The 115,343-nt window shown below is 43.4% G+C and carries 119 protein-coding genes, 7 tRNA genes, 13 pseudogenes and 1 riboswitch (2 of these 140 only partly in view); of the genes and pseudogenes, 32 read left to right on the forward strand and 107 right to left on the reverse strand.

Translation table 11 applies throughout. The annotated features are described in order from the left end of the window. The 4 genes from SB24_RS07015 to SB24_RS07030 form a co-directional block, all read right to left on the reverse strand. On the reverse strand, positions 1-264 hold the 5' portion of the coding sequence (locus SB24_RS07015) for a hypothetical protein (protein ID WP_031378624.1). The gene continues 117 nt to the left of window position 1, outside the view; only the first 264 of its 381 coding nucleotides appear in the window; it begins with the start codon at positions 262-264; its stop codon lies beyond the left edge, outside the window. Positions 265-373: 109 nt separating this feature from the next. Beyond that, positions 374-1,423 carry a Cfr family 23S rRNA (adenine(2503)-C(8))-methyltransferase gene (locus tag SB24_RS07020; RefSeq protein ID WP_039252586.1) on the reverse strand — a complete coding sequence of 350 codons (1,050 nt, stop codon included), beginning with the start codon at positions 1,421-1,423 and terminating at the stop codon, positions 374-376. A 151-nt stretch (positions 1,424-1,574) separates the two neighbouring features. Next, positions 1,575-1,778 (reverse strand): hypothetical protein, encoded by a 204-nt coding sequence (locus SB24_RS07025; protein ID WP_007409550.1) that lies wholly within the window; start codon positions 1,776-1,778, stop codon positions 1,575-1,577. Between the two features lie 143 nt (positions 1,779-1,921). Beyond that, complete coding sequence (locus SB24_RS07030) at positions 1,922-2,716, reverse strand: dihydrodipicolinate synthase family protein (protein ID WP_039252588.1); 795 nt, start codon at positions 2,714-2,716, stop codon at positions 1,922-1,924. A 305-nt stretch (positions 2,717-3,021) separates the two neighbouring features. Here SB24_RS07030 and SB24_RS07035 point away from each other — a divergent pair, with 305 nt between their 5' ends. Next, entirely contained in the window at positions 3,022-3,657 is a 636-nt protein-coding gene (locus SB24_RS07035) for a hypothetical protein (RefSeq protein ID WP_039252591.1), read from the forward strand. A gap of 98 nt (positions 3,658-3,755) precedes the next feature. On the opposite strand, the gene SB24_RS07040 is transcribed toward SB24_RS07035, so the two are convergent. Then, entirely contained in the window at positions 3,756-4,793 is a 1,038-nt protein-coding gene (locus SB24_RS07040; RefSeq protein WP_039252592.1) for a flavin-containing monooxygenase, read from the reverse strand. Between the two features lie 63 nt (positions 4,794-4,856). After that, on the reverse strand, positions 4,857-5,795 hold the full coding sequence (locus SB24_RS07045) for a cation diffusion facilitator family transporter (protein ID WP_039252595.1): 939 nt from the start codon (positions 5,793-5,795) through the stop codon (positions 4,857-4,859). A gap of 192 nt (positions 5,796-5,987) precedes the next feature. On the opposite strand from SB24_RS07045, the pseudogene SB24_RS20355 reads away from it, so the two are divergent. After that, positions 5,988-6,409, forward strand: a pseudogene (locus SB24_RS20355) (VOC family protein). A gap of 111 nt (positions 6,410-6,520) precedes the next feature. On the opposite strand, the gene SB24_RS07050 reads toward SB24_RS20355, so the two are convergent. The 5 genes from SB24_RS07050 to SB24_RS07070 all read right to left on the reverse strand — a co-directional run bounded on the left by SB24_RS07050 (position 6,521) and on the right by SB24_RS07070 (position 10,045). Further along, entirely contained in the window at positions 6,521-7,867 is a 1,347-nt protein-coding gene (locus SB24_RS07050) for an FAD-binding oxidoreductase (protein ID WP_033575034.1), read from the reverse strand. Positions 7,868-8,263: 396 nt separating this feature from the next. Continuing rightward, positions 8,264-8,584: a hypothetical protein gene (locus SB24_RS07055; RefSeq protein WP_015416897.1), complete on the reverse strand. Its 321-nt coding sequence runs from the start codon at positions 8,582-8,584 to the stop codon at positions 8,264-8,266. Positions 8,585-8,819: 235 nt separating this feature from the next. Further along, on the reverse strand, positions 8,820-9,005 hold the full coding sequence (locus SB24_RS07060) for a hypothetical protein (protein WP_031378630.1): 186 nt from the start codon (positions 9,003-9,005) through the stop codon (positions 8,820-8,822). Between the two features lie 162 nt (positions 9,006-9,167). Next, on the reverse strand, positions 9,168-9,533 hold the full coding sequence (locus tag SB24_RS07065; RefSeq protein ID WP_015416896.1) for a cupin domain-containing protein: 366 nt from the start codon (positions 9,531-9,533) through the stop codon (positions 9,168-9,170). Positions 9,534-9,568: 35 nt separating this feature from the next. After that, the gene (locus SB24_RS07070) at positions 9,569-10,045 is read right to left on the reverse strand and encodes a DinB family protein (RefSeq protein WP_039252599.1); all 477 of its coding nucleotides are present in this window, start codon (positions 10,043-10,045) and stop codon (positions 9,569-9,571) included. A gap of 200 nt (positions 10,046-10,245) precedes the next feature. Here SB24_RS07070 and cotR point away from each other — a divergent pair, with 200 nt between their 5' ends. The 3 genes from cotR (at position 10,246) to SB24_RS07085 (ending at position 12,440) form a co-directional block, all read left to right on the forward strand. Beyond that, positions 10,246-11,211: a sporulation hydrolase CotR gene (gene cotR / locus SB24_RS07075; protein WP_039252602.1), complete on the forward strand. Its 966-nt coding sequence runs from the start codon at positions 10,246-10,248 to the stop codon at positions 11,209-11,211. 355 nt (positions 11,212-11,566) lie between these two features. Further along, positions 11,567-11,884, forward strand: a complete 318-nt coding sequence (locus SB24_RS07080) for a PadR family transcriptional regulator (RefSeq protein WP_007409564.1) — start codon at positions 11,567-11,569, stop codon at positions 11,882-11,884. After that, positions 11,871-12,440, forward strand: a complete 570-nt coding sequence (locus SB24_RS07085; protein WP_007409565.1) for a DUF2812 domain-containing protein — start codon at positions 11,871-11,873, stop codon at positions 12,438-12,440. Before SB24_RS07080 ends, SB24_RS07085 begins: the two co-directional genes overlap by 14 nt. 107 nt (positions 12,441-12,547) lie before the next feature. On the opposite strand, the gene SB24_RS07090 is transcribed toward SB24_RS07085, so the two are convergent. Further along, positions 12,548-13,228 carry an aspartate/glutamate racemase family protein gene (locus tag SB24_RS07090; RefSeq protein WP_039252611.1) on the reverse strand — a complete coding sequence of 227 codons (681 nt, stop codon included), beginning with the start codon at positions 13,226-13,228 and terminating at the stop codon, positions 12,548-12,550. Between the two features lie 456 nt (positions 13,229-13,684). Here SB24_RS07090 and SB24_RS07095 point away from each other — a divergent pair, with 456 nt between their 5' ends. Continuing rightward, positions 13,685-14,146, forward strand: coding sequence for a CarD family transcriptional regulator (locus SB24_RS07095; protein ID WP_015416890.1), 462 nt, complete (start codon positions 13,685-13,687; stop codon positions 14,144-14,146). Between the two features lie 644 nt (positions 14,147-14,790). Here SB24_RS07095 and cspC read toward each other — a convergent pair. From cspC to SB24_RS07110, 3 genes are all read right to left on the reverse strand, one after another. Beyond that, positions 14,791-14,994, reverse strand: a complete 204-nt coding sequence (gene cspC, locus SB24_RS07100; protein WP_003156143.1) for a cold shock protein CspC — start codon at positions 14,992-14,994, stop codon at positions 14,791-14,793. Positions 14,995-15,382: 388 nt separating this feature from the next. Next, positions 15,383-15,508, reverse strand: a complete 126-nt coding sequence (locus tag SB24_RS20490; protein WP_257787082.1) for a hypothetical protein — start codon at positions 15,506-15,508, stop codon at positions 15,383-15,385. 197 nt (positions 15,509-15,705) lie between these two features. Next, entirely contained in the window at positions 15,706-16,344 is a 639-nt protein-coding gene (locus SB24_RS07110) for an NAD(P)-dependent oxidoreductase (protein WP_039252616.1), read from the reverse strand. Positions 16,345-16,529: 185 nt separating this feature from the next. Between SB24_RS07110 and SB24_RS07115 the strand changes: the two genes are divergently transcribed. The 3 genes from SB24_RS07115 (at position 16,530) to SB24_RS07120 (ending at position 17,663) form a co-directional block, all read left to right on the forward strand. Beyond that, on the forward strand, positions 16,530-16,973 hold the full coding sequence (locus SB24_RS07115; protein ID WP_015416888.1) for an Rrf2 family transcriptional regulator: 444 nt from the start codon (positions 16,530-16,532) through the stop codon (positions 16,971-16,973). Positions 16,974-17,069: 96 nt separating this feature from the next. Continuing rightward, complete coding sequence (locus tag SB24_RS20360; protein ID WP_225562071.1) at positions 17,070-17,201, forward strand: AAA family ATPase; 132 nt, start codon at positions 17,070-17,072, stop codon at positions 17,199-17,201. Positions 17,202-17,321: 120 nt separating this feature from the next. Beyond that, complete coding sequence (locus SB24_RS07120; RefSeq protein ID WP_039252619.1) at positions 17,322-17,663, forward strand: MmcQ/YjbR family DNA-binding protein; 342 nt, start codon at positions 17,322-17,324, stop codon at positions 17,661-17,663. A 264-nt stretch (positions 17,664-17,927) separates the two neighbouring features. On the opposite strand, the gene SB24_RS07125 is transcribed toward SB24_RS07120, so the two are convergent. From SB24_RS07125 to SB24_RS07155, 9 genes and pseudogenes are all read right to left on the reverse strand, one after another. Next, entirely contained in the window at positions 17,928-18,353 is a 426-nt protein-coding gene (locus SB24_RS07125; protein WP_003156152.1) for a MaoC family dehydratase, read from the reverse strand. Between the two features lie 125 nt (positions 18,354-18,478). After that, positions 18,479-18,832 (reverse strand): annotated as a pseudogene (locus SB24_RS07130) (cystatin-like fold lipoprotein); the annotation flags it as partial. A gap of 161 nt (positions 18,833-18,993) precedes the next feature. Further along, positions 18,994-19,308, reverse strand: coding sequence for a MarR family winged helix-turn-helix transcriptional regulator (locus tag SB24_RS07135; RefSeq protein WP_072588824.1), 315 nt, complete (start codon positions 19,306-19,308; stop codon positions 18,994-18,996). Between the two features lie 339 nt (positions 19,309-19,647). Then, complete coding sequence (locus SB24_RS07140; protein ID WP_007409580.1) at positions 19,648-21,051, reverse strand: MFS transporter; 1,404 nt, start codon at positions 21,049-21,051, stop codon at positions 19,648-19,650. A gap of 38 nt (positions 21,052-21,089) precedes the next feature. Beyond that, positions 21,090-21,498, reverse strand: a pseudogene (locus tag SB24_RS20565) (BCCT family transporter); the annotation flags it as partial. 574 nt (positions 21,499-22,072) lie between these two features. Then, positions 22,073-22,285 (reverse strand): annotated as a pseudogene (locus tag SB24_RS20370) (cupin domain-containing protein); the annotation flags it as partial. Between the two features lie 98 nt (positions 22,286-22,383). Continuing rightward, on the reverse strand, positions 22,384-23,187 hold the full coding sequence (locus tag SB24_RS07150) for an alpha/beta fold hydrolase (protein WP_031378633.1): 804 nt from the start codon (positions 23,185-23,187) through the stop codon (positions 22,384-22,386). Positions 23,188-23,302: 115 nt separating this feature from the next. Further along, positions 23,303-23,442: pseudogene (locus tag SB24_RS19950) on the reverse strand (IS1595 family transposase); the annotation flags it as partial. Between the two features lie 352 nt (positions 23,443-23,794). Beyond that, positions 23,795-24,205 (reverse strand): Lrp/AsnC family transcriptional regulator, encoded by a 411-nt coding sequence (locus SB24_RS07155; protein ID WP_015416881.1) that lies wholly within the window; start codon positions 24,203-24,205, stop codon positions 23,795-23,797. 182 nt (positions 24,206-24,387) lie between these two features. Between SB24_RS07155 and SB24_RS07160 the strand changes: the two genes are divergently transcribed. Together SB24_RS07160 and SB24_RS07165 are read left to right on the forward strand one after the other, a co-directional pair. Beyond that, entirely contained in the window at positions 24,388-25,149 is a 762-nt protein-coding gene (locus tag SB24_RS07160; RefSeq protein ID WP_015416880.1) for an MBL fold metallo-hydrolase, read from the forward strand. A 43-nt stretch (positions 25,150-25,192) separates the two neighbouring features. Continuing rightward, on the forward strand, positions 25,193-25,606 hold the full coding sequence (locus SB24_RS07165) for an ester cyclase (RefSeq protein ID WP_015416879.1): 414 nt from the start codon (positions 25,193-25,195) through the stop codon (positions 25,604-25,606). A 189-nt stretch (positions 25,607-25,795) separates the two neighbouring features. On the opposite strand, the gene SB24_RS07170 is transcribed toward SB24_RS07165, so the two are convergent. Continuing rightward, positions 25,796-26,320 carry an NAD(P)H-dependent oxidoreductase gene (locus SB24_RS07170; RefSeq protein WP_015416878.1) on the reverse strand — a complete coding sequence of 175 codons (525 nt, stop codon included), beginning with the start codon at positions 26,318-26,320 and terminating at the stop codon, positions 25,796-25,798. 755 nt (positions 26,321-27,075) lie between these two features. Here SB24_RS07170 and SB24_RS07175 point away from each other — a divergent pair. Genes SB24_RS07175 through SB24_RS07185 form a run of 3 tightly spaced genes read left to right on the forward strand, consistent with a single transcriptional unit; the run spans position 27,076 to position 29,794 of the window. Beyond that, a complete protein-coding gene (locus tag SB24_RS07175) occupies positions 27,076-28,797 on the forward strand; it encodes a ribonuclease YeeF family protein (protein WP_039252625.1) in 1,722 nt (573 codons plus the stop codon). Positions 28,798-28,808: 11 nt separating this feature from the next. Further along, positions 28,809-29,327: a hypothetical protein gene (locus SB24_RS07180; protein ID WP_039252633.1), complete on the forward strand. Its 519-nt coding sequence runs from the start codon at positions 28,809-28,811 to the stop codon at positions 29,325-29,327. A gap of 8 nt (positions 29,328-29,335) precedes the next feature. Further along, positions 29,336-29,794 (forward strand): SMI1/KNR4 family protein, encoded by a 459-nt coding sequence (locus tag SB24_RS07185; protein WP_039252635.1) that lies wholly within the window; start codon positions 29,336-29,338, stop codon positions 29,792-29,794. A gap of 179 nt (positions 29,795-29,973) precedes the next feature. On the opposite strand, the gene SB24_RS20375 is transcribed toward SB24_RS07185, so the two are convergent. The 9 genes from SB24_RS20375 to SB24_RS07230 form a co-directional block, all read right to left on the reverse strand. Then, positions 29,974-32,343 (reverse strand): P-loop ATPase, Sll1717 family, encoded by a 2,370-nt coding sequence (locus tag SB24_RS20375; protein WP_039252637.1) that lies wholly within the window; start codon positions 32,341-32,343, stop codon positions 29,974-29,976. 252 nt (positions 32,344-32,595) lie between these two features. Continuing rightward, positions 32,596-32,679 (reverse strand) — tRNA-Leu (locus SB24_RS07195). Between the two features lie 68 nt (positions 32,680-32,747). Next, positions 32,748-32,829, reverse strand: a tRNA-Leu gene (locus SB24_RS07200). An 8-nt stretch (positions 32,830-32,837) separates the two neighbouring features. Then, a tRNA-Lys gene (locus tag SB24_RS07205) sits at positions 32,838-32,913 on the reverse strand. Between the two features lie 33 nt (positions 32,914-32,946). Continuing rightward, a tRNA-Gln gene (locus SB24_RS07210) sits at positions 32,947-33,021 on the reverse strand. A gap of 11 nt (positions 33,022-33,032) precedes the next feature. Then, a tRNA-Glu gene (locus SB24_RS07215) sits at positions 33,033-33,107 on the reverse strand. 19 nt (positions 33,108-33,126) lie between these two features. Then, positions 33,127-33,217, reverse strand: a tRNA-Ser gene (locus tag SB24_RS07220). Positions 33,218-33,220: 3 nt separating this feature from the next. Next, positions 33,221-33,295 (reverse strand) — tRNA-Asn (locus tag SB24_RS07225). A 135-nt stretch (positions 33,296-33,430) separates the two neighbouring features. Further along, on the reverse strand, positions 33,431-33,880 hold the full coding sequence (locus SB24_RS07230; protein WP_031378635.1) for a SprT family protein: 450 nt from the start codon (positions 33,878-33,880) through the stop codon (positions 33,431-33,433). Positions 33,881-33,979: 99 nt separating this feature from the next. On the opposite strand from SB24_RS07230, the gene cmpA reads away from it, so the two are divergent. Then, positions 33,980-34,093 (forward strand): cortex morphogenetic protein CmpA, encoded by a 114-nt coding sequence (gene cmpA, locus SB24_RS19955; RefSeq protein ID WP_003156164.1) that lies wholly within the window; start codon positions 33,980-33,982, stop codon positions 34,091-34,093. A gap of 9 nt (positions 34,094-34,102) precedes the next feature. Here the strand turns inward: cmpA and SB24_RS07235 are convergent, their stop codons facing one another. From SB24_RS07235 to acpS, 14 genes are all read right to left on the reverse strand, one after another. Next, positions 34,103-36,262: a Tex family protein gene (locus SB24_RS07235; protein ID WP_039252639.1), complete on the reverse strand. Its 2,160-nt coding sequence runs from the start codon at positions 36,260-36,262 to the stop codon at positions 34,103-34,105. Between the two features lie 72 nt (positions 36,263-36,334). Then, on the reverse strand, positions 36,335-36,937 hold the full coding sequence (locus SB24_RS07240) for a phosphoserine phosphatase RsbX (RefSeq protein ID WP_039252641.1): 603 nt from the start codon (positions 36,935-36,937) through the stop codon (positions 36,335-36,337). Beyond that, the gene (gene sigB, locus SB24_RS07245) at positions 36,937-37,725 is read right to left on the reverse strand and encodes an RNA polymerase sigma factor SigB (RefSeq protein ID WP_003156171.1); all 789 of its coding nucleotides are present in this window, start codon (positions 37,723-37,725) and stop codon (positions 36,937-36,939) included. The genes SB24_RS07240 and sigB overlap by 1 nt, the downstream gene beginning before the upstream one ends. Then, on the reverse strand, positions 37,691-38,173 hold the full coding sequence (gene rsbW / locus SB24_RS07250; RefSeq protein WP_007609591.1) for an anti-sigma B factor RsbW: 483 nt from the start codon (positions 38,171-38,173) through the stop codon (positions 37,691-37,693). Before rsbW ends, sigB begins: the two co-directional genes overlap by 35 nt. Beyond that, entirely contained in the window at positions 38,170-38,499 is a 330-nt protein-coding gene (locus SB24_RS07255; protein WP_031378636.1) for an anti-sigma factor antagonist, read from the reverse strand. Before SB24_RS07255 ends, rsbW begins: the two co-directional genes overlap by 4 nt. Positions 38,500-38,562: 63 nt before the next feature. Further along, positions 38,563-39,570, reverse strand: a complete 1,008-nt coding sequence (locus SB24_RS07260; protein ID WP_039252645.1) for a PP2C family protein-serine/threonine phosphatase — start codon at positions 39,568-39,570, stop codon at positions 38,563-38,565. 11 nt (positions 39,571-39,581) lie between these two features. Beyond that, positions 39,582-39,983, reverse strand: a complete 402-nt coding sequence (locus tag SB24_RS07265; protein WP_003156178.1) for an anti-sigma regulatory factor — start codon at positions 39,981-39,983, stop codon at positions 39,582-39,584. A gap of 2 nt (positions 39,984-39,985) precedes the next feature. After that, positions 39,986-40,351: an RsbT antagonist protein RsbS gene (rsbS, locus tag SB24_RS07270; protein WP_003156180.1), complete on the reverse strand. Its 366-nt coding sequence runs from the start codon at positions 40,349-40,351 to the stop codon at positions 39,986-39,988. 4 nt (positions 40,352-40,355) lie between these two features. Then, positions 40,356-41,177, reverse strand: a complete 822-nt coding sequence (locus SB24_RS07275; RefSeq protein WP_003156182.1) for an STAS domain-containing protein — start codon at positions 41,175-41,177, stop codon at positions 40,356-40,358. Positions 41,178-41,294: 117 nt separating this feature from the next. Then, positions 41,295-41,645 carry a type II toxin-antitoxin system endoribonuclease NdoA gene (ndoA, locus tag SB24_RS07280; RefSeq protein WP_003156187.1) on the reverse strand — a complete coding sequence of 117 codons (351 nt, stop codon included), beginning with the start codon at positions 41,643-41,645 and terminating at the stop codon, positions 41,295-41,297. A 5-nt stretch (positions 41,646-41,650) separates the two neighbouring features. Then, positions 41,651-41,932 (reverse strand): type II toxin-antitoxin system antitoxin EndoAI, encoded by a 282-nt coding sequence (gene endB, locus SB24_RS07285; RefSeq protein WP_003156188.1) that lies wholly within the window; start codon positions 41,930-41,932, stop codon positions 41,651-41,653. Positions 41,933-42,051: 119 nt separating this feature from the next. After that, positions 42,052-43,221: an alanine racemase gene (gene alr, locus SB24_RS07290; RefSeq protein ID WP_039252648.1), complete on the reverse strand. Its 1,170-nt coding sequence runs from the start codon at positions 43,219-43,221 to the stop codon at positions 42,052-42,054. A gap of 116 nt (positions 43,222-43,337) precedes the next feature. Beyond that, the gene (locus SB24_RS07295; RefSeq protein ID WP_007410230.1) at positions 43,338-44,345 is read right to left on the reverse strand and encodes a LolA family protein; all 1,008 of its coding nucleotides are present in this window, start codon (positions 44,343-44,345) and stop codon (positions 43,338-43,340) included. Between the two features lie 164 nt (positions 44,346-44,509). Continuing rightward, on the reverse strand, positions 44,510-44,875 hold the full coding sequence (gene acpS / locus SB24_RS07300) for a holo-ACP synthase (RefSeq protein ID WP_007410229.1): 366 nt from the start codon (positions 44,873-44,875) through the stop codon (positions 44,510-44,512). A gap of 92 nt (positions 44,876-44,967) precedes the next feature. On the opposite strand from acpS, the gene SB24_RS07305 reads away from it, so the two are divergent. Beyond that, positions 44,968-45,567: a rhomboid family intramembrane serine protease gene (locus SB24_RS07305; RefSeq protein WP_003156193.1), complete on the forward strand. Its 600-nt coding sequence runs from the start codon at positions 44,968-44,970 to the stop codon at positions 45,565-45,567. On the opposite strand, the gene SB24_RS07310 is transcribed toward SB24_RS07305, so the two are convergent. The 5 genes from SB24_RS07310 to SB24_RS07330 form a co-directional block, all read right to left on the reverse strand. Then, positions 45,564-47,030, reverse strand: coding sequence for a PH domain-containing protein (locus SB24_RS07310; RefSeq protein ID WP_031378638.1), 1,467 nt, complete (start codon positions 47,028-47,030; stop codon positions 45,564-45,566). The genes SB24_RS07305 and SB24_RS07310 overlap by 4 nt on opposite strands. Continuing rightward, entirely contained in the window at positions 47,020-47,499 is a 480-nt protein-coding gene (locus tag SB24_RS07315; protein WP_007410226.1) for a PH domain-containing protein, read from the reverse strand. Before SB24_RS07315 ends, SB24_RS07310 begins: the two co-directional genes overlap by 11 nt. 116 nt (positions 47,500-47,615) lie before the next feature. Continuing rightward, positions 47,616-49,100 (reverse strand): degradosome RNA helicase CshA, encoded by a 1,485-nt coding sequence (gene cshA / locus SB24_RS07320; RefSeq protein WP_014416963.1) that lies wholly within the window; start codon positions 49,098-49,100, stop codon positions 47,616-47,618. Between the two features lie 331 nt (positions 49,101-49,431). Continuing rightward, the gene (locus SB24_RS07325) at positions 49,432-50,802 is read right to left on the reverse strand and encodes a UDP-N-acetylmuramoyl-tripeptide--D-alanyl-D-alanine ligase (protein WP_039252652.1); all 1,371 of its coding nucleotides are present in this window, start codon (positions 50,800-50,802) and stop codon (positions 49,432-49,434) included. A gap of 76 nt (positions 50,803-50,878) precedes the next feature. Continuing rightward, entirely contained in the window at positions 50,879-51,964 is a 1,086-nt protein-coding gene (locus tag SB24_RS07330; RefSeq protein WP_003156199.1) for a D-alanine--D-alanine ligase, read from the reverse strand. Between the two features lie 153 nt (positions 51,965-52,117). On the opposite strand from SB24_RS07330, the gene SB24_RS07335 reads away from it, so the two are divergent. Further along, the gene (locus SB24_RS07335) at positions 52,118-52,435 is read left to right on the forward strand and encodes a thioredoxin family protein (protein ID WP_003156200.1); all 318 of its coding nucleotides are present in this window, start codon (positions 52,118-52,120) and stop codon (positions 52,433-52,435) included. Here the strand turns inward: SB24_RS07335 and SB24_RS07340 are convergent. After that, entirely contained in the window at positions 52,432-53,325 is an 894-nt protein-coding gene (locus tag SB24_RS07340; protein ID WP_015416868.1) for a cation diffusion facilitator family transporter, read from the reverse strand. The two genes, SB24_RS07335 and SB24_RS07340, sit on opposite strands and share 4 nt — an antisense overlap. A gap of 213 nt (positions 53,326-53,538) precedes the next feature. Between SB24_RS07340 and SB24_RS07345 the strand changes: the two genes are divergently transcribed. Both SB24_RS07345 and fbpB read left to right on the forward strand, forming a co-directional pair. Next, the gene (locus SB24_RS07345; protein WP_031378642.1) at positions 53,539-53,718 is read left to right on the forward strand and encodes a Fur-regulated basic protein FbpA; all 180 of its coding nucleotides are present in this window, start codon (positions 53,539-53,541) and stop codon (positions 53,716-53,718) included. Further along, a complete protein-coding gene (gene fbpB / locus SB24_RS19505; RefSeq protein ID WP_003156206.1) occupies positions 53,705-53,851 on the forward strand; it encodes a Fur-regulated basic protein FbpB in 147 nt (48 codons plus the stop codon). Before SB24_RS07345 ends, fbpB begins: the two co-directional genes overlap by 14 nt. 26 nt (positions 53,852-53,877) lie before the next feature. Here the strand turns inward: fbpB and SB24_RS07350 are convergent, their stop codons facing one another. The 8 genes from SB24_RS07350 to SB24_RS07385 form a co-directional block, all read right to left on the reverse strand. Further along, complete coding sequence (locus SB24_RS07350; protein WP_039252656.1) at positions 53,878-55,023, reverse strand: acyl-CoA dehydrogenase family protein; 1,146 nt, start codon at positions 55,021-55,023, stop codon at positions 53,878-53,880. A 114-nt stretch (positions 55,024-55,137) separates the two neighbouring features. After that, complete coding sequence (locus SB24_RS07355; RefSeq protein WP_007410218.1) at positions 55,138-55,473, reverse strand: hypothetical protein; 336 nt, start codon at positions 55,471-55,473, stop codon at positions 55,138-55,140. A gap of 94 nt (positions 55,474-55,567) precedes the next feature. Then, a complete protein-coding gene (locus SB24_RS07360; RefSeq protein ID WP_007410217.1) occupies positions 55,568-56,335 on the reverse strand; it encodes an ABC transporter permease in 768 nt (255 codons plus the stop codon). Continuing rightward, on the reverse strand, positions 56,328-57,254 hold the full coding sequence (locus SB24_RS07365) for an ABC transporter ATP-binding protein (RefSeq protein ID WP_012116860.1): 927 nt from the start codon (positions 57,252-57,254) through the stop codon (positions 56,328-56,330). Before SB24_RS07365 ends, SB24_RS07360 begins: the two co-directional genes overlap by 8 nt. Positions 57,255-57,355: 101 nt before the next feature. After that, entirely contained in the window at positions 57,356-58,405 is a 1,050-nt protein-coding gene (locus tag SB24_RS07370) for an AI-2E family transporter (RefSeq protein ID WP_007410215.1), read from the reverse strand. Between the two features lie 185 nt (positions 58,406-58,590). Next, positions 58,591-59,847 carry a C4-dicarboxylate transporter DctP gene (dctP, locus tag SB24_RS07375; protein ID WP_012116859.1) on the reverse strand — a complete coding sequence of 419 codons (1,257 nt, stop codon included), beginning with the start codon at positions 59,845-59,847 and terminating at the stop codon, positions 58,591-58,593. 109 nt (positions 59,848-59,956) lie between these two features. Further along, entirely contained in the window at positions 59,957-60,628 is a 672-nt protein-coding gene (locus SB24_RS07380) for a two-component system response regulator DctR (RefSeq protein ID WP_003156219.1), read from the reverse strand. Beyond that, positions 60,603-62,225 (reverse strand): two-component system sensor histidine kinase DctS, encoded by a 1,623-nt coding sequence (locus tag SB24_RS07385; RefSeq protein WP_039252661.1) that lies wholly within the window; start codon positions 62,223-62,225, stop codon positions 60,603-60,605. The genes SB24_RS07380 and SB24_RS07385 overlap by 26 nt, the downstream gene beginning before the upstream one ends. 80 nt (positions 62,226-62,305) lie before the next feature. Here SB24_RS07385 and SB24_RS07390 point away from each other — a divergent pair, with 80 nt between their 5' ends. Continuing rightward, entirely contained in the window at positions 62,306-63,358 is a 1,053-nt protein-coding gene (locus SB24_RS07390; protein WP_039252664.1) for a TRAP transporter substrate-binding protein, read from the forward strand. Positions 63,359-63,442: 84 nt separating this feature from the next. Further along, a complete protein-coding gene (locus SB24_RS07395) occupies positions 63,443-64,264 on the forward strand; it encodes a manganese catalase (RefSeq protein ID WP_039252666.1) in 822 nt (273 codons plus the stop codon). A 23-nt stretch (positions 64,265-64,287) separates the two neighbouring features. On the opposite strand, the gene SB24_RS07400 is transcribed toward SB24_RS07395, so the two are convergent. The 4 genes and pseudogenes from SB24_RS07400 to SB24_RS07415 form a co-directional block, all read right to left on the reverse strand. Next, the gene (locus SB24_RS07400) at positions 64,288-64,647 is read right to left on the reverse strand and encodes a YdbC family protein (protein ID WP_039252669.1); all 360 of its coding nucleotides are present in this window, start codon (positions 64,645-64,647) and stop codon (positions 64,288-64,290) included. Continuing rightward, on the reverse strand, positions 64,641-64,982 hold the full coding sequence (locus SB24_RS07405; protein WP_039252672.1) for a cupin domain-containing protein: 342 nt from the start codon (positions 64,980-64,982) through the stop codon (positions 64,641-64,643). The genes SB24_RS07400 and SB24_RS07405 overlap by 7 nt, the downstream gene beginning before the upstream one ends. A gap of 140 nt (positions 64,983-65,122) precedes the next feature. Next, a pseudogene (gene gsiB, locus SB24_RS07410) lies at positions 65,123-65,428 on the reverse strand (glucose starvation-inducible protein GsiB); the annotation flags it as partial. Positions 65,429-65,528: 100 nt separating this feature from the next. After that, entirely contained in the window at positions 65,529-66,335 is an 807-nt protein-coding gene (locus SB24_RS07415; RefSeq protein WP_003156231.1) for an EcsC family protein, read from the reverse strand. A gap of 166 nt (positions 66,336-66,501) precedes the next feature. On the opposite strand from SB24_RS07415, the gene SB24_RS07420 reads away from it, so the two are divergent. The 3 genes and pseudogenes from SB24_RS07420 to SB24_RS07430 all read left to right on the forward strand — a co-directional run. Then, positions 66,502-66,867, forward strand: a complete 366-nt coding sequence (locus SB24_RS07420) for a DMT family transporter (RefSeq protein ID WP_039252676.1) — start codon at positions 66,502-66,504, stop codon at positions 66,865-66,867. Beyond that, positions 66,864-67,315, forward strand: a pseudogene (locus SB24_RS07425) (DUF5360 family protein). Before SB24_RS07420 ends, SB24_RS07425 begins: the two are co-directional and overlap by 4 nt. Before the next feature lie 13 nt (positions 67,316-67,328). Beyond that, a pseudogene (locus SB24_RS07430) lies at positions 67,329-67,544 on the forward strand (DUF2188 domain-containing protein); the annotation flags it as partial. 58 nt (positions 67,545-67,602) lie between these two features. Here SB24_RS07430 and SB24_RS07435 read toward each other — a convergent pair. Continuing rightward, positions 67,603-67,956 carry a hypothetical protein gene (locus SB24_RS07435; RefSeq protein ID WP_039252679.1) on the reverse strand — a complete coding sequence of 118 codons (354 nt, stop codon included), beginning with the start codon at positions 67,954-67,956 and terminating at the stop codon, positions 67,603-67,605. Positions 67,957-68,613: 657 nt separating this feature from the next. Between SB24_RS07435 and SB24_RS07440 the strand changes: the two genes are divergently transcribed. The 5 genes and pseudogenes from SB24_RS07440 (at position 68,614) to SB24_RS20380 (ending at position 72,334) form a co-directional block, all read left to right on the forward strand. Continuing rightward, positions 68,614-69,891 carry an Nramp family divalent metal transporter gene (locus SB24_RS07440; protein WP_088005335.1) on the forward strand — a complete coding sequence of 426 codons (1,278 nt, stop codon included), beginning with the start codon at positions 68,614-68,616 and terminating at the stop codon, positions 69,889-69,891. Between the two features lie 106 nt (positions 69,892-69,997). After that, a complete protein-coding gene (locus SB24_RS07445) occupies positions 69,998-70,264 on the forward strand; it encodes a hypothetical protein (protein ID WP_015416855.1) in 267 nt (88 codons plus the stop codon). 225 nt (positions 70,265-70,489) lie between these two features. Further along, positions 70,490-71,068 carry a hypothetical protein gene (locus SB24_RS20210; protein ID WP_172437934.1) on the forward strand — a complete coding sequence of 193 codons (579 nt, stop codon included), beginning with the start codon at positions 70,490-70,492 and terminating at the stop codon, positions 71,066-71,068. 95 nt (positions 71,069-71,163) lie between these two features. After that, complete coding sequence (locus SB24_RS07455) at positions 71,164-71,721, forward strand: hypothetical protein (protein WP_039252683.1); 558 nt, start codon at positions 71,164-71,166, stop codon at positions 71,719-71,721. 383 nt (positions 71,722-72,104) lie between these two features. Beyond that, positions 72,105-72,334, forward strand: a pseudogene (locus SB24_RS20380) (hypothetical protein). 359 nt (positions 72,335-72,693) lie between these two features. Here the strand turns inward: SB24_RS20380 and SB24_RS20500 are convergent. The 14 genes and pseudogenes from SB24_RS20500 to SB24_RS19970 all read right to left on the reverse strand — a co-directional run bounded on the left by SB24_RS20500 (position 72,694) and on the right by SB24_RS19970 (position 83,053). Next, positions 72,694-72,828, reverse strand: coding sequence for a hypothetical protein (locus tag SB24_RS20500; RefSeq protein WP_261977438.1), 135 nt, complete (start codon positions 72,826-72,828; stop codon positions 72,694-72,696). Beyond that, entirely contained in the window at positions 72,828-73,958 is a 1,131-nt protein-coding gene (locus SB24_RS07470) for a Rap family tetratricopeptide repeat protein (RefSeq protein ID WP_039252688.1), read from the reverse strand. The genes SB24_RS20500 and SB24_RS07470 overlap by 1 nt, the downstream gene beginning before the upstream one ends. 414 nt (positions 73,959-74,372) lie before the next feature. Further along, complete coding sequence (locus tag SB24_RS07480) at positions 74,373-75,506, reverse strand: hypothetical protein (protein WP_025853743.1); 1,134 nt, start codon at positions 75,504-75,506, stop codon at positions 74,373-74,375. Positions 75,507-75,568: 62 nt separating this feature from the next. Continuing rightward, complete coding sequence (locus SB24_RS07485) at positions 75,569-76,336, reverse strand: hypothetical protein (protein WP_082020266.1); 768 nt, start codon at positions 76,334-76,336, stop codon at positions 75,569-75,571. Positions 76,337-76,753: 417 nt separating this feature from the next. Next, positions 76,754-77,008 (reverse strand): annotated as a pseudogene (locus SB24_RS20215) (peptidoglycan-binding domain-containing protein); the annotation flags it as partial. 316 nt (positions 77,009-77,324) lie between these two features. Beyond that, positions 77,325-77,537 (reverse strand): annotated as a pseudogene (locus tag SB24_RS07495) (phage terminase small subunit-related protein); the annotation flags it as partial. 90 nt (positions 77,538-77,627) lie between these two features. After that, positions 77,628-77,876: a hypothetical protein gene (locus SB24_RS07500; protein ID WP_039252702.1), complete on the reverse strand. Its 249-nt coding sequence runs from the start codon at positions 77,874-77,876 to the stop codon at positions 77,628-77,630. A gap of 141 nt (positions 77,877-78,017) precedes the next feature. Beyond that, the gene (locus SB24_RS07505; RefSeq protein WP_099686869.1) at positions 78,018-78,809 is read right to left on the reverse strand and encodes a DUF4145 domain-containing protein; all 792 of its coding nucleotides are present in this window, start codon (positions 78,807-78,809) and stop codon (positions 78,018-78,020) included. A gap of 56 nt (positions 78,810-78,865) precedes the next feature. Beyond that, positions 78,866-79,790 (reverse strand): annotated as a pseudogene (locus SB24_RS07510) (DNA cytosine methyltransferase). A 105-nt stretch (positions 79,791-79,895) separates the two neighbouring features. After that, positions 79,896-80,417 (reverse strand): annotated as a pseudogene (locus SB24_RS20575) (transcriptional regulator). Between the two features lie 54 nt (positions 80,418-80,471). Then, positions 80,472-81,299, reverse strand: a complete 828-nt coding sequence (locus SB24_RS07520) for a hypothetical protein (RefSeq protein WP_052250230.1) — start codon at positions 81,297-81,299, stop codon at positions 80,472-80,474. Between the two features lie 539 nt (positions 81,300-81,838). Then, on the reverse strand, positions 81,839-82,411 hold the full coding sequence (locus tag SB24_RS07525; RefSeq protein WP_039252705.1) for a hypothetical protein: 573 nt from the start codon (positions 82,409-82,411) through the stop codon (positions 81,839-81,841). Positions 82,412-82,674: 263 nt separating this feature from the next. Then, entirely contained in the window at positions 82,675-82,836 is a 162-nt protein-coding gene (locus tag SB24_RS19965) for a hypothetical protein (protein WP_014304372.1), read from the reverse strand. Positions 82,837-82,891: 55 nt separating this feature from the next. Beyond that, on the reverse strand, positions 82,892-83,053 hold the full coding sequence (locus tag SB24_RS19970; RefSeq protein ID WP_154018559.1) for a hypothetical protein: 162 nt from the start codon (positions 83,051-83,053) through the stop codon (positions 82,892-82,894). A gap of 249 nt (positions 83,054-83,302) precedes the next feature. Here SB24_RS19970 and SB24_RS07530 point away from each other — a divergent pair, with 249 nt between their 5' ends. After that, entirely contained in the window at positions 83,303-83,740 is a 438-nt protein-coding gene (locus SB24_RS07530) for a GNAT family N-acetyltransferase (RefSeq protein WP_039252709.1), read from the forward strand. 125 nt (positions 83,741-83,865) lie between these two features. On the opposite strand, the gene SB24_RS07535 is transcribed toward SB24_RS07530, so the two are convergent. The 10 genes from SB24_RS07535 to SB24_RS07580 form a co-directional block, all read right to left on the reverse strand. Next, positions 83,866-85,587, reverse strand: coding sequence for a pyruvate oxidase (locus tag SB24_RS07535; RefSeq protein WP_039252713.1), 1,722 nt, complete (start codon positions 85,585-85,587; stop codon positions 83,866-83,868). A gap of 57 nt (positions 85,588-85,644) precedes the next feature. Then, the gene (locus SB24_RS07540; RefSeq protein WP_039252716.1) at positions 85,645-86,091 is read right to left on the reverse strand and encodes an NUDIX hydrolase; all 447 of its coding nucleotides are present in this window, start codon (positions 86,089-86,091) and stop codon (positions 85,645-85,647) included. 53 nt (positions 86,092-86,144) lie between these two features. Then, positions 86,145-87,965: an APC family permease gene (locus SB24_RS07545; protein WP_003156252.1), complete on the reverse strand. Its 1,821-nt coding sequence runs from the start codon at positions 87,963-87,965 to the stop codon at positions 86,145-86,147. A gap of 156 nt (positions 87,966-88,121) precedes the next feature. Next, positions 88,122-88,268: riboswitch (cyclic di-AMP (ydaO/yuaA leader) on the reverse strand. Positions 88,269-88,402: 134 nt separating this feature from the next. Then, positions 88,403-90,508 carry a cellulose biosynthesis cyclic di-GMP-binding regulatory protein BcsB gene (locus tag SB24_RS07550; RefSeq protein ID WP_039252720.1) on the reverse strand — a complete coding sequence of 702 codons (2,106 nt, stop codon included), beginning with the start codon at positions 90,506-90,508 and terminating at the stop codon, positions 88,403-88,405. A gap of 5 nt (positions 90,509-90,513) precedes the next feature. Next, positions 90,514-91,776, reverse strand: coding sequence for a glycosyltransferase family 2 protein (locus tag SB24_RS07555; RefSeq protein ID WP_017419244.1), 1,263 nt, complete (start codon positions 91,774-91,776; stop codon positions 90,514-90,516). After that, positions 91,769-93,496 carry a DUF2334 domain-containing protein gene (locus SB24_RS07560; protein WP_039252730.1) on the reverse strand — a complete coding sequence of 576 codons (1,728 nt, stop codon included), beginning with the start codon at positions 93,494-93,496 and terminating at the stop codon, positions 91,769-91,771. The genes SB24_RS07555 and SB24_RS07560 overlap by 8 nt, the downstream gene beginning before the upstream one ends. Next, on the reverse strand, positions 93,486-94,334 hold the full coding sequence (locus SB24_RS07565; RefSeq protein ID WP_031378661.1) for a diguanylate cyclase domain-containing protein: 849 nt from the start codon (positions 94,332-94,334) through the stop codon (positions 93,486-93,488). The genes SB24_RS07560 and SB24_RS07565 overlap by 11 nt, the downstream gene beginning before the upstream one ends. Then, a complete protein-coding gene (locus tag SB24_RS07570) occupies positions 94,315-95,400 on the reverse strand; it encodes a hypothetical protein (protein WP_039252733.1) in 1,086 nt (361 codons plus the stop codon). The genes SB24_RS07565 and SB24_RS07570 overlap by 20 nt, the downstream gene beginning before the upstream one ends. Before the next feature lie 233 nt (positions 95,401-95,633). Further along, positions 95,634-97,820, reverse strand: coding sequence for a DNA topoisomerase III (locus tag SB24_RS07575; protein ID WP_039254980.1), 2,187 nt, complete (start codon positions 97,818-97,820; stop codon positions 95,634-95,636). A gap of 63 nt (positions 97,821-97,883) precedes the next feature. After that, positions 97,884-98,318 (reverse strand): transcriptional regulator LrpC, encoded by a 435-nt coding sequence (locus SB24_RS07580; protein WP_039252737.1) that lies wholly within the window; start codon positions 98,316-98,318, stop codon positions 97,884-97,886. Positions 98,319-98,494: 176 nt separating this feature from the next. On the opposite strand from SB24_RS07580, the gene SB24_RS07585 reads away from it, so the two are divergent. After that, positions 98,495-98,785, forward strand: a complete 291-nt coding sequence (locus SB24_RS07585; RefSeq protein WP_003156265.1) for a DUF3817 domain-containing protein — start codon at positions 98,495-98,497, stop codon at positions 98,783-98,785. Between the two features lie 37 nt (positions 98,786-98,822). On the opposite strand, the gene SB24_RS07590 is transcribed toward SB24_RS07585, so the two are convergent. The 9 genes from SB24_RS07590 to SB24_RS07630 form a co-directional block, all read right to left on the reverse strand. Then, positions 98,823-99,632, reverse strand: coding sequence for a lipid II flippase Amj (locus SB24_RS07590; protein WP_039252740.1), 810 nt, complete (start codon positions 99,630-99,632; stop codon positions 98,823-98,825). Between the two features lie 498 nt (positions 99,633-100,130). Continuing rightward, positions 100,131-100,553, reverse strand: a complete 423-nt coding sequence (locus tag SB24_RS07595; protein ID WP_003156270.1) for a pyridoxamine 5'-phosphate oxidase family protein — start codon at positions 100,551-100,553, stop codon at positions 100,131-100,133. 6 nt (positions 100,554-100,559) lie between these two features. Continuing rightward, positions 100,560-101,183, reverse strand: a complete 624-nt coding sequence (locus tag SB24_RS07600) for a GNAT family N-acetyltransferase (protein WP_039252743.1) — start codon at positions 101,181-101,183, stop codon at positions 100,560-100,562. 87 nt (positions 101,184-101,270) lie between these two features. Then, a complete protein-coding gene (locus SB24_RS07605; RefSeq protein ID WP_025284250.1) occupies positions 101,271-101,774 on the reverse strand; it encodes a D-lyxose/D-mannose family sugar isomerase in 504 nt (167 codons plus the stop codon). A 12-nt stretch (positions 101,775-101,786) separates the two neighbouring features. Beyond that, positions 101,787-102,647: an SDR family oxidoreductase gene (locus tag SB24_RS07610; RefSeq protein ID WP_020955337.1), complete on the reverse strand. Its 861-nt coding sequence runs from the start codon at positions 102,645-102,647 to the stop codon at positions 101,787-101,789. Between the two features lie 158 nt (positions 102,648-102,805). Beyond that, a complete protein-coding gene (locus SB24_RS07615) occupies positions 102,806-104,320 on the reverse strand; it encodes a class I adenylate-forming enzyme family protein (protein ID WP_039252750.1) in 1,515 nt (504 codons plus the stop codon). Positions 104,321-104,542: 222 nt separating this feature from the next. Further along, positions 104,543-106,627, reverse strand: a complete 2,085-nt coding sequence (locus tag SB24_RS07620; RefSeq protein WP_015416837.1) for a BglG family transcription antiterminator — start codon at positions 106,625-106,627, stop codon at positions 104,543-104,545. A 299-nt stretch (positions 106,628-106,926) separates the two neighbouring features. Further along, positions 106,927-107,829: an aldo/keto reductase gene (locus SB24_RS07625; RefSeq protein ID WP_007410303.1), complete on the reverse strand. Its 903-nt coding sequence runs from the start codon at positions 107,827-107,829 to the stop codon at positions 106,927-106,929. 113 nt (positions 107,830-107,942) lie between these two features. Next, entirely contained in the window at positions 107,943-109,946 is a 2,004-nt protein-coding gene (locus tag SB24_RS07630; protein WP_015416835.1) for a penicillin-binding transpeptidase domain-containing protein, read from the reverse strand. Positions 109,947-110,102: 156 nt separating this feature from the next. On the opposite strand from SB24_RS07630, the gene SB24_RS07635 reads away from it, so the two are divergent. After that, positions 110,103-110,423, forward strand: a complete 321-nt coding sequence (locus tag SB24_RS07635) for an antibiotic biosynthesis monooxygenase family protein (RefSeq protein WP_015416834.1) — start codon at positions 110,103-110,105, stop codon at positions 110,421-110,423. Here SB24_RS07635 and SB24_RS07640 read toward each other — a convergent pair. The 7 genes from SB24_RS07640 to SB24_RS07670 all read right to left on the reverse strand — a co-directional run. Then, on the reverse strand, positions 110,394-110,609 hold the full coding sequence (locus SB24_RS07640) for a YczI family protein (protein WP_370529532.1): 216 nt from the start codon (positions 110,607-110,609) through the stop codon (positions 110,394-110,396). The genes SB24_RS07635 and SB24_RS07640 overlap by 30 nt on opposite strands. Positions 110,610-110,804: 195 nt before the next feature. Further along, positions 110,805-111,446 (reverse strand): spore germination lipase LipC, encoded by a 642-nt coding sequence (locus tag SB24_RS07645; RefSeq protein WP_015416832.1) that lies wholly within the window; start codon positions 111,444-111,446, stop codon positions 110,805-110,807. A gap of 64 nt (positions 111,447-111,510) precedes the next feature. Continuing rightward, on the reverse strand, positions 111,511-112,260 hold the full coding sequence (locus SB24_RS07650) for an IclR family transcriptional regulator (RefSeq protein WP_031378670.1): 750 nt from the start codon (positions 112,258-112,260) through the stop codon (positions 111,511-111,513). Positions 112,261-112,277: 17 nt separating this feature from the next. Next, entirely contained in the window at positions 112,278-113,285 is a 1,008-nt protein-coding gene (locus tag SB24_RS07655; protein WP_095284651.1) for a 5-oxoprolinase subunit C family protein, read from the reverse strand. 2 nt (positions 113,286-113,287) lie between these two features. Beyond that, positions 113,288-114,019: a 5-oxoprolinase subunit PxpB gene (gene pxpB / locus SB24_RS07660; RefSeq protein ID WP_033575070.1), complete on the reverse strand. Its 732-nt coding sequence runs from the start codon at positions 114,017-114,019 to the stop codon at positions 113,288-113,290. Between the two features lie 29 nt (positions 114,020-114,048). After that, complete coding sequence (locus SB24_RS07665; protein ID WP_228903616.1) at positions 114,049-114,822, reverse strand: putative hydro-lyase; 774 nt, start codon at positions 114,820-114,822, stop codon at positions 114,049-114,051. A 25-nt stretch (positions 114,823-114,847) separates the two neighbouring features. Further along, positions 114,848-115,343, reverse strand: the final stretch of a protein-coding gene (locus tag SB24_RS07670; protein ID WP_015416827.1) for an NRAMP family divalent metal transporter. 719 nt of this gene lie beyond the right edge of the window; 496 of the gene's 1,215 nt are visible here — the last part of the coding sequence; the start codon falls outside the window, past its right edge; the stop codon is at positions 114,848-114,850.

The following is a 115,343-nucleotide window of genomic DNA, read 5'->3' on the forward strand; positions in this document are numbered from 1 at the left end:
AAATCCAATCGGAATGAGGCCCGCAAACGTGAGGACGATAAAACATTGATAGACTCCGGATATGATTCTCACAACCAAACTGCCAAAAAAGGACATGACGAATGGCGGAATGAACAAACATAAGATGATTCCGAGTGAGATCAATAAAATCATAGGCTCGTCAAAAGAAATGACACGATCGCCGGGAGACTCTTCAGCAGCCGCGAATACAGCAAATATAGACATCATCAGCGTAAGAAAAACAAGAAAAAACCTTTTCAGCAACGTTATGACTCCTTTTTTTATAAAAACGGGTATCTTTTTTTCAACCACAATAACCATTTTATGTTATCAAATGAAATAATATGAAGTCAAACCGAGTTCTGCACCTGATTTATTGGTTCTTATTTTTTTGATAATTTCCATATAATTGTCCGCAAGCAGCATCTATATCAATGCCAAATTGACTTCTGACGGTCACGTTAATTCCTGCTGACTTTAATTTTTTATAGAAATTTACAACTTGTTTCTCATTTACTTCTTCAAATCTCATAGGTGAACTAACAGTCGGGTTATATCTAATGATGTTTACATGGAACAAGTTCCCTCTCTTATATCTGCTTCTTAAAAGATTTACTACTTCATTCGCATGATCAATAGAATCATTAACTCCCGGCAGCATAATATAAGCAATATAAACTTTTCTTGAGGTCACACGTATATGCTCATCTAATGTGTCCATTACCTCCAATAACGGGTAGCGTTCATTAATCGGCATTAACTTGCTTCGCTGTTCATTAAAAGGAGAATGTAATGAAAACGTCAGGTTGACCTGCGGATAATCCTGAGTGATTTTTTTAATGCCCGGAATAATACCTATGGTCGAAATAGATAACCTGCGAGGGCTTAAAGCAAACAACTCCGGATTTGTAAGCACATGTAAAGCATCAAAAACTTGTACATTCGCTAATGCTTCTCCCATTCCCATAAAAGAAATACTGTCAATTGAATGTCCTTTTAAGTGAAAGTACAAAATTTGGTCAGTCATTTCATCTGACGTTAAATTGCGTTTTAAACCAATATCTCCTGTTGCACAAAATGTACAGCCAAAATGACAGCCGCACTGCGAGGATATACAAAATGACTCCCAACCGGCTTTATATTTCATATTAACCGTTTCTATTTTTTCGTCTCCTGAAATTTCAAATAAGACTTTTGTAACTTGCTCAGAATGCTGCACTTTTAAAGGAGCAATATTTATAATTGACTCTCCGAACTCCTCTATTAACAATTTTCTCAAGGATTTAGGAAGAACCGTTATTTCATTGAAATGATTTATTCTCCCTTGGAATACAGCATTTTTGATTTGATTCATTCTAAAATCAGGAAATTTATTTTGCTTCAGGAACTCTTGGATTCTTATATACTTGTTTTTTTGTTGCATGTTTTCTCATCCTTCCATAATACTCTTGTTTGTTTGAGTAAATAGAAGGGAGTTATCAATCTAACCTTTTTTTAAAATCAGGCACAAAAAAACACCGACACAATTATCGGTGTTACGCTTAAATAACATCATGCACAAATAAACAAGGACATTATGTCATTGGATTATCGTTTATTTGACATAGAGAAAAAGCACCGATAACTGTTTTTGTATGGTGATTTGGCTTAAAAAAGGACAGACTGCTCCCTTTGTCCGCCAAGATGTTTCCAATTTTTGCATTTTTACCATACAAAATTCCATAAATCGTTATCATCGCTTTCACCTCTTTCTTGTCAATATTAGCAATAATCACCATATCATAAGGTTTCCCTTATGTAAAGCTAAACAAATGCTTACGCCCCCGCTAATGACAGTATTATACAACTTGCTTATTAAGCCTAATCCAAGTACAGAAAGCGCGCTGATCACATTTTTCACTTATCCGCGACGGAACATTTCTTATATAATGGGTGACCGGCAGCTGCCTGCTTGAATCCCAATCTTCCTATAGTGATTTTTTATATTCATGACAGTATGATGATTTGTCACTTCAGCAATCAGATCGTTTATTCGATCCAGATTAATCGGTTTATTTTCTGATAAGCTGCTGAAGCTTTCTCTGATTTCTTCAGGATAGACATTTCCGGCCATGCTTGACAGGCCGTTACACCCGTTACTCAGCATCTTCGGAAATTCAACGTCTCCTGCCGCAAACAAAATAAAGTGATCAGGGAACTCTGTTTGTTTATGACGCAGAACGTCTCCTCCTTCTTTCAGCCCCTTTATCCCGGGATGCCGGCTTATTAAGTCTTTAAGCGCTTTCTCACTCAGATTAAAACCGGTCCGGCCGGGGTTATTATAAAGCACAGCCTCTTTAGAGGTATGACTGAGAAGTTCGTCAACGTAATAAACGGCTTGCTGCTGTGTCGGTCTTATATAAGGAGGAAAACCAATCAGTACAGAATCAATATTGGTTTTCTCGATGTGTTTCATCAGTTTGACGGCATCAATGGTTCTTACGGCTGAAACACCGAACATCAGTTCAACATCTTCAAATTTTCGCTGATGAACATACTCAATGATCTGAAGACGCTCATCTATGCTGAGTGAATGCTGTTCACCAGTCGTGCCGCATATGAGTAACGAATGGATACCGCTGTTTTTCAAATGTTCGACAATAGCATCAAATCCTTCTAAATATAAACTTTCATCTTCATGAAAAGGCGTAGGGATAGCAACATTAAAATTTCGCATGAGAATGTCCTCCAAGTACATATTCTTGAATATCTGCAGAGTATCATATAACACTGTCTGACATTTAAAAAGATACAGTTTCAGATAACTTTACATGTCAGATGTAAAGGCCGACACACAAAAAAAGCAGGCAAAGAGAGCCTGCTTCATAGCTTCGGCCTTAACTGTTTTACCCATTGGTTTTGGCGGGCTAAAATATTCAGACTCAACAACATTTGACGGATTCATTTAGGCACATGCCCTTATCAAAAACAATCTGGGTGCATATCCTGCTCCTAAAAGCCATTCATAAAGGGAGTTTAGATATGTATTATTATTATTATCCGTATTATGTATATGATTACAGACAGCAGCCTGATTTAAGTCAGGCAAATCATAAAATGCGAAGCCATTTATCTGCGATTCAACAAATTCCAATACACTCATCCTCCTTTCAACAATCAATGGCTGCGGTAGTGAAACACTTGCAGGCTGTCAGCAGAGCACTCGCTCTGGGATGCGGTATGAGTTCAGAATTCAGATTTCTTCCAGACACTTGGGGATTACGAGAACTTCATACTGTACACGCGAAATATCTTACTCCGTTGAGCTATCACGTTTATTCCGCTTTAGGCGCAGCAGAGCTTCTCGCCGCCGGACAAGGCCGGGCTCCTCATTTTCCTCTTATGGTAGGCTGCATGAATTCAATACTTCGTCTATGGTCAAACTTCCCCGCAGCGATAGCAGACCTGCGAAGAGCAGCCGGTCACCAATACGCGTCATCTGTAGACGAGGCGGAAAATCTCCTAAGACCAATGGTTCCAGCCACACAACAGGCATTATCCATCAGTCAATCTGCAGTGAGTCCGGCTATTTGGCAGGCTTCCTTACGTGCCGCGCAGTTAGCTAGGGAGGTACGTCAGAATGTTGCACAATCAATGAGTCAGGGATCTTCTTATTAATTAAGCCAAAAGATTTTTTCGGCTTTACACAGTCACATAACCGGACTTATTCAACACAAAAAAGAGCAGTAAACACGTAAGTTACTGCTCTCCTCTGTCTATCCGCCGTTCATTTGTTTTACAATGTATTCAGCATCATTTCCTACACCTTGAAGCAGCGCTGAACCTCGCCTATGCTGCCAAGGTAAACCAATAAAATACAATCCTTCCACAGCTGAAACACCCCGGTGATGTATAATTCGGCCTTCCTTATCCAAAACACCTTCTATTTTCATCCAACAAAGCGGATTCTTAAAACCAGTTGCCCAAATGATATTGTTTACTTCTAATGAAGATGAATCTTTAAAAATGATTTCATTTTGCTTTCCGGCTATGACTCTTTGTTTTAAGATGATCTTCTTCTGTCTTATTGCATGTTTTAATTCATACCCAAATATGGGGTCGCCTTTCTTCTGAATGAACTTGCCTAATATGGATGTATGACTTGCATGTAAAACTCCTAATTTATCAAACCACCAAAAGATGCTTCTTTTTCCAATCCATAAAGGGAAATAAACCGATTTATTACTGCAAGCCAAATATGTAACTCTTTCTTTGGATAATTCAACAGCTATCTGAGCCCCGCTATTCCCGCCGCCGACTACCAGTACATTCCCAGGCGCCAGTTGTTTTGAATGTTTATATTGTGAAGAATGTAATTGATGAATATGATCGGCTACATCCCTTGATATTGATGGAATATTAGGGGTATGAAAAGGACCTGCGGCCATCACAAGATTCTTCGTTTGATATTCTTCCCGGTTTGTTTTTATTAAGAAATAGTCCTTTAATTTTTGCACACTTATTACTTCTGTCCGTAATTGGATCGGGATTTCAAATCTTTCAACATAATTTTTCAGATAAGCAGCAATTTCATTTTTTGAAGGGAGTCCATGCTTGTCTCCTTCAAGCTGCATTCCAGGCAAAGAGCTGTACATTCGAGAAGTAAATAAAACCAATGAGTCATACCGGTTGTTCCAGCTTTCTCCCACTTCATGACTTTTATCCAAAATGATAAACTTTTGTTTCGACTTCTTTAGATAATATCCTACTGAGATTCCTGCCTGACCGGCTCCGATTACTATCGTGTCGTACATATGAATCCCCCCTCCGGTTTTATCTTAATTGTCAGCAGACAAAGTGAGTCCCTATTTCCTCCTTTAATGATGATGGTCACGCGGATTCTCAGATTGGGCCTGACAAAGAATCGTATTGTCGTGATTATGCGCTGCTGTTTCCATTTGAATGGTTACATGTGTAATGCCTTTATCTCCAAGTTCATGTTCCATTTTGCGTAAAATACTTTCACTTTCAGAAATGGTCAGTTGATCGTTAACAACTGCGTGGCAGGAAAGAGCATTCAATCCGCTTGTGATAGACCATATGTGTAAATCATGAATGCTTTGAATTCCTTCTGTCTCTTCAATTGTATGAATGATGTCAGTGACATCGATATTTTCCGGAGTTCCTTCCATTAATACGTGAATGGAGTCTTTCGTCACATGATAACCGCTTCTCAGCACAAGAATAGCTACAATGACACTGGCCACTGGATCTGCCCAGCTCCACCCGAAGAAGATGATAAGGATCGCAGCCAGTATGGCACCTACAGATCCGAGCATGTCACTTATCACATGTAAGTAAGCCCCTCTTATGTTCAGGTTATTCTTTGTATCTCCGCCGTTCAGCATAATCCAAGCGACCAATATATTCACAGCTAACCCGATGATACTAATCGTCAGCATGCCGGTTGTTGCTACCTCCGGCGGATGAGAGAAACGTTTGATTGCTTCATAAATGATATAAAGGGAAATCAATATTAATGCAACACCGTTTATCACAGCTGCGAGAATCTCAAATCGTTTGTAGCCGAATGTCTTATGATGACTTGCCTTTTTTTCGGCCAATTTAAAAGCAATCAGAGCAACCATTAATGAGATCGAGTCACTCAGCATATGGCCTGCATCTGACAAAAGCGCTAAACTATTGGTTACAAATCCGCCTATCGCTTCTATTATCATATAACCTGTAATCATGATAAAAGAGATCAATAAAACCTTCTTATTGGCTCCGCCAGCGTGATTGTGATTGTGCCCCATAAAAATCTCCTCCTTATCTCATACACTGCATTTATTATTTCTTTTCTGTTATGAAGCATTCTAACATGGACAAAAAAATAACCTTATATGATTATGTGCTCATATATGAATATATAGGTTCTTTACTGAAATGTCAAAATCTTTTCAATGAAAATGTCCAATACTTTATATTGCTCTTGATCAATGATTGCTATGAAGCCGCGGATTACAGTAATTACTTTAGGCGCAGACAATTTAGAAAAATCGCTTCACTTCTATCGGGATGGCTTGGGTCTGCCTACAGAGGGAATAGCCGGTACAGAATTTGAACATGGCGCAGCTGCCTTTTTTGACTTACAAACAGGACTGAAACTTGCCATTTGGAACCGCAAAGACATCGCACATGAAACAAACGTTACGTTAACTGCGCCAAGCCCTGCAGAATTTACATGAGGACATAATGTTGGCAGTAAAGCTGAAGCCGATAAAGTCATGGAACAGGCAAAACAGGCAGGAGCAACGATAACTGATCCCGCTCATGATACTTTTTGGGGCGGATACTCCGGTCACTTCCAAGACCCGACGGGCACCTATGGGAAATCGTTTGGAATCCGCACTGGGATGCAATTGAATAACCAAATTTAGCAACGATAAAAACACACCTGAATGTTCTGGTGTGTTTGAGATAATGTTTAGAATGCAGATCAAAACGCAGCGTTTTTATTTTGTTTACCAAAACGATCAAACTATTTATACGATGGCGGGATGCTTTGCGGAAAACGGAATACATTTTCGGGATCGTATTTCGCCTTTATTCTTTGAAGCCTTGCAAAGTTTGAGCCATAATATGCTTTTCCGAAGTTCTCGATATTTTGATCCGGAACATTCACATATGAACCTGTTACATATGGTTTCATCAGCTGACGCACTCTTTCAACTGATGCAAGATTCGAAGCTTCTTGTGATTTATTTTTCCAACTGGCCGTCCATTCCGTATAAAACAACGGACGGCGCCAATAGAAGGCTGTTTCACTGCTTGGTACTCTGCTTATCGCGCCGCCCCAATTGATAAAAAAGAAATTGGTTTCTGTCCCAGTCGCTTTTTCTAAAAATTGTCTCATTACTGCAATAGGTTCTTCCGGCCAAAGATTGAGCGCCCACGCCGAGGAGAATTTAACACTCTGATCAGATCTGCCGGGAATCGGTTCGTCAGGATCTAAGAAATCTATACAATCCGGATAGTATAGTGTTTTGATTACTGTTTGTGCCGGCGTTCCGGCATTTAATAAAGGTTTTAATAATTGAACCAGCTCTGGTTTTGAACCGAGGAACAATCCTTCCGCATGGCACAAGCCATTTACTTTGCTGTAAATCTCAAGGTAGCATCCTAATCGTTCGTCTGTAAATGGCGCCCATTTTTGCCACGCTTTAAATACCGTTTCTAACTGTTCCCACGGCCAAATAATATTAAAGACGGTTGCGGTTTTAGGGGCACGGTGAACTTTGAATGTATATTGGGTGTTATATCCGAAATTGCCTCCCCCGCCGCCTCTGGAAGCCCACAGTAAATCTTCATTGCGGGAATGATTTGCTTGTATGATCCTGCCTTTGGCATCTACCATTTTCAGTGCGAGAAGGTTATCGCTTATCAGGCCGATCGATCGTGAAAGCACTCCAAATCCGCCTCCCATCGTGATTCCTCCGATTCCGACGGTTGGACTGTCTCCGAACGGGGCCATAAAACCTTCCCGAGCTAAACCTTTTACAAGCGGGCCGACGTGAATGCCGGTTTGAACGGTTGCTACCGCGTTTTTTTCATCTAAGAAAACTTTATTCATGTCACTCACATCAATAACAATTCCATCACTTACCGTGGAAAGATTTTTATCCAGAGCATGGCGGCCGCTTCTGACACGCATAGGTACATTCTTCTCACGAGCCCATTTAATAGCATTACTTACATCGTATGAATTTTGTGCAAAAACAAAGACAAGCGGACAGACATCAACATAAGGGTTCCAATTCTTAACCGCCTGTGTATAGCCGGGGTCCCCTTTGAAGATGACGCGTCCTGTTAACTGTGCTGATCCCATCTATTTCACTCCCAATAAGCATTTGATTCCGATACCAGTATATGTAGGAATGGGACAAATTCTTAGACAGATGTTCTGCAAACTTAAAAATAGATACATATACGCGAAGATGATATAAAAACAAAAAAAAGACAAGAGCGGCAAGCTGCCGAAACTCTTGTCTCTCCTGCCTTTTTTATCATGATAGGCACTTACATTTATTGGCGTGATATCCCGACCAAACTATGGAAGTCCATAGAAAATTATGTTTGCCCTGCCATGCATGGTTCTGCTGAGACACCGGCTGAGCAATCTTTCTGCTTGATCCCCCGACAAGAATCTTATTCTTTATCGTTTTTGCACCCCTGTATTGATTTTCTCAGTCAAAAATCTTATCTTTTACGTTATGAAAAGCTCTTATTTTTTCTTCTTGTGCTTACGTTTGCAATCCTGTTTTTTCTCTTTCTTATGACGTTTTTTACATTTCGCTTTTGCTGCTAATTTTGCCGCTTTTACCTTTGCTTCTGCCGTTGCTCTTGCTGCTTCTGCTGCTCTGGCTCTTGCTTCTTCCGCTCTTGCTATCGCCTCTTCCGCTCTGGCTCTCGCTTCTGCTTCTCTTGCTGCTTCTGCTCTTGCTTCGTCTTCCGCCATATCAAAATCATGGCCAAGGTCACAGGCTTCGTTGTATGGCTTTTTCTTCTGAACGTACTGTTGATCTTCACCTTCGTTATAATACATTACGCCACTCCTTCTCTCATCTTTTAATCTTTACATACTATGTAAAGAAATAACTGCAGCTTGGACTGGTATTTTGATGAACCGGCACATTTTAGGGCAATTTTGATTTATCGATACAACAGATTCTGGATGCCTGATGAAACTTGAATGATTTTTGACGATTATAATAAGCAGCGTAAAAAGGATGCTGCGCGCTGCAGCATCCTTCTGTACCAACTTTTTGTGTTTTTGACTTTTAGTTTGCTTGCTGTGTTTGTTTTACTGGTTCTTTGCTAAAAAGTCCGACAATGTTCCACAAGATAATTGCAGCAGCTATGATCAAACGAGCCGTACTGACTTCTTGGTTAGTAAACAATTTATAGCCATATACTGATCCCAATGCTGCTATGCAACAAATATTGAACCATTTACTCCAACGCAATTAGAAAACTCCTTATAAAATGATTACATTTCCAAACAATGTATTATAATATTAACACAATTTTTCAATATTTAACCTTAAATCATTCTTAATTGGTTTTCCTGATCATTTTCTCTAATCGTCATTCGATCTTTCGGATTTTTGATCGTTTTTTGTTACAGGCTAGACCCAGACATCATTTTCAGCTGTTTGATCAGTTATTTCCTGCCCGGTATTTACAACACCTTTAGGCTCTACAAGCAAAATGTTACACTCTGATTCTGCATAAGGTTTATGTTCAACATTTTTCGGAATGACAAACATTTCACCTTCATTTAATGTTACTTCTCCATCACGAAATTCAATGATCAAATTACCCTTAATGACAATGAAGACTTCATCTGTTTCGTCATGCTTATGCCAAACAAAATCCCCTTGTACTTTAACAAGTTTAAATTGATAATCATTCATTTCAGCGATTACTTTTGGAGACCATTGATCTTGGAACGCAGCTAATTTCTCTTGAAAATTAATCGGTTTATATTCCATTCTTTCCGCTTTCCTTGTAAAACTCTATCATTTAACTAGTCCCAAATTAAAGGCCTGTCCACTTCAGCAGTTCTGAGATAGTCTAAAAGCTGACCGGTATGTACGGACTCATGGTAAGCGATTCTTAATAACATGTCTCCTAGTTCGCGAATATATCCAACATCAGACCTGTCAATCTTTATATTTGTTAAATCTGCTTCGTTTAACGATTTGATGAATGTCAAAAACTCGGCCCGATACGGTTTTGCAAATTCTAATTCTTCGGTTACTGTGGTAAACGTTTTTGACTCATACGGGTTTTTAGATTCCTCTGAAGACTCATTCATTTGTTTTAGTAAAATGTGATGATAAAGAAATTCCGCTTCTAATACATGTCTTATCATTTCCTTACACGACATTGCTTCGGAATCCGGGCGCCAGTCCATTTTTTCCTCAGGTATAGCTGCCCATAACTTGATGCTTCGCCGTCTTACTTCTTCAAAATGTAAAACAATAAGGTCAATTGTATTCAAGTGTTTTCCCCCTTTTATTTTTAAATAATTCTCCTTCTTCCCGGAAAAAACCTCTTCAAATAAAAAACATATTCTTTCCCAACTCGCTGGATTGATAATCAAACCATTTTTAAGATAAGGAGATATTCATTCATCCATACAATAGACTCTGGTTGAACATATACTGAATGATAGTTTTCATCAGAAAGGAGACATCAGCTTTGGCAAAATATCGGATCATGACCTTTGACGGGGGCGGTACCTTAGGTGCTTTAAGTTTACAACTATTGAACAGACTGGCTGAAGAAAATCCAGCATTAATAAGCCGAACCCATGTATTTGCGGGAAATTCAATCGGTTCATTTACTGTCCTTGCATTAGCAAGCGGAAGATCTCCGAAGGAAACACTTCAGTATTTTGAGGATGAAATCCTGCCCGCATTCAGCACTTCCCGGCCGGGAGGACCTGTTTTCAATCAACAATTACCATATTCCGGTTTTATTAAAGCGGTACGAAACTTTTTCCCGCCAGGCCTTCGCCTTAAAGATCTAAGAAAACGAATTGTTGTCCCTTCATTCAAACTATACTCCCCAGCACTGGATCGTTGGACGCCCGTATTATTTCACAACTTTCCCGGCTCTCCCTATTTAAATGAGAAAGTGAGTGATGTCATACTGCGGAGCAGCGGTGCTCCCGCGACGCAGCGAGCCTATCAAAATTACGTGGACGGATATGTAGTGGCAACGAACCCCAGTACGGCCAGTATCGCGTTTGCGGTTGGTAAAGCCAACGTGCCATTGGATCAAATTGCGGCGCTATCCATCGGTACAGGTGAAGCCCCGACTCGGTTAAGGAGAGATACGAGGGGGTGGGGAATGGTAAGTGCGGATAACATACGTCCCGAAAATCTGAAGAACCTTCCTCCAAATTGGGGAGTCCTTTTGGACAGGTCGCCTAATGAACCATTACTGCCATTTCTTCAGATGATCTCCGGCGGAAATGGCTACTATGAATCCATGGTCAGCGCGAATCTGCTGGGAGATCGCTTTTTCCGGTTAGATCCGCGGATTCCTAACTTCTCCAAAACAGACCCTTCCGTGGTTCCCGCTGTCATTGAAATTGCGAACAAAACCAACTTACAGCCTGTGAATACATTTATAGAGAAAAACTGGAACGACAGCCACTAAGGAAATTCACATCTTAAAACAATGAACAAAAAATACCAAGGGACTCAAAACCCTTGGTATTATTAATGCGGCTGAGAGGGTTTGGACCTTCACGGGGTATTTATACGCTGGGCATTCGGTAAAGTGAAATCTTATTACCGCCCGGCATTTCAAACACTGAAGTTAAGCATTACAACCAACAATCGGGCCATTTAATTGAATAGGACTACTCAGAAGTCGCTTCCATTACGTAAGAAAAGCGACTTTTTAGATTTGATTTTCAAGTTCCTTTGACAAATTTTGAAAAGACCATTGACTATTCAGTTGAACTGTATTAAGTTTAACTATATAGTCAGACTGAATAGAGGATGAGGATATGAAACATAAATTATTACCGCTGTCTGAAACCATGCATTATATTTTATTAGCTCTGCGGGAGCCGCTTCATGGCTATGCTGCCATGCAGAAGATCGAAAAGATGAGTAACGGAACTGTTATTTTAGCAGCCGGCACATTATACGGCGCGATTGAAAACTTGAATAAGCATGGCTGGATTGAACCTGTCGGAGAATCGGGCCGGAGAAAAGTTTATATGATAACTGCGGAAGGAAGCGCCATTTTGAAAATGGAACAAAACAGATTACTTCATATTTTATCCCTGCACGAAGGAAGTGAATCGAATGAAGAAATGTAAGATGTTTTTTGATATTGAAAAAGAGGAGCAATGGCTGAACGAGCACCTACAAAAAGGCTATCACTGTACAAATATCAGCGGATTAGGAATATACACTTTCGAAAAAACCGACAAAAAATATGTAATGCGACTGGATTATCAAGATTATTTATCAAAGAAAAAGTTCAAAGACTACAAAGAGATCTATGAAGACTTCGGCTGGAGTTATATAAACAGCCCATGGCTTAGCGGAACTCGATATTGGCAAAAAGAAGATGATGATCAAAATGAAATCTTCTCGGATCGCCAATCAAAGAGTAATTATTATAAAAGACTAATGAGTTTTTCATCTTGTTTTGGTTTACTGTGCTTGTTTTATTCTTATTTGATTTACAAGGATTCAGGTTTGTATTTAACTGAAGGTCTGTGGAGTATGGAAAGCGCAATGTTTTGGAAAGCATTTTTATTTGAAACTCCATTTGCCCTTTTGAGGTCGCTTCCCGCCCTTATGGCTGTTCTATTTGGCTGCAGTTTCTATAAAGCGTATCGAAAGTATTCAATGTTAAAAGAACAATAACGCGGGGAAGTTACATTCAAAGAAGTAACTCGAGGATCATGTATTTGCCGAAGCCGGGCGCTTTAAAGGAAAAAAAGCGCCCTGAATTTGCTGATAAATCAGACGGCTTATTTTGTTAATAATACAAACTTATTTACAATGGCTTGAGCGAGACAAGCTGATGAATCAACAAAGGTAAGTTCGCTGCTTTTTTGATCCGTGACCGTATTTAAATCCGTACATGCAATGATAACCGTATCAACCTTTTCTGCTAAGTCACGGTGTAATTCATCATATAATGTAATAGCCTCATCGATTTGACCTTGTTTAATCTTTTCTATTATGTGATCGACATAGATTTGCCAACTATCTTGATGTAAAAAATCATAACCTTCTCTGTTTAACGCTTCTTGAAATATTCCAGATTGAACCGTAGGAACGGTGGCTAAAAGAGCTGCTTTTTTGGAGCCTTTAGGTATTTTTTTTATGGTTTCATCAACCATGTTTAGTAAAGGGACTGAAAGCGATTTTTTTATTTGGTTAAAATAAATATGTGCGGTATTACATGGGATGGCAATAAAATCAACACCCGTTTTTTCAAGCTTTAAAGCCCCCTCAATAATTGCCTTTTCCATGTCCGTATGATTGAGAGGTTTATTCATATAGAAAGGAGTCGGACAAGAATAAATCATCATATGAGGGAAATCCATGTCATGTATTGCTCCATATATTTTTTGACACTCGTCTACTACCTTATCTACAAATGGCCCAGTAGATTTTGGCCCCATTCCTGCCAGTATTCCAATCATAATTGTCCTCCTCTGTAAAAATGTGTACGAATACGATCACGATGAGTTATTCTTGTGTTTCGCATCTGAATCTGCTCTCATTTCTTTTTGGCTGTCTTCTCCTATTTTATCATTTCATTAATTGAATTATGGTTAAAAATCGGTGATTAAATTGTGCCCATATAGATTAGTAAACCTGTCATTGATGTCAAGGCATGGACTCCTAAAGGAGATTTAATAACTCATTTTCAACGAAAAACTGATCTCTGTTAATTAGTCGAGATTCCAAGATATACACGGACCAATTGAATTGATCTTTCCTTTTTTGGGAATCCCACAGGTTCCCTCTTGTTTTGATGTTGTTTTTTCAAAAAAGTTATTGACACCAATAAATGACCATGTTATCATTAAAAATTTGATATCTAACTCCATATATGATAACCTTAAGTTAAGTTCCCATATATGGAGGTGGATTATATGTTTCAAATTGGCGATAACATTGTTTATCCAATGCACGGAGCAGGTACAATTGAAGCCATAGAAGAAAAACAATTCTTAGAGGAAAAACAACAGTATTATGTCATAAGAATGTCAATAAGTAATATGACAGTTATGATTCCAACGCGTAAAATATTGAGTTCAAATATACGGCCAGTTACTGATATACGTGCATTAAAACACATTATACACATTTTTCAGCATGGAGAATCAGATAGGTTACTGCCGTGGAAGCAAAGGTATATAGTAAACACGAACAAAATAAAAACGGGTGAAATACAAGAAGGCGCTGAAGTTGTACGTGATTTAATGCGAATGAAGAAAGAAAAAGCACTTAATTCAAGCGAAAAAAAAATGTTGGATGATGCATATGAATTTTTGATTAGTGAACTGGAAGTCATTAAAGGAATCACTGAAAAACAAATAAAAAGTTTCTGCTAAGGTTAATTTTAAATAATGTTTTGCATTCCAAAAAGCACCCGCGAGTTTTCGGAATATTACGATTGAAATATTTCAAAGACGCTTAACTTCTTCAACTTACTTTTAGAACATTAACCTCTTTTATTATTCCTACAATCTAATCTGTTTTTATTATTAAAAATTTCTTCAACGAACATTTGATGTTTTATCAAAAAACTCGATGAAATAGTCACTTGATTTTTGTAATCCTGATTCACACTGGCACGGACAAGGAGCCGTAAGGATGGAAGAGAGGCAGGGCTTTCATTGTTTTAGGTCTTAAGTGATTATTTCCGGAAGAAAAAACAACCACTCCCCTCTACATCTGCTTCCACAGTGAATAGCAGTTGTTTATCTTCTTTTCATAAAAGAGATATGCGAATTGTAACAAAGAATAACATACAGTTATATTGAGAACATAAAAACAATCATTTATATATATTCCACATATCGTCAATCCAATATGTTATACTGTAAACAATCCTTTGAGGTTTTAAACCTTTTTCTTACCTTGTAGCAACTGTCCCTACTCGAACGTTGAGTAGGGTTTTTTTATTCAGTATGATACAGAGAACATAAAAAAACAAGCCCTATATAAAGAGCCTGTTTGTATAAACGATTGAAGATTAAGCAGTTTTTTGAACGTTAGCAGCTTGAGCTCCGCGAGCACCTTGCTCAACGTCAAACGTTACTTTTTGACCTTCGTCTAAAGATTTGAATCCGTCACTTTGGATTGCAGAAAAGTGTACGAATACATCGTCTCCATTTTCACGTTCGATAAATCCAAAACCTTTTTCTGCATTAAACCATTTCACTGTACCTTGTTCCATTTTTGTTGCCTCCTAGTGTGTTACACATTGTATTACTATCCTTGCCCAAAGTATCATCAAGACGAAAAGTCGATATTCATACTATCCTTTACACGAACAAAAATAATTCTCCTTTATCATAGCACGAAACGGAAATAACTGCAAATTAATATTATGTTTCATTCAGGGTTTTATTTGTTAAACGTGCGGCAGGTTTTTTTAGTGAGAACCTTCATTTGTAATTTAGAAGTTTGGACGGACCCCTTACCGTACTTAATAATAAATATCGTGTTGATAGATGTATTTTAAAAAAGCCCACTCACGAAAACGAGTGGGTTTACAAAAGCTCTAACTAACCCACAAAGGTTTTAGTCAGAGCTATTTATACGTATTTTTTTGGTCCAACTCACTAAGCACCTACTCTGTCATCAGCAACATGAAAAGGAGCTTTGATAACAGGGACATTATTTGTTAAAACCACTCCTGCGATGCTGCCCAATAAAATGACTGTAAACAAAGTCAGGCTGATCTTCATTAATAATCTCCCCTTTTTTATTTTTCCGTCCCGTTTTAATCTCAGTCGATAATACTCATTGGAACGTGATAAATCCCCTTTTTCATAAAAATAATCCGCTTCTCTGTTTGCAAAGTTTTCAATGTCTCCGTACATTCTTAGAAGGAAGATACCATTAGCGATGACACTAATGGCACCCTTTGTTTCTACTCAATCACTTATTCAGCTTCTCCAACAACTGTAAAGCGTTCATTTATATGTTTTGGATTTTCAATTTCATCCAATACTGCAATTGCATAGTCTGCATAGCTGATATAACTTTCGCCTTTCGAATTCACAAGAAGATGATCTTTTCCTGACTGATAAAATCCAGTTCTTTTCCCGTCTGGGTCAAATACCGCTGAAGGACTGATAAATGTCCAGTTCATATCAGAAGTTTCTTTTAGTTCTTGCAAGTTACGACCTTGCCCTTTAGCTGTCGGGATAAAAATCTCCGGGAAATCAGGTGTATCCATTACACTGACAGTTTTATTTTCGTCTACATAAAGACTCCCTGCTCCACCTACAATTACGGCTCTTGTACCCGTTCCTTTTAATGCCCTAATTAATGCCCGGCCAGCATCTACATGTACCTGTTCTTCTCCTAATGGAGCACCGAAGGCATTAACTGCTACATCTAACTTTTTTAGATCATCCGATGTAAGATCAATTATATTTTTTTCAATGATTGCAATCTTTTCCTCTTTAAGTTTTGCAGCATCTCTTACAATTGCAGTTACTTCATGTCCCCTGCTTACCGCTTCTTTCAAGATAAGACTTCCAGCTTTTCCGGTTGCACCAATGATTCCAATTTTCAATTTAAAGTCCTCCTAATCATTCAAAATTTTAAATGTAACCATATCGATTACATGTAATAAGTTTAGTTACACCTTATTTATTTGTCAACTTGTTAATTGAGCATATTAGAGTAAAAGAACTTGTAATTCATTCAGTTACAAGTGTACTATAAAGAGTGTAAAGTAATGAGGATGGTGAAGAAATCATGTCTATTAGCAGCCGTTTTGCTGTAGGAATTCATATATTGGCTCTTATTGAAATAAATGAAGACGGAATTAGCACTTCTGAATTTTTAGCTGGAAGTGTAAATACAAATCCCGCCTTCATAAGAAAAATTATGGGGATGCTGAAAAAAGCAGGTTTAGTAAATGTTCGGCCAGGTATTGCAGGAGCTGAATTAGCGAAGGATTTAACTGAAATCAACTTACTTGATGTTTATAGAGCAGTTAATGTTGTTCAAGATAAAGAATTGTTTAGTATACATGAAAATCCCAATCCTCAATGTCCTGTAGGCCGGAACATTCAAAGTACAATTGGTCCAATATTTGAAATCGCCCAATGTGCCTTGGAAAAAGCTCTTGGGCATATCACAATTGAGGATGTGGTAAAGGATATTATTGAAAAAGAAAAATTGACCAATAATTGTTAAATGATTTCACAGAAAATCTTTTATCAGACTGGGGATAAGAAAAATCAATAAAACAAAAATGGACTGGGTCATATTGAATCCAGCCCCGAATTGATATTGATTTTAGATTTAGATTACGGTAAGGGATATAAATATGCTCATGATAAAGAGAAAAAATTAACGACAATGCACACGATGCCAGATTCTTTAATAGGGCGTGAGTATTACTATCCAACAACTCAAGGTTGAGAAGCTAAGTTCAAACAAAGACTTGAGGAAATCTCGGATTGGTATAAAAGAAACCGCAAATCTTAGTTTGAACGAATATGTTCTGTATATAAAAATAATGGGGTATGGAGTGAATTGATAATGAATTATGATGAAATAAAAGATTACTGCCTAACCTTTCCAAACTCTTATGAAGACCACCCTTTTGGAGATGGTTGGACTGCAATTCGGCACAAAGGGAATAAGAAAATATTTGCACTTATCTTCACTCGCGACGAACACTTATGTGTCAACCTTAAATGCGAACCTGAAAGGGCTGATTTTCTGCGTGGTCTTTTTGAAGAAATCAAGCCCGGATACCATATGAACAAGGAGCATTGGAATACGCTTACCTTAGATGAGGGACTCCCAGAGCACCAAATCCATGACATGGTAAAGTACAGCTTTGAACTGACAAAACCAAAAAGTAAAAAGAAAACATAACATCGAAGGATAGAACGCTCATTATAGATATTCACCCGGCGCAATGATACAGAGGAATATGCAAAAAACCTCAAGGCAGCAATTTTTAAATTCGTATTTACGAGATGATTTTTTCGTTATTGTGAGCCCTTTGTTTCTCGACATAGGTTGAACAAATAAAAAAAGAGCAGACTCAAAGTCCACTTTATTAATTAAGATGATTGCTCAATTCATGCAGACACCTATAAAAAATGAAAGGTGACGATGATATGCCGCAAAGGTCATTTAGCGTTTAATTAATACTGATAACTCACCTTCAAACACTTTTTCCTCTTTCTGATTATAGGTAGATAACAATACAGTAAGTATCCCCGTCTGGCTTTTATTTGGTTTTTTATCAATAACCTTAACAATAGTGTTCAGTTTATCATTAGGGTAAACGGGTGCTAGGAATTTTATATTATTCATTCCTGTCCCAGCAATAATATCGTCTTCATGACACCCTTCTTCAATCCAAAGCTTAAAAGTAATAGATAACGTTTGTATTCCAGAAGCAATAATTCCATTAAACCTGCCCATTTTTGCTTTTTCTTCATTTAAATGCATGTACTGTGGGTCATACACTTCTGCAAAATTCATTATATTCTCTTTTGTTAATTCAAAAGATTTAGTTTGAAAAACCTGCCCGATGGTAAATTCATCCAACTTCATAAATAAATCTCCTTGAATCTAAACTTTATTATTAAATCTACGTAGCATTTTAACATACTGGCTCTCACACAACAACTTAACGGTAAAACAATTGTTCCCCTATCAGGAATGAACAAGCACATTGTTTTTGTTTCCTTGCCTTTAACCTCTTTATAATCAGGCGTTTTCTTATAAAGACCAAGGCGGTCGCCATCACCATCACCCGGCATATGTGCCATTTCCTCATAAGAATCTCCAAGCTTCTCATAATAAGAATAAGCAGTCAGCCTACGAGAACTTTCTTCCGGCTGATAAAACGCAAGTTGAATATATTTCCCGTCATCATATACACGAATTATGGCGTTATCTCTTTTGTGCTCATCTGAATCTGCTCGCATTTCTTTTCTGACTTTCTTCTCCTGCTTCATCACTTCATTAATTGCATTATCATATTTACTACCGCCGCACGCAGTCAGCTGAAGGATGAAGGTGACTGACAAATCATACGACCTACTATAAGTAAGTGGACAGTAACAGATGAATTTTTATAAACAAAAAATACCAAGGGTGTCAAAACCCTTGGTATCATTGATGCGGCCGAGAGGCACTTGAACCTCCACGGGTTATTCACCCGCTGGGCCCGCCATCTATATTCATAAAACTATTGCTCAGTTGTCAGCATGTTAAGTAAATTACGAATTTCCTTGTTATAACTTTTAATTTCTTCTTCATTACAACCGGTTTTATCAAATACTGCATTAGGTATCATTGTGACTTTTTCTTTAAACTCATTCCCTTCAGTTGTTAACGTAATAATTACACTTCGTTCATCCTCTTTTGAACGCTCTCTTATAATAAGACCTCGCTCCTCAAGTCGTTTTAAAACTGGAGTTAATGTTCCGGAGTCTAGATATAATTCTTCGCCTAAACCTTTAACAGATATTTTTTCCTTCTCCCATAAAACAAGAAGAACCAAGTACTGTGATTAGCGTACAAGTTCTCGTTTTCTGCTTTGGACCCCATATAGAAAATAAAAAGCCAGCTCTCCTTCGGGAGAAGAACTGGCATAACAAAGCTTCTTGCTTCTTATTTTGCTGTATTGCTCGGACCTTTTAATTTCTCTTCGTTCTTGCGTCAACGTTTTATTATTAGGACACAACCAATAAAATAATGACGATCGAGAATAACAACGCTGCTTTTGCAAAGCAGTAAGCCCTCCAGAATATAAAAGAGCTGCAGTCATTGCTGCTCGGATAATCCCAGCTTATTCTGAGTCTGTATGTCGAGTAGCCGGTCAATTAAATGGATGTTTTTTTCATTCCTTTTCTGTTTGTTCCATTTTCCACCACAGTGAATCTTTTGGATTTTCAACAGCTTCTTGAAACTCAGCTTTAGAAGCAACTGTTGGGTAAGAACCTTTTAAAGATTTACCTGAAGTATCTTTAAATAAGGTTAACACAACTATTAAGCCAATTAAACTAACTGCTAATAAATAGAAACCCGGCGCCAAATTGTTTCTTGTCACATGGGTTAACCAAGAAGCAACTAAAGGTGTTGTTCCACCAAAAATAGAAACTGATAAGTTGAATGTCCAGGATAACGTACGATATCTAATGTCAGTATGGAACAACGTAGGTAAAGATCCTGGCATAGTACCTTCGTATACAGATAATACAATACCTAACATTAAAAGTCCTATAAATAAGAATGTTATATTCCCCATATTAAGAAATTGAAAAGAGATAATCGAAAATACAATTCCTAATACTAATCCAATTGTTATAACTTTTTTATTTCCTAATTTATCTCCCAATTTACCAAAAGTTAAAGCGAACGGTACCATAATAATCAATACAATTGCTGTAACCGGTGTACTTATATTATCACTTATACCAAGGTTCTCATCCAAATAAGAAGGCATATAACCTAACAATAGGTAATTGGTTATATTGAAAAACGCCACAAATACGATACATAAAAAGATATCTTTTTTATATGTTTTAATGACTTCTAATAAACCTGGTTGTTGTTCTTGGCTTTCAGAGATGTCATTTTCAAAAATTGGTGATTCATCTAAATGACTTCTCAAATATAAACCAAATAATCCTATTGGAATACTTAAGAAGAAAGGAATTCTCCATCCCCAACTATTCATTTGAACATCAGATAAAGTCCAGAAAAGTACTGTAACTAAAACAGAAGCTACTATATAACCAGATAATGTGCCGATTTCTAAACCGCTGCCTAACCTTATACGCTTATTATCTGGAGAAGATTCTGCGATATATACCATTGCACCAGCGTACTCTCCACCCACAGAAAAACCTTGCAGAATACGAGCTAAGAGTAATAATATAGGGGCCCATACACCAATCTGTTCATAGGTAGGAAGCACACCAATTATTAAAGTAGATAAAGCCATCATTAAAATAGTAATTGTTAATACTATTTTCCGACCAAATTTATCACCCATTTTACCAAAAATAATTCCGCCTACCGGTCTAAGTAAGAAGGCAATTGCAAATGTAGCAAAAGTAAATATTAACTTTAATTCATCGTTTTGAACTGGACTGAAAAAGTTTTTACTAATAATAACTGCCAAATAAGAATATAAAGCAAAATCAAACCATTCCATCGCGTTTCCTATCCCTGTAGCAAACACGCTTTTCTTCGCTTTTTGAATGTCTACAACGTTAATTTTTTTCTTGTTAAACTTCATTTAATAATATCGACTCCTTGATTATCAAATCCACATTATACAAGCGCATAAACGGTCCAAGCATGCAGTCCCAGAATGTATAGCGTAATGCTTCTCTAAAAGTCCGGGGGTTTCTGTTTCACCTGATGGAGAGCTAACGGCATAGTGGATGATTGGTTCAACTGTACCTTAAAAGACTAGACTAATATCCATATCAGCGCCAAATAACATTGTAAACCAGGAAAGAAGGATGAAATTCAGTTTTTTCGCTGGTTTCCTTAACTTATTTTTGCCGATTGGACTAAAAATAATACAAAAAGCAACAAAAAGAGAAACATCCAACAGATAATATCAGGCAAAGCGGTTAGTGATATATCCTTGGGCTGTGGTTGGTATTTTCTGCAGACTATTTGGAGAAATGATTCCCCTTAATAAAGCTCTATTGTGAATATTATCACAATCGAACAAAAACTTTTATTTCTTCAAAGTATCCTAAACCTTTATTTTAGTTCTTCCATTACGTCTTCCAATATGTTTATTATAAGATTGAGGTCGTTCCTAAGAATTATTTACTGATCCTATCTTTATTACCCCACAATCAGGTGAAACAAAACACTATAAACGTACCATATCTTTTTAAAATCTGACAAGCTCAACAGGGTGATAGAAACCCGGCTAAAGCCCAGCTAGTCAATGGATAGAAGAAATTTTTTTGTTTTTCCCAAGGAATAACCGTCTGCGTTTAATCCAGCCCAATCAGAAAGAAAAAGAGCAGGAGTAATCCTGCTCTTTCATTCAAAACTTTAATTTGTATGAAGAATGTCGTATACCTTTTCGACTTTCTTTACCTATTAATCAGTATGCAGACTACAACAGAAATAAGTAGCACCGGGTATGAAATAATGGATGCATTTAAACAGGCCAATCACCGACAATTGAATTTATTGCATGATACCTAACAAAATTATTTTTTAAATCCAGCTGGAAATAAAGAAACATTTCTTAGGTAATGGTTTTATTTTTGATCTACTATTTCTTACAGCTAAATCCAGATATCATTTTCAGCTGTTTGATCAGTTATTTCTTGCCCGGTATTCACAACACCTTTAGGTTCTGCAAACAAAATTTCACACTCTGATTCTGCATAAGGTTTATGTTCAACATTTTTCGGAATGACAAACATTTCACCTTCATTTAATTTTACTTCTCCATCATGAAATTCAATGATTAAATTATCCCCAATGACAATAAAGACTAATAATTACTAAAATTTTAACAAATCCCAATATTCATTATCTCAATTATTGTTTAACTAACTGGTAATTGTAACAGTAAATTCATATTTATGAAAAGTTATACCATCCGAAAATTTTCCGACTCAAGTCTGTTTAACCAGTTATGAACCAATGAATTAAATACATCGGTTTGTTCGATTTGCAGGTTGTGACCAGCCATATCAAGTACTGCAAAAGTTGCCCTTGGGTAATCTTCTATTAGTCGCCACGCATCATGGTATCCGACTACATTGTCCTGACGCCCTGTGATAATTAGCGTGGGATACTCAAGTTTAGATGAAATATCGAAGGTAAACCCATATCCATTTTGACGAATGTTGTTTATGAATTCATAATTTGTTTGTTTAGAAGGAAGTAAAATTTCATCTCGAAACCTCTCCCATTCAGTTTTACCTTGCACAATCGCCATAGAGCAAAATTCATCCGCCTCCTCTGAAGACAAATGTGATATCAAGTCGCTGTCTCTTTTTAGAACAGTCTTCTGCGGTACTACCCTTTCATCGAATTCCGGTATAGTTAATGGTGCCATCAGCAGTAATCCACGAACTGTTTCTTGACGTGAACGAACGATACCTCTGGCAATGTACCCTCCATATGAATTACCACACACAATAAACTGTTGACCAGGAATAATCTCGTCCAAAAGACGCAATATTGCTTCTAAAATATCATCCGAGTTCTGAATAGACGGTTGCGGCTCAGAATGTCCCATACCCGGTAAGTCTATGTATATTCTCTTCCAACCGCTTCGTTTCTCGAATAACGGTTCCATTGCATGTAACATCACCTGATGGTCAAGTGTCCAACCATGCAGCATAACGATCGGATATCCCTCTCCAATTACTTTATGGTAAATCGACATGTATTTGTTTCCCCTTCCCTGTAATCCTAATGTTTCGATATGAACATTTAATCCTTTCATACATTTATCACAATTTTAACAAAATTTTAACTGACCTTGGTAAGTTGAACAAAGATTAAACATTGAATTTTGACAATCGCAAACTGTCATATGTGTCCGTCATATCAAAAGAATCTCTTTTATGTGTTGTTTAGTGCTTTCGTTACGGCGACTATTGACAAATAAGAACCAAGCAAAGTATTGTCCAGATACTTTGAGTATTTTGATCACTTTGAACTTTAGGTAAGTGGGCAGTAGATCATTTAAAAATAAGCACAAAAAAATACCAAGGCTCTCTCTATTACCCTTGGTATCATTGATACGGCCGAGAGGACTTGAACCTCCACGGGTTATTCACCCGCTGGGCCATCAATAAAGTGAAGCTGTGTTTTCTGTTACAAAAACCTTTATATATCAGTGTTTATTTATTTTGATTATGATGTATCACAATGATTTATTCATATTGTGGAGTAAAAATGGAGTAGTTTTTTTCGTCACCAGAAAAATACATGACATGTCTCGGGTTCCATGTTCATTAGAATAACCAACGATTTTTAAATGAGTCTTTCTATTTGCTAATAACAATTGATAATTTATAATTTACATGCTTGTTTAATTCCACTAGAAATTGATCTAGCAACTCGTTAGATTGAAATCGGCATTCAAGAAGGTAACAACCATCCCCACTAATTTTATAATTATTGATTACGTATCTCTCTTGGGTTTTTATAAATGAAAGATATGGCTTATGATGGGTGCTTTTTGTATAGATATTAAGCAAAGCATGTATATAACATCCTAGTTTTACTTGATTCACTTTAATTGTATACCCCTCAATTACACCATTATCCTCCAATTTGACAACTCTCGCAGCAGCTGCCTGCCCTGTTAAGTGAACTTTTTCACCTAATTCTTTCATTGTAATACGGCTATTTTTAGACAGCTCTTCTAATATCTGCATATCTGTATGATCTAACATGAGCTCAGATCCTTTCAAAGTAAATTGACACATTATGTACAGCGATAATAATCAGTTCATACAAAACAAAATATACACTTTCAAAAATCAAGTCAAGCGACAGAACGACTTGATTTGTTCTATGTATTTATTCAGCAGCTGTATGTAAACTATACTCATATCAAAGAAAAGGAGTGTTACACATGAATATTCAACAAATTCGTAATGCCACACTTGTTGTCGAATACGCAGGCAAAAAGTTTTTAATAGATCCTATGTTAGCTGAGAAAGGTGCATACCCTCCATTCCCAAATGCACCACGACAAGATCAAAATAACCCTTTGGTTGAATTGCCAACATCTGTTGACAATATTATTAAAGATGTTGATGCTGTTATTGTTACTCATCTTCATTATGACCATTGGGATGAGGCTGCAAAAGAGGTATTGCCAAAAGATATCAAGCTGTTCTCCCAGAATGAAGAAGATGCAACAGAAATACGAAATGCCGGATTCAAAAATGTAGAGGTTTTAACAAAAGATACAGTTTTTGAAGGTATTCAATTGATTAAAACAAAAGGCGAACACGGAAGAGGAGAAATTTTAAAACTTGCAGGTCTTGTTTGCGGTGTTGTCTTCAAACACCAAAGCGAGAAAACGTTATATATAGCCGGAGATACAGTATGGTATGTTGCCGTTCAGGAAGAAATTGATACACATCAACCAGAAATCATTGTCGTAAATGGCGGAGATAATCAATTCTACGAAGGCGGTTCTCTCATCATGGGTAAAGAAGATATCTATGAAACGTATAAGGCTGCTCCAAAAGCAAAAATTATTGTAAGCCACATGGAAGCTGTAAATCATTGGGGATTATCAAAAGAAGAACTAAAATCCTTTATTAATGAAAAAGAAATCACTTCTGATGTTTTAGTGCCTGAAGATGGCGAATCATATTCATTTTAGATCTAACAGATAAAATGAAGTTTTAACTAGGGAGGGAGCTTTCATGATGTCTGTTGAAAACAATAAAGAATTAGTGCGTCGTTACTTTGAAACGATTGAACAAGAAAAATACGATGCCTTAAAAGACTTTTGCCATAAAGATTTCGTATTCTATCCACAAGTAGATACACCGTATCCAGGCGTAGAGGGTTTAATTGAATCAGAAAAGAAAAACTTCGATGCTTTCCCAGATTTCAAAATGCCAATTAAAGCAATGGCAGCTGAAGGCGACCTTGTTGCAGCATATTTTATTTTTGAAGGCAGGCATACAGGTATTCCATTTGCTGGAGTCCCTGCAACAGGAAAAAGCGTTAAATTCTCTCTTATGATGTTGTTACGTATTGTTGACGGTAAAATTATTGAACATAGATCTCATGTGGATGTGCATGATATTCTCCGTCAGCTTGGCGTTAATTAACAGTAAAAAGTTGAAATAGTGAGAGACCAGGTGAATAGCTTGGTCTCTTTTTTTTATAATTAAGTCCTCGCTCTATGCCCTCCTGCATTCAGTCGATGTAACTTTGAAATAAAGTTTAATTAACATCTATCACAAATCCTTATTTTCACAACACATCATTTATTTCAGCCTTCCCTCGCGAATACCGGATCAATGCTCAGCTTTAAGATAGTTAACCAATTTCTCCGCACTGTTCTTAACATCTTCTTTTGAAAGGTGAAGTGTCCCATATTGTGTAAAGGCAGGAAGAAAACGCATTCCTATATAGTTAGCAGTGACTTGAAACGGTCTGATAAGCTCGCTGATCGTGATATTATATTCTCCGCCTGCTTGATAATCAGATTCCTGTGCGCCTAAGGAGATAGCTAAGAGCAGTTCTTTTCCATGCAATTTAGTACCTCCAGTTCCATAAGCCCAGCCATGTGTTAACACATCATCTTCCCATTGTTTGAGTAACGCGGGACTGCTGTACCAATACATTGGGAACTGAAAAACGATACGCTCATGATCTAACAGGAGCTGCTGCTCTTTTTCTACATCAATGATAAAATTAGGGTATTCACCGTACAGGTCATGAACCGTAATGTCATTCTCTTGCTTTAAACGATTCATCCAGGTTTTGTTGACAACAGACGTTTCCAAATTAGGGTGTATAACGATAACTAATGTTTTCATTTGACTGTTATCCTTTCTTCGCCGATTAGTTATTATTGCTTTTGTGATAAGGATTTGATTCTAATTTTAAAATTACAACTTATTTACACCTATTTTATCCTTTTTCATGAATTCAGGGCAACTATTGGACACCGATTACATTTATAGCCAAAAAAAGGCTTAACCTTTTAAAAAAGATTAAGCCTTTTCAGTACCCTTATGCCCCTACACTATTATCTCGTGTCTAAATTCTAATAGCTGATCATATAACAAGGTCTTCCATGCTTAGCAATACTTTCTCTGCTTTTGCAAATTGGAGTTTGAGGCATTAGTAACTACCTATAATGATGAAAATATTTGTGCGATGTCTACTGCAGATGACTTACTTTAGGTAAGTGGGCAGTTTGTGGGCAGTAGATCATTTAAAAATAAGCACAAAAAAATACCAAGGATCTCTATAATCCTTGGTATCATTGATGCGGCCGAGAGGACTTGAACCTCCACGGGTTATTCGCCCGCTGGTCCCTCAACATTGTGATTCCGTATCACTGATTATGAAAACTTATTTTCATTACACTTTCTAACACCACATTACATCATTTCTATAGGTTTGAATGAATTATGGTTAATAATTGGTGAGTAAAAAACCCCCTTAATTCCCCGCTTCTCGAAATCTCATTACGTTCAATTCATTACCTCTTCTTCAACAATTTTTTCGAACTTCACATCCTATCCATGGTAATATTTAGATATAAACTTACTGAAAGGATTGTTCAATGAAAGTATTTGAAGCAAGGTCTTTGTTATCTGAAGCTGAAAACCGAGCAAACGATTATAAAGAATTGAAAAATCAAATGATTAATTTGAAAAAAGCATTTAAGGCTGTTGCTGATCTTGATGATAATGAGTTCTCTGGGAAGGGAGCAAACAATATTAAAGCATTTTTTCACGATCATACCGGTGTAGCTGATCAATGGATTGATTTAATTGATATGAAAATCGCTTTCCTTACTAGTATCTCCGGTATTCTGGAAGATGCCAACTTATCTGATGCATATATCGAAGAATCCTTCTTAGAACACGAACTGGCAAACGCATATAGAAAATCACCAGCAATTATGTCCGAGCAGAAGAAAGCAATGAAAGATATACTGAGTGATATTGATGACATTCTTCCACTTGATTTATTTTCAACAGAGGCTTTTAAGGATGAGCTCTCGTCCGCCGAAAACAAACGAAAAAAAACTATTGAGAAAATAGGCGATACAGACGAGAACTTAAAAACTGAATATGCAATGACTGAACATAACGAACAATTTATTAAAGCAGACTTTCAAAAGTTACAGGAGTCAACAGGTAAGGGCAAAAACGCTTCACCTATACATTATAATGCCAAAGTTTATCGTGAGAGTGACATCCATAAGAAAAAAGGCGATATCGAAAAGCGGTCTGAAGCTTATTTAAAGATCAAAAAAGAGGAAGCTAAAAAACGCGAAATTAAAGATTTGAAAAAACAGCTTGTAAATGTAACAGATCCTGACGAATATTTAAAAATTGCTAAAAAAATTGGATACGAGAATTTGGAGCCTGACCAAAAAGTTTATTTCCGCCAGCTCGAAGAACTTCAACAAAAAGCCGATATCGGAAAAGGTATTGCAGTTGGAATGTATGAAGCCGGTAAAGATACCGTGATGGGTCTCTATCAACTTGCAATGCACCCTATTGCAACGCTTTCTGGTACGGTGAACGCAGTCTTACATCCAATCGATACTTATAAGATCATAGCAAAAGACATTGAAGACACTTTCCAACGTGATATGATTAATGGAGATAGCTACAGCAGGGCAAAATGGATGTCCTATGTCGGCAGCACTGTTGTTCTTGCAGTAGTTGGTCCGAAGGGTATTGATAAAGTATCCAAAGTTGCAAAAGCCGGTTCAAAAGTTGCTGCAATTAAGACGCTCGAAGTTTCAAAAACAGGAATAAAAAAAGGTATTGAATATGTTAAAATACCAAATGTTTTTGAACAACAGTATGCAATGGCTGGCGGTTCAGGGACTTTTCCATTCAACACAATTGACGGGGAGAGTTATAAAAACTCTGCACTTGAAGTTTTTAAGAACCAGTCTGCTACACATGGTATAAAAAAAGCAAAGCCGCATGAAGTTGTAAACGAATTAGAGACTTTTCAAAGCAGGAAATACATTTTTGGAGGACAATCATTTCTCATTGATAAACGTGGAATGAAGCATATTTTAGAGCGCCATCATCCTAGTTTATGGGATGGCTCAGTTAAGTCTCGTCAATCTTTTCTCAATAAAGAGATGACTGTGAGCGATGTTGCAGATGCGATAGAATCAATCATGAAACAAAACCGTGAAGAGTTAGTACAAAAAGGAACAAAATTCAGTTATCAAATTAGAGGGACGTATAAGGATCAGCAATATGTTGTAGGCTTTCAAAAAGGAAGAGTAGGTCAATTCTATCCGGAAAAATAGGAGAGGTAAGAATGTTTTATATACAATCATTAATTCTCAAGCCAAATAAGAAGATAAAGGATCTTTCAGTCTTAAAAAAGAATGTTAACGATTACTTTGTCACCCTTAACAATACAGGGGAACTTAAGAACATGAAATCACAGTTAGACCCAAACTATTTATCAGGAGCGATTATTTTAAAATATGGTGAACAAGAATTGCTTGATGTCACGATGTGGGACTTGATTGACCAATTATGGGCTTATTTTTTGAATTTAATTGAAGAAACTATTGAAACAGGAGAAAGCGAAACTTATTTTCCGGATCAACCACTTCTATTGAAAATGAAATCAATATCGAATGATATGTTGTTATTTGAAATTGATGAAAAACAAAAAGTATTACTGCCGAAACTTGATTTTTTTGAAACACTCTTAAAAAATGCAAAAGGTTTCTTTGAAACTATGATTTCTGTTTTAGAAGAAAGCTGTGATTATGACTACGAACTCAATAAGATCGATGAATTGCAAACCAAAATCAAATGTGTGTGAGGCTAAATGTGAATTACTCTAGAGTGAAAAAATTCTTTGATGAGAATAAAGAATATTCAATTCTTACTGGAGGCGTCACTGACAAACATATTAAAGAGATAGAAAAAGATCTCAAAGTAACCCTACCAGACAGTTATAAGTGGTTTTTAACTGAGTATGGTTCAGGAGGCGCGTTCGGGACTATGATACTCGGTTATGACTCTCATGGAGCTGAAGTTGTAGAACAAACCAAAGAATACAGAACGTTCTACAATCTTATACCAGGTCTTGTTGTTATTGAGTATATAGATGAATTCTCTTATTGTCTTGATACAAATAAAATGGTAGATGGAGAATGTCCTGTTATCCTTTGGGACAACCATGAAGGATATGGTTATACAGCTGCAAATAATTTTCTTGAATTTCTTCTTCAGCAATTGAAAAAAGGTAAAGAGGACTTAGACGAAGATCAGGATTGGGAGGATTAATATTTTACTACTCTTCTTAAAAAAGTACTAATTGTACAATAATATCCAAATAAATTAAAGTATTCTCAAAAAATACTAAGCACAGCACCTGTTCAACAAAATAGAACTGGTTCTTCTTTATATAGCTAAAGGGAAATTCAAATAAAACATACCAAATTTGTTTGGTATGTTTTTTAAATTTAAACTATTTGATCAAACGTCTCTATTGGCTCAATACCAAGGTAAGCATAAAAGGCTGGATTAATCCGATATCTTTTAGACTTTTTATTTCTTTGAGCAAGTTTGTCCGAGAGTTTATCAATTATTTTGGGAGGCCTTTTGCCACCATAATATTCAAATGTGTCCTTCTGTGTTTCTTTTCCAAGAAACGTTAATTCACAAAGAATTTTTATTACCTCATCTATATTTTGAGAGGTACAATTTTGCAAACATTCTATAAGTCTTTCTTCAGAGAGGATTGGCTGTTCTCCGACAAATTCATAAAAAATAGATTCAAGATCCTCAACCCTATTCCCATTTTCAGGGAACAAAGAAGACAAGGCATATTCTGAATAAGCGTATTCAGCAGCTAGAAAATCTTCTTCTTCAACTGTAGCATGTCCTTTATTCACTGCTTCTTGTAAAGCAGATTTAAAAAAGAAAATTATATCTCTAGGACGAGGAATTATTAAATTAGAAATAAAGTTCTTTAATGGAATACCATTTACATTTTCACAAAAATACTCTTTCCAAAGTGCCTCAGGGCTAGTAACACCGTTATTACTATACTCAATTCTATTTTCAATAATTCTAAAAAGCATTATAGGTTCATTCCAAGACAAATTTTTGTAAGGGACCTTGTCTCTCTCGTCAACAAAGCTCATAAGTCTAGAATAGATATCACTTCTTAAAAAAACTATTAAAGAAAGATTGACTTTTACATGTTTATATGAACTTTTATGAAATTCATCTGTAACCTTATGAACAACATTTAATAGACCTGATAATAATTGACTCATACTTTCTAGTTCGGCACTATCATTCCATCCCTTGTCTAAATTATCTATTAATATGGTGACTTTCTCCTTATTTTCTAAAACCATTCCCAAATGATTTCTTAACTCTTTAATCATGGTTTCATGTAAGTATTCACTTACTCTTAATCTATTTTCTTCCATGCTCTCTTCGGCTGATAAAGAACTTAAGTTATTAACTACATTTTCTAGTCTTAATGTAAAATCAGCGTTTATTATTCTTTCTTGTGTCTTGACAAAACCTATAAAATTATCTTCTTCTTCAGTTCTTTGATAGTGAAGAGGTAAATTATCAAGGTACTCAAAAAACTGTCTACCAATCTCCGTGTATATTAGAAATTTCCATACACTCTCTATTAAATGTCCTTGTTCTGATCCTTTCTTTAAGTTGCTAATAATTTTTAATACACCTTCAAATTCATGACCTTGTGGCTGGATAGATACCACAAAATTTCTCTTGTCTTCTCTCATTTCACTTCTAATTTTAATTAAATTCGCAGTTTTCCCAGTGCCTTTACGTCCTACAAATAAAACTTGTTGTGCACTTAACGCTTCTTTATACTCAGCAGTTTCTAGAAAATACTCGACTAAATCATGATTTTCATTTTCTGCTACATGATCACCTATTAAAAGGTTCGATAACTTTCCTAGGGCCTTTTTTTCTTGTTTAAATTCTGAATGATCTGAACTCTTCTCGTTGAATTTGTTAACAATTGGTTCAAACCATTCTTTAAATAATGATTCACATTCTTCCGTATTTCTATGTGTCTTTAAAACATCCTCAAAATCCAATGGAGATTTAAACTGATCATGAGCTAGCAATATAGTTTTTTTTCCTAACCCAACTGACAAACCCGCTATAAGAGATTTTCTTGCAGTAATCAATGGCTTATCTTCTTGAGTATCCTTATTGTGAAAATGTATTACTGTTCCTAAAGCATTCGGCAATAAATTTAGATACCAACTTAATGGTTCACGTCCCTCATAAGGATCGTCCATCTTTTTAGGTAATCTTGATTTATTTATTATAGAGTCTATTTTGCTTGACTCATTTGTATTGATTTCGCATTTCATATATATTAAATTACTGTTTATTTCAGCATGTTCAGGTCTAAGGTCAATTTTAGTTAATGTTCTGTAAGGGCTATCGTGATAAAATTTTTTAACAAGCTCATCAGAATTTTCGTAACCATTGTAACCAATAGTAGTAATAGCTCTTAACATTTTGTAATTCTTAACAGAATCACGATGCGCAGTATTTAGCGTAATCCATATTTTTTTTTCTTTTGCAATAGCATAACCTAATTCATACAGTACATTAGGATTTAAGTATGTAAGATCACACATAAAAAGGTCACATTGTTCAATTGCCTTTAAAATGTTTTTTATTATAAATTTCCCGGAAATCTCGTAATCTTCCCATGTTGTAATTTTAATAGAGTGGCCTCTATTGATCTCTTCAACTGATTCACGAATATCTTGTAATAAGTCGGGCCTATGTGATGGATATGCATAAAAAGCCTTTGGAATTGCCATTGTCTACATCTCCTTTGAATTAATTATATCACCTAAAGTTTTATAACAAAAGAAGAATTTGGAACTCCTTTTATTTTCAAATTAGACACAATTCATCTCCTGCTCTAGTCCCAATCAGAAAAATTGAAAAGTTTCACAATTAAGGCTTACTTTAAGTAACTGGTGGGTTTTGGTGAGCAAGTCCTTTTTCAAGGCCGTATTTTCAGCATAAAAAAAATACCAAAGGTGGTTAAACCCTTGGTATTTTTGAGATGCGGCCGAGAGGACTTGAACCTCCACGGGTTATTCACCCACTAGGCCCTCAACCTAGCGCGTCTGCCATTCCGCCACGACCGCGTGCTATGAAGCTGTCTTTCCACTAAGCATATAAGCTAGTGATGATGATCAGCACTTTGAAAAGAAAGTGCGGGTGAAGGGACTCGAACCCCCACGTCGTAAGACACTAGATCCTAAGTCTAGCGCGTCTGCCAATTCCGCCACACCCGCGTGACAAGTGGTGAGCCATGAAGGACTCGAACCTTCGACCCTCTGATTAAAAGTCAGATGCTCTACCAACTGAGCTAATGGCTCGCTCTAAAAGTGATTCAAAAATTTTAAATAAAATGGCTGGGCTAGCTGGATTCGAACCAACGCATGACGGAGTCAAAGTCCGTTGCCTTACCGCTTGGCTATAGCCCAACGAAGGTAAATGGTGACCCGTACGGGATTCGAACCCGTGTTACCGCCGTGAAAGGGCGGTGTCTTAACCGCTTGACCAACGGGCCGTCTGGTTGAGAACTTATCTGGCGGAGAAGGAGGGATTTGAACCCTCGCGCCGCTTACGCGACCTACACCCTTAGCAGGGGCGCCTCTTCAGCCACTTGAGTACTTCTCCATATGGCTCCACAGGCAGGATTCGAACCTGCGACCGATCGGTTAACAGCCGATAGCTCTACCACTGAGCTACTGTGGAATAATCAGACTTTCTTTATTATAAATGATGCGACATATTGTGTCAAGAAGCAACATTTATTTTTTTGAGAAAGTGTCGTTGTCTCTCAACGACTTTTATAATTTAACATAGAACATTAAAATGAGTCAAGCCTTTTTAAAAAATTCTTTTGATTTTTCCTCTGCACTTTCCGCAGGCATATCTTTCCGGATTCATTGCCCGCTTCTTTATATACTGTTGGCCGCAAGCCGCGCATCTATACATATATGTTTTCTTTTGTGTCTTTTTGGTTTGGAGCGGCGTGCAGAATCTCGGCGCTCCGACTTTCTGAAGCAGTTCTCTGAAGTCTTTGTCTCTGTGCTTGTACCCTTTTCCTTCAAGGTGAAGATGGTAATGGCACAGCTCGTGTTTGATGATGCCTACCAGCTCGCTCCGTCCGTGTTCGAGCAGATATTTTCGGTTTAATTCAATGTTATGAGAAGACAGCATGTACCGGCCGCCTGTCGTTTTCAGCCGGTCATTGAAGAAGGCTCTGTGACGGAACGGCTTTCCGAAATCTTGTTCAGAGATGTCTTCCGTCAGCTTTTGAAGTTGTTCGTTATCCATAAGTGCACCCCGCTTTAAAAACATTGAACGGGACAATTCACCGTTCGCATACAATGAGTTAAAACCGACCTCTAACTAAAAGCTGAGGAGGAATGAGCCATGCCGAATTGGCTGATGAAACAAATGCAAAAAGCGTTTTTAGAAAAGGACAATTACCAAATCAAACTGCTGAATCAGTGCTGGTATTTCTACAGAAAAAAACACTGCTCGTAAGCAGTGCTTTTATTTTACCATAGACAGCGACACTCTGCCTTTTTGCACGTCCACCCCTTCAACCCATACGGTGACGATGTCTCCGACCGATACGACGTCGAGAGGATGTTTGACGAATTGATTGCTCAGTTTTGAAATGTGCACAAGCCCGTCCTGCTTGACGCCGATATCGACGAAAGCGCCGAAGTCTACAACGTTGCGGACGGTGCCCTGCAATTCCATTCCTTCCTTTAAATCCTCAAGCTGCAGAACGTCTTTTTTCAGCAAAGGCTTCGGCACTTCGTCACGAGGATCGCGCTCCGGCCTTGTCAGCTGCCCGCAAATATCCGCAAGCGTAATTTCCCCTATACCGAGCTCTTCAGCCGTTTCAGACAGCGGCAATGCGCTTATTTTCTCTTTTACGTCCGCGCTTCCGATCTGATCCGCAGTGAGCTGCAGTTTTTTGAGCAGCGCCTTTGTCTCTTTATAGCTTTCCGGGTGTATCCCGGTGCGGTCGAGCGGCTCCGGTCCCCCGGGCACTCTCAAGAAGCCGATGCACTGTTCATATGTTTTTGCGCCGAGACGCGGAATTTCTTTCAGTTCTTTGCGATTTGTAAATTTTCCGAGCTCTTCCCTTTTTTTAACGATATTGCCGGCAACGGTTTTGGATAACCCGGCTACATATTGGAGCAGCGCGGCTGAAGCTGTATTGACATTCACCCCGACTTGGTTGACGACGGTCTCTACGACAAAACGGAGAGATTCGTTTAATTGCTTTTGGCTGACATCGTGCTGGTATTGCCCGACGCCGACGGATTTAGGATCAATTTTTACAAGCTCGGCCAGCGGGTCCTGCAACCTCCGCGCGATGGAGACGGCGCTGCGCTCTTCGACCTGAAAATCCGGAAATTCCTCACGGGCGATTTCTGACGCGGAATACACGCTTGCTCCGGCCTCATTGACGATGACATAATAAATGTCACGCTCTGTTTCTTTCAGCACATCAACGACGAATTGCTCTGTCTCCCGTGATGCCGTGCCGTTTCCGATCGCCACAACCTCGACTTCGTACCGATCCAGCAATTGTTTGATTTTTTCCCGGGCTTCCGCTGTCTTTTTTACGGGAGCGTGCGGGTAAATGACATCGATTTTCAGCACTTTTCCCGTCTCATCAACAACTGCCAGTTTGCACCCCGTACGGAAGGCCGGATCGACGCCGAGCACAACTTTCCCCTTCATCGGCGGCTGCAGCAGGAGCTTACGCAGGTTTTCAGCGAAAATATGAATCGCCTGCGCGTCTGCTTTTTCTGACAGCTCTTTGCGGATATCGCGCTCAATAGCCGGCTGGATCAGACGTTTGTAACTGTCCTCAATGGCTTCTTTCAGCGTTTCTATCACAGGCGTTTCACGGTGTTTGATAATTTGCTTTTCTAAATAAGCTTTTATCTGATCGGCGGGCGGTTCGATCGCAATCTTTAAAATGCCTTCTTTTTCACCGCGGTTCATCGCAAGCACTCTGTGAGGAACGACCTTTTGGATCGGCTCTTCGTACTCGTAGTACATTTCATAGACGTTTTTCTCGTCATCAGCGGCTGACTTGCCTGCCGCGGAAGTGAGAATTCCTTTTTTATACGTTTCCTGGCGAATCCACTTTCTGAAATGAGGATCATCCGAGATTTGCTCGGCTATGATGTGCTTCGCGCCTTCAATGGCTTCCTCTCTTGAAGCGACTTCTTTTTCTGCACTGATATATTGATCAGCGATGTCGTGAAGGCGGTTTTCTTTCGGGAGAGAAAGAATATAGTCCGCAAGCGGTTCAAGACCTTTGTTTTTGGCGACGGTGGCTTTTGTTTTCCGTTTTTGTTTGAAGGGACGGTATAAATCCTCGACTTCCTGAAGCTTGACCGCTTGTTCGATTTTTTGCTTCAGCCCTTCCGTCAGCTTGTCCTGCTCAGAGATCAATCTGATGACTTCTTCTTTCCGCTGCGTCAGGTTTTGTATGTATTGCCACCGCTCGGAAATTGCCTGAATCTGCACCTCGTCCATTGAGCCGGTCTGCTCTTTTCGGTACCGCGCAATAAACGGGACGGTATTGCCGTCTTCCAGCAGGCGGATGACACTTTCGACATGTTTTTGGGATAACGCTGTTTCTTCAGCGATTTGTTTTTTCAAAAGGGCTAACGTTTCCATATCACAAAAGCCTCCATCTCTTCATTCTTTCTCTAGTGTATCAAAAAACGGCGGAACATAAAAAAAGCAGCCTTACGATAAAAGCTGCCCTAGAATATAGGTCAAATCATCACGTCTGGATGTTGTGTACGGATGAAGTGATTTTGATATATCTTCTATTGAGTGTCCCTGCTTTAAGCAGGTGCGGATATGTGGAGCCTCAAGCCCATCCGTGTAGATGATGAACCTCGCCCCTTTTTCGTATGATGACGTATACGTTTTGTATCTTTGCGGTTTGCCTGAGAGGTAACCCGAAATCGGCAGCGGATGAAAGACTTCGCCTGATGGGGAGTGCAAGAAGAAACGGACGTTGCCGATCGAGCAATATGTCAATTCCCTTTTGATGAAATTGATTTTTAAGATGGAGGCAGTCGCCCCTCTTTTGTTTTTCATCGCTTGATTGCAGCGCTCAATGATGCTTTCCACATCCTCATCCGCATACGTTTCCACGATGTCTTTAATGGCTGACGAGGATTCATTGGCAAGAGATCCGCTGCCGAGACCGTCCGCTACCGCGCAAACTAATTCTTCTTCATTCGCCTTCATAAAAAAGCTGTCGCCGCATATGGACTTGCCTTCTTTATTTAATTGGTATACAAGAGTTTGAACATGTTCATTTTCTTCAACCTGAATCATTACATTAGCTCCATGGAGGGATCTCCAATCAAGGCCTCTCTCAGTTTTTTCACCGCTTTCCGCTGCAGGCGCGAGACGTGCATTTGAGATATTCCGAGAATGTCCCCTGTTTCTTTTTGGCTTTTATTTTGCACAAATGTTAGATCGATAATCTGTTTTTCGCGGTCGGACAGCACATGAAGCACGCTTTTGATCATCATCTGCTGGTTGACGCGTTCGTATCCTTCCTCCTGCGAACCGACGATATCTAAAATCGTGACGGTGCTTCCGTCCGCATCCGCTTCGATGCTGTGATCGACAGACAGCGCCTGATAGCTTTTTCCCATCTCCATCGTTTCAAGCACTTCCTCTTCTGACACATCGAGAAAGGCTGCGATTTCTTCGACTTTCGGCGACCGCTGCGTCTCTGTCGTCAGCTGATCCACCGCCATTTTAATGCGCGGCCCGAGTTCTTTAATCCGTCGCGGGACGTGTACGCTCCATGTTTTATCTCTGAGGAAGCGTTTGATTTCGCCGATGATGGTCGGAATCGCAAATGCTTCAAAGGATTTGCCGACCTCGGGATCATACCGTTTAATGGCTCCGAGAAGTCCGATCATCCCGACCTGGCGGAGGTCTTCATGAAAACTTTTTCCTTTTGAATATTTCTTTGCCAGCATTTCGACGAGATTGGTATACACCTCAACGAGTGTTTCCTGGGCTTCTTTATTATCATGTGTTTGAAAGTCGCGTATGAGCCGATCAACTTCATCTTTAGTTAGTTTCGTAGTTTTTGATGGTTGTGCCATGATCAACTCGCTCCCCATTTAAATACTTTGTCATCGCCACGGTTACGCCAGAGTTGCTTTGAACTTTGACTTCATCCATGAGCGTTTCCATTAAATACAGACCGAGCCCTCCTTCTGACAATTGATCGACTGTGTGCGAAGGAGTGTACGGCCCGAGATCCTGCTGCTTCTGATCAAAATCAAAGCTGTCTCCCTGATCGGCGACAATGACCTCCAGCCGATCCTCAAACACACCGAACCGCACGGATACTTCTCCCTTATTTTCATCGTTGTATGCATGCTGGACAGCGTTTGTACAAGCTTCGCTGACAGCGATTTTTAAATCTTCAATGTCATCATAGGTATAGCCCATTCTGCTTGCGACCCCTGATAACGTAAGCCTGACGATTCCTACATATTCCGGTTCGGCCGGAATTTTCATCTCTATATAATCAACTGATGTACTCATTGCACGCCACCTTCTGACTTTGCCGAAATGTCGATGATGTCCTTAAGCCCCGTAATTTCAAACAGACGGACGAGCCGGTCGGAAAGATTCTCAAGCTTCAGAGAGCCGCCTTCCTTGCTCACCGTTTTAAACACGCCTACAAAAACGCCTAAACCCGTACTGTCCATATAATTTACATCTTTTAAGCAGATTCTCATGTCTTTCCCCTCGTTTGCCAGGGGCATCAGCTTTTCACGAACCACCGGAGCTGAGTATACATCGATTTCTCCAGCGATTTTGATTTGTATATCTGAAAGATTCTCCTTCATATCTACCGTTAAATTCATCGTATCACCTCTGAAAGTTATCCTTACTCGTGCTAATGGCTTTTTACCCGTGCTGCTGTTTTTTTAAACCTTTCTTTTTAAAACAATTAACGTAAAATCGTCATGAAGCTGAAAGTCCTGGAGTCTCAGCAGGCTGTCGTAAATGTTTTTGACCATATCCTGCGCGGAGCAGTCCATATGTTCTTCCAGCATGCGCTGAATGTCGCTGCGTTCTAAGAAACCGTTTTCGGTACGGCATTCGGTGACGCCGTCAGAAAAAAGAACGATCATGTCTCCTTCGTCCATGTGCTGTTCATATTGGCTGTAATCAAAATCCTGAGAAATTCCCAGCACCAATCCTTTTGCCTCCAGATCATAAAACTTTTTTTCTTTTTCAGAGTAGTAGAAGCCCGGTTCATGCCCCGCAGAGGCATATGTAAATTGGTGATTTTCCGTATTGTAGTTTGCGTAAAACATGGTGATAAACATGCTTGAATCCACGTTCTGTTCTACAACGCGGTTAAGATTTTTCAGCACTTGGGAGGGGTGAATGCCGATCTCCGGAAGAGAGTCCATGGCATACTTGATCATCGACATGCACAATGCGGCGGGTATTCCTTTTCCGATGACATCGGCTATCGCGATGTTAATCGATTCCTTGTCTTTGACAAAGTGATAATAATCCCCGCTCATCTGTTTGGCGGGGACGCTGATCGCCCCGATATCCAGATCTTCTTCTTCAGGAATTTTTGTGCCAAGCAGCGTCTGCTGAACATTTGCGGCAATTTCAATTTCTGAACGAAGCTCCTGCTGGATATCTCTCAGACTTTGATGTTCCTGATAAGCCATCCCGTAGCCAATCATGACTTCTATTAAAAAATCCAGCGAATGAAAAACATCTTCCGGCAGATCCGGATACAGTTCCTTTACTACTTTTCGGTGGATACTGATAATCTCCTCCGGAGGAACCTGATGTTCAATCGTTTTTCGGCTGAATTTTTGGGCTTGATATAAAGATGTTTCTGTTAATTCGGCTATATATCGGCTAAGCAGCTGATGATACCGCTGCTCTATAACCTCCCTGAAATCCACGTTCTAACCTCCTACCGAAGCCATTTCACGGCTTGAATCTCTGTTCCTTCCTCTGCAACAGATTGCAGGCTGAATTCGTCCATCAGCCTTTTGACGCCCGGAAGTCCCGCTCCCAGTCCGCCTGACGTTGAAAAGCCGTCTTCCATCACTTTACGGATGTCGGGGATTCCGGGTCCTTTGTCTTCTGCTATAATTTTAAGGCCTTTTTTCCCTCTGTCGTTTACTTGTTCTATGCTGACCTGGCCTTTGCCTGCATATAAGTAAATGTTTCTGGCCAATTCTGAGATAGCCGTCGTGATTCTGGCCTGGTCCACCGTACCGAAGCCTAATTCCTTCGCAACGTTGCGGCCAAGCTGTCTGGCGGCTACGATATCCCATTCTGTCATGATTTTCACACAGGATTGGTCGTTCATCGCTATTCCCCCAATTCCCGCTTCAATGTCTCAAGCCCTTGCTCTAAATCGAGCGCCGTTTCAATTTCCTCAAGTGAGATTCCGAGTTCAATCAATGTGACCGCCACAGCCGGCTGAATTCCCGTCAATACGACCTTTGCGCCCATCAATTTAGACATGGTGATGACATCGCCGAGCACTTTCGCGATAAATGAATCGATCATGTCAACGGATGTCAGGTCAATGACGACCCCGTTTGCGCCGGTTTCATAGATTTTGTTCAGCAGATCTTCTTGAAAATGCAAAGCTGTCTGGTCGTCAAGTTCCCATTGGATGGATACCAATAAGCAGTTATACAGTTTCAGGATCGGGATTTTTGGATGTCTCACAATGTTATTCCCCCAATGAAACGATTTTTCGATTTGTCATTTCAAGCGCTGTTTGAATTCCTTTTTGAAGGGTATTCTTCGTAATAACCTGCGACAAATCAATTCCCAGATTAACGATCGTCTGCGCAATCTCCGGACGGATTCCGACGAGCAGGCATTTCGCGCCGACAAGCCGCACCGCTTCTGAAGCCTGAATAATATGGTGCGCCACCATCGTATCAACGACCGGCACGCCCGTGATATCAATTAATACAACCTGTGAACGGTGCTTTACGACGCCGTTTAACAGATTTTCCATAATATGCTTTGCACGCTCCGTATCAATCGTCCCGACAAGCGGCATGACCGTTACATGCTCAAATACCGGGATCAGCGGAGCCGACAATTCCTGAAGCGCGATTTTTTGCAAAGTAACCGTTTTTTCCCAGGAGATAGAATACTGATTTAAGATTTCCGTGTTGATCGGATTGAAAAAGCTGTCTATTTCCAAAATCAAATCTGCTCTGTCCTGATCGGCCATATTAAGGTCGACCATCGTTTCGTAAAGCAGTTTCCAAAACTCTGACAGGGTGGCTGAAAGAAGTTTCAGTGACAGGCCGAGCTGAACGGCACGCAGTGCGAGTTCACTGATCTGCTCTTCCGTAGCCTCGTCATTTTTAGTCGATAATAAAAGAATGTCTATATAGTCTTTACAAATATTTTCACATATGTGATTCGTAAGCTGATAGTCTTCCTGATTGCCTACTTCTTTTAGTTTGGCTGTCCAAGTATCAAGCAGTTCATCATGCTGATCAATGATGAACTGATACACTTTCTGATTCGACATGGGTTTCACTGACCTCCCGACACAAAACAACAAATTTTGTTTGATTATCTCTTTATTATAGCGCTTATGTTTTTCGAAAACAAAAAAAGTTGCTCTATATGAGCAACCAAAATATGACTAAAAATCAATGAGTGCCAAACTGATTTGCAGGGCTTCATCAACCTTATCCATCATTTCATCATCCAGATGAGTTATTTTATCCGTTAATCTTTGCTTGTCAATCGTCCGAATTTGCTCCAGCAAAATAACGGAATCTCTTTCAAAACCGTAGCGTTTTGCATCAATTTCGACGTGGGTTGGTAATTTCGCTTTCTGTATTTGGGCTGTTATGGCTGCAACAATAGCAGTCGGGCTAAAGCGATTTCCGATATCATTCTGGATCACTAAAACCGGGCGTACGCCGCCTTGCTCTGAGCCAACAACAGGAGATAAATCAGCAAAATAAACATCGCCGCGCTTTACAATCAAAATGATTATCCTCCGCTGACTAAGCGCTCAACGGTCGTTTCTGCTTCGCACTCAGCATAGTGAGCCTCAGAAGAGATATTCAAGTTGATTTTCGCCATTTCCATATACCCGCGTCTCATCAAATCACGGTTATGGCGAGTTGTCCGTTCGCTGACATACGCTCTCACTGCTTGTGATATCAGTTCGTTTCTGCTTCGTTTCTCCCGCATCGCTACACCATCCAATTCAGCTACTAAGTTTTCGGGCAAGCTGATTTTCATTTCGGTTCTTGCGCTGGATTCAGACAAAAAACATACACCTCCACCAAACTTACGGATACGACCAATTCATCCATCCAGACATAATGATACCATTATTCAAACGTCAAGCAAAGCTGTTTTATAAATTCTCTTTTTCCGGATGACGGCTACTTGCTTGTATTATCTTGCAGTAAAGGATTTCTTACTTCCATTATACTCTCATTTTCCAAAAACATACGGGGAACGCGGGAACTAATGGTACAAGGGACCTCGTAATTAATCGTCCCAAGCCGCCCGGCGATTTCATCCATCGTGATCGTTTCTTCCTTCTGGCTGCCGATCAGGGTGACTTTGGTGCCCGGCGGATAAGATTGATCTAATTCGACCATCAATTGATCCATGCAGATTCTTCCCGCGATATTCATCCGTTTGCCGCCGATCAGCACAGACGTGCCGCTCAGCTTGCGGAGCCACCCGTCTGCATAGCCGATGGGAACCGTTCCGATCCATTGATCCTTCTCTGCCGTATATGTTGCGCCGTAGCTGACGCTTTCCCCTTTGCGGATCTTTTTCACATGGGATAAAACAGAGTGCAGCGCAAAAGCCGGCTTTAATTGAAACGGAATTTCGCTTTGGATGTCAGCAGAAGGACGAAGCCCGTACATACTGATGCCGAAACGAACCGCGTTAAAGAAGCCCTTTTTAAGACGAAGTCCGGCAGCGCTGTTCGCGCAGTGCACCATCAATTCTTTTAAAGGAAGCGGAGCGATCAATGTTTTAAAGCGGTCAAACTGGCAGAGGAAATAATCTCTGTTTTTCTCATCCGCGGTAGCAAAGTGGGTGAATACGCCTTTACAGACTAAACCGGGATTTTGGCTGAGGATTTTTAACACGCTTTGGATTTCTTCCTCCGTTTTGACTCCGAGTCTGTTCATGCCGGTGTCGACTTTCAGATGAAACGGCACTGTCGCACTCCCGAGGTGGCGCGCAGCTTCCTGAAGCCATTCAACAGAATACCCCGTGAGTGTTACGTCATACTCGGCAGCTGCTTGTACATATTCGGGCGGCACGGCGCCAAGCACGAGAATCGGCGCTGTAATGCCCCGCTTTCTCAATGAAATCGCTTCATCCAGTATGGCTACGGCAAGACAAGAGGCACCCGCTTCAAGCGCGGCTTTACCGGCTTCCAAATCTCCGTGTCCGTAAGCGTTCGCCTTTACAACCGCCATGAGATGGACGTTTTGCCCGATGTGTTTTTTCATATGCGTGACATTTTCTTTAATCGCGGACAGATTGATTTCCGCCCACGTTTCTCTGTAAAAGGATGCTGTGGTCATTCGATACACTTCCTAGCATTATTTTCAATTCATATTGTTATTATCATACTAAAATTATTCTGCAAAGTGAAATGGAATCAAAAAAGAGACCGACAGCGGCGGCCTCTTTTTTGACGTTATTTTGACGACTGTCCCTGCATGCTTTTGGCGGCGGCCACCATTTCATCTTTTGTCAGATCCTGTGATGACAGAAGATAATCCACTCCGTCATATGTCCACGTTAAAGACGTATCAGATAATGCCGCAACCGTGAAGCCGAGATTAACCGGTTCGCCTTTCAGCGTGACGGCAGAGGCGGCTTTTGCGATATGAGCTTTTTCTTGAATAAGGGTGAATGATTTTTCTCCGCCGTAAGTCATGACGATCCGTTTGCCGTCCGCCGTTGAAATATCTTTCTCTTCAAGCTTTTTGACGCCGGCCGGCACTTGAAGCGGTGTTTTGACCGCAAATGAATCAGACGGCTTGGCGCTTGTGGCGACGTCCATCTGGGAAAGCGTCATATTTTTCTTCTCGTCAAAAGAGTCTTTATCAAACGGCTTGTTGAATTCAAAGCTTTTGAATTCGACTTTTACCATCACTTTCCGGTCTGTATCCATGACTTTGACGAGCGACGGGCTCATGTCCTTTTTGTTGAAAGTGATTTCCTGAGTCGGCAGCATTTTGTTGTGCTGATAGTTTGTTTTTGTTTCAAACGTGTACTTTTTATCTTTGGCGGAATAGACGGCGTCTTTGTCATGCTGCACGTCCTTTACAAGTGACTCAAACAAATATACTTGGCTGCTGTTATTCGGCCAGTCGCTTTGGAATCTGAAGCTCTTATTTAGAGACGGCGTGAGGACAAAGACTCCGTTGGCGTTCCGTAAAATGACTTGGTTTTGGTCTTTTTTCGGATTTTCCAGATAGACCCGGTACAGGGAAGGTTTTTTATGCCAGATTTCCACATTGTATACTTGCGGATCACTCCCCGTTTCGATGGTCATTTTGGCTTTCGCTTTGTACGAGGTGTATTCCTTCGCCTTCTTATCTAAACCGTTCACGATATCTTCCTGTGATTTTTGGCCGCAGGCCGAAAGAATAAGGACGGCAAGCAGTCCCGTTAAAAGCAAAACAAAGCTTTTTCTCACCTTTTTTCAACCCCTTCTTCTCAATTGATGTAAAGGGAAGAAATCGCTTGTTTGACTTTAACGGTACGCCCTGAACGGACGGACGCGTACCATAAAAGCCTCAAACAACTTGTCTCCCTTAATGCACTATCAAATATATGAAGGGGTTCCGGCTAATATGCAGACTAGCGTGACAACCTTTCAATCACGACCTGTGCCGCGGCGTATTCTTTTGTATGGGTAATGGAGACGTGAACCGCCGCGCCGTCAAGCTTGGCGCAGGCCAGCACAGGCTTTCCCGCTTTGTCGTTTCCAGTTTCAATATCCTGAAAGCTGAGCTCTTTGCCGATACCTGTGCCGTATGCTTTCGAAAAGGCTTCTTTTGCCGCAAATCTTCCCGCGAGAAATTCAATTTTCCTTTTGTCCGACAGCAATGTAAAACGGGCGTATTCAGCCTCCGTCAATATTCTTTGCGGAAATCTCGCCTGCCGGCTGAGCATGTTTTCAATTCTGTGCAGTTCAACGATGTCGATTCCGATTCCGAAAATCATGTGAATTCCTCCTAAAAGTCCGTACTAAAAAACGGTTTATGTCATAAACGTGTTACTATATATGTAACAAATCAGATGCAAAGGGGCTTGCGATGTTTATACGAACGGAAAATTTCCAGACTTTTATCAGACGTTATCCGGCCGTCAGCTGTATCTTGGCGCTGCAGGCGTTCTTGTGGCTGTTTTTCAGTATGCCGCTTCATTCCGTCATGATGTGGTCAGATGCTGTGACCGGCTATAATTACGGCGTTTCCTCGGGAGAATGGTGGCGGCTGGTGACACCGATGTTTTTACACGCGAATTTCACTCACCTTTTGTTTAACTCCATGTCTCTCTTTTTATTCGCGCCCCCGCTTGAGCAGATGCTCGGAAAAGTCCGTTTTCTGATTGTGTACATCGCATCGGGCATCATCGGCAATATCGGCACGTATCTTGCCGAACCGCTTGATTATGTGCATGTCGGCGCATCCGGCGCGATCTTCGGACTTTTCGGCGTGTATGTGTTTCTGACTGTTTTCCGCAAGGAGCTGATCGGCCGGGATCAGTCGAAAATGATTATGACCCTGCTTATCATCGCGGTGCTGTCGACGTTTATCAACTCTAATATTAACATTATGGCGCATTTGTTCGGACTGGCAGGCGGATTTTTGCTTTCCTTTTTATGCGTGCAGCAAAAAAAGCGGCGGTATTAACCGTCCGCTTTTTCATATGAATACCAGCGCCCGATGCGTTCGGCATCTTCCTCGCTGACATCCTTCAGCATGACATGCTCCATGTGGTGAGCTGATTTCACTGCGGTAGCCACAGATGCGAGCCGCCTTCTTTTTTGCAGAAAGGAGCGGCTGACTTCAAACATCTGCATTCTTCTTCTCAGCATAATCGTGGTCGTCTTCCCGACCAGCCTCGTGGTGATCTGAAGCCTGCCGCCGTTTATGCACCATGACGCTGTCCTAAACGAGGCATATCCAAGCACCAGTTCGACGGGAAGCACAAGGAGCGATGCATATCCCCACGGTTTAAACAGAATACAAAGCGGGATGATCACGAAAACCGAGAAGATTATGGATCGGAATAAATACCGGCGCAGCGCCCTTTTCGGCAAATGATTTCGGTTTTCTTCCAGCACGTAATCCGGTGTGAAACCGTTCAGCATCACTCCGAGCTTTGATTTGCGGATGATCGGAAACAGAATCGTCTGAGCTCCTTCTTTCTCATTCCCCGCACTGCCTGCGCTGACAATCGCCACCGTCGCGTATCCGAATAATTGCCTGATCACATTTTCTTTCATTTTAATGGCTTGGATTTTACGGAGCGGGATTGTCACTTGATGTTTTTCAATAATTCCTCTGGTAATGACCAATTCGTGTTCCTTTTTTTCTATCTTAAAGTTGGCATGCTTGATCATCATACCGGCGATGCTTAACAGCCAGGCGATGAACAATCCTATGAAAATGATCACGGCGTATATACCGATGCTCGCATGCTTGAGAAAAGAAAACCTGTCATAGAGCCAGTCCATCGGAAGTACTTCATCAATCTGAGAAAAGAGGGCGAATACCGCTGAGATGATGACACCGATTCCCCCGGATGTTGAGGCGGCCATAAGCAGCTCACCTACAGACAATCGGTAAACGGATTGCACATCTTCCCCGCGCATCGGCTCCTGCTCCGCTGCGGTCTCCCCTCGTTCTTCTTGTTCCGCTTTTTGCTGAAAAACAGCCGCTCTGATCCGTTCCGCCTCTTCCACAGTAATGGCGGATAAGACGGCCTCGGCGTTTTTCCCGTCGCCAGCCGTTTCGATTTGAAGCTTAACAAGCTTAAAAAGCTGCTGAATGATGCCGGCACTCGTATTCATTGATTGAATCCGGTCAATGGAGATGTATCTCTTTTTCGTAAAAAACAAGCCTTCTTCAATTCTGAATTCTCCGTCCTCAATCCGGTATGTGAATTTTCTCCACTCGATCACACTAGCCGTAATTAGCCAGATAAGCAGGACGGCGAGCGCAATGCCTCCGTAAAAGCGGATGAAGTGGTTGGAGTTTACAATATAGACGAGAAAAAATGGCAGAATAATGTTTTTAATGGTTTCGATAATAATATGGAATAAGTTCAAAATCACGGCCGCCGGGTGCAGACGTTTCGGCTCAGACATCATCTTCCGTCACCCTTGCCAGACGGGAAATGGAATCCCTCAGCCGGTCAGCTTCCTCCATATCAAGCGCCGGAATGGAATGAACGGTTGCCGCCGTGGAAATTTTGACTGAGGCCAGACGGTACCTTCTGAGGAGCGGGCCTTGTGAAGTATCTACGTGCTGCACCCTCACCATCGGCACAATGACCCGTTTGACAATAAAAATGCCGGATTGAATATCAATTTCATTTTCATGGACTTCATAGCGCCAGATCCTGTGCCTGATTTTCGGTATGGCATAGACGGATATCACTGAACCGAATATCCAAATGATGCCGAGGACTCCGGTGATCCAATACGGCCAATGGAAGAAATGGCTTAAAACAGCTGCTGCTATAACGGCCAGAAGACAGAAGGCGGACAGGATGATTTCCTGAAGACGCCAGACTTTTAAGCCGCTTGGACTGATTCGATTTTTTGGCTGTGCTCTCAACATACCTACCTCCCATTTTTTATCATACATACAAATACGGCTGATTTGCAAAAAAGATTCACTTTCCGGCATATCAAAAAAAAGCGGACCCCGTAAAAGGGTCCGCTTCCTGTGTTTTAGTATGATTTTTTCTGGCGTCTGTCACCTGAAGAACGGCGGTCGCTTGAGCGTTTTTTATCGTAGGAAGAACGGTTGTTGTTTTTCCCTTTGCCGCCGCGGTAGCCGCCGCCTTGACCGTCTCTGCGCTTAGAAGTACGCTGGTTTTTATAGCGTTTGCTGACCATCGGCGCTTCATCAGTGAGGCGTACAGGCGTGCTGTCCGGCTCTTTTGTCGCCATTTTAATGGCTGCAGCCACAACTGTCACTGCATCATGATCTTCTAACAATTCCGCAGCTGCCGTCATGTAGAAGTTCAGGTTGTTTTCGCTGATCGCCGTGCGCAGACGGTCAACCGTCACCTGCTGCTGTCCTTCTAATGCTTCGTCAAGCGTCGGCTCTTTCATGCGGTCCATTTTGCGTTTTGTCGTTTGTTCAATCGCGCGAAGCATGCTTTTCTCACGCGGTGTGATAAACGTCATCGCCATACCCGTTTTTCCTGCACGGCCCGTTCTTCCGATACGGTGAACGTAGCTTTCAGGATCTTGAGGCACGTCAAAGTTGTAAACGTGGGTAACGCCTGAGATATCAAGTCCGCGGGCGGCAACGTCAGTCGCTACAAGCACTTCGATCGCACCTTCTTTAAATTTACGAAGCGCAACCATACGTTTCGCCTGCGTTAAGTCGCCGTGAATTCCTTCAGCTGCATATCCGCGAAGGTTCAGGGCTTCAGCAAGCTCATCGACACGGCGTTTCGTACGTCCGAATACGATCGCAAGTTCCGGAGACTGAATGTCAAGAAGACGAGTCAGCGTATCGAATTTTTTGCGCTCCTGCACTTCCAAGTAGAACTGCTGAATGTTGGACACAGTCATTTCTTTCGCTTTTACTTTTACGTGTTCCGGCTCAGTCATGAAACGCTCTGCGATCCGTTTGATCGGCGCAGGCATTGTTGCTGAGAATAAGAGCGTTTGGTGGTCGCTCGGCACGTTTGAGAGAATGGATTCAATGTCATCAATGAATCCCATGTTCAGCATTTCATCAGCCTCATCCATGACAACCGTATTCACGTTGTTTAAACGGATCGTGCGGCGGTTGATATGGTCAAGAAGACGCCCCGGCGTACCTACGATGATATGCGGGTTTTTCTTCAATGCGCGGATCTGACGTCCGATATCCTGGCCGCCGTAAATAGGCAGTACTTTCGCACGCTTATCTTGTCCGATTTTATATAACTCTTCAGATACTTGAATGGCTAATTCACGGGTTGGCGCGATTACGATTGCTTGAATATTAGGAGACTCGGGGTTCATTTTTTCAACAAGGGGTATACCGAACGCAGCTGTTTTACCTGTACCTGTTTGCGCTTGTCCGATGACATCTTTATTTAAAAGTCCGAGCGGAATCGTTTGTGCCTGGATCGGTGTTGCTTCTTCAAATCCCATACGATTGATTGATTTCATGAGATCAGAACTTAATTGGAAATCTTGAAACGTTATAGTCAAATTATTCAAACTCCTTCTGATTGCTGTTTCAGTAATGTCGTGATTTACCACTAAAAACCGCCCTTTCATCCAAAGGACAGGATCATACGTATACAAAGCCCGAATTACTTTACGTTTAATCTTACCATTACACTATGTGTTTTTCAATAAGGCGAGATGGTCAGGCGGCCGGAAGCGGCCTGACCGGATTCTTCCCGCGAACGAGGCCGGACCCCGCGCCGGACGGGATTTCCCAGCCGGCGGCCTTTCTTTTTCAATACGGACAGAATTATTTCACCCTGAATTAGTTTCTTCATTTTTGTATATTTTTATAATGCTGATCAGTATTTTTTCAGTTCTTCTCTAATAAATCTTTAACGATTTCTTCGAGCTTCATACCTCTCGATGCTTTAAACAGAAGGAGATCGCCGGAAGCGGCCATTTCCTGTATGGCGTGAAGCAGTTCTTTTTTGTCAAGATAATGGCTGACGCGCCCTTCTTCAAAATGCCGGCGCGCTCCGTCAGCGATGAATGCGCCGAGTGTGCCGTAAGTAAATACATGGTCGATTTCCGCCGGATTGACCGCAGCTCCGCATTCTTCGTGGAATGCTTTTTCTTCATCACCTAGTTCAAGCATATCACCGAGCACGAGCATTTTCTTCCGATAGCCTTTCATCGTTTCGATTAATTCGACCGCCGCTTTCATTGACGTCGGGCTCGCATTATACGCGTCGTTTACGATCGAGATGCCGTTGTCCGTTTTGACCAGTTCCAATCTCATCCCCGTCACCTTCAGGCGGCTCAGTCCCAGAGCGGCATTTTCCCGCGTAATGCCGAAATAGATGCCGGCGGCGTATGCGGCCATGGCATTCATCACATTATGTCTGCCGAGAACCGGAATAAAGAAAGAACGGTCGATTCCGTCGATATTGAAGTACGTGCCTTCTTCCGCCTGTTTTATTTCTTTCAGGCGGAGATCATTGTCCGCGCCTGCGCCGTATGTCGTTGTCCGGCAAGTGTACGTCTTTTCGCGAAGCAGCGGCTCATCCCCGAAATAAAACAGAACGCCGTCTTCCCGAAGTCCGTTTATAATTTCAAGTTTCGCCTCCGCAATTCCTTCTCTTGAGCCTAAATCCTGCATGTGGGATTCGCCGATATTGGTAATGACGGCCGCTTCCGGTTCAGCAAGACGGCTCAGAAAATCAATTTCGCCTCTCGCGCTCATTCCCATTTCTAAAACGGCGATTTCTGTATCTTCAGGCATGGCAAGCACGGTCAGCGGCAGGCCGATATGATTGTTGAAATTGCCGGCGGTTTTGTGAACGCGGTACTGCGTGCCGAGAACGGCGTGAAGCATGTCTTTCGTTGTCGTTTTTCCGTTGCTCCCGGTCACCCCGATGACCCGTGTGCCGAGCTCTTTCAAATAAGCTTTTGCCAATGTTTGCAGCGCCTCCAGCGTGTCATCGACCAGGATGACAGCACGCCCTTCCGGCGGATTCGGTTCAGAGCGGTCCCACAACACCGCGGAAACGCCTTTTTCGAATGCTTGCGGCACAAAGGTATGGCCGTTAAAATGCTCGCCTTTTAAAGGAATGAACAGCTGATTTTTTTCCAAAGTCCGCGTATCGGTTGCGGCGCCCTCAATCATTGTTTGTTCAAATTCGGGATTTGTCAGTGTGCCTTTGACCATGTCTGCGATTCGTTTTACAGTTCGCTTTATCAAAGGTGGCACCTCGCTTTCTGAAAATGTTGTCTGTTACGGGAAAAGACACTGCCCCTTCAGGCAGTGTCCGTCTTCATTAAAATGTATGTTTAATCAGCTGTTTTTCGGCATGGCGTTCTTTTGCCAGCTCAACCAGCTGTTCGATCAGATCACTGTAATCTACGCCTGCTTCTTTCCAAAGCAGCGGGAACATGCTGAATGGCGTAAAGCCCGGCATTGTGTTCACTTCGTTAATGAGCACTTGACCGTCATTGGTCAGGAAGAAATCGGCGCGGACAAGGCCTGATCCGTCAATCGCTTTGAAGGCTTTAATCGCCATCTCGCTGATTTCCGCATATTGTTCATCCGTCACTTGCGCGGGAATCATTAAATCCGTGTCGCCGTCTTCATATTTCGCTTTGTAATCGTAAAAGTCGGTTTTCGGCGCGATTTCACCGACGGCGGAGCATTTCGGTTCGTCATTTCCGAGTACGCCGATTTCGATTTCTCTTCCGGCGATTCCTTCTTCCACCACAATTTTCCGGTCATATTCAAAAGCCAGTTCGAAGGCTTTTTCAAGCTCTTCACGGTTTCGGCATTTGCTGATTCCGACGCTTGATCCGAGGTTCGCCGGTTTGACGAAGCACGGATATCCCAGCTCCTCTTCAACCTGCTGTAAGCAGCTGTCCGGCGTCTGTTTCCAGTCCTTTTTTAAGAAAGCGGCGTACTTCGCCTGCGGAAGCCCCGCTTGAGCGAACAAATGCTTCATGATGACTTTATCCATGCCGGCTGATGATGCAAGCACCCCGTTGCCGACATAAGGAACGTTCAGCAATTCCAGCAGACCCTGAATGGTGCCGTCTTCACCGTTCGGTCCGTGGAGAAGCGGAAATACGACATCGATCGGCGCCTTTTCGTCAGGCGACGCTTCAGGAAACATTTCCCGGTTCAATGCTGATAGAGCGAAACTTTCACCGTTTTGTTCCAGCTGAAGCATTTTCACGTTGGAAACCGGCTCAGTCAGCAGCGGGCCTCTTTGCCATTCTCCTTTTTCAGTGATGTAAATCGGATGTATATCAAACTTCTCAGTATTAAGCGCTTTTGTTACAGCTAATGCTGTCTGCAGCGATACATTGTGTTCGGCTGACTTTCCGCCGTACACCAATCCTAGACTTGTTTTCAATGGATATTCCCCCCACAACAATTCATCTTTACTATCTTATCACTTTCCTCAGAAAATGATCTAATTATTTTTGGGCATTCTGAATATGAAAGCATTTGTATGTAATTCCTTTTTATTTTATATTAAAATGGCATGGAAAAGGAGATGTGTCATATGAAAAAAATCAGTACAACAGAACAATTTAATGAACTTATTCAATCCGACAAGGAAATCATCGTGAAATTTTTCGCTGACTGGTGCCCTGACTGCACGCGCATGAATATGTTCATCGGCGATATTTTGGAAGAATATAATCAAAATGATTGGTATGAACTGAACAGAGACGAGCTCCCTGAGCTTGCCGACAAATATCAGGTAATGGGCATACCGAGCCTTCTGATCTTTAAAAACGGCGAAAAGAAAGCGCATCTTCACAGCGCAAACGCGAAAACGCCCGAAGAAGTCACAGAGTTTTTATCACAGCATATTTAATTCGTTTCACGATCTTTGTTTATGACTTCAGGCTCTACATGAACATGGACATGAGTCACATCATGTTCATGTTTTATTGCATATTCGACCTCATCGGCTACTGCATGGCCTTCTTTCACAGACAGTCCCGGATCTACCGTAATGACCATTTCCACATGAACCGTGCTCCCTAAATACCTTGCTTTCACATCCTTCAGCCTGCTGACCTCTTTTATTTCTTTCACCGTGTGTTTATACGGCTCCAAATCTTTCAGATCAAACCCGTCCGTCAATGAGTGGGAAGCATCTTTGAAGATGTCCCATGCCGTCTTACAGATGATGATTCCGATCAGAAAAGCAATGACCGGATCAATCCACGGCAGATGAAGCCGGGCGGTTAAGACGCCTATAAACGCCCCAATACTGACATAGGCGTCAGAACGGCTGTCTTTCGCCGCCGCATGAAGCGCAGAACTTTTAACCCGATCCGCAAGTCGGCTGTTATATACATACATGCCGTACATGACAATCGCGCTTCCGAGCGCCGTCCATGCCGCAATGAAGCTCGGCTCTGCCTCCGTTCCGCTGACAATCGCCTTTGCTCCTCCGATCAGCACTTCAATACCGACCGCCATCATAATAAAAGACGCAATTAATGAAGAAATTGTTTCAGCCCGATAATGTCCGTAGGCATGATCACTGTCCGCGGGGCGCTGGGAAATCCGGAGCCCGATCAGCACAGCCAGTGATGCGACAATATCCGTGGCATTATTTAACCCGTCCGCTCTGAGCGCTTCGGAATGATAAATAAGACCGATTACCAGTTTGACGGCGGCAAGGATGAGGTACGCGGCGATATTAAGAATCGCGCCTTTTTCGCCCCGTTTTAAGTTTGCCGTTTGATCATTCATGTAAGGACTCCTCCATTCTCATTCATAGTATGGATGGAAAAGCGGAAAAATAGCAGCTTTGATCTGACCAAATGCAATATTCGACAGCATTATTCCCCGGGAAACTTTTTGTCGAAAAATTGGCGGTATTTTTCCTTTACATATGAATATGCCCATTGTATACTTTCATTAACTGATAATGATTCTCAATATCATTTGATTAGGAGGGTAATCATGAGGTCTTCTCCTCAGCTCAGATCATCAGTTGAAGGACGAAAAAAACATCTGATCCATTTGCTGATCAATAACGGAATATACAAAAAGTCGGAACGGCATTTATATGAATTATCGCTCGGAGAATTAGAAAGCGAATACAAATATGTTAGGGAGGTGCAGGCTCATGGCGAAACGTAAAATAAAAACATACGAACAGCTGATAAAAGAAAACAAGGCGGCCATTATGAATAATCAAAAGCTGATGAATGTGATCTATGACAGAATTGACCGCAAGCATCAAAAACTGCTCCGGCACAACAGCCATACATAAAAAGAGCCTTTTTCAGGCTCTTTTTTTTATTGCTCAAAGGCTTCCGCCGCTAATTTGCCGATGACCGCATCGTCCATCGGCGGATTGTGAAGGCCGGCCCGGGCATCCCGATAATACCGCTGAAGCGGATTATTTCGCTCCAGGCTTTTCGCGCCGGTGATTCTCATTGCTTTATCAACAACAGAAAGGACGGCATTTGTCACAATATGTTTTGCGGCGCCGAGCTCGCTTTTGATGAAAGGGCGGCGTTTCGGGTCATCATACATTTGCGCCGCCGTGAAGAGAAACTGTCTCGCTTTTAACAATTCAAGCTCCATCTCCCCGACACGCTGCCCAACGGCCGGCACGTCTTTAATCGGTCCGTTCAGGCTGTTCGGCGAATATTCGGATGCAAACCGGACGGCATAGTCCCTTGCCGCTTGAGCGATACCCAGATAAGCAGCCGGAATGTGAAGCAGCCAGCCATTCACTTTCGCCGCTCTCGGCCCGCTGATAAGCTCCACAAGCCGCTCGTTACTGACCGTGACATGATCTAAAAGGAGATCATGGCTTCCGGTCGCCTTCATGGCAATCATATCCCATGTTTCTTCGACTGAAACGCCTGACTGATCTTTATGAATGAGAAAAACACCGGTCGTTTGTTTTTCTTCAATCCATGCCGTCACAAGCATATAATCCAAAGTCAGCGAAAGGGTTGTAAAGGTTTTTCGGCCGTTCAGCACCCATTTTCCGTCTTTTTTGACAGCTGAGGTGCCGGGTCTTCCTCCCCTCGTCGGACTGCCGGTCTGCCGTTCCGTCGCTGCCCTGTTCAGGACAGCTCCCTTTTTCACCTCTTCTGTGATAAATGAAAAGACATCTTCATCCCAGCTGTTTCCTTCTCCGAGCTCACCCATGACGGATAAATGCCAGCCGATTCCGAGAGCAACGGCCGCGTCTCCCCGCGCCAGCCGTTCCTGAAACAGCACCATATCATAAACGGAAATGCCTGCACCGCCGAATACCTCAGGTACCGTTAACGCCGTATATCCCGCGTCGCGCAGTCTTTGAATTTTCTCCGCGGGAAAACGGCCCGCCTCATCATCAAGCGCGGCTGTTTTTTGAAATTCGTCTGCAAGCAGGCCGATTTTTTCCATCCATTCCCTCTGCCGTTCATTCTGTATCCATAAAGACACTGGAATCCCCCCATTATAATTCCGATAAAGTTAATAAGTATTATAGAGATTCAAGTCTCGTTTCGCAACTGTGAGGCTGTACAAAAAAACACGCTATTCCATGGAATAGCGCGTTCAGACTGCTTCCGGGCCGCGGTCCTGCTTGAGCCCGAGATAAATCAGCATATATGTGAGATAACCCATCGTCATCACAAGCCCGCCAAAGAAAAAGCTTGAAAAAATCGGCTCTTCAAACGCGGTAACTGCCGCAAGCACGATCCAGCTTGCATACAGGTAGATGATGAAATAACGGAATCCCGACTTCATTTTATATAAGAGAAACAGCCCCACTGTAGAAAACAAACCCAGCGCAAGCCTGAAATAAACAAGATGTTCGAATTGGAACATGAATGACACAAAGGAAAAACCAAGCAATAACACAATCGGTAATGCGGTAATAAAATTTCTCAAGTGAGCACCTCCGTCATTACCTTTATTATAAATCAAAATAGCATAAATTATTGATTTATCGTGATCTTTTTCACAAAAATGTCATTCCTTTACTTTATACCCGAACATCGCGTTTGCAAAAGCTCCACCAAGCGACGGCTAAGAAGAATACGATATGGATAATGATAATGCCTGCGGAAAATAACGGCGTCATTCCCGCAAACAGCGGTTTCGCCCCGCTCATATATTGCGTCAGGTCAGTATTTGCGAACAGCAGAAAACTTCCCCATTTGTTTTGGAAGAGCGACATAATCGTAACGAGTGATTTTGCGCCGTACAGCACGATAAATGACAAAATGACGGCCGTTGCGCTGTTTCGGAATACAGAAGAACACAGCAAGCCAAAGCATGCCATCGCAAACGCCTCGACCCAGTTCGTGCCGATTACTTTCAGGGTGTTCATAAGAAGCGTCCCTGATTCAGATGTCACCGACACGCCGAAGAAAGCCATGCCGAACAGCAGAGACAGAATATAGTACGCCGCATACAGGTACAAGCTGACCAAAAATACGGTAATGAGTTTAGATACAAAAATCCGCTCCCGCTTTACCGGGCGGATTAACAAAAATTTGATCGTTTTCTTATCAAATTCAGCGGAAATGATCGTTGCCGCGATCACGATCGTTAATGCCTCAAGCAGAATATTCAGCCCGGGCGCGTACGCCATATAGCCGATGAAATTCTCATCCGTTCCGGAACTGATGACAAGCCGTTTAATGACAAGCGCCATAATAAATTGGAGAACGGCCATCAGAATCAGCGCCACTAATGAGACTTTTCGGTTAAAGAGTTTCATATGCTCATTCGCTGTCAATTTAAACATTCGTCTCCCCCTCCTCTTGAAGCGCCGTCGTCACTTTCATGAATTCATCCTCCAGCGATTCCGCATACGGCATGATGGAATACACGAGAAAGTCTTGTCCGACGAGCGCACGGTTTAATGCCGGGATGTCTTTCTTCGCTACGGTGACGGTAATGCCCCCGCCGTTTTTCTCCGGAGCAAATTGCTGTTGGGACAGCCATTCGAATGCTTCGTCAGCCGGCTGAATGTCGAGGACGGCTTTTTCTTCTTTTTCCTCAGCGCCGCGCAGAACAACCTCTGTTTTAATCTCACCTTTTTGAATGATGATGACACGGTCGCAAAGGTCCTCCACTTCACGCAATAAATGCGTCGCAAAAAGGATGCTCGTCCCTTCAAGCTCCGCGAGTTCCTTTAAGTGATCGCGGAAATCCTTCATTCCGCCGGGATCAAGCCCGTTTGTCGGTTCATCTAAAATGAGCAGATTCGGACGGTGAAGAATGGCCTGCGCAATTCCGAGACGCTGACGCATGCCAAGGGAATACGTTTTAACTTTGTCATGAACGGCATTGGTGAGCCCGACCCGCTCGATGACTTCCTGAAGCCTGTCCTCTTTGATGTTTTTGTGCATGTTGGCAAAGTGCTTCAGATTCTCCCACCCCGTCAGGTACGGGTAGAATTCAGGATTTTCCACGATCGCTCCGACGGATTCAAGCGCTTTTTCGAAATCAGCATCGTGCTGAAAGCCGTTAATTGTAATCGTGCCGCTGTTTTTCTTTAAAAGACCGACGATGATTCGGATAAGTGTGGTTTTTCCCGACCCGTTCGGACCGAGCAAACCGATGATCTCGCCCTGCCTGACATCCATGCTGATGTTTTTTAAAATGTGCTTTTTGCCTATTGTTTTGTCAAGGCCTTCAATATGTAAAATCGGCTCAGTCATACAGCCTTCCTCCTTTTTCACAAAAAATAAACAGTGCCCGTACATAGGCACTGTCTGCATTATAACATTAGTCATATATTCGTGAAGAGCCGGAGCCGACGTTATGTCTTATCCGGGACCGGTCCGTTTTTTTCCTTCTCTTCATTATTGACGACATCCAGAATATCAAGCAGGAACACAAAAATCGGAATTCCGATAATCAAGCCCCAAATGCCGAAGAAATGTTCCGAGAAAATCAGAACTGTAAAAGTAAAAAAGATCGGCAGTTCCGTTTTCGCTGACATCAGTTTCGGATTAAGGAAGTACGTCTCAATCGCATGGATGACGAAAATGACCAGCACGATGTAGATGACATACGCTGCGCCGCCCGTCGTATATGCGATGATGCTGAGCGGAATGAGCGAAATCACCACACCCGCAACGGGAATGAGCCCGAGGAAAAAGACCATGATTGACAGGCCGAACAGCTGCGGAAAATGCAGAATCGCCAATGCGATCAAGGTGAGGATACAGTTCACCAGCGCGATAATAAATTGGGCTTCAAGCACTTTGCCGAATGTTCTCGCAAACTTGCTGCCGAAATAAGCAAGTTCGTAGTAAAAAACAGACAGCTTGCTGTGCTGAAATTTTTTCATAAACTCCGTGAGCCGCTTTTTCTCGAACAGGAAAAACATGCTGAGAATCAGTGACATCACGACCTGCAAACCGAAAGTGCTGATATCGGCCAAGTATGTATACAGTACATTAAAACCTTCTTTTACATAGGAACCGATATTGATATCGCCGAACACGCTCGATATCTCATCATAAAACGGAATGACATCGGGATGATACGCGATGTGCTTGATCTGCTTAATCAGCTGTTCAATCTGCTTGGCAACAATCGGGTAAAAGACAAAGCCTCCGACAGTCGCCCCGACAGCCAGCGCAATATATAAAACGGTGATGACCACCCTCTGGCTGATCCGGAAAAAATGGTTCAACACGTGCCGGATGACAGTCTCCAGCCGATCCATCAGAAAAGTAAAAATAAACGTAAGCAAAATCAAATTAATCATACTTCGGAATACAACTAACACCCCAGTCAAAACAAGAAAAACGGAAAAACGTCTGACACCCGGATGCTGAAAAAATTTAAAAATAGCCGCCATTTATACACTCCTGCTAGGACAAAAAGCCCTTAGATTTCATCTTTCACTCTCTAATTGTAAATTATATAACAAAATGACGCTAAGGTCTTTGTCCACCTCCTAATAAATTTAAACAAATTTATCTTTTTTACTCATGGCGGCCGAAAAAAAGAACGGCATGCCCGATGCATACCGTTCCTTTCCTTTTATACCGCCGTTTTCATTTCTTTTACGGCCTGTGTGCTTTTCGCTTCGTCAAACTCATTTTCGCTCTTGGCTACGATGATGGTGGCGATTCCGTTTCCGATCAGGTTGACGATCGCCCTTCCTTCACTCATAAAGCGGTCGACGCCGAGGAGCAGCGCCAGCCCCTCCAGCGGAATAACCTGAAGCGCCGATAAAGTGGAGGCGAGCACGATAAATCCGCTTCCGGTTACGCCCGCCGCGCCTTTTGATGTCAGCATCAGCACGAGAATGATCGTAACCTGCTGGCCGATGGTAAGGTCAACGCCGAACACCTGCGCCAGAAAAACCGTCGCCATGGACAGATAAATCGAGGTGCCGTCCAGGTTAAAAGAATATCCCGTCGGAATGACAAGGCCGACAACCGATTTGGAACAGCCGTAGCGCTCCATTTTATCCATCATCCGCGGAAGGACGGACTCAGAAGAGCTTGTGCCGAGAACGATGAGCAGTTCATCTTTAATAAAACGGAGATAGTTCCACAAGCTGAAACCGAATAGTTTGCAAATGATATTCAAAGCGACAAATACAAACAGGAACATCGTAACGTATACAGACAGCATCAGACTCGCCAGCGGCTTGATGGAATCAAGGCCGAAGTGCCCGATCGTATAGGCCATGGCCCCGAATGCGCCGATCGGCGCCGCGCGCATGATGTAGCCGATGATTTTGAAAAAAACGTGCGACAGTTTATCGAAGAAATCAATAATGCTTTTGCCTCTTTCACCGAGCGCCGCCAGGCCGACACCGAATAAAACAGAAAAGAATAAGACCTGAAGAATGTCGCCTTTTGCGAAAGCGTCAACCATATTTGACGGAACGATGTGAGTGATAAATTCAATCCAGTCAATCCCCTGTCCCCCGTTTTGCGTGTACTGAGAGACATCCCCTTTTTCAAGCTTGCTGTAATCAAGCCCCTCACCGGGTTTCATGATATTGACGACCAGAAGTCCGATAATAAGGGCGATGGTGGTCACGACTTCAAAATAAATAAATGCTTTTCCCCCGACTTTGCCGACTTTTTTCATGTCTCCCATCTTGGCGATGCCAAGCACGATCGTCAGGAATATGATCGGTGCGATAATCATTTTTACCGCATTGATAAATGTATCGCCGAGCGGCTTCATCTGCTTCCCGGCCTCAGGCCATACAAGTCCGACAATGACGCCGATGATAACCGCCGTGATGACCTGCACCGTAAGATTTTTGAAAATTTTCATCCCTACTCCCCCCTTGCCTCTCGCTGCGTCTATACAAAAATGATAGCGTTTTCAAACAAAGAGGGGAAGCTTATGATCATAACGGACATTTTGGTCTTTTTGGTCTCGGCTAGCGGACGAATTTGTAGCGGTTAACCGGCCGGCCCACTCCCCCGTATTGAATGTCGAGCTTAATCTGGCCGTCTTTTTCAAGAAAATCAAGATAACGCCGCGCTGTCACCCTGGCGATTCCGAGCGCTTTGGCGGCTTCTTCAGCTGAAAGCGGCTCCGTCTGCTGTTTCATATAGGTCAAAATTTCATTCATCGTAAAATGATTTAACCCCTTCGGCAGATCCCGGGACGGATTTTGCGGAATTTTAAGCAGCATGTCAAGCTGCTCTTGCGACATGGTGTCATGCTCTTCAATTTTCCGTTTATATTGTTTATAGTTTTCGAGCGCCTGTCTCATCCGCTCCAGCTTAAACGGCTTCAAAATATAGTCGGCCGCACCGTTTTGCAGCATAAGCTGGATTGTTTCTTTGTCTTTTGCGGCCGAGACGATGATGACGTCCACTTCGAGCTTTTGTTTTCTGATTTCCTGGAGTGTTTTAATTCCGTCTTTTTTCGGCATGTATACGTCTAATACCACGAGCCCGGGCCTCAGATCTTTTATAAGCCTGATTCCCTCGTCTCCGTCAGCGGCTGTGGCGATGACGCTGAACCCCGAAACACCGGTGATAAATTCTTTATTCACCTCCTGCACCATCGGATCATCTTCAATAAGCAGCACCTTGATGTCCATCGAATGATTCCTCCCCCTTCATCGGAAATAAAATAGAAAATGCCGTTCCCTGTCCCTGCCGTGTGTCGACTTCAATAATGCCCATCCCTTTGTCGACGATTTGTTTGACGAGGTACAAGCCGTATCCCGTTCCTCCCGTTTTATTGACGGTAAACCCTTTGTCATAAAGGTGCGGGATGTGCTGATCGGAAATCCCGCTTCCGTTGTCTTCTATTAATATAGCAAGCACTTCATCATTTTGCTCGATACTGATGTCAATATGTTTGTCCTCCGTATCCGCTGTTTCGAATGCGCCGAACGCATTTTCAATTAAATTGCCGAGCAGGACGACGATGTCATGCTGGTCGACATGCTCCGGAAATGCCGAGAAACTGCTGTTTTCATCAATTTTCACAGAAATGCCAAGCTCTTTTCCTCTTTTGATTTTGCTTAACAGCAGCCCCGCCGCAGCGTCATTCTGAATGGCCTGATGAAGAAAATCGGTGACGCTTTCTTGTTCTGATGATTCCTTAAAAGCAAGCTGGAGCGCTTTTTCTGATTTTCCGAGCTGAATCAGTCCCGCGATGGTGTGAAGCTTGTTCATATGTTCATGATTTTGAACTCTGAGCGCATCGACAAAATTTTTCACACCTGTCAGTTCTTCCGCCATTTTCGCCGCTTCCGTCCTGTCCTGAAAAATGGCGACGGCTCCGATGACCTTCTTTTTCATGACGATCGGAATTCTGCTGCTCATGATCACCTTTCCGCTGACTTGGATTTCTTCATTATATACGGCTCGGTTCCGCTCGACGATCTCAGGGAGGCGGGAATCTTTTAACACGTCCCAGATCAGCCTGCCATCGGTCTCTTGTCTGACATTGAATATCTGCTTCGCTTTTTCATTAAAAATGGTGATGTGATGCTGATTATCAATCGCGATGACGCCCTCATTCATTGAATGAAACGTAGCGGTCCGTTCCTCATACATTCTCACGATCTCATGGGGCTCCAGCCAAAACATTTGTTTTTTGATGTGGCGGGCCAGCAAAAAGGAGCCGGCCAGTCCGAACCCGAGCGCCAGCAGAACGATAAACAGTATTTCATGTTTCAGCTGAAGAAGAATTTCACCGAATCCGGGCAGCGTTTTACCGGCCAGAACGACGCCGATCTGATTCAAACCCCGGTCTTTGATGGGATAAAAAGCGCGGACGGCGGTGCCGATTTCTCCCTTTGCTTCGGAAAAATAAATGTGCTCGGCGAACGCCGCGGCTTCGTCCTCACCCCTTGAACGCTTTCCGACCATTGTGCTGACGGGATGTGAATAGCGGATATGATCCATATCCATGACGACGATGTAGTCCGCTTCATTGATGATCCTTATTTCTTCGACCGCATGGCGCACGTCTTCCCTTTGTTTTTTCTGCTCCAGGGCGCGTTTGACATCGGTCATCTCAGATACCGTCCGCGCGGTATTCATCAGCCGTTTTTTCAGCTCGCGCTCCTCTGTATGCTGAATATTGCCGATCAGCACGATGCCGACGATCAAAAAGGTAAAAAGCACGACGATATACGAAAGTATGGTGATTTTCCAGCGGATGGTGAGCTTTTTTTTCGTCATTGGCCTCTTCCTTTCCGTCTCTTTACGAAAACGGCCCGCCCGATTATGCTTGTTATAGAAAATGGCGGAGGGGGTTTTCGATGAAAAGCTTGCTGACTTGTCTCAGCCTGATGGTACTCGGTATCGGAACCGCTTTATTCATCGGCTTTCATGATCGTTTCTCAACGGAAGAACCGTATTATGATGACGAACAGGAAGGCCTGAAAGATCAAATCGTTTTCAAATTCAGCCATGTCGTTGCTGAAAACACGCCAAAAGGGCGGGCGGCGAATAAGTTTGCCGAACTTGTCTATCAAAAATCCGGCGGCACCATTAAAGTAGAGGTGTTTCCAAACGGGAGCCTCTATTCGGATAATGAAGAAATAAACGCCCTCCAAAACGGGGACGTGCAATTCATCGCTCCCTCCACCTCAAAGCTCGGATCACTGTCTCCCGAATGGGGTGTTTTGGATCTGCCGTACGCGTTTACAAACTATAAAGCCGTGCAAGAAGGCCTCAACGGCAAAATCGGCACACGCCTGTTCGCTTCTTTAGAAAAGCATCATTTGAAAGGTCTGGCGTACTGGACGAACGGGTTTAAGCAGCTTACGTCAAATAAAGGACCGATCTTCACTCCGGACGATTTGAAAGGACAGGCGCTCAGGATCATGCCGAGTAGCGTGATCGAAGACCAGTACCGTCTGCTCGGCGCGCGCCCGCGGCAGGATTCCTTTAATTCCACGTTTCAGCTATTGGAAAGCAATCTCGTAGACGGAGAAGAAAATACGATTTCAAATATCTATTCTAAAAAATTTTATAATGTTCAAGATTATTTGACAATCAGCAATCACGGGTACCTCGGTTATGCCGTGATGACCGACGAGCATTTCTGGAATTCGCAGACAGAAAAAACGAGAACCATCTTAACGGAGGCGATGAGAGAAACGACGGAATGGAACGAAGCCTCCGCTGAGAAAATGAATAAAGACCAGCTTGAAGAGATAAAGAAGAATTCATCCATTCATATTCATGTGCTGAGCAAAGCGGAAAAGAACACATGGATGAAACGCCTCGACCCGATTTACGGACAATATGAACAGGTAATCGGCCGCGGGCTTGTGCAGGATTTGTTATCCTTGCGCCGCGAGCCTTAGCAGGACCAATACGCCCATCTCCGTTTCATCCCTTTTCCCGCCGGGGAAGTAAATAGGGACAGAGCAAAAAAAGGAGATGGAGACATGTTTACACATACGAAAAAACTGCAGCATCCGGCTAAACCGGATCGTCCTGACCCGCTGTTCGCAAAAAAGATGCAGGAAATTTTAGGGGGACAATACGGGGAAATATCCGTCGCCATGCAATATTTGTTCCAAGGATGGAATACACGGGGCAATGAAAAATATAAGGATCTTCTGATGGATACCGCGACGGAAGAAATCGGCCATGTCGAAATGATCGCGACGATGATTGCGAGACTGTTAGAAGACGCCCCGCTGGCAGAGCAGGAAAAAGCGGCTGATGATCCGGTCATCGGGTCCATTTTAGGCGGCATGAATCCGCATCATGCGATCGTCTCAGGACTCGGCGCAATGCCGGAGAGCAGCACGGGCGTTCCGTGGAGCGCAGGCTATATCGTCGCAAGCGGAAACCTTCTGGCAGACTTCCGCGCCAATCTGAACGCCGAATCACAAGGAAGGCTTCAAGTCGCACGCCTGTATGAAATGACCGATGATAAAGGCGTGAAAGATATGCTCAGCTTTTTATTGGCCCGCGATACCATGCATCAAAACCAATGGCTTGCGGCCATTAAAGAATTAGAAGAACAGGAAGGTCCGATCGTTCCTTCCACATTCCCGAAGGCGCTGGAAAAACAGTCATTCTCCCATAAGCTTATTCATTTCTCAGATGGCGGAGAAAGCGCTGAACAAAATTGGCTGAAGGAAACAGCGCCGGACGGAGAACCATTTGAATACGAAAAGGAACCGAAAGCGCACGGCGAAATAGCTAAGCTGGACCCCGTCCCGCCGTATGTCCACAACACGCTTCCCGGACGAAAATAAAAAAGCCTCTAAAGGGGCTTTTTTTATTTGCGCACAACTGTCCAGTCCGGTTCGTATCGGATGTCCGGGTGATGTAACAGCTCGTGAATGACAGGTTCATCCCCCTCGTACAGCATCACTTCTATTGAAAGAATTGAAGCCTTCTGCTCGTTTTCTTCGTATATGCGGTCATGTTCGTTCTCCATAAAATCATCATAGGCCTGTCTGTTCTCCCAAACACTGATGATCTCTGCGATGAACAGGCCGTCTGCGTTTTTCCGCCAGCCGCCGGCCTGTTTGACGAAGCCATTTACACATGATAATGCTCTCCACCTTGACTGTGCTTGCCCAAATGCTTCAGCGTTTGCAGCGTCTGTTTCACATACAATCTTTTTGATCAGCATGACCGTTCCTCTGTGATGACTGTTTTCGCATGCGTATGCTCGACACAGAGATTCACGGTTCTGACGTAAGAGCGGGTGCGGTGAATCGTGCCTTTCGGGATGAGCAGGCTGTCATTTGCTTTGAGCACTGCGGTTTCTTTGTCCTTAAAATCGATCAGCAGCTCACCTTCCAGAACGATGAACCATTCATCTGAGTCAGGGTGATGGTGCCAGTCATATTCTCCCGTAAATACTGCGAGGCGCACACAGTGGTCATTGATCTCCGCGATTGAAAAATTGGCGTGTTTTTCTTTGACTTTATTGGCGATAGCGAGCAAATTCAGCATGTCAGACACGAGTGAAAAACCCCTTTTTCATTTTATTGTATCGTAACGGCGGCTCAGATCAAGATTTTCCCAAAATAAAAAGCGATCCAGCTGATGTGCCGGATCGCTTTTGATCTGCAGGTTGTCTGCCTTTTATGCTTTTATTAGCTGCTTCGTCTGTTTCCGCCTTTTTGGCCGATTTCCTTATAAAAATCTTTGTCATGATTTTTGCTTGTAGCTTCTCCGCCTTTTTGGCCGATTTCCTGATAGAATTCCTTGTCATGGTTATTGCTTGTGGCTTCTCCGCCTTTTTCACCGATTTCCTGATAGAATTCTTTGTCGTGATTTTTGCTTGTGGCTTCTCCGCCTTTTTGACCAATTTCCTGATAGAATTCTTTGTCATGGTTATTGCTTGTAGCTTCTCCGCCTTTTTTACCTGCTTCTTCTCTGCTCATTTTGTTATTATCTTGTGCCATTTTTGAATTCCTCCTTTAATTGGTGTTGGTTGTTGGTTTCCCGATTTCAGAACTGCTAAACAAAGAAAACACATTGAATGTGTTTGCGGGTGGTTTTTTATCATTCTGTATCGTTCATGCGTTTTAGAATCCGGCGTTTTTTATAAAGCATGATGCCTGTTTCCGCGATGCTTTCTAAAGCTGAACGGTTGGCGGACGCGCCGAAGATGATGCCTGCGGCCGGAACCATTTGCAGCAGTTTTTTCGCGGCGAACGTATCGCGGTAGCTGTAAACGACTTCCCGCCAGCCTTGGATTTGCGAGGCGACGCGCTGATAGGTTTGGTCGTTTTGATCATATTGCCGTAAATCTTGCAGGATCGCTTTTTTTCCGATGACGTCACTGGATGCAAGCTGAAGCAATTTGACGATAAACACGCGTTCTTTTTTGTCTTTCGGATCAAAGCCGTAAGCAACCGCGATGTCTTGCAGCGTCTTTAAGGACAGGCCGAGCATCGCCGGAATGTCTGCCGCAAGCGTAAACACGCCGCCGACTCCCGTTGCGGCTCCCTGCACCGTCGCGGCCTTTACGCTTGTACGCGCTATGGCTTCTGCGATTTCGTCCATGACGGCAAGCGGCGCATTGCGGATGTCGTGAAGCGTTTGACATGTACCGTGCGGCAGCCGTTTTTGAAACTTTTTCATGATGCGCTTTTCTGATGTAAGGTACTGTCCGCCTGACTGAATAAACGTTCCCGTTTCATCGAGTATGAGTCCGATTTTCCTCTGAATAAATTGCGGTGTCAGCTTGTCCAAAAGCTGAAACGGCAAGCGGGTGAATGTTTGCCAGAACATCGCCCTCTGCTGCGCCTTTTCCCATTTTTGAATGTCTCTCAGTTGTCTTTCCAGATCTGTCCGTTCTTCTGTCACCCGTCCTGCACGCCCTTTCTGATTTCTTTCTACATAGTATACCTTTATGGCGTTTTCTTTTTACACCCGGCCGGACTTTTTATCCGGAAAACATTCCATTGTTTAATTTTCTTCAAATTCTATATATTGTATAATTTTGAATAATACGATTGAAGGAGAATGCTGAATGCAATGGATTTATTTAAGTTTAGCGATCATTTTTGAAGTATTGGGTACGGTCAGCATGAAATTATCAAATGGATTTACAAAACTTGTCCCAAGTATTTTATTGTTATTGTTTTATATCGGCAGCCTTTGTTTTCTTACTTTGACTTTGAAATATATAAGTGTCTCCATCGCATATGCGGTCTGGTCGGGAATGGGGATCGTGCTGATTTCCTTGATCGGATTTTTTTTCTTTCATGAACAGTTCTCTGTTATAAAAGCCGTCTCTGTTCTTCTGATCATCATCGGTGTCGTTTCCTTAAACTTTATTTCTGAAAGTGAAACGTCATCAAACGGCAACAGCGTTCATACGGACAGAAACAGATGATGAAAGGGTTAAAGGTTCTCTTCCTCATTACAGATATTGGATTTATCATTTATTGGATTGTTACTTTTTTGAGTGGATTCCAAAAAACATGGCGTTTAAAGATTATGATAACGCCATGATAATGGCCTGGAACTGGTCATTCTTTCCCTTAGATATTTTCATTTCGATAACCGGGCTGTACAGCTTGTTTCTTTATAAACGGATACATGCATTATGGCGCCCTTTCGCATTAATATCACTTGTGCTGACCTTTTGTTCAGGCCTGCAAGCGATTGCCTTTTGGGTATTTATCGGTGATTTTGATCTGATGTGGTGGGCATTCAATCTGTACTTGCTTCTTTATCCTTTATATTTTATTCGGAAATTGCTGGCCTCTCATAAAAATAGCTGTCATTCTTTTTTGATGAGGCGGTTTTCTTTTTCTTCAGGCGGGAAACACTTTTTATAAAGGAGTGATAGACATGCCTTGGTCAATGAAGGATTATCCGCAATCATTGAAGAATCTCGAGGAACCTGTGAAGAAAAAAGCGATCGAAATCGCGAATGCGATGGTGGATGAGGGATATGAAGAAGGACGGGCCATTCCCATTGCGACAAGTCAGGCGAAAGAGTGGAAAAAAAACGCTTCTAAAGAAGAAATCGATCAGCTGATGAAACACGATGATGAAACGAAACGCGGAAATTGAATCGGAATAAAGGAAAAACCCCGCTCTCAAGAGAACGAGGTTTTTCTGCTTATAAACCGTAATAATAAGATAGTGTGGTGACTGAAACGTAGCCTGTCGCTCCTGCATACGTGACTTTCAGCCATTTATTAGAATTGGTGTAGTGGCCTTGAACATATTCTCCGGTGACCCAAGAACCTGTAATTTTTTTACCGCTTGAGAATGTTGTGATCGTTGAACAGCTGACCTTAGAGCATGAGCGCATATTAGCACCGTAAATGCCGACTGTACCCCCGCTGGCTAAAATGGAAACGTCCGGTTCAGCTTTAGGTTTGAAAGCTGCTGCTGATGCAGAGCCGCCAAAAGCGAATAAAGAAACAGCAAAAATCATGGCTAAAGAAATGATCGAAAAACGACGTACCAAGAAAATTCCCCCTCTTTTATCATATGGCTGGAAAGCTTTCCTGACGTTATTATACGTTTTTGCCCGGGAGACTGAAATAAGTCTAATGCTCCAACTTCTTTTCTTCGCAAGTGACCATGCCGATTCTTTTTTTGATAGATAACAGCCGTTTATTGGACTGGAATCACTGATATATCGTTGATTCAAACGTTTATTCAGAGCGGCCGGAGTTTTTCCGGAGGTCATTTGAATGGTACAGAAAGGTTTTATCTTCCAATGGAAAGAAACATTATTATTCTATTTACCCGGGAAAACGGAGGAAATACTGCGTCTTTTTCTCAGGATCAGTTGCACCGGACAGAAAGTTGTGAAGTGATATGAGCAAGTGTCCTCTTTTCACCTTTTTAAAAGAACGCTCAACGCATCCGCGCATGATCGGACGCGGAAACACGCTTTGCGAACGGCATCGCTTCTTTCCCGGAACGATGCCGTTTTCATTTTCGGACCTTTCTTCGGCGGGATACATACCATAGATAAAACAGGGCATCAATGTACCGGTTTATTGAACATAAAGAACTTGACATCTCATAATAGCGGATTTATGATGTAGATAAAATAATTTGCATCTAGGAAACTTTTTGTTATTTAGCTAAAAATCTATCAGAATTTAGGTGAGACATAATGAGCAAAGACATCTCAGCACAATCACTGCAAGCAAAAGCCGTGCAGGATGCACTTGACGGCAAAAGCAAGGGATTCAAGCGGCTTCTGCCTTTCTTAGGCCCAGCCTTTATCGCGGCGATTGCCTACATTGATCCGGGAAACTTCGCTACGAATATCTCAGCTGGTTCGAAATTTGGGTATATGCTGCTGTGGGTCATCCTCTTTTCAAACTTGATGGCTTTTTTAATCCAAGTTCTTTCCGCGAAGCTCGGCATTGCCACGGGTAAAAACCTTCCGGAAATCGCCAGAGACCGGTATCCGAAATGGGTATCCGCCGGGCTGTGGATACAGGGTGAACTGGTGATTATGGCAACTGATCTGGCAGAATTTATCGGGGCGGCGCTCGGGCTCAACCTGCTGTTCGGCATACCGATGGTTGAAGCGGCCATTATCGCGGCAATCGGATCATTCGCGATTTTAGAGCTGCAGCGCCGGGGTTACAGGGCGCTGGAAGCGGGCATCGCCGGACTTCTGTTTGTCGTGGTGATCGCCTTCGCTCTGCAAACCTTCTTTGCCAAACCTGACGCCGCCTCCGTTCTCGAAGGGCTGTTTATCCCGAAAATTGACGGAATGGACAGTGTGCTCTTGGCAACCGGGATACTCGGTGCAACCGTGATGCCGCATGCCATTTACTTACATTCCGCACTGACACAGCGCCGTGTCGTCGGAAAAACGGATAGTGAGCGGAAAAAGATTTTTAGATTTGAGACGATTGACATTCTCATCGCGATGGTGATCGCCGGGGCGATTAACGCAAGCATGCTCATCGTCGCTGCCGCGCTTTTCTTCAAGAACGGGCTGTATGTAGAAGATTTAGACGTGGCTTATCAGCAATTCGGCCACTATATCGGACCGGCTTCAGCCATTCTCTTCGGGATCGGGCTGCTGGCCGCAGGGCTTTCAAGCTCTTCTGTCGGCACATTGTCAGGCGATATTATCATGCAGGGCTTCATCCGTTACCGTATCCCGCTTTATTTGCGGCGTTTCATTACCATCATTCCGCCGATGATCATCATTATCTCGGGGGTCAACGCCACAGAAGCGCTCGTATGGAGCCAGGTCGTTCTTTCATTCGGCATCTCCTTTGCACTCGTGCCGCTGATTATGTTTACAAGCAACAAACGCCTGATGGGCGCCCTGACGAACCGAAAATGGGTGACGGCTCTCGCCTGGCTGATTGCGGTTTTGGTGATCGCGCTTAATCTGTTTGTGATCTACGATTCATTCCGTTAGAAAAAAACCGGCCATCAGCGGCCGGTTTTTCTTTTGACGCCGGGTGCCGTTCGTATCTTTTTCCGGGCGTTTTTGGTATGATAGAAGAAAAATCGGAGTTTTGCTTATGTCAGTATTTATCCTTTTTTATCTGTGGATTGTGCCGATTGTCATCGGTATCTTCTGTTCTCTTTTTGCTTATCGGACAACGGGTAAGAAACGTCTGATTCCCGGCTTTGTGATGATCGCATTAAGTATCGTTTCCTTAATCACGGGGCTTTGGATCGGCGGTGTGAACTATCATGTGTTCATCGGAGGCATGTTTTTATTCGGTACGTTATTGGCCGGTTCCGCCTTCCCGTTTTTCTTCGCTCTTTCACGCAAACGAAAATAAACAGGCATGCCGCCTGTTTATTTTTATTCATTAACCCTAAATTATAAAACCGCTCCGATAATGTGATTCCGCCTCAATCAGCCTGTACATGTGTTATATAGGCTCCAGCCCATGTCCCATCTCATCGAAACTGCAGCCAAAATGAATCCTGCTAAAGAAGATTTTGAATTATAAGAAAAATACTGTATTAAAATCCTATTTACCCCAAAAATACCTATTGATAGAATGGTATCTGAGAGGGGAAAATGTTCAAAGCGGATCATATCGGTCCCGCCTAAATACATAGTCTATCATTTCTCTCTACACTACATTTCTAAAGGAGGATTTCCCATTAGACACGCAGCTAAAGGCATTCTGTTTGCCGCATCTTTAGCCCTTGTAACTACTGCTTTTGTCCCCGCATCCTTAGCTAAAGAAAATCATAATAATACTGCCAATGCCACTGGAACGACCAAATCATTTTTTTATCAGACTGATACGCAATTTTCCTACGGACTTAAAGCACAAAGCGATGCGTCTGTGTCAAAACCAGTCAAAGATGTAATCAGAGAAGTGCTGAAAAATAAAACAAAATTATTCAATCTTGTTGAAAAATTAGCAGGAAAAAAAATAAGAAATGAACTCGAATCCGTTTTCAATGAACACATCGAACCGGTTTTAAAGAAAATGCTGAACGAGTATGTCGCCTTAAGCTGGACTGACGTGGAAAAGAATCTTTATCTTTCACTTAAAAAGTCCGGACTTTCTGACAGCCAGGCTAAAAACCTCGCTCATTTGACAACTTTAGCAATGAAAGCATTTTAAACTCATTCATCAATGATCAGCAGGAAAATACGTATGAAGTAATGCAAAGTGCTGTTAGATTCACTCTAATAGCACTTTTTCATTGGAGATTTCACATGACTGTCTTTTTTATTGTTTTGCTCAATTTCTTATGCTGCCTTCTGATTTCATCTTTTATTTTTATGATTCTATTAAAATTCGAGATCGTGGATACACCGCCAAACCGCTTAGCTCATGCAGCATTCATAGGGCTTATTGGATTCTCTCTGTTCTTCGCTGTAACTGTCCCCAGCCTGATTATTTGTTTTGCAGCTGTAACAATACATCATTTTTTGGGAGAATATATCATCTATGGTTCACTTTCAGACTTATACATATTTTCTGTCGTCGTCAGTATCTTAGCTTTAGTTTATATGCTTATCCTTACGGCAATTGTTAAAGGAATGACTCATGTTTTGACATTGCCTGCTTGGTCAGCCTATATCCTTGAATTCATTTTTGCATGGGCTGCTGTTTACTTCTCAATTCAATACGTTTCCAATCATATCATTGAGAACATATCTATATTTCAAGGCGGAGAAGTGCTTCTTTCATTGTTCATCACTTTCTTATTTTCGGGCTTGGATATCCTTTTCACTAATTTGGATAAGATCACAAAAGAGAAATTAGGCTAATAAGGGGGAAACGGATATGAGGATCATGACATATATATCTTATTTTTCTATTTCTTTAGTTTTGCAGGTGGTATGGCTGCTACTCATAAAAGAAACCTCTAACCTATCTCTGATTGATATGATTACGGTGTCCTTTTTATTCACTCTCTTTATGTTCATCTTGGATCAAGTTTTCAAAAAAAAGCGGACAAATTAGGGACTATTTTTTTATAATCCTAGGGCTTCTCTTTCATTTTGAAATTGTTCCGGATTTGGGGATGTTGCGGCGAACCGTTCATTAATGTTTAACACCGGCCTCTGTAAAATACTTCTCCTTTTATATAACATCCTGACTTCTCCGTCATATATTCAAACGACAAAACGGCAAAAGGGAGTAATGAAACATGATATTGTTTATTGGCAAATTCATGTTGCTCTTTTTATTCTGTTCGCTGACATATTATTTGTTTAAAGTTGTTTATTACAATATAGGGAAGAACATTGCGCTTAAAACTCCGAAAGGGACAAAGACAAACCGGACGGCACGTGTGTTAGTCAAAATGGAACTAAACTGAATGATGGAGATTACTTTATGATCGCTGTTGTGACCGCTCTCTGGCTGTTCTTGAGATGAATTGCACTGGTCCTTCATAAGTTTTTTAATCAGCCATCGCTCGCCAGCTGCCGATTTTCACAATCATCGTTTTCGTTTAGGACGACTATATGCAAGCAAGCCACTCAACAAACAAAGGAGCTGTCGAGATCTTCTCGATAGCTCTTTTGTTTGTCCTTGAATGATTGAAGATAGGCTTAAAAATGGACGGCGTCTTTCTCATGCATGCATCGTTCAAGAAAACACTTCACAGCAAAACGGAAAGGTGAACGCAATACAAGTAACGGTTAAGAACCTTATGAGGCAGCGTATGTTGATTACTGGATAAGAAAAAGAAATCCCCCAGTCTTAAAAGGTGGAGGTCAAAAATTGGAGAACACTTAAATATTTATAGCTTTTTCAGCGATATAAAAAGTTCCAGAGTCACTCATTTCAGCAGTATAAACATTTTTCACACTTAATAATCCAGTAAAAAGAATACCGATTAAAGCGGAGCTGATTATAAGTTTCTTCATTATATAGCCTCCGTAACCTTAAGTATTTGTGTTTGGGCATGTATGGTTTTCTTTAAAAAGTTTCTTCCCTCTGCATAGTTTCTCTTCTCAAAATGAAAGTCACCTAATTTTTCGGTTAGCTCTGCGAAATCAGACCAAAGGCGTTTCTCTTCCAAGTAACCTAAGCTTTGTTTCACTTCTGTTTCATTATATTCTTCGTACAATGAATTAATGATTTTTAATTTAGCCAAATATTCCTCTTCATTAGAAGTCCGAGCACGATTTAAAGCCGTTTCATAAAAGAAACGTGCTTCCTTGGCTTTATCACATTGGTACAGGACATTCGCCATCATATATAATGATCTCACTCCATACACTGTATCAATATGTTCTTTCACGTCTATTGCCTTTTTGAAATTCTCTTCAGCAGCAATCAAATTTTTCTCTCTTAAATAAACTAAGCCTAAGTTATGAAAGATCACTCCGATAATTCTTTTCACTTTTTCCTCATCCAAGCCACGGGCGATACTTAATGCTTCCCGATAATATGATTCTGCCTCCGTCAGCCTGTACATATCGTACATGTTAGCACCGACCATCATATTACAGCCAATCACTTTCACTTTGTATAGTTGACTTTTTTCAAACAATTGCTTGGCTTTTTTTAAATGATTGAGGGAAACAAAGTGCTGATCAATTTGATAATAGGCATCAGCTATTTTGTAATGAAATTCAGCTTGCTCCATTTCATCTGATACAGCATTCAACTCTCTCTCTGCTTTGCGATAATAGCTTATCGCTTCAACATACTCTTTATGATCAAATTCATACATTCCACGAAAAAACAATGAGTAATATTTCAAGAAGCCTGTAAGTCTTTTTTGTGGTTTTTCTATTTTTTCAAGCAGTTCGTCGACTGTAGGGCGATCTCTATATCTGTCTTCCGGCTCCAAGGAATCTAACATCAATTGGTGACGAAAGCACATCAATGAATAAAAGACAAGCAAATCCTGATCCTCTTCCATCTCCTCTATTTCCTGTTCTACTTCAGCCTTTAAAATCTCAGCATCAGGCACACTGAACTGGCGAATCATTTTGTACCATTCATTGATCTTGACACCAACTTGGGACGACGGTAAAACTTGGTCCACACTTATCCCTCCCTCTAATCACTATTTTTGTAATATTATAACTTTTCCTACAATAAACACAAACGAAAAAATCCCGCAATTTTCGTCGCGGGATTTTTGGGATTATGGTTTTGATGTACACTCTTGATTATACCATTTAATATTTTCGCTTTGTAAAATTCATTATAGTCTTAGTGATTGAACCGGAGATAAGGCAGGCTCCCGTCATGATAAACACCCAAATTAAAAATGTTGGCTCTGCCCCTATCACAACAAACATAAATATCAATGACAGGATCAATACGACGACAACCATAGTCCATACTATTTTAAAGATGAAATACCCTATTATCCCCAGCATAAAAGAAGCTGCCGGAAGAATAATGAGTATGATATATGCAGGGCTCAAAAACGGGCTAATATAAACACCTCCTCTTATTTTAAAATTTCGAACCGGGCAATTTCCCACTCTTTTTTTGCTTTTAGCGGGATTGTTTTTACCTTTTTGCCTGATTTCAAATCATAAGACGTGATATCTCCAAGCTTGTTATCACGCTGGATATCAAAGTTTTTGAGTAAAACATACATCTCTCTGTCATTGAATTGAACATCATTCATTAATTTGTTATCATCCCCAGCATAAAAATCAAAAGATTTTTTCTTAACCATTTTTTTATCAAACACCTGCAGCTTCCCCTCAAAAGAAACGGCTAAGATGCTATCTTTTAATATTTTCAATTTTGCAGGATGAAACCCTTTCTCCATCTCGACTTCTTTTTTTACCTTAAGAGTCTCTCTGTCTATTAATATGAGCTTAGAATTCTCTTTCTCATTCACGTTATCATTAACTGCCAGTACAAATGTATTTTCATCTAGAGCTTGGAATGCATCCTTTTCATCCATGAAGTATATCCCTTTATTCGGTATGGATGCCTTGTTCTCTTGCTTATTTCTCTCTGGGTTAATTGAAAGGATGGACATACTTTCTTCATCACTTGAAATGACATAAATTTTATTTTTAGCGACGATTGCTGATCCAAGTTCTCCGTCAAGCTTTATTTGTTTCTTGTTTTTTCGGCTGTTTCCCTTCCAATATACCAGTTCACTTTCCAGCCCTTTGTCTGTATATCCAACGTTAATGTCATGGATGATATAACCGTCAGAACTATTTATAAAGAAAGCACCTTCATCCTCAGTTGTTTTTGACAAACTCTTTTCATTTATTTTGTTTATTTTTCCGGTTTTATTGTCTATCATCAAGTGATTATTGCTTCTATTTGATGAGAAGAACGTATCGTTTTTGTTATATGAAGACATCGTGAAATTTATACCATCTTTCAATTCCAAGCTATCCATTTTAGCACCATCTTCACCGTAAACCCCAATCTCACTTCCCCTATCTAAAGTGTTAGAAAAACCAACAATAAATTTTGCATTGTCAATATCCTTTAATACAGTCTTTTTATTGCTGCTTCTTTCCTCTTTTTCATTCCCAGTTTGGATGAGACCGCAAGAGGTTGTGACTATCAGTATGCAAATGAAAATAAACAGGGTCTTAAGTCTATTCATATTTTCCTCCCTTTGAAATGACAAAACAACCGGTGCAGCACCGATTGTTTTTGTCAATTTGTTTAACCCTTGTGATAAAAGATTGTTGTGTTATTGGATTTTACAAGCTCCATTGGTGTTACAACGCTGTCCCATTTGACATTGTCAATATCAATACCTTGGTTTTTCCAAGAACGCCAAGCTAATTGAGAACAATAAAATTTAGCAGTTGTCTTTTTATTTAAAAAGTTGAAATTATATTTCTTTTTATTATCTGCTTGCTTTTCCGCATATTTTGCAGCGTTTATATACTTATTGTTATTCGATCCTTTAACCCATAGACCATAAACTTTCTTTTTACTTCCCCAGTTATTATTATATCTGCGAACTCCATCTTGGTTTATAGGGCTCCAGCTTTTCGCCCATGCTTCAACTGTTTTTGATTTGTTAGTTGAAACAACCGCAGCATGTCCTACACCAATAGACCAACTTCCAGAATTAATTTCATAGCTTGTAAGAACATCACCTTTTGTACCTAACGCTTTTGCTGCAATTTGGTTCTTGGGCTGATATTCAGGCTCCTTGTATTTAGGAAGAACTTCATCAATTTGACCAGAGGCTTTCAATTCTTTGATTTCTTTTTGGGAATCCTTATATAAGTCTTCTGCATGTTCTTGTACATACGCATACTCTTCTTTACTCATTTCATAGAATTTCTGTACTTCCCCACTTGTCATGCCGGCATCTTTCATTTCCTGTATTTCCGTTTGGACTTTTTCATTAGTAAGTTGCGGAAATTCTTCAGCATGTGCACTTTTCCCAAATCCCAAGCCTAAACCGGAAATCAACATAGTTGTAGAGAACATGGTGGTAAGTAAAAATTTACTCTTTTTCACGTCAGTATCCCCCCCATTGAATATTTTTCCTTCTTTTCTAATATATAGGATATAAATAAGGTTGTAAACACCTTTTTTGAATTATTTAGGATATTTTAACCATTTCTATCTAGTGCATAATGACACAAAATCGGGATATGCAGTGCCAACTGAACTATAGGATTTGGGTTTTGCACGATGTTTATCAGGCAATGTGTTGTTTCACTATTTCTTCGTAAGGTTACCCTTCAAATTTTATACAAATTTACAAGTATTTGAAACGACTTCCAACAAACACATTCTACCATTGATGCGAACCACAATTCTATATACTTCTTTATTTTTATGAAATATATAGAATTGTGGTACAGCCCTATTAAAGGGCTGTTTCATTTATTTCAGAAGAGACAACATTTTTGCTTTCGTTTTTGGCCCGTAAATACCGTCCGCAGTCAATCCATACATGGACTGGAACCGTTTGACTGCATTTGCAGTCTTCGGTCCGTAATAGCCGTCTATTCCGTTATTCTTAGCCCCTTTGTCCGGGTAGTAATAAAGAGCCGCTAGAGCCGTCTGGATCTGTTTCACAGCTGTTCCCTTAGTTAAGGGGCTTGTCACTTTAAAAACGCCTGACGGCAGCGTGTAAGATGATTTCTTTCCTTTTGTTGGTGAGCCGGCCGAATCCGCCAGCTTTAATACTTGGCCGACTTTGAAAAATTCGGGTCCTTGATACCGTTCAACCTTTGCAGGGCGGCCATGCTTACGCCTGACTTCTATGCAATGACGATAATATTCCGCCTTTTTTGACGGTGTACGTCAGCACTGGTCCTTTTCCTGTTTTTTGATAGAGACTCACGGCGCTAATGTGCAAACGCCCTGGCCCTTCAATAGCTTTTTTATCAGCCATCGCTCGCTAGCTGCAGATTTTATGATCTCTGTTACCGTGTCAGCAAATTTGAATGCGCGGCGCCTTGCCTCCTCTATTCCCCCGGGCGTTTTTGTTACCTTTTGGAGCGCCCGGACGAAAAGGAGCGCTCCCTTTCGATTTAGGAGCGCTCCCATTGATTTTTTCTTCCCATTTATCATTAGCTTTCCATTTGCGGACAGTGCTGCTGGTGACGCCCAATTCATCGGCAATGTCTTTTAATTTCTTGGTTCCGCCGCTCTCTTTCCACAAATGAAAAGCCTGGTCTCTGCGTGGATCTCTTTATCTTGGCATTACATCATCACCCACCCCCGAGCCATCTAATTGAGTTTGAGTTTGTTTTTAAATTTCTTCATCCTTCTGAAGCTGTATATCGAGCTCTATGAGCTTTTTTAAGTCGTCCACAGTGTTTACCTCTATTCGACCGTTTTGAAAGTCTCTGATCCACTGTGCAATGCCTGCACTAACGATTTTCCGATACTTCTCTTTGGATTCACTGATATTTTCAAGAACATCGGTTTTATGTAAAAGCAGAAGCTTTTCCTTCTCTTCATCAGAATAGGAACATACGTTTGTTTTTTCTCTTGTCATGCTCCCCATCCTCCATTACAATATGAATCAGAGCGTGATTTCCCACAAACGCGGCCGCGTCATGATCACGCTCTCGCAGGGAGCTATCTCTGTTGTGATTGGAGGGTGTTAGTAGCACCTTCCTTTTTAAAAAAGCACTTATTAATTACTACTTGTATGTTTTTCGAATTTTATATGCGGCAATTCAAAAATACTATAAAGAATTGAATCTATTGTCTCCAAGTACTGTAATAAATCTGACCTTTTAGGCTTGAAGAATTGATGCACTGTTTGGTTTCCTATATCTTTAATTTCAAGGAATATCCTTTGTTGTGTATCATTAATTATTTCTTTTTCTTTAAGCTTTTTTATCTTCTCTTCTAAACTTATGGGAACCATGACTGGCTCATTATTTTTGTCGAAAATCGGTTTTCCATTTTTTATTCTTTGTCTCTTATCATCGATTCCTTTTACTTTACATATTGTTTCAATTAACATTCTAATACCCGTATTACATAATAAATTCATACGTTGTCGATATGCATATATTGCTTCATTTCTAATCTCACTTATTAAGTCTGGCAAATTTGCAAACTCAAATTTCTCATCATAATCTGATAACTGAGGAGGACCAAAAGGATTCTCCTTCATTGGCTCTTTTGGATAGACTCTATATTCTTTATAGTACAACCTATCAGTATGATAATCTGGACCTGTTACTTCAAACATATCCTCATCCTCATATATATCTAGAAAAGCAAAAGTATCGCATCCCATACATTGCACAATATAAAATTCATGAGAGAACATAAAATCACATTCTTCATCGCCATCATCAAAATCATTGTGATTAATTGAGTGCATTAATTCGTGGCCATGTTTATTTTGAGCTACTTGATGATTTGTTTTTGTATCACAGTTAATACAGTAAACTTTTTTTTCTATTTTATTCACATTTATCATCCCCCTAGAGAAATGATAGCATTTATTTCCTACAAGGTGATAAATAGTTATAACCATTGTTTGTAAATCTGTTCCGCAATCCTCTTCATCATGATAGGCGGGACACTCATTCCACAAACATACTGGGTGTTAGCGCCCATGAAATCATAATCCAACGGGAACGACTGCATTAAGATGATATCCCGTTCAGAGATATAGTAAGGTTCATCATAACGTATGAAAACAGAGTTACTAGCCAAAGTAGGCGGCACAAGGCTGTTTTTGACCAAGACAGTATTGAAATTACTTTCTTTCCCCTCTGTTCTCTTCGTTATATCTCCTATAGTGTTATCTGACGGGCGCCGCTTCACCCATCGCCTATATGTTTTAGAGGTCTCTGTCAGCTTTGATCCCCGGCCGCTCCTGAGCTCACCATACAAAATAGGTGATTCATTAAAAGATAGATGCAAAGGCGGGAGGTTCAGATCCTTCCGACGGCCAATAAAAAAGACCCGCTCTCTCCGCTGCGGGACTCCCATTGTAGCCGCATTCAACAAAAACACCTGAACGTCATACCCAATTTCCTTGCTCGTTCAATGACAAGCTTGACATATCCTTTCGCCTTACCGATTATCATTCCTTTTACATTTTCAGCGAGAAACGTTTTAGGCTTCAATCTTTCTACGACATCCAGGTATTCAAAAAACAAATCGTCCAATGACTGTTTAGCCTGACCTTCCCTGAACGTTTTTTCTTTCCCCAGGCATCCTCCCGTTCACCAGATATTGAAAATACACTACACGGCGGAGAACCGTCGAACACATCAAGATCAAATAGAGCCGCCGGAAGTTCGTTCAAAGGGATTTTGTTAAATTTTCGTATATCCATTAAGAAAGAATGCTGTGGATTATGATTTTTTCTGTATATCTTCATCATTTGGGGATCGATTTCACAATTCCCCACAAGCTCAAATCCGGCAAGTTTGCAGCCCATAGATGAACCGCCGCCGCAGGAGAATGTACTGAACACCTTTAGACCATTCCGTTCTACAGATTTTAGATCGGAAAGCCTCCATCTGTAACTGACCATATGCTTCACCTACTCATTAAACGAGAATCCGCATTTCGGGCATGTATGCTCAAAATGATCGTCTTCATATTCATCTAAGTCCAGTTCATGACCATCAGTAATCTTCCCGCCATTCCCCGCATGTTCAGGTAATTCATCCAGGATCTCGTCTAACTCAGAATCTGAAAAGCCAGTAACAAATAAATCAAAATTATTCTCCTGTAGATCTCGCAATACCTGTTCAAGCTTGTGCTCATCCCAATCTCCGCCCGTCTTATTTAAAGCCAGATTTAAGGCTTTCTCTTCTGATTCATTCAGGTTGACTACAGAGACAGTGAGTTCAGCAGGGTTGCTTTCCATATATATTTTAAATCGTTGGTGTCCGCCAACCAGATTACCGGTTCTTTCATTCCAGACAAGCGGCTCAACATTGTCAAATCGATTTATTTAAGCTTTAAGGGAATCATATTCCGGATCGCCCGGCTGAAGATCTATCCGAGGATTGTAAAGAGCGGGGTTAATCTTTGCTACCGGTATAGTTCTAATATTCATTCGGCTAACCTCCATATCTAATAAAACCTATAGAAAAAGCATCCTGATTGGATGCTAAAAAATCGGTATTCCCTTCATTTTAGAGTGCTTTACCTTCATTATGGTGCCGTCTTCTTTCATTACATTGAATTTCTCTAATACAGAGTCTACTACCTCATGGAACCAATCAGCTGAAACAGGACTTATATAAACATTCTGAATAAGGGTACCTAAATCATTAACAGGTACATGAATAGCATTAATATTATCTTGATGATAATCATCTAAGACTTTATATTTTCCGTCATCCCGTGAATACAAAAAAGGGAACACAGCCCTTATTTCTCTTTCATGACTAAAATGATTTCGCTTATGAAAGAGTGGTGTAGATATACCATGTTTCTGGTCAAAGGGTTCAGTTTCATAATCTATATAATTAACTCTGTCTATTATGATAGGTGTATGAAAACCTTCAATGCTTTTTTGTAAGCGGCCTACTGTAGTTTGAATTGCAATTCCATCACCACTTTTTAGATACAGTTTCCACATTGCTTCTGATTCAGTTTCATTTTCATGCCAACAAGATACAAAGTGAATTTCTCTAATTTTTTTATGTACCTCTGCATCCTCAGATCCATTTTTCACTTTTCCGAGTTCAACCCACTCACCATCATAAAAAATACGTGCCGGATAATCTTTACTTTTATCACTTATTGCTCTTTCGAGCATTAAGCTCCTTTGTTTAACACCTATTATTGTGCTAGAGCCTTCAAATGGATCTTGAAATTTATCAGCGCGCGGAAAATACAGGTCCTCATCAGTTAACAATTTAATAAACTTAGATAGATCTAAATATCTCCATATTTTCACATCAGGATTTAATTTTTGTTCTCTATAGCTCATACTCTTCACCTCTAGTAGAGTTTACAATAAATGCAAAGAATAAGCACCGCCTTACGCTATTCGCTTTTATTTATTTGTGGCCCGTCGATTTTCCCCAGGAGGTAAGCAAAGAAAATGGAGAGCCGGTTTAAAAGACTTTCCTTGCAATCGGGATCTCACCTCTTGCGTTCCTCGTGACTATCGCGCGCAATACTGCATAGACTCCAGCAGCTCCTCCTGTGAAGCTAACGACCTTCATTGTCATTCGATACATCCGAGTGCACACTTAAATACAGGAAAGGTACGTCTCCCAATCTGCCATAAAAAAAGCGGCCACTAATCAGATGCACAAATAGACTCATGCAAAAGATCAGCGTCCGCAGGTTTCTCCTTTTGGGACAGATATTCACGTTCGTTTTCTTCTTGTCTCTATCGTATGACAAACCGCATCTAAAAAAAGTACCCATTTTATCCCCCGTTTTGTCGGCATTTTCTCGGCTTTTTATCGGTGTTTTTTGGACATACAAAAAGAGCAAACCACTTAGGCTTGCTCTGTTACATCAATCCCACCATTTTGTAGAGACACTTGTTGCAGGGTTTGTTAGTTTCTCCAGATGTAATTCTGCTTTTTTATTATCTCCATCAACAAAACTACGTACATTGAATACTACTTCATATGTTCCTTTTTGATTAGCCAAAGTAAAGCGGGAAACTGTATCATTGATAACCGGATCTTCTTCTACAAGTTTATACTGCCATGTGAATCCAGGGCCAATATATGGCTGAGAAATCTGAATTCCAAGGTCTCCTCCACCAGAGTAGAATGTTTTTGAACGGGCCTTAAATGTTGAAGATCCTAAGTAATCCCACTCACCGGCGCCTAGAAGAGAAAATAAGCTTATATCATCTGATATTTTTCTGATCTTAGGCTGCACGCTGGATTCATCGTTAACCCCATCTTCTGGACCATCTTTTGCTACAACTGGATCAATCACGTCAGATCGTCCATCTTCCGACCCAATTTCATCTCCAATAGGATCAATTTTGTACTCTTCCGCTTTTACCGCGCTAACACCGACACCGGACATGAAAAACCCTGCAACAATAGCACTTACAAAAAATACTTTTTTCACTTTTCCTGATCCCCCACACAAGTTATTTTATTTTTTCAATCGATTTAACAGGTACTTCTGACGGATTAAAATACAGGTCAATCCTTTGAACAGTCACAAACACGACAGAAAAAATCACTGAACAAACCAACGTTAGTAAGAGTATTTTCCACACTTTTAAGTCTTTCATCATCTCTCCCTCTTTTCTTATTGGTAATATTCTACCTATTCCAATAATAAACTTAATAGGTAATAAGTACAAGTGGGGGATCAGGGGTTTTTTGTTAAAAACTTTTGAACATGAAATTCAAAAAAATAAACAGCACGATTATCGTCACAACAATAAAGGCCTCTCTTGTGAAGTTTTTATCATCTTCTTTTTGCTGTTTCTTTCTCTTAATCTCTTCTCTGTATTTTCTTTGAACCTCTTTCTTTTTATCATCCATTATCTAAACTCCTCTGAATCCTTTTTCTCTTTATCACTTGCACCCCTCCTTTCAGTTATTGCAATTTTATCGTGCGACAAATAAGTACACCAGTGAAAAAAGCCTTGACTATAAAGCCTTCTCGCACAGCTGAGACTTTAAAAGATGAATTTAATTTAACGGATAAAAAACAGCCCGATACTTCCGGAATGAATGACAATTGTTTGACTGCTTGCACTCTGTTCCCTCCTTAAAGTAATAGAGCGGGCATTAAATACATATCCTCATGCTGAATGCCAGAAGCGGCGGCTCGTCGTCGATGACGACCGGCTCATTTGAGTTGAGCGCTTCATGAGCATGATTCCGCCTTCTTATTTTTTCTTAGGCAACAAACCGATTCAAAACCAATTTAAAATATTGAATTTTTTGGAATAACCGTGTAAGTTTTGTATAACAAAAATTAAAAAAAGAGTGAGGAGGGAAACATTTGATAATCAGAAGCGCAGAACACTATGATGTAAAACAATTGACCGATTTAATGTATTTATATATCGTGGATTTTTATAAAAGACCTAAGCCACCGATTGAAAAGATACATCATTTGATTGAAATGTTATTTGAGAAGAACAGGGGTATTCAATTCGTTGCTGAACAAGATGGGGAACTTATTGGCTTTGCAACATTATATTTTAGTTTTAGTACGACGAAAGCAGATAAAATAACAATAATGAATGATTTATTCGTGGCAGAAAAAGCAAGAGGCACAGGAGCAGCCCAAGAACTGTTTAAAAGTTGTGAGGCATTTACAAAAGAAAACGGGTATGTGCATATGTCATGGATAACTGCATCTGATAATTACCGTGCACAAAAGTTCTATGAAAAGATGGGCGGTTCTCTGGGAGATTGGCTGACCTATTCCATATAACCCGACATGACCTTATTGAAGAAAAAACTAAAATAAAAAGCCGGGCTTTTACTATGGCTTATCTGGGTAAATAAATAAAAATAAACAGGCATGCTGCCTGTTTATTTTTTATAAGCGCCGGCTTTTTAAAACAGCCGTTTTAAGCTTTTCTTGAGTGACGGCATTTCGATTTTTTGGTTTTCAAAGAAGTTTTTCAGCATGTATTTGCTGAAGCCCTTCGCTTGGCCGTAAGTGATTTTTCCCGGAAGCGGCGGCTCGTCGCCGATAACGGCGTCGATGACGACCGGCTCATTTGAGTTGAGCGCTTCATGAAAAGCGGGAGCCAATTCCTCGTGTTTCGTCACTTTGATGCCTTTTGCTCCGCAGCTTTTTGCAAAAGCGGCGTAATCCATATTTTGCAGCTGGGTGACGTAGTCAATGTTGCCTTTGACCCGCTGTTCATATTCAATCATGCCTAAATTTTCGTTGTTTAATATGACAACCGTAATCGGCAGTTTATATTTAACAGCCGTCGGCAGATCCTGCATCACCATTGAAAATCCGCCGTCTCCGCAAATGGCGATGGACTGCCGCTCAGGTTCGGCAAGGCTTGCGGCAATCGCTCCCGGAAGCCCGCATCCCATTGTGGCGAGCCAGCTTGAGACGATAAAGTCCTGCTTCTTCATTTTAAAATGGCGGGCCATCCACACCGTAACCGTTCCGACATCCACTGACAGGACGGCGTCCTCTGCGGCGGCATCCTGAAGCCGGGCAATGACCTGCTGCGGCTTGAGCGGATGAGTCGCTTCGGTTTCATCCTTCTCGATTTCCTTCCACCAATGCTTCATGTGCTCGGTGCAGGCGTCCAAAAATCTTCTGTCTTCTTTATATTCAATGTATTCCGTCAGCTCTTTCAGCCCCAGAGCCGCATCACTGACGATTCCCGCATTGACGGGATAGCGCTTGCCGATTTTCGCCGGATCCGAATCAAGCTGAATGGCAGGCGTATCATCCGGGAGATAATCCCTGTATGGGAACGATGTGCCGAGCATGATCAGCAGATCGCATTCCTCCATGGCTTCGTAGGCGGGCTTTGTGCCGATTTGCCCGAGATTCCCGAGAAAGTGGGGATGGCTGTCAGGCACGACGCCTTTTGCCGGAAGGGTAATGACAATCGGGGCGGCCGCTTTATCGGCGAATGCGAGCAGCTCCTCTTTTGCCGATTTTAACCCTTGGCCGGCGAGAATGACCGGTTTTTTTGCGTTGTTAATATATTGCGCGCATGTGACGAGATGTTCTTTTTTCGGCTCTATATCGGCTTTGAGGTATATCGGCGATGTGTAAACCGGCTCCCGTTTGATTTTTTGCGCGAATAAATCATCAGAAACGGTTAAAACGGCAACGCCTTTTTTGCTGTAAGCCGTGCGGATCGCCTGATTCAGAAGATCGGGCAGCGCTTCTGCCGTATGTACTTGCTGGTTGAATACCGCCACGTCCTCAAACATTTGCTCTAATTTGATTTCCTGAAAGCTGTCACGGCCGATTTCATCGGAAGCCACCTGTCCCGCAATCGCCAGCACCGGAACGCCGTCCGCTTTGGCGTCGTATAAACCGTTCAGCAGATGAACGGCCCCCGGTCCTGCGATTGAAAGGCAGACACCAATCTGTCCGGTCAGTTTTGCCTCAGCCGCGGCAGCCAGGGCGGCGACTTCCTCGTGCCGGGTTTGGATGAATGTCAGATTATTTCGTTCATGTCTCAGTTCTTCGATAAATTCATTAATGCTGTCTCCGGGAATGCCGTATATATGACCGACTCCCCATTGTTCAAGCAGCTCCGTCATTACGTGTCCTGCTGTTTTACTTGGCATACTGCATCCTCCTTTTACCTGTATTCATCCCCTTTTTTATACGGGTTGAAACACGGGCTATACTCTCAGCTTTTTTCTCAGCCGATCAAGGATGGATAACAAATTTCGGTCTTTAAGGACTGCCTTACGATTTGCCGCCCCATTGAGTCCGTCTTTTACTTGCCGTTTTCTGTTCGGCACCATGAACAGCGGCAGCCGGTTTGGGGAAAACCAGCGTAATGCGGCGGTTTCCGGCCCGTTCATCAGCGGTGTTCCTCCGGTAATGGCTCCGATGAATACGTGCTGTGTATCTTCAAATGCCGGCCTTTCATACTCACCGGCTTTATGCAGGATGGTCACGTTATAACCGGTTTCTTCGAAGGCCTCTCTGACGGCTGCGGCTTCAGGTGTTTCACCTTCTGCGATCCTGCCCCCGGGCAAATCCCATAAGGGAATGTCTTTTCGTTTTACGAGCAATATGTCCCGCTCCTCATTTTGTATGATGACAAACGCGCCTTGTGCCATGTCGTCCTCCTTTACAAAAAAGACCGCAGCATTTTAGCCTGCGGTCTTTACCGTTACTTTTTAAAATGATACGGCAGGGTGGCGACAATGATGTCCTTCTTCCAAAACAGCCGGACGCGGAGCAAGAAGGCTGATTGGTTGTGAAGGATGGTCTGCCAGCGTTTTTTCGTAATAAATTGCGGAAACAGCACCATCACGGAGAACTGTTCTTTTTTCGCTTTTTGTTCGACCGTTTCTAAAAACTTATCAAACGGGTGAACCAGACTGCGGTATGAGGAATGCAGGGTGACGAGGCGGACGCCGTTATGAAGCTCTTCCCAGCGCTTTTCCACCTTTTTTTCGTGTTCTCTGTCAAAGGAAACATGAACCGCAATGACCTGATCCGATAATGATTTCGCATACTGAATCGATTTTTGGACGACGGTGGTGACACCGGCGACAGGCACGATGACGACGGTTCCCTTGATTTCCTCAGGCTGCTGATCAACGACCCGCAGCTGTTCGCCGACCGCGGTGTAGTGATTTTTAATGACGAAAAACAGCATGACGACAGCAGGCATGAATAACAGCACCGGCCAGACAAGATTGAACTTCGTCGCGAATAAAATACACAGCACCATAAATGAAATGGCGGCGCCGCATGAGTTGATCAGCATTTTTACCGCCCAGCCCTTCGGCTTCTGCCTGATCCACTTGATGCACATTCCCGTCTGCGACAGCGTAAACGGAATGAACACGCCGACGGCATAAAGCGGAATTAAATGTTCCGTGCGGCCGCCGAATAAAAGAATGAGCAAGATGGACGCGATACCGAGAAAGATGATACCGTTTGAAAATCCTAATCGGTCGCCTCGTACCGTAAACATTCTCGGCATATACTGATCGCGCGCTAAATTAAACGCCAGCTGCGGAAAAGCGGAAAAGCCCGTATTTGCCGCAAGCACGAGAATCAGGGATGTCACGCCTTGAATGAAATAGTACACCGTATGCCGTCCGAAGGTTTCCGCGGCGATTTGTGAAATAACGGTCTCGTTAGGCTTCGGACCCGTGCCGTAGCCGTACGCCAGCACCGTAATCCCCGTAAATAAGATCGCCAGCAGAATCCCCATCATGGCCAAAGTGCGGGCCGCGTTTTTCGCCGGAGGATTTTTAAAGGCCGGGATCGCGTTTGAAATGGCTTCAACACCAGTCAGTGCCGAGCAGCCGGATGAAAAGGCCTTCAGCAGCAAAAACAGCGTGATGCCCGCCACGGGTGTGCCGATTGGTGTATGCTCGGCCGGATGAACCTGCCCCGTCATGAGCTTAAACAGTCCGACGACGATCAAAAGGACAAGCGCCGCCACAAACAGATAGACGGGATACGCCAAAATGGACGCCGACTCTGACAGTCCTCTCAAATTTAAAATCATAATCAGAATCACAAGCAAAACAGCAATGAGCAAATGATACGGGTGCAAAGCCGGAAATGCCGATGTAATCGCATCAGTTCCGGCAGAAATGCTTACCGCCACCGTCAGAATATAATCAACAAGCAATGAGCCGCCCGCAATCAGGCCCGGCTTCTCACCAAGGTTTTCTTTTGACACCATATAAGCGCCCCCGCCTTGCGGATAAGCGTAAATAATCTGTCTGTAGGACAGAATCAAAGCAAGCAGCAAAATGAGAACACCTGCTGCGATCGGAATGGAATACCAAAACGCGGCCGCGCTTACCGCAGCCAAAATGATCAGAATCTGTTCCGTTCCGTAAGCAACTGATGACAGCGCGTCTGAAGAAAGCATGGCGAGCGCCTTGAGTTTCGTGAGTTTCTGCTCTCCGGCCGCCTGTGATTTCAGCGGTTTCCCAATCAAAAATCTTTTGATTGAATGGTACATTTGTTGTCTTCCCCTTTTTTTCATTTTCCGTTTGATTTACAAACCCTTACTGCTATGATGTCTCCGAATAACGATTGCATGCCATATTTCAGCACAGCAAAAAGACACAGAGGCAAACGGATGCCCCTGCGCCATAATCGTGCACAGGTTTCATTCATCTCCTCTCATGAACGCTTACGAGGTTAGCTGTCGGATTCGGGCTGATGAGAGTTGGCCCTACCTGAAAAAGGATTCACCCCAAGCGGCATGACGCGCCGCAAATTGGTTCCCCCGCTCTGATTACAGATTAAGCGATATAGATTATAAAAGAGATCATACTCCCGTCCCGTTCAGTTGTAAAGGGGCTTTTATGCTGTTTCAAAAATAAAAAAATCACCGCCAAAAATGGAAATAAAAATACAAAAAAAGAGGCCTGTTAACGGCCTCTTTTTCCTTCATTACTCTTCGTTTTTTTCATTGTCCGCTTTTCTTTTTTTCCTTCTTGCCGTCAGCCAGATCAGACCGGCCGCAATAATTATAAGCGCAGCGAAAACAGCGATATACGTAACATTCAGTGCTGCGGACCGGCTCTTCGTATCAGCCGCCGGACTGCTTTCATCGGATTTGATTTGCTGATGGTTCGAAAACAGCTGCCGGCCGGCTGTTTCGTTAATGACGGTTGCGGCATCGCTTGTGCTGTCTAAAAAGCGGATCAGCTCTTTTGTGACAGACGCGCCGCTGCCTGATAACGGAGCAAAAACAGCGATGCTCCGGCCGGAGTCCCAAGGTGATTCCTGTGTAAACGCGACTTGTTTCGTTGTCTCATTCAGCATCTGAAACGAAGAAACATCGTACGCGCCGCTGCGGTCTGACGGCACGAGAAGCTTAGAGGCGTTTGATTTCAAAAGCGGAATTTGCGGCAGGCCTCCGATAAACACAACATTCCGGCCTTTGGCATCTGCTTCCTTCATGTCTGATGCCGTCTTTACGGTAAAGCCGTTTCCGAATGAATCCGCCACCAGAGAAAGTTCTTTCAGTGTCTGTATGTTTACATTATCCGGGATGACGATCACTGTTTTCTCTTTCACGCCGCCCGCAAACGGGAGCGGCCATTGCCCGAAATCCGCTTTCTGCGCCGCATCGCTTACCGGATACGTCAGCATGCTGCTTTTATCAATATAGACCCATTTATTTTCGTCACGGTCGATACACGGGTTGTTATGTTTCAAACCTGACGTGACAAATTGCAGATCAATGTACCTGCTGCTTCGCAAAAGCTTCGGATCAATCGGGATTGAGACGTGGTAAAAGCCATCTTTATCTTGATTGCCGAGATCATCAAGGCGCACCGCATTCGGCTGTCCGTTGATCATGACGTTCAGCTCCGCTCTCTCGGCGTCATTAGCTGAATCCGCCTTCGTCCGGATCGATTCCGACGTCTTTAATGTAAGTGAAAGCTTGACCTTACCGTTTTTATCAACAGCGGCCGCCGCAGGGTAAAAGAAGTGCTCTGACGCCGTTTTGTTTGATCCGACCGTTACATTTCCCGCGCCGAAGTCCTCTAATGTCAGTTTATTGCCTGTTTTTTCCGCAGCGGGCTGAAGGCGGCCGATTGTCAAAGTATCTCCGCCCAGCTGGCTTGAATAAGCGCTGTCTGTGATGACGCGGATTTTATCCGCCAGCGCTTTGTCTGAGTGCGCCGTGACAAACAGGACGGGCTGCCGTTTGTCCCCTGATGTCAGAACCCGTTCAGCGAGAAGGAGTTTGTTGTCTTCCGCTTTGAGGTTCCCGCGATCGAAAAGCTCTTTTATTTTCCCGTTCCAATGCTGATCAGCGCCGATGACAATTGACGGATTGCTGATTTTGCCGGCGCCGGATTCTTTTACATAGGATACCTTCAGCCTGCTGTCAGACGTTTTCAGAAATCCTTCTGTTTTGACTGCGGCTTCAGCTTCAGCAGAGGTCGGTTTGTCAGGAAGGATAATATCGGTTTCTTCACCCGTATTGCCTGATTGGGCAAACGGATACGGGAAATGGCCGAGATCCGCTCCCTTTGACTTGCTTGCTTCTGAAAGCACAAGGCGGCTGTCCGGATAAATTTTTATCCAGTTGCCTGACGTATCCTGCCTGACGCAGACGCCCTCTTTTAATACGCCGTAAAACCGTAATGATACATTGTGATAGCCTTGGGCGGATTGGCTTTTGCTGAGATTGAGCTTCACCGTTTTCCGCTTGGAGCTGCCGTCAAGCTTTATGGATTTGACGGGTTCATCATCAATGGCGATGGTTAAAGAAGACGGGGCAATTAATAAGTTTGACGCCTCGTAATCAATCAGAAGCGACTGATCGGCATTCGAAGCTCCCGCAGGAATCTGATAGGTCAGCTCTGAGCTGTCTTTCGCCCCGTACAGTGTCATCAGATCGCCAGTCAGCGCCTGCTGCTCTTTTGCGCCGGCGCTTGTTCCGAGGGCGGAACGGTCCGTTTTCAGCTCCCGGGCCGCGGCCGCCTGCCCGTTATACATCAATAGCAAAAGGCCGGTTATCAATATGATCGCTTTTTTCAAAAAGGTCACCCGCTTTTATTTTGATTGTATCGCTCCGTTTTGTACCACTTGACTTCCTGCTTGAACAAGCGGTGCTTGATCTCTGTGAATAATGACCAGATGACGAGCACGATCCAAGCCTGGGAGTATGTAAAGTACATCAGAAATACGATAAAGAAGTTTTGTTTGTTCATTTCTGTTTTTTCAATGCTCAAAGTAATCATGACCTCAGTCATAAACAGGAAAAAGGCCAGTATCCACAAAATCATCGCCAAAAACCCGACTGCCAGATGCAGGTCGTAAAAAAGATTGATGATAAAAATCGTGTTTGACATGATCACACCGAAGAAAAACAAAAAATACGTAAAAAAGAAATAAAACAGATCGAAGATGATCCGCTTGCGTTTCAGCTTGAAAAATTGGGATAAAAACTTGAGAACGACGTATTGGTTGCCGCGCGCCCATCTTGTCCGCTGACGCCACCAGACCTTCCATGTCTCAGGCTCCTGCTCCCATGTCACAGCCGCCGGGAAAAAGCGGATATGATAGCCGAGATTATACACGCGGATGGTCAGCTCGGTATCCTCCGCCAGCGCCTTATCATCCCAGCCGCCGAGCTGTTCGATAATGCTCCGCCTGATCGCGAAGTTCGTTCCCGGGATGGTGGCGATTTTGAACCATTTCCATCTGCCGCCCTGCGCCATCCACTGAAAACAGATGGTTTCAATATTGATAAACTTCGTCAGGATCGTTTTGGCCGCATTGATAACACGGAATTTCCCGACAACCGCTCCCGCTTTCTCATCATTCATCAGACCGAGAACCAGGTAGTACACCGCCATTTTTTCCGGCGTATTGTCCGCATCATACACGCAGATCACGTCTCCGTTCGATTCCGCGAACCCTGAGTTCAGCGCCGAAGATTTTCCTTTTCCGGCGTTAGGGGGCTTTGTGATAACCATTTTAATGAAGTCATACTGACGGGAAAATTCATTGACGATATCTCCCGTCCGGTCGGAGGAATTATCATTAACGACAATGATCTCAAGCCTGTCTTTCGGATAATACAGATTCACCATCGCCTTCAGCGTCTGCCTGATGACGACCTCCTCGTTGTGCGCGGGAATGAGCACGCTGACCTTCGGGAGCTCCCCCATCTTTGCGCGCCATTTCGGAATGTTCCGTTCGAAGGTCATATAATGCCTGAATCCGCCCTGCATCAGAAACATGTGATAGAGAAGCATCACCCATATTAAACTTAATGAGATAAAAAACAGAATGTTACTCAAGGCTTCTTCTCTCCTTAAAGATTCGTTTTTTTAATGTGGCGCGCAAATAAAGGACGTAACAGGCGAACATGATGATGAACAATAACACCACGCCGGAGAGAATCCAAAGCGCTTTTTCCAGAGGCGTCTGCTGATGATGATTGAAAAAGGCCGTTACCGGATGAATCTTGTTTTCCACATGAATGGTTCCGTCTCCGTCCGTTTTGATCCTGACGCTGTCCGACGTTACCGTTTGCTTCGTTTTCTTCAGATCGAGCCACTCGCCGCCGGGAATCCGCTCCATCTGATTGACGAGCTCGGGAAGGTATTTCATGCCGAGATACGGATGGTAGAAACCGCCCGCCGTTCCGCCGCCGAAATCAATCATCTGCGAGATATGATTCTCCATATCTCCGAGCGGATTTTCCTTTGAGTTATCGGCATAACCGATTGTTTCAGGGTACAGCGTCATCCCGTCCAGCATAGCCGGCTTTGAGACGAACGGAGGGGCGCCCGAGGTTTTCCACGTCGTGCCGCTGAGCTGCACTTGTCCGAAAATGCTTGAGAAATAAGAAGATGCGATTTTGTAGCCTTCTTCAGACATCGTATAGTGCGGCGCTTCGAATGACAGCGGGTAAAGCCCGAGCTCTGTCAGATCGTCAATCGCCTGCTCCAGCTTCGTTCTCGTGTAGATGTTTTCTTTTTCACGAAAAGGCTTCACATACGCCCGGTACGCTTTTTCATTCGGAAAATCCTGTTCCTTTTCAAGCTTGACCGGAGTATCATCCGCATTTTCTGACGTAATCGGCTGATCCGCTTTGGCATCCCAAAATTCAAAGCCTTCTCCCGTTTCGCTGTATCGGTATGCGTGCGTGTAGCCGTGAATAATGATGCTGCCGCCCATTTGCTGAAGTTTTTTCAGGACGCTGACCATTTTCGGCTTGTCCGCCAGGTATACTTTTTCTCCGTTTTCCGGATTGAGATAGACCGGAATGACCGCCAGAATAAACGGAATGTGTCTTTTATGCAGGTAAGCGCCCGCTTCGTAAAGCAATGTTTCATCTGACATCGGACTGATGTCTTCAAGCCGCAAATAAAGAAGGGTGCCGCCCTCTGATTCTCCGAATGCGTTGCGCAGCGCTTTCGCCGTCAGAAACGAATCATTTAACAGGCTCGTCACACCGAAATAATAGTCAGAGCGCGCCGTTTTCCACATAAAAGGGCGGGTGCTGCCGTCACCGGACCGGTATGTATAAAGGGACTTTCCTTTTACTCCCGATACGCCGAGCACGGACACCCCTTTTTCAAGCGGCATGTCTGTTTTTTCTTTCTTGCTGTAAATGCGGTATACCGTTTCTTTTTCTGTCAGGGACAACCCCGCAAATTGGCGGAACTGTCCGGCGTTATAGCCGATGCTGATAAGCTGCTGCGGCATGCTGCTGATCAGAGATATAAATGATGTGCTGAGCTTTTTTTTCGTGACGCCGTAATAGATGACGCGCCGATTCTTTTTGAGGTCCGCGGCTGTGATGTCTCCGTCGCTTTTCACGGTCACGGCGGATGAGAAATGGCCCGCGGTCAGATCAAGCATTTTGACCTCAGCGGTTTCTTTGCCGTCCGTGCTTGTATAAATAATGAGAATGCCGTCCTTTTTGTCTTTTGCTTCAGCCGGACGGGGAACATAAACCGCCGTAATCATGAAGAGCGCCGAGAGTAAGAGACGTATCCATTTAGAGTTCATTCATCATCATCTCGTTTTCCAGTTCGTTTAAAAATTGCTCGGCCGTTTGTAAATCTTTTCGGTACGCCAAGTAACATACACGGAAGGTGATGGAGACGTATTTACCGTTTTGCAGCCGGTACGTATCCAATTCCTTTTTCAGCTTCGCCAGAACGGCCGGCATGTTTTCTTCAGGCGTATGGGTCAGCACGATGCCGAACCGTTCGGCGGACGGCCTGAATTTTTTGTCTGTTTCCCGAACGCTTGACCGGATTTGGCGGCTGATAAACGCCAGCAGCCGCTCGGTCTCTTTTTCTCCGTACAGGGATTTGAATTCCTTGAAATAATGCATGTGCAGCAGCAAAAAGACGAAGGAATTGCCGTAGCGTTCCGCCCGCTTGATTTCCTCAGAAAGCTCCAACTTCATCCGCAGATGGTTGTCAAAGCCTGTCACCCTGTCGACGGCGACAAAGCTCGTAATCTCTTCACGCAGCTGTTTCACTGAGCGCTCAAGCCCCTTCGCCAACTCGTGAATCCTTCCCGCTATGTAAGAAAAGAGCAGCAGCGCAATCCCCCAAATGACCAGCACCTGCAGACTTTCGGCACCGGCAGACGCCATAAAGCTCCCGGTCTGAAACCACAGGATCAGGCTGCCGAGAACAAATAAGACGAGTAAGGTGATGACGAGCGCGTAGATTGCCCCGAACCATATGCCGGCTCCCGCAACAAGCAATGTGATGCAGGTTATCAGAAGCCCTGCGGATTGCTGAGACGCATAGTAAATAAAAAAAGACAGCAGCACCAGCATAACTGCTGTGTAGCTGCACAGTTTTTGTGATTCATTGAATGATATTTTCATTAAACAATTTCCTTTCAGCCAGAAGAGGCAGCAGGTTATCGAAAGAATGTGTATCGCCCCCGCTCATATAGCCGCCGTAATCAGGTTTCAGCGTGTCCAGTGTTTCAAATGAAGTCATTCTTTCATAAAGCGGCTTGATGACAGCCGGATCAGCTTTTTGTTCTGCTAAAAAAAGAACGGCCAGGGCGTAAACGGACGGTGATTCGTATTGAACCGCCGGCTCCTTCGTGTCTGCGCTGTATCGTCCGTACAGCTGTCCGCGCGACTTAAATTCCTTTATCATCCATTTCGACAGCACAGCGGCTTTGCCATCGCCCCGCTTCAGATTCACGGCGGCATACAGCTGGTCGATGACATTCACTTCGCTGTCATATTTGTATTCCTTTGTTTCGGTATTGAACGACTTCGGCAGAAAACCATTTTTCAGGGGCGCAAGATTGAGAACATCAAGGTTCCGGTTTTCCGTTTTCTCATCGATAATCCCCTGTTCTCTGAGCATCTGTAAGGCGCCGGGGTCGACATAGGACAACGTCACGGTCTTTGATGCGGCATTTGAAACGGCATCATAATAATCCGTAAAATACCCGTCATTCGTATTGTATTTTTCCAGCGCCTTCCCGATCTGCACCGCTGTTTTCCCGTATTCACTGTTTCCCCACAGGGTTCCGGCCTCATTCAGACAGTTCATAATTCTGAAATCGTCAATTAAGGCATTGGCGCCGCTCGCTTTATTCCCGTCAATCTTCCACGACACGAGCCCGTTTTTCGTCAGAAACCAATCGGTGAGAAGCTGATATTGCGCTTGAAACTGCCGTTCATCTTTCCTGTTCAGCAAAAATGCCATCCATAGTCCGAGAGACTCTGATAAATATTCCGGCTCACCGGAAATGTTTGTCCGGATCATCCCCCGCCCGTTCATCAATTTATGATAAATAAAATACTCTGCGGGCTGAAGCGGTCCGGACGATTCGGCCGCCGTCTGTTTTTCAGTGCCGACCTCCGCGCACCCCGCCGTCAGAACGATCGAAATCAAAAGGATCATCAGACGAAAAACGAATTGCTTCACAGTCCATCCTCCTATTTTATAAATCCTTTTTTAGACCCATATCTTATTTTTTCACAAAGTATTTTTACTATATAGGAAACGACAAAAGAATACTAGCATTTTTTCACATTGGGAAATTTTAAATGGGAGCGCCGCCTGCTCACCCTTTCCCTCTTCGTCTGGATCGTATTCCCATTACAATTAAAAACACAACAAAAGGCAGCATTTCTTTACAAATGCTGCCTTTCTCTGATCTATTTATCCAGGCCGAGTTTTTTCAGCTGTTCTGCCAGCGCGTTGTTCATCGGCTCCTCTTTGTTTTGGCTTTTCATATAAGAGTTGATGTCCCGCTTGGATGCGCGTCCGGATTTATCTTTCGCCTTGCGCTTTTCAAAGACGGACAGTTTCTCCCGGTGGCCGCATACACATGCGAAGGTTTGGCCTTCCCCCTGGCCGCGAAGCTCCATTTTCTTATGACAGTTCGGACAGCGGGCGTTTGTTTTTCTTGCCAGCGTTTTCCGGCTGCCGCACTCACGATCCTGACATACGAGCATCGTGCCGCGTTTGCCGTTGACTTTAAGCATCATTTTGCCGCAATCAGGGCAGGCGGTGCCTGAAATGTTGTCATGTCTGAAGGTTTGGCTGCTGTTTTTGATTTCCTTCACCGTTTTGCCCGCATATGTTTTCATGTCTTTAATGAACACGGCGGATTTCAGTTTGCCCGCTGCGATGGCGGAGAGCTTTTGCTCCCACTCAGCGGTTAAGGCCGGTGATTTTAAATCTTCCGGGACGAGCTGTAAGAGCTGCTTCCCTTTTGACGTAATAAAAATATCTTTTTCTTTTTTCTCGATCAAGAAACTGTTGAACAGTTTTTCAATGATATCAGCGCGGGTGGCGACTGTTCCGAGTCCGCCGGTTTCACCCAATGTTTTCACAAGGTTCTTCTCTTCTCCCTGCATAAAGGCGCTTGGGTTCTCCATCGCAGATAACAGCGTGCCTTCATTAAAGCGCGCCGGCGGTTTCGTCTGTCCGCTCGTTTCTTTCAGTGATGAGACAGTGAGGCGCTGACCCTGCTGAAGATCCGGGAGCGTCTGGTCTTTGTCTTCCTCATGATCGTCGTCATCCTCGTACATATCATACACGGCTTTCCAGCCAGGCGATTGAACCGTTTTCCCTTTTGCGGTAAATGTTTCGCCGCCGATATCGGCTGTGACCTTTGTTTCTTCGTATTCGAACGCCGGCATTAACACGGCGAGAAAACGTTTGGCAATCAGGTCGTAAAGCTTTCGTTCTTTGTCGCTGAGGCTTGAAAGGATCAGCGGCTCCTCTGTCGGAATGATGGCATGGTGATCCGATACTTTCGCATCATTGACAAATCCTTTATGCGCTTTGACGCCCCGCTTCAGTATTTGATTGACGTACTGTGCGTACGGCTTAACTTCCATGCCGTTTAAACGGTCTTTTAAAGTCGGCACGAGGTCTGCGGAAAGGAATCTGGAATCCGTCCGCGGGTAAGTGACAAGCTTATGCTGTTCATACAGCTTTTGAAGCACGGACAGCGTCTCTTTTGCGGAGAAACCGAAGCGCTTATGAGCGTCCCGCTGCAATTCCGTCAAGTCGTAAAGACCGGGAGCGAAGCTTTTCTTCGCCGTTTTTTTCAATTCTGAAATGACCGCCGGCTTTCCTTGGAGATCTGTTGCCAAACGGCCGGTCACCGTCTGATCGAATGTTCTTGTCTGCTTTGTTTTTTTATCCTGCCATGTCAGCGTCATCTGATCAGCCGCCGCGCGGAGACCGTAATAAGGAACGGGTTTGAACGCCTGAATGTCCGCTTCACGCTTGGCGATCATCGCCAGTGTCGGAGTCTGGACGCGTCCGCATGACAGCTGTGCGTTAAATTTCGTCGTCAGGGCGCGGGTCGCGTTGATGCCGACGATCCAATCCGCTTCCGCTCTGGCAACCGCGGAATGATACAGGTTTTCGTACTCTTTGCCGCTGCGGAGCTTCTGGAATCCTTCTTTAATCGCCTTATCCGTCACAGAGGAAATCCACAGCCGCTTAATCGGTTTGCGGACGTTTGCCTTTTCGATAATCCAGCGGGCCACAAGTTCCCCTTCCCGTCCTGCGTCTGTAGCGATTACGATCTGGCTGACGTCTTTCCGGGCAAGCTGAGCTTTGACCGCATTGAACTGTTTTCCTGTTTTTTTAATGACGACGAGCTTTAAAGGCTCCGGAATAATCGGCAGATCCTCAAGCCGCCATGATTGAAATTCTTTGCCGTATCCTTCAGGGTCAGCGAGCGTTACCAGATGCCCGAGCGCCCATGTGACGATGTAGCGGTCGCCTTCAAGATATCCGTTTCCTTTTTTATGACACTTCAGAACGCGGGCCAAGTCCCGGCCGACTGAAGGTTTTTCAGCTAATACAACTGTTTTTGACATGCTTTTCACTTCTCTTTCTTTCACACTCATCCTGTTATTATAACAGACTTCCTCACGCTCTCTCTAATTGAGGACGCTTTTTGTGTCAATTTCTGAGAAAATGACGTGGGTCACGGTTTGGGCATACGGAGAGGTGCGGTTGATGAAGTGTTCGATCGTTTCCAGACTGTCCGCGTTCATCTTCAGCATATAACACGCCGCCCCGGCGACCCGAAAACAAAATTCAATGTTGGGAATGGATTGAATGTAGGTTTTAAATTGATCGTATTTTCCGTTTTTCACTGTCGCTTCGACAATGCAGGAAACAGGAAGCCCGATCTTTTTTTGATCAATGTCCAATGTATAGCGCTTAATGACGCCGAAGGATTCAAGCTGTCTGACACGCTCTGTGACGGACGGAGCTGACAATTTGATTTTTCTGCCCAGTTCCCGCATGGACAGGCGGCTGTCCCTTTGGAGCTCTTTGATGATGCTCAGATCCACATTATCTAGTTTCATGACTGTAGTCCTTCCTTACCCTTTTGGCTATATTATCAAGAGAAATCCGAAAAATGACAAGAACAACAGGCTGAAATCATGAAGGTTTTTTCAGGAACAGACGCGAAATGGTCATATTAGGACAGCCCTTTGCTTATAGTATAGAGGAAAAAAGATGTCCGACAGGAGGGAGCTGTATGTTACACACGCCTATCGGCAGACTTCGCACGATGGGGTTTATTGAAGGAATGTCGCTTTTGGTGCTGCTGTTTATCGCGATGCCGCTGAAGTATTGGGCTCATCATCCGCTCGCCGTCACCATTGCCGGTTCCATTCACGGCGGTTTGTTTATCATTTATCTGGCGGTGCTGGCGTATGCGGCGTTTACTGTCAAATGGCATGTGAAATGGTCAGCCGCCGGTTTTATCGCGGCCTTTATTCCGTTCGGTAATTTTATTTATGATCGCGGCCTGAGAAATTATCAATAAAAAAGCTCCTCTTCTGCAGAGGAGCTTTTTTCATGCGTTACATCCATTTCGTCACCCAGGCGATATAATAAGCGCCGGGGATGAATACGAGCTGGGCGAGAAGCGTACCAGCGACCCTTGATGTGACCATCGTCAATGATGTCCATTTTAAGGAGACGTAGCTGCGCTTGCCCTTCGCCACATCGTCTGCCAGTACGGAGACTTTCGGGTCAACAAACACAGCCAGCAGCATAGTCGCAACTCCGTTGATTAAGCCTGATGCCATCACGGCGGTCGTGCTGTGCTCAGGCGCCAGAAGGCCGGCGTACAGAGCGGACAGAACACCGATCGTGTAAATAGACGTAATGACCATATTAATGACAAACAAGCGTTTCGGGATCATTCGGAATTGAAGCCCCTTTAAATAGGAGACTGACGGCAGTCTGATATAAGAACGCGCATGCTTTAGCCCGTTCAGTGAAAATCCTTTTTTAAATACCTGCATGACGGAGCCTCCTCCGTCCGCCAAGTGTATAATCGCCCTGGTGAATAACGCGACGAATGTCGGCAAAAGACAGATACCGAGCATCGTTCCGACCGTGGAGCCGAATATTAAAAATCGAAACTGGGCGCCCACAAGAGACAGAGCATTTGATCCGGCGGCATCAATCAGATGTCCGGTAAACGGCTGCTGAACCATGTTTGACATGCGCGACACGATGACCATGACATTAAATAATGACAGCGCGGACGCGATAAATCCGACTCTTGCGCCGGAAAGCCGTGTTGCATAGGCAAGCGTTTCAATCGAATGTATCAGCAGCAGAAAACAGAAGATAAACAGTACTTGTGAAGTAATAACGTGCAATGTATGATTCCTCCAAATCTTTTCTACTGATTAGACTCTGCAGACTGCGGCGAGGTTTCGGCCGGTTACATAAAAAAACCGCCCGGATGTCCGGCGCGGTTTTTGTCTTATTCTTTTCTTACGCAAATAAATAATATATGGTTGCCCGCCTTAGCCCGCGGGTGATTCGTATAAACAGTTCCGACAGAATCATTCTTCGAAAGTAAACACCATGGAAGTTCTTGAACACAAGACAACGAAAGCCCTACCTCTCAATCGTCACTGCGGCTCCGAAGCCGCGCCGGTGTGAATTGTAAAACAAAAAGTCTTTTTTCCATCTCTTCGTTAGGGGCGAATATCAGAAGGAAAAGAATAAGCTCAGCTTTTTTTCAAGCTGTCCGTTGAAGCCTGAAGCTTCTATATCAAAACAGAAAAAAGAAGTTTACTTTCTTTTTTATTTGCATGTTGTCACTTAGCAATTAAGTATAACAGATTGCCCCTGAATAATCAAATGATTTATTAAAGTTCCAGCTCGGCCGGCGTTTTTTCACCCGCGTTCATGAGCTTGATCTGCTTCGGTTCAATTTCAAGAATCACCAGGTTCGGATCGTCTTTTCCGTCAAACCAGCGTTCCAGTTTCGGATCCCACAGCTTTTCTTTTAAATCTGCTGAGTTGTTCAGTTTGGCGGTTCCTGCCACTTCCACATAAGCGTCACCGAACCCTTCACAGTCATACCCTAACAGAATATGAACATTCGGATTGTTTTCAATTTCTTCCGCTTTATGAGTGTCTTTGCTCGTCGGCGTGTAAATCGTTAAGCCGTCATGGAAAAATGTCATGTAGCGTGAATGCGGTTTGCCTTGCTCTACCGTCGCAAGCGAACCGACTTTATGATGATCCAGTACTTCAAGCACTTTTTCTTTGATTTCATTTTGATTCATGAAGAATCACTCCTTTTTAACGTCTCCGCTGTTACTTTTCCACATTGGGGAGACATTTAAACCAAGAAATGTGCTCTTCTGCCGATCTTCGCTCCATTCCCGCTTCAGCATGCTGTAGTTCACCGTGTCATGATAGGCGCCCTGTACGAAAATGCCTTCTCTCGTCAGTCCTTCTTTCTGAAACCCGAGCCGCTCCGCCACCGCCCTGCTTTTCGTGTTTTTTTCAGCCGCGCTGATCATAATGCGGTTCAGCCCGAGATCCTGAAATGCATGGGTGATGACCGCCCGGCAGCTTGCGGTGATAATGCCGAATCCTTCATGCTCTCGATCCAGCCAGTAGCCGATCTCTGCTTTTTGATTGACTGGATCGACATTATGGATGCTGATCATGCCGCAAAACCGGCCCTTCACAAAAATTCCGGCGTCAAACCCATTCTCTTCCGCGTATTTATAGCGCCATTCGGGGATGATCACATCGCGGTACGTATCGATATCAGCCAGTTCTTCCGCCCAGCTGAGCCATTCGCTGAGATGGTTTTGATTTCGCTTCATAACAGAATACAATTCGTCCGTATCTTCTTTGGCAAGCAATCTGATCGTCAGATGTTCCCGGATTTGACAGGAAAACACGATCACACCTTCTTTCCTTTATTAGCCATTATACAGGTAAATTCATTTTTTTCCATACGAAAAAAGATGAGGCGTGCAGCCTCATCCTTAAATGCGCGGGTCGGTGAAAATGTCGTGATCATCCGTGCTTGTCGATGACATTTCCGTGACGACCGCCCCTTCTTCTCCCGCTTGAAACCAATGCTTTGTATCCGGCGGAATGGTGTATTGTCCGCCCGGCTCAAGCACAATCTCATGCCAGACGGTGTAGTATTCCTTGTCATCTTCCGGCGGGAGGACGCTTGGGTTCTCTGTCTTTTCGCCTTCCACGTAGAGATACACCTTCCCCCAGCGGCAGCGGAATGTCTCTTGTTTTCCCTTCTCGCCGCCGACCGGCGGATGGCGGTGTTCCGGACACGTCTGGCGCGGGAAGAGCACCAATTCTTTCGAACAGTAGCGGTCGGTATTCACGTAAATAAACAGCTGAAGCCCGGTTTCCTCAAGCTTGCCTAAGCCGTAATCCATGATTTGAATGTCTTCGACTTCATTATCAGTCAGAACGATTCCCGCTTTTTGATAGTATGCATTCACATCATGTTTCGATATCGTCATGCTTCAGCCCCCTTATGTGGTTACAAATTTGCCGCCGTTGACATGCAGCGTCTGTCCAGTCATATAAGATGATTCGTCTGAGGCCAAGAGCACATAGCAGCCGACATGTTCAACAGGCTGGCCTGCCCGGCCCATCGGCGTAGTCTGACCGAAGGAAGCGACTGTTTCTTCTGAGAATGTCGCCGGAATGAGCGGTGTCCAGATCGGCCCCGGTGCCACGGCGTTGACACGGATACCGTCGTTGACGAGCGCTTGCGCCATGGATCTCGTAAAACCGTTAATCGCGCCTTTCGTAGCCGTGTAGTCAATCAGCTGCGGATTGCCTGTGTAAGGATTAATGGATGTCGTATTGATGATCGCGCTGCCCGGCTTCATGTAATCAATCGCTTTTTTAGTCAAATAAAATTGTGAGTAAAAGTTTGTCTTAAAGGTTCTGTGAAGCTGCTCGCTTGTGATGTCTTTAATGCTTTCTTTCGGATGCTGTTCCGCGGCGTTATTCACGAGAATATCAAGACGCCCGAATTCTTCAACCGTTTTTTCAACCGCTTCATTGCAAAAGTCTTCCTCACCGACATCGCCGGGGATTAACAGACATTTTACGCCTTCTTCTTCCACTCGTTTTTTTGTATCTTCCGCATCACCGTGTTCATCAAAATAGACGATCGCGACATTTGCGCCTTCCTTCGCGTAAGCAACCGCTACGGCGCGTCCGATACCGCTGTCGCCCCCTGTGATAAGTGCGGTTTTCCCTTTTAATTTATCAGCGCCTTTATATTCTTTGTATTCATAAACAGGCGTCGGATTCATTTCGCTTTCAATGCCCGGCTGGCGGTTTTGTGATTCCGCCGGGAATTCCTTCGGATAGTTTTCCATGTTAAGTTCCTCCTTCTTGTTCGATCTCATATTTCTTGTCTACCTCGTCAGTCTTCCGGATAAACATGATTGAGACAGTTCAGAATGTTTTCGGAGAAAAATGTTTCACATGGAACGCAAGAAAAAAACCCGGCTGGCAGCCGGGTTTTTGTTTTCAATTATGAACGGACCGCTTGTTTGCGGAGCACGTCTTTTCTCACTTTTCCAAGGTTGTTTTTCGGAAGTTCGCTGACGAACTCAATTTCCGGAATTTTAAAGGCGGCAAGACGTTCTTGAAGGAATCGGGTCACTTCTTCTTCTGTCAGGCCTTCTCTGCCGTTTGTCACGATGAACGCTTTCGGCTTTTCACCGTAAAGCGGATCAGGGATACCGACAACCGCCGTTTCGAGAATGCCCGGCACTTGCTGAATGACCTCTTCAATCTGGTCGGGATAAATATTGTCGCCGCCGTAGATGATGACATCTTTGTAACGTCCGGTGATAAAGATAAATCCGTCTTCATCCACATATCCGGAATCGCCGGTATGGAACCAGCCGTCTTTCAGCACTTTTCGTGTCGCTTCTTCGTTACCTTCGTAGCCTTTGAATAAAAACGGACTTGTCACAACGACTTCTCCGATTGAACCTTGCGGAAGGAATTCACCTGTTTCCGGATCTACAACGCGGACATCCACTTCTTCCATCGGTTTACCCGCGGAAGCGGCTTTATCCATTCCCATTTGCGGATTCCAAGAGCTGATACCCCACGCTTCCGTGCTTCCGTATCCGTGCATGAGCGGAATGCCGATATCGAGATACTGCTGGATCAGGCTGCTTGGCACCTTTGTGCCTCCCGTCATCATATAAACGATAGAAGACATGTCAGTCTGATGCGTTTCCCATGCTTTCAGCAGGTATGTGAAATAGACTGGAAGCGCCATGATGGTTTGAATTTTTTCTTTTTCGATGAGCTTCAGGTTTTCCACAGGGTCCTGATTGTCTGTCATAATGAATGTCGTTCCGCTCATCGTGCCGACCATCTGGCAGATAATCGCGCTCGTATGGTAATTCGGATGGCATGCTAAGAAGCGGACATGCTGCATTCTCCCCGTGTATGCCAATGTCGCGTTGACGTAGTTGTATATACCGCCGTGAGTGATCATGCAGCGTTTCGGATTGCCGGTTGTACCTGAGGTAAACATCAGCAATGCCGTATCGTTTTCAGACACCGTTTCGACATCCGGTGTATCACCGGAGCCTGTCAATAAAGCGTCAAACTGAGGCGTTGTCTCCGCAGCTGTTCCGGTCTCGACCTTCAGTTTAAGAGAAGATACCAGCGCAGGAAGCACTTCTTCCATGATCTCTTTAAATTCAGTGCCGTAAAAAACAGCTTTCGGTTCACAGGCTGCTAAAATGCCTTTCATTTCGTAAGGTGTTAATTGCCAGCTGACCGGCACAACCACCGCGCCGATTTCGAGTGCCGCAAACATGACAATGGATGCCGCGTGGCCGTTTTTGCAAAGCATCGCCACTCTGTCGCCTTTTTTTATTCCTTTATCAAGAAGCGCTTGTGCAAGCTGGTTGATTCGTTTTCGATATTCCGCGTAGGTCAGGGTATACGCACCGCTTTTTACAGCTTCGATCTCTTCGCTATTTGAAATGTCATGCAGAATCAGATGCTGTAATGTCTCCATATTTTCATCTCCCATAATGATAAATCACAAAAAAACTCTGTCAGATTTTCTTTCTCACGCAACCCATTTTAAACCAAAAAATATAACTTGTAAAACTATTTTGTTTTAGAACTATTCCATCAGTGAATGATACAATAGTCCCGTGTTTTTAGTTTCTTCCCTTCCCCTTACCCTCATACATGCACAAAAAAACACACCCCACATGAGGTGTGCGCTTCCTGTTTACCGCTGTCCTTTCTCCTGAATGAAATGATAAAACAGCTTGTTTAAACGTTTGTATAAATCGGCCTCATCCTCAGTCTGGAAGGCTTTTATACTGTCTTCGGACTCGATGATGGCCGAGCTGACCGCACTTAGTATTTCCGATCCTTCAGCGGGCATATCAGCCGGCGCCATCATCACCAAAGCGCGGTCGACGGTCAGGGAATTTCCGTCCATGCCTTTGACACTGCATGGAGCTGTCAAATCATAAATTTTGAAAAAAGGCGTGACAATTTCTTCATTTTTGAGATGGTACAGGGCCATCGCCGTTCCCGGAATGCCGAGTCCGCCCTGTCGTTCACGCTCAGCAAGGCGCTGTGCGGTTTTTTGGGCATTATGAACCAATCCTTCTTGCTCCAGCATGTCAAACATACGGTTCAAAAACAGCTCATACGCCGTGTTTGAATCAATGGATTTGATCGAAAAGTTCCGCAGCACGCTTTGGATAACCGCCGCGTAATGCGCCATACGGCCGGCCGCTTCCAGCATATCAGGCGTCTCCGGCTGCTTCTCCTCTCTTTCACCATTTCTTTTTTTGTCAAGAATCAGCGGAATTTTTCTTTTGATGTACTGCTTGACCTGATCAGCGTCTTCTTCGTTTAAAAGTGGACTGACCATGACGTAATCAATGTTTTCATACGGGATCGGAACGGTGGATACGATCATGTCATACGCGGTGATGTCTCGATCCTTCAGTTCGATGAGGGAAGACATATCAAAGGAACGGATTTCCGAAAGCTCTTTTTTCAGCCTGGATGCGAGCATTTTGGACGACCCGATGCCGCTTGAACAGACGATCAGCGCTTTGATCTTCGCTTCTTCCCGTTTGATTTCCAAAGCAGAGCCGAAGTGAAGAACGATGAAAGCGATCTCATTATCAGAGAAAAGAAGCCCCGGAAAGAATTTTTCCATTCCTTCTTCTACGGCCATGTACAGCAGAAAGTAGTCGCGTTTAATTTGCTCGGTCATCGGGTTGTACATGTCGATATTTTCTTTTACCCGGTTGATCGCAGGCTCCAGATGGGCGATTAAACCGTCGTATAAAGAACCGTTTTCCGTCAGATCAATTTTAATTTTTTCAGAAATGAAGCCGATCAGCTGCTTCGTTTGCAAGGCCGTTTCAACCTCTATGTCTTCCGGTTTGAATTCCGTTTTGTATTTGCGATTGGCGCTCCGCAAATGAATGGTGATATATCCGATCTCAGCTTCCGGAATTGAAACGCCGAACGCTTTTTCAAGCTCTTTTGCCATTTCCAGCGCAGAGCCGTACTCCTTCGTCTGCTGCAGCGCTTTTAGTTCCGAAGCCTCCATCGTGATGGTTTCTCCGAGCCTGATCCGGTCCATCGCAAAGGTTAAATGAACCGCAAGCGCCATGTATGAGCTGTCAGATAAGGCGATCGCGATTTTTTCCTTGAGCTGAATTAAGAGCCGGTCCATTTTCAAAAGTTCCGCTTTATTTACGACGCCGAACATTTTATCAGCAGCGTCGGGTTTTCCTTTAATATTCAATTCAACCGCTTCCAAAAAGCTTTGAATATCAAGGCGGTTGACGATGAGATTGCCGACGATTTTCCGTTTCGCATTTTCCGGCCCCGTCAGCTGAATGCCGAAGCCTCTTTTTCGGATCAGCGTCAAGCCGAAGGGCGCAATCCAAGTCTCCAGCTCATCCAGGTCATAGCTGATCGTCGCGTTTGTCACTTGCAGTTCGTTCGCCAGACTGTAGAGCTTGATCGGCTCTTGAGACTCTAATAGTGAACATAGAATTAAAAGTTTCCGCTCCTCAGCGCTGTATTCATGCTGTTCATAGGACAGGTCTGACAGGAGTTTTTGTTTGTCCTCCGGGTTTCCTACCGCTTTCAGTCCTTTGCCGGGCTGCTTATCAAGTGCCAGACCGAATGATTCCATTATCGGTTTGATTGTTTTTAACTCGCGGTGAACGGTTCTTGTGCTGACTTGTAAAGCTTCCGCCAGTTCATGCACTGTCTCGTACCGGTTCTGCAGTAATAGATGTTTCATTAATTTTTGTTCTCTCGCTGTCATATACATGAAACGCGCCTCCAGATTTTCTAGTTGTGAGAAGTATGGCATATGGGGAGTGCTGCCGGGGAAAGTGGTGTAAGTTATAATATAAAACGCTTTCAATGATTATTCAACCATTTTCAAATGGCAATTTGGCACTGGGCCGTGTGACAGTATTGAAAAAGAAAAATGTGTCAGATAATATGCCATGACGCTTGTTACTCTTGATCCGCACGGCTATACTTCAAAGTGACCTTACTTGTTTTTAGACATTGCACACCACATAAACAAACGCCCGGAAGATAGCTTCCGGGCGTTTGTTCTGTTTATGGAATATCGCAGCCTTGGACACCGGTATAAATCCGGAACCACTGATCATGGCTGAGTTTGTACGCGGATGCACGCACCGCGGCGGAAATGCGGTTCTCTTTTCCGCTGCCGACAATCGGCATGATGTCTGCCGGGTGGGTGAACAGCCATGCGTACATGACTTCGTCAATGGAAGCGGCACCGATTTCTTCCTGTACGGAACGAAGCGCGGCACGGATACGGACGTCCTTATCTGATTGTCCGGTAAAGACGCTCCCGCCCGCAAGCGGTGACCACGCCATCGGCGGAATGCGTTTTTCCTGACAGAAATCCAGCGTGCCGTCATGAATATTTTCCAGCTCGTACGCCGAGATTTCAATTTGATTTGTGATGAGCGGATCATCCAAATAGGATTCGAGCATTCTGTACTGGTGCGCTTTAAAGTTCGATACTCCGAAATATCTGACCTTTCCCGAGCTTTTCAGCGCATGAAACGCTTCAGCCACCGCCTCCGGTTCCATAAGCGGGTCCGGTCTGTGAATGAGCAGCACATCCAGATAATCCGTATTCAGATTCAAGAGCGACTGCTCCGCCGACGCTAAAATGTGAGACTTCGACGTATTATAATGATGCGACTTGTTTCCGGGCCGTTCCGGTGATTCAATGACAATCCCGCATTTTGTGACGATTTCGATTCGCTCCCTTATTGAAGGCGAAAGGGACAAAGCGCCGCCGAACAGCTTTTCACACGTATAACCGCCGTATATATCGGCATGGTCGAAGGTGGTGATGCCTTGGCTGATACACCATTCAATCAAATTCAGCAGCTCTCCGTCTGAAACATTCCATTCGTTCAGACGCCAAAGCCCGTGTATCACTCTTGAAAATTCCAGGTCTTCAGCCAATTGAATGCGCTGCATGTGAAATCCCCCTTTTTCTTAGAGCCTCTTGTATCTCTGTTTTCAGGAATTGCCCATGCTGTTTCATTCTGCTTCGGCGGCCGATTTTCCTTTCAGCCCGCGAAAATCGTCATTTAATGATTCTGAAACTGCTTTTTCGCTTTTTCAACGACGTAATGGCTTCCGCCGCGTTTTTTGACGTCTTGAATCATCATCGCGATCAAGAGGTCTTTCTTTTTATAATCGTAACCGACAAACCAGCCGTTTTCTTTGCCGTCTTTATCTTCTTTAGACGTTTTCAGCTCGGCTGTACCGGTTTTTCCGGCTACGGTAATGCCGCTTACGGCCGGCTGATATGCAGAGCCGCGCGGATCTTCAACGACGCCTCTCAGCCCTTTTGTGATTTCTTCGGCATTGGCTTTCGATACCACTTGCTTATGCCAGATTTGCGGTGTTTTTTCTCCGTCTTTGATCAATGTCGGTTTGACGAGATTTCCGTCTGTTACAAATGCGGTATAGTCAGCCGCTAAGTGCAGCGGAGACATCAGCATCTGCCCCTGGCCGTAGCCCGTATCTCCGAGAAGGATCTCGGAATCAAGCTTGCCGTTAGCGATTGAAGACTTTTCAATCGGAAATTGGTACGGAATCTCTTCATCAAACCCAAATGTTTTTAATCCTTTTGTAAACGCGTCCGCTCCGGCATCTATGGCATTTTGCGCAAAGTAGATGTTGTCAGATGTGATCAGCGCGTTTTCGAGATCCACTTCATTCAGGCGCTCTGATACGCGTGTGACATGGTAACCGCCCCAGCTTGAATCTTTCTGCCACTCTTTTCCGGTGATTTTTTTCTTTTCCGACGCTTTCAATGTTCCGTTTGTCAGGCCGACTGCCGCGGCAATCGGTTTAATCGTTGAACCCGGCGCATAAAGTTTGTTGAATTTCGCTGAAAACGGATTGTTTTTATCTTCATTCAGCTTTTTCCATTCTTTGCCACTCCAGCCGAAAAGAAAGCCGTTCGGGTCATAAGACGGTGCGCTGACGAGCGCGAGTGTCTCTCCCGTTTGCGGTTCGAGGGCGACTGCCGCTCCGCTGTCATCTTTCATAGAGTCATACAGCTTCGTCTGCGTTTTCATGTCAATCGTTACATGAATATCCTGCCCGCTTTCGGCTTTCTTTTCAGCAATGACCTCACCTGTTTGCGGGACGTAAATTTTCCAGCCGGTCGTGCCGCGCAGCTTGTCTTCATATACATTCTCAAGGCCGGCGATGCCGATTTTGGAAGTATCGCTGTATTGCCCGTCTTTCGCTTTTTTCAGCTGCTCCGCTGTGATGGTTTTAATATAGCCGGTCAGATGGGCCGCTTTTTCGCCGTACGGATAGTAGCGGGAGCTGACTTTCGTTTTCGTCACGCCGTCTAATGCGAGCAGGCTTTTGACCTTGCTTTCATCATCCGGTCTGATTTTTTGAATCGGGACATAAGAGTCGTCTTTTACCCAGCCCTGGTTCAGTTTGCTTTTGATATCGTCTTCAGAAAGGTCCAGTTTTTCAGACAGTTTTTTGATCACGCTGTCTTTATCCTTGCCGAGTTTTCCAGGGATAATGCCGATTTCCGGCACCTCGGTATTTACGGCGAGACCTTTTCCGTCTTTGTCGTAAATTTGTCCGCGCTTCGGTTCTTCATTTGCGATCTGCACGGTTTTGTCATCGGAAAGCTGTTTGAAAATAAAAGAAGGATTCCAGTCGATGTTCCATGATTCTCCATCGTCTGTTTTTTCTTTTTTCAGGACGGCCGTGTTTTCAAAAGCGACCTTCCCTGCTTTTGTATCCATGCTGACTTTATAATCGATGTGCTGGAGGTCATCTTTTTTCTTGTCGTCTTCGTCCTGTTTTTCGGCAGTGACTTTCAGATTTTTGACCCCTGCTTGTTCATAAACGGTTTCATATCGCTTTACAAAATCCTTTTTGGATCGTTTTTTCTTTTCATCCTGGGTGAGGCTTTGGTACATCTTATCGTAGTGACCGCCGTTCCAGTCTTTTACGAAATCTTTCATTCTGTCTTCGGCCGATTCCGTTTTCGAGCAGCCGATCAAACCTATGATTCCTGCGAGTAAAAGTAATAGGTATAACCCTTTTTTCACTGTCTATTCCCCTGCCTTCCAACTGTTATTTTCTCCTAAACCAAATCAGGCTGGCAAGGATTTTTTTCTCATATTGTTTAAAATTTTTTTGTTTTTCCTGCCGTCACGGGCCATATTCTTATACAATGTATCTATTAAAAAAAGGGGGAATTTCAGATGATCAAAGAAGCAGCCATGCTGTATGTAAAAGAAGGTCTTGAGGGGGAATTCGAAGAGGCATTCCGCCGGGCGGAGCCGATTATCGCGGGCATGAAAGGTTATCTGTCCCATTCCTTGTCCAAATGTATGGAAAAGACGCATAAATATTTGCTGCTTGTGGAATGGGAGACATTGGAAGATCATATAAAAGGCTTTCGCGGATCGCCGGAATATCAGGAATGGAAAGCCTTACTGCACCGTTTTTATTCACCATTTCCCGTTGTGGAGCATTTTCAGGATCTATCAGCCTCAGATCGCGTGAAGCGTAAAACCGATTAAGGAGATCGACCATACAAAAACGGCGGTATAGATATTGAATTTCCCGGAGCCCTCGTTTTCTTTCCGTTTTTCCTCCAGCCCCTGAATGAACATGACCGCACCGAGAAACACGAGCATAACCGGCTGTATGACAGAGGTATGTTCCGCATACGTAAATGCGGCGGCCGCAAGTATAATAATCAGCATCGCGAGTGACAGTTTTAAGGCGCGCAGCAAAGCAATCCATCCTTTCTGTTATCATTTTTTGAACACAATTCTATTTCTGTCTTTATCCCCCATTATTCTAGCGTATTTTTTGCGCGGATAGAACGAAAGTCGGACAATTTTAAGTTTGTTTTAAGGAGCACGAAAAGCGCGCTCCCGATGAAAAGGAGCGCGCGGTTATGAGCCGGCGAGGCTTCCGTATCCGAGCCCCCGCAGGACGCATGCCATGACTTCATATCCCTTGCTGTTGGGGTGTACGCGGTCATGAGAGAGATATTCATTCATTTTTCCTTTGAAAGCGCTGTGGACGTCGGCGATTTTGACGTACGGCGCCGATGCGAGTGTGCTGAGGTGCGCATTATAAGAGGATATCCATTTTTCTGCAATGGAGATTCCCGGGAAAGGATTGTATAAATTGAAGACGCGGATCTCATAAGGAGACGGGTGCGGCCCTTTTAAGGCGGCGATCTTGGCAATCATCTTTTCAAAGTTCTCATGGCAGTGACCGGACACGCCGGTGAACACCGAAGCGTCCGATGTTTGCTGATATGCCTGAACCGAATCGATCAAATCGTTGCCGCAGCCCGTAATCGTAATCATATCAGCAGCCTGAATCCGCCTCTGAATGTACGGCAAGGACATAAGCCCGAGAATTTCTCCCGTCTCAAGGCCTGATTTGGCAAAGATGGATACGTCGGTTCTTGTCTGTAAATCTTCTGCCATCATGCGCCCGAACCGCTGGACAAAACCGGCGGAAAACGGCCCGGATCCCCTCCCCGTCGTCAAAGAATCCCCCAGCGCCGTATAAACAAGTCCCATTTTCTTTCCTCCACTCGTTACTATCGATATTGTAATGTACGCGAGTGAAGAAAAATTGGCTCGGTCAATAACCCAATTTCTCAGAAATATACTGTGCAGCGGTTTTGACCTTTTCGGTTAAATACGGCAGCCTGTCCTCTGAAAACCGGGCTTCGAAGCCGGCGATGCTGATTCCGGCAGCCACCTTACCTTCGTGATTGAAAATCGGCGCCCCGATCGCCGCCGTGTAATCTTCTAATTCCGAATAGCTGATCGTATAACCTGATTGTAAGGATCTTTCAATGGAGTGAAGCAGTTCAGCCCGATCCGTCATCGTGCCTGAGGCGATTGCGGCAAGCTTTGTCTTCTGAATGTATGTGTCAATCTCCTCTTTTGGCAGAAACGATAGAATGCTTCTGGCGCACGCTCCCGCGTACAGCGGCGACCGGCGGCCGATTGCCGTATACAGGCGGACGGTTTGAGTGCCTTCAATTTTTTCGACGTAAATGGCTTCATCTCCGTCCCTCATGATCAGCTGAACGGCCTCATCCACTTCGCCGCACAGCTCTTCCATAATCGGTTTGGCTATTTTCCTGATGTCCAGACGTTCAGAGACGAGCTGGCCGAATTGTAAAAAGATCAGACCAAGCTGATAACGGCCGTCCGCTGCCCGGGTGAGAAATCCCGTTTCCTCCAGCGAGCTTGCCATCCGGTGAACCGAGGTCTTCGGCATCTGCGATAGAGAAACCAGTTGATTTAAGCTCAGGCTCGGTTCAGTCAGAAACAAGTGAAGCAGTTCCATTGATTTGATGACGGTTTTGTTTTTGTTTTCCATGGTCTTTAGCCCCTTTGTCAGATCAGCCATTCCATTTTGAGCCTTGCTTTCAGCTCCTTCAGCTGCTGTTCCTTCTCTAAAAGCAGCATTTCCGCTTCCTCCAGCGAAACGGCCCGGAACGTGATATGTTCCCCCGGCATCGTTTGGGCGACGAGAGGAAGATCGGCGGATATGATATGCGCCATCCGCGGATAGCCCCCCGTCGTCTGTCTGTCAGCCAGCAGAATAATCGGATTGCCGTCCGGCGGCACCTGCACCGTTCCGAACGTCACGGCCTCAGATACCATCTCCAGCGGCTCCCGCAATTCAAGCGGAGCGCCCTTCAGCCGGTAGCCCATTCGGTCGGATTGAGGCGTGACCATATATGACTCGTGATAAAAACGCAATTTTGCTTCTTCTGTAAAAGCGTGAAATTGAGCGCCTTCAAGCACTCGTATGACCGGATTTTTTTTCAGCGGCAGAAATCCTCTGCTGCTGACAGACCAATCAGGCGCTGAGAAACCATGCTGTCCGAAAGAATCGCTCAGACGGTACGCGATTGATTCCGAACATGGCGTCATACGGCCGAGCGGCAGCTCATCATCTTTTTGCAGCGCTCTTCCGCAAAAGCCGCCGATCCCCGCTCTGACATATGTGCTTTTGCTTTCCATGACGGCGGGCACGTCAAATCCCCCCGCGACGGCGAGATAAGCGCGGCTCCCCATCTTGCACGGCCCGAATGAGACGACGCTGTTTTCCTTTATCAAAACCGGTTTCCACAGAGGAGCGGGCTCCCCATTAATATGAAAGGCGAAATCAGCTCCCGTGACGGCAATAACCGCAGGTTCTGAAAATTCAAAGGAAGGCCCGGGCCCCATGAGCGTAATTTCCAGTCCCGCCTCTTTTTCTTGATTTCCGGTAAGAAGATTGGCGATGCGCAGTGAGATCGTATCCATTGCGCCGCTTCCCAGCACACCGTATTTCTGATATCCCGTCCGCCCCTTGTCCTGAACCGTCGTCAAGAGACCGGGCTTTACCACTTTCATACTCATTCGGCTCCCTCCTTGATGCGGCTGTACTCCTCTGCCGTGATCCGGACGAATTTCACCGTATCGCCCGCTCTCAATAGACTCGGCGGATGTTCTTCCGGCCTGAAAAGCCGGAGCGGGGTGCTGCCGATCAGCTGCCAGCCGCCGGGAGTGGATATCGGATACACACCGGTCTGCATTCCCGCGATTCCTACTGAACCGGCCGGGATGGACGGCCTTGGCGACGCCTTTCTCGGCGCTCTGATCCGCTCAGACATTCCTCCTAAAAACGGAAATCCCGGCGCAAATCCGAGCATATAAACGAGATATTCGCCTTCAGTATGAATGCGGATGACGTCTTCCGGGGTCAGATCGTTCATCTCAGCGACCTCTTCTAAATCGGGACCGAAATCACCGCCGTAGCAAACGGGGATTTCCATCACCCGGCGCTCTTCTTTGCGGCCGGTCATTATATGGCTGAGACGTTCTGTCACTTCTTTCTTGACCAGGGCAAAAGGAGAGACGCCTTTTTTTATGTTTGAGACGGCATACACATCATAAAAGATCGTTAAGCTTGTGAATGCCGGAATACATTCAACGAAGCCCGGAAACGGCCGTTCTTCCATACAGGCTGCCGCCGCATGCACCCGGCCGTTGACCTCTTCGCTGATGTGCCCGCCAAAGCGGATGATAACGGCGGAATCACCGTACGGCTGTATATCAAGCGCTGTATTTCCGCTATACTGCATCATTGTCATCACCTCGTTGTATTCTTTCTCACTTACAGGACAGCAAGCGATTCATTTCGTATATCGGTGATCAGCATGTGCCCCGGTGAATGTGTTATTACGATGTCAGGCTTTGCTTCCATGATCACCGCCTGGGGCGTAACGCCGCAAGCCCAGAATACGGGAACTTCACCTTCCCGCACCGTTACGGCATCTCCGAAATCCGGCTGATGCAAATCGCTGATACCGATGCTTTGCGGATTTCCGATGCGGACGGGGGCGCCGTGCACGGCGGGAAAACGTGACGTGACCTGCGCCGCGCGGACTGCAAGCCTTTCCGGAATCGGTCTCATGCTGACGACCATCTTTCCAGAAAACGGGCCGGCGGGAACACAGTCAATGTCTGTTTTATACATGGGGACATTCACACCCTCATCGATGTGCCTGATTGGAATGTGCTGATTAATAAGGGCTTGCTCGAATGAAAAACTGCAGCCGATTAAAAACCCGACATCATCATCCTTCCAATACGGCGTAATATCCGTTACCTCTTCAGTAAGCACGCCATGCCGATAAATCCTGTATTTCGGAAAGTCCGTCCGGATATCAGCTCCCGGCGCAGCTATTGCCGGAACGGGTGAACCCGCATCCGTCACATCAAGCACCGGACAAGGCTTTTGATTGCGCTGGCAGAATAAGAGAAAATCAAAGGCAAGATCCTTTTGCAAAACGACGAGATTGGCTTGTGCGTAAAAAGCGGCCATCCCCGCCGTCGGCCCGGTCATCTGCCCTTTCCTGATCAGCTGTCTGACTTCTTCGGGACTCATATCACTCATATGTTTTTTCATATCATCAGCTCCATAGCTGCGGCATTTGCGTGAATAATGTATAGATGCCCATAACCGCCATGACAACCACTACGATCGCCCCTGCAATCGTGAGCCAGATCGGATGCTTGTAATCGCCGACGATTTTTTTCTTATAAGCGCCCAACAGTATCATCGCTAATGCAAGCGGCAGAATTAAGCCGTTAAGCGAACCGACCGCGACCAGAATTTTGGCAGGCTGGCCGATCGTGACAAAAATAAGAGTGGATACGATGATAAAACCGATAATGACGCCATGTGAGTGCTTTTCGATTTTTGTTGAAAATGATTTGAAAAATGACACCGATGTATAGGCGGCGCCGATGACAGACGTGATAGCGGCAGACCACATGATGACGCCGAAAATTTTATAGCCTACATTTCCCGCCGCAAGCCGGAATACAGAAGCCGCCGGATTTTCAGGATCAATGCTCAGGCCCTTTGAGACGACGCCGAGCACGGCGAGAAACAGGGCAATCCGC

The organism is Bacillus sp. Pc3, assembly GCF_000815145.1.
GTDB classification, from domain to species: domain Bacteria; phylum Bacillota; class Bacilli; order Bacillales; family Bacillaceae; genus Bacillus; species Bacillus velezensis.

Coding starts and splice junctions, on each gene's coding strand:
- SB24_RS07020 (WP_039252586.1), bottom strand. CDS start 1,423: ATGCAACAAAAAAACAAGTATATAAGAATCCAAGAGTTCCTGAAGCAA.
- SB24_RS07025 (WP_007409550.1), bottom strand. CDS start 1,778: ATGGTGATTATTGCTAATATTGACAAGAAAGAGGTGAAAGCGATGATA.
- SB24_RS07030 (WP_039252588.1), bottom strand. CDS start 2,716: ATGCGAAATTTTAATGTTGCTATCCCTACGCCTTTTCATGAAGATGAA.
- SB24_RS07035 (WP_039252591.1), top strand. CDS start 3,022: ATGTATTATTATTATTATCCGTATTATGTATATGATTACAGACAGCAG.
- SB24_RS07040 (WP_039252592.1), bottom strand. CDS start 4,793: ATGTACGACACGATAGTAATCGGAGCCGGTCAGGCAGGAATCTCAGTA.
- SB24_RS07045 (WP_039252595.1), bottom strand. CDS start 5,795: ATGGGGCACAATCACAATCACGCTGGCGGAGCCAATAAGAAGGTTTTA.
- SB24_RS07050 (WP_033575034.1), bottom strand. CDS start 7,867: ATGGGATCAGCACAGTTAACAGGACGCGTCATCTTCAAAGGGGACCCC.
- SB24_RS07055 (WP_015416897.1), bottom strand. CDS start 8,584: ATGTATTATAACGAAGGTGAAGATCAACAGTACGTTCAGAAGAAAAAG.
- SB24_RS07065 (WP_015416896.1), bottom strand. CDS start 9,533: ATGGAATATAAACCGATTAATTTTCAAGAGAAATTAGCTGCGTTCCAA.
- SB24_RS07080 (WP_007409564.1), top strand. CDS start 11,567: ATGAAACATAAATTATTACCGCTGTCTGAAACCATGCATTATATTTTA.
- SB24_RS07085 (WP_007409565.1), top strand. CDS start 11,871: ATGAAGAAATGTAAGATGTTTTTTGATATTGAAAAAGAGGAGCAATGG.
- SB24_RS07090 (WP_039252611.1), bottom strand. CDS start 13,228: ATGATTGGAATACTGGCAGGAATGGGGCCAAAATCTACTGGGCCATTT.
- SB24_RS07095 (WP_015416890.1), top strand. CDS start 13,685: ATGTTTCAAATTGGCGATAACATTGTTTATCCAATGCACGGAGCAGGT.
- cspC (WP_003156143.1), bottom strand. CDS start 14,994: ATGGAACAAGGTACAGTGAAATGGTTTAATGCAGAAAAAGGTTTTGGA.
- SB24_RS20490 (WP_257787082.1), bottom strand. CDS start 15,508: ATGAAGATCAGCCTGACTTTGTTTACAGTCATTTTATTGGGCAGCATC.
- SB24_RS07115 (WP_015416888.1), top strand. CDS start 16,530: ATGTCTATTAGCAGCCGTTTTGCTGTAGGAATTCATATATTGGCTCTT.
- SB24_RS07120 (WP_039252619.1), top strand. CDS start 17,322: ATGAATTATGATGAAATAAAAGATTACTGCCTAACCTTTCCAAACTCT.
- SB24_RS07125 (WP_003156152.1), bottom strand. CDS start 18,353: ATGAAGTTGGATGAATTTACCATCGGGCAGGTTTTTCAAACTAAATCT.
- SB24_RS07140 (WP_007409580.1), bottom strand. CDS start 21,051: ATGAAGTTTAACAAGAAAAAAATTAACGTTGTAGACATTCAAAAAGCG.
- SB24_RS07150 (WP_031378633.1), bottom strand. CDS start 23,187: ATGTCGATTTACCATAAAGTAATTGGAGAGGGATATCCGATCGTTATG.
- SB24_RS07155 (WP_015416881.1), bottom strand. CDS start 24,205: ATGTTAGATCATACAGATATGCAGATATTAGAAGAGCTGTCTAAAAAT.
- SB24_RS07160 (WP_015416880.1), top strand. CDS start 24,388: ATGAATATTCAACAAATTCGTAATGCCACACTTGTTGTCGAATACGCA.
- SB24_RS07165 (WP_015416879.1), top strand. CDS start 25,193: ATGATGTCTGTTGAAAACAATAAAGAATTAGTGCGTCGTTACTTTGAA.
- SB24_RS07170 (WP_015416878.1), bottom strand. CDS start 26,320: ATGAAAACATTAGTTATCGTTATACACCCTAATTTGGAAACGTCTGTT.
- SB24_RS07175 (WP_039252625.1), top strand. CDS start 27,076: ATGAAAGTATTTGAAGCAAGGTCTTTGTTATCTGAAGCTGAAAACCGA.
- SB24_RS07180 (WP_039252633.1), top strand. CDS start 28,809: ATGTTTTATATACAATCATTAATTCTCAAGCCAAATAAGAAGATAAAG.
- SB24_RS20375 (WP_039252637.1), bottom strand. CDS start 32,343: ATGGCAATTCCAAAGGCTTTTTATGCATATCCATCACATAGGCCCGAC.
- SB24_RS07230 (WP_031378635.1), bottom strand. CDS start 33,880: ATGGATAACGAACAACTTCAAAAGCTGACGGAAGACATCTCTGAACAA.
- cmpA (WP_003156164.1), top strand. CDS start 33,980: ATGCCGAATTGGCTGATGAAACAAATGCAAAAAGCGTTTTTAGAAAAG.
- SB24_RS07235 (WP_039252639.1), bottom strand. CDS start 36,262: ATGGAAACGTTAGCCCTTTTGAAAAAACAAATCGCTGAAGAAACAGCG.
- SB24_RS07240 (WP_039252641.1), bottom strand. CDS start 36,937: ATGATTCAGGTTGAAGAAAATGAACATGTTCAAACTCTTGTATACCAA.
- sigB (WP_003156171.1), bottom strand. CDS start 37,725: ATGGCACAACCATCAAAAACTACGAAACTAACTAAAGATGAAGTTGAT.
- rsbW (WP_007609591.1), bottom strand. CDS start 38,173: ATGAGTACATCAGTTGATTATATAGAGATGAAAATTCCGGCCGAACCG.
- SB24_RS07255 (WP_031378636.1), bottom strand. CDS start 38,499: ATGAATTTAACGGTAGATATGAAGGAGAATCTTTCAGATATACAAATC.
- SB24_RS07265 (WP_003156178.1), bottom strand. CDS start 39,983: ATGAACGACCAATCCTGTGTGAAAATCATGACAGAATGGGATATCGTA.
- SB24_RS07275 (WP_003156182.1), bottom strand. CDS start 41,177: ATGTCGAATCAGAAAGTGTATCAGTTCATCATTGATCAGCATGATGAA.
- alr (WP_039252648.1), bottom strand. CDS start 43,221: ATGACCACAGCATCCTTTTACAGAGAAACGTGGGCGGAAATCAATCTG.
- acpS (WP_007410229.1), bottom strand. CDS start 44,875: ATGATTTTCGGAATCGGAATCGACATCGTTGAACTGCACAGAATTGAA.
- SB24_RS07305 (WP_003156193.1), top strand. CDS start 44,968: ATGTTTATACGAACGGAAAATTTCCAGACTTTTATCAGACGTTATCCG.
- SB24_RS07310 (WP_031378638.1), bottom strand. CDS start 47,030: ATGATGTCTGAGCCGAAACGTCTGCACCCGGCGGCCGTGATTTTGAAC.
- SB24_RS07335 (WP_003156200.1), top strand. CDS start 52,118: ATGAAAAAAATCAGTACAACAGAACAATTTAATGAACTTATTCAATCC.
- SB24_RS07340 (WP_015416868.1), bottom strand. CDS start 53,325: ATGAATGATCAAACGGCAAACTTAAAACGGGGCGAAAAAGGCGCGATT.
- SB24_RS07345 (WP_031378642.1), top strand. CDS start 53,539: ATGAGGTCTTCTCCTCAGCTCAGATCATCAGTTGAAGGACGAAAAAAA.
- fbpB (WP_003156206.1), top strand. CDS start 53,705: ATGGCGAAACGTAAAATAAAAACATACGAACAGCTGATAAAAGAAAAC.
- SB24_RS07360 (WP_007410217.1), bottom strand. CDS start 56,335: ATGTTTAAATTGACAGCGAATGAGCATATGAAACTCTTTAACCGAAAA.
- SB24_RS07365 (WP_012116860.1), bottom strand. CDS start 57,254: ATGACTGAGCCGATTTTACATATTGAAGGCCTTGACAAAACAATAGGC.
- SB24_RS07370 (WP_007410215.1), bottom strand. CDS start 58,405: ATGGCGGCTATTTTTAAATTTTTTCAGCATCCGGGTGTCAGACGTTTT.
- dctP (WP_012116859.1), bottom strand. CDS start 59,847: ATGAAAATTTTCAAAAATCTTACGGTGCAGGTCATCACGGCGGTTATC.
- SB24_RS07380 (WP_003156219.1), bottom strand. CDS start 60,628: ATGGACATCAAGGTGCTGCTTATTGAAGATGATCCGATGGTGCAGGAG.
- SB24_RS07385 (WP_039252661.1), bottom strand. CDS start 62,225: ATGACGAAAAAAAAGCTCACCATCCGCTGGAAAATCACCATACTTTCG.
- SB24_RS07390 (WP_039252664.1), top strand. CDS start 62,306: ATGAAAAGCTTGCTGACTTGTCTCAGCCTGATGGTACTCGGTATCGGA.
- SB24_RS07395 (WP_039252666.1), top strand. CDS start 63,443: ATGTTTACACATACGAAAAAACTGCAGCATCCGGCTAAACCGGATCGT.
- SB24_RS07400 (WP_039252669.1), bottom strand. CDS start 64,647: ATGCTGATCAAAAAGATTGTATGTGAAACAGACGCTGCAAACGCTGAA.
- SB24_RS07420 (WP_039252676.1), top strand. CDS start 66,502: ATGCAATGGATTTATTTAAGTTTAGCGATCATTTTTGAAGTATTGGGT.
- SB24_RS07445 (WP_015416855.1), top strand. CDS start 69,998: ATGTCAGTATTTATCCTTTTTTATCTGTGGATTGTGCCGATTGTCATC.
- SB24_RS20210 (WP_172437934.1), top strand. CDS start 70,490: ATGGTATCTGAGAGGGGAAAATGTTCAAAGCGGATCATATCGGTCCCG.
- SB24_RS07455 (WP_039252683.1), top strand. CDS start 71,164: ATGACTGTCTTTTTTATTGTTTTGCTCAATTTCTTATGCTGCCTTCTG.
- SB24_RS20500 (WP_261977438.1), bottom strand. CDS start 72,828: ATGAAGAAACTTATAATCAGCTCCGCTTTAATCGGTATTCTTTTTACT.
- SB24_RS07480 (WP_025853743.1), bottom strand. CDS start 75,506: ATGAATAGACTTAAGACCCTGTTTATTTTCATTTGCATACTGATAGTC.
- SB24_RS07485 (WP_082020266.1), bottom strand. CDS start 76,336: ATGTTGATTTCCGGTTTAGGCTTGGGATTTGGGAAAAGTGCACATGCT.
- SB24_RS07500 (WP_039252702.1), bottom strand. CDS start 77,876: ATGACAAGAGAAAAAACAAACGTATGTTCCTATTCTGATGAAGAGAAG.
- SB24_RS07520 (WP_052250230.1), bottom strand. CDS start 81,299: ATGAGCTATAGAGAACAAAAATTAAATCCTGATGTGAAAATATGGAGA.
- SB24_RS19965 (WP_014304372.1), bottom strand. CDS start 82,836: ATGGATGATAAAAAGAAAGAGGTTCAAAGAAAATACAGAGAAGAGATT.
- SB24_RS07535 (WP_039252713.1), bottom strand. CDS start 85,587: ATGCCAAGTAAAACAGCAGGACACGTAATGACGGAGCTGCTTGAACAA.
- SB24_RS07540 (WP_039252716.1), bottom strand. CDS start 86,091: ATGGCACAAGGCGCGTTTGTCATCATACAAAATGAGGAGCGGGACATA.
- SB24_RS07545 (WP_003156252.1), bottom strand. CDS start 87,965: ATGTACCATTCAATCAAAAGATTTTTGATTGGGAAACCGCTGAAATCA.
- SB24_RS07560 (WP_039252730.1), bottom strand. CDS start 93,496: ATGAACTCTAAATGGATACGTCTCTTACTCTCGGCGCTCTTCATGATT.
- SB24_RS07565 (WP_031378661.1), bottom strand. CDS start 94,334: ATGAAAATATCATTCAATGAATCACAAAAACTGTGCAGCTACACAGCA.
- SB24_RS07575 (WP_039254980.1), bottom strand. CDS start 97,820: ATGTCAAAAACAGTTGTATTAGCTGAAAAACCTTCAGTCGGCCGGGAC.
- SB24_RS07580 (WP_039252737.1), bottom strand. CDS start 98,318: ATGAAACTAGATAATGTGGATCTGAGCATCATCAAAGAGCTCCAAAGG.
- SB24_RS07585 (WP_003156265.1), top strand. CDS start 98,495: ATGTTACACACGCCTATCGGCAGACTTCGCACGATGGGGTTTATTGAA.
- SB24_RS07595 (WP_003156270.1), bottom strand. CDS start 100,553: ATGAATCAAAATGAAATCAAAGAAAAAGTGCTTGAAGTACTGGATCAT.
- SB24_RS07605 (WP_025284250.1), bottom strand. CDS start 101,774: ATGACGATATCGAAACATGATGTGAATGCATACTATCAAAAAGCGGGA.
- SB24_RS07610 (WP_020955337.1), bottom strand. CDS start 102,647: ATGGAAAACTATCCGAAGGAATTCCCGGCGGAATCACAAAACCGCCAG.
- SB24_RS07615 (WP_039252750.1), bottom strand. CDS start 104,320: ATGGAGACATTACAGCATCTGATTCTGCATGACATTTCAAATAGCGAA.
- SB24_RS07620 (WP_015416837.1), bottom strand. CDS start 106,627: ATGTATATGACAGCGAGAGAACAAAAATTAATGAAACATCTATTACTG.
- SB24_RS07625 (WP_007410303.1), bottom strand. CDS start 107,829: ATGCAGCGCATTCAATTGGCTGAAGACCTGGAATTTTCAAGAGTGATA.
- SB24_RS07635 (WP_015416834.1), top strand. CDS start 110,103: ATGATCAAAGAAGCAGCCATGCTGTATGTAAAAGAAGGTCTTGAGGGG.
- SB24_RS07640 (WP_370529532.1), bottom strand. CDS start 110,609: ATGCTGATTATTATACTTGCGGCCGCCGCATTTACGTATGCGGAACAT.
- SB24_RS07645 (WP_015416832.1), bottom strand. CDS start 111,446: ATGGGACTTGTTTATACGGCGCTGGGGGATTCTTTGACGACGGGGAGG.
- SB24_RS07650 (WP_031378670.1), bottom strand. CDS start 112,260: ATGGAAAACAAAAACAAAACCGTCATCAAATCAATGGAACTGCTTCAC.
- SB24_RS07655 (WP_095284651.1), bottom strand. CDS start 113,285: ATGAAAGTGGTAAAGCCCGGTCTCTTGACGACGGTTCAGGACAAGGGG.
- pxpB (WP_033575070.1), bottom strand. CDS start 114,019: ATGATGCAGTATAGCGGAAATACAGCGCTTGATATACAGCCGTACGGT.
- SB24_RS07665 (WP_228903616.1), bottom strand. CDS start 114,822: ATGAGTCCCGAAGAAGTCAGACAGCTGATCAGGAAAGGGCAGATGACC.